The following is a 115343-nucleotide window of genomic DNA, read 5'->3' on the forward strand; positions in this document are numbered from 1 at the left end:
GCCGGTGGCCGGACGTTGCTGCCACCAGAGCTGCACGACCACGGTGGCGGCGGCGAACAGGACCGCGTAGCAACCGGCCAGGTAGTAGGAGCGCCCGCTGCTCATCGCGAACAGCGCGGTGAGCGCCACGACGGTGACCCCGATGAACCGGTAGGGACTCAGCTGCCGCCGGAACAGCAGTCCGCACAGCCCCACGACCGTCAGTGTCCCCCCGATCGGACCGACCTGGGTGAACAGCACGCGCAGGAACGAAGTGACACCTCCGGTCTCGGAGTCGACCACCTCGGCCATCTCCAGCTGGGGCCAACCGTTGTCGACCTGCCACAGCAGACCGGGCAGGGCGGCCAGCACCGACAGGCCCCCGGCCACCCACAGACCGGGACGCAGCGGCAGCCGACGTGGTCCGAACAGCACGGCAGCGAGAACCAGCACCAGCCACAGCGCCGGAATGAGCAGTTTGAACTGCAGCGCCACGGCCGTGACCAGCCCGGCGCCGATCAGCAGCGGATCACCGGACTCGCCCTGCTGGTACTTGCGTGTCCACCGGACCACCAACCACAGGACCCAGGCCCACAGCGCCTGGTCGAACGAGTAGGTGACCAGCAGGTGCGCCGACCCCACGAAGTGGGGCGCCAGCATGCAGGCACCGGCGGCGCAGGTCTGCGCGAGGCGTTTTCCGCCGAGTTCGCGGGTGGTCAGCGCCGCGAAGACGATGTAGCCGATGGTGGCCAGCAGCGACGGGAGACGCAGCGCGACCAGCGAGTCGGGAAACAGCGTCTGCATGGCGCGCGCGACCAGCGGCACTCCCGGGGGCTGGTCCACGTACCCCGGTGCGGGATGGTCGCCCGCCGCGAGGAAGTACAGCTCGTCGCCGAAATAACCGTACCGGGAGGCGACCAGCATCCCGACGGCGAAGAAGCCGAGAGCGAGCGCGGTGATCGGCACCCAGGCGAACCGGGGGAGTGAGGTGGGGGCGCGTTGGTCCGCTTCCCGCGGAGTGGTGCCGACGGGTGCCGGCGGTGCTGTGGACATCACGCTCCGAGTGCCAATTGGTGGACAGCGTCCGATGCGCGGTCCGATACGCGCTGTGCCCCGGGTAGGTCGCGAGGCGGAAAATCCCCCGGTGTCAGCGTTTCTTCGGTGCGGGATCCTTGCGCAGCAGATCGGGCCCGAGGATGCGTCGAACGACGCGGCGAGCCAGGCTGCGCCGTTTCGGGCGTTCCGCGGTGGGTTCGGCCGCCGTCTCCGGAGTGCGCGCGGATTTTTCCGTGGCAGGCGAGGAGGGCGCCGCTGCCCGGTGCTCGGTGGGGGTGGCCACGCTCGTTGCCCCGTCCACGGAGCTGTCCTCGGCGGTGGGTGCCGAGGTGGCCGGTTCCGGGTTCAGCTTTTTGGCGAACTCCGGGGGCTGCTCGCGGATGGCGGGGATGAACGGCTGGGTGACTTCGAGCCGTTCCGCCCACGGTGCCGGGGTCAGCGGTTGGTCCGGAGGGATGAGTTCACCCTCGATGCGGGTGGTCAACGGTCCGGCATCGGTCGAGAAGTCATTGTGCGGTTGTCCGGTTGGCGCCAGTGGCTGGAACCAGGGTCGAGCACGGTCGTCTTGAAGTGTCATCCGTATCGACTCGTGATAGGAGCAAACGGCCAGTCCCACCGGAGGGTGAAACCCTTCCGGCGAGACAGAGCCTACCGGTAACGCTCCGATTAAGCACCACCCGCCACGCCTCCGCGGCGAAACCGTGGAGCACACGGCCGTTCTCCGAATTCGTCACACCTCGGGTGAGCTGCTGCCGACCCCGGCGAACGGAGACGTGGCACGCGTCTTCCCGAATCCCGCACGGCGCACCGTTATTGTCCTATGTAGTCGGAAAAGCACGTATCGTGATTATCGTGCGCCGTCGCGGGGTGGTCCCGGGGAGAGGTCACGCCGGGGTGGCTATGGCGTCGACTTCGACCAGCTGGTCGTCGTAGCCGAGCAGGCTCACGCCGAGCAGTGTGGCGGGAGGGGCGTGGGTTCCGAATTCGTCACGTACCGCGTTCCACGTGGTGCGTAGCCGTCCGCGGTCCCGGGTCGCCACGTAGACGGTGCAACGCACCACGTGGTCGAGGTCGGTTTCGGCCTCGCGCAGGGTCGCCGCCAGATTGCGCACGCACTGCCGGGCCTGTCCCGCGGGATCGTCGACGCACACGGTCGCGCCGTGCTCGTCCAGCGGGCAGGCCCCGGCCGTGATCACGAGCGGGCCGTTCGTGCGGGCGGCACAGGCGTAGTCCACCGAGCGGCACCCGTGTCGTTCGCTCCGGGGGAATACCGCGGAGGGGAACGGGGCTCTCCGCGGCATCCGGGCAGGGAGAGCCGCAGCGAGCGCGAGGCACCCCCAGAAGCCTCACGATCGCCGCGACCGACTCTATACTTAATATATTAAGCAATCAACATCGTGTAGTCGCCGGGGCGTCCTCCGGGGGACGTTCGGATCGCGGCGTTCCGCGCGCTTTTGTGACCTGGAGCATGGTCGCACCGTGTTATTCTCGCAGGACCAGGCGATGTCGGCTCGCACAAGCTCTGTTCGAAAGGACATTCGGAAAGTGCGCGCGCGCTATGAGAACGCGACGAACGAGTCCAGCACACTGGCCAAGCGGCTGCGCGCACTCTTCGACACCGTGCGTTACCGTGACAGACGCGGAAAATGGAAACCCTACAGCACGAAATTCGCGGCTGAGTCGATCAGCGCCGATCCCGAGCACGCGACCACGCTCGGGGCCAACTACCTCGACGGATTGCGCAACGGCAGGCACACCAATCCGTCCGCGGACGTGCTGCGAGCCATCGCGAAGTTCTTCAACGACCGTCGCCACTCCGAAACCGCGCCGGTGACGGTGGACTACCTGCTCGGCTCGGAAAGCGATGCCGACCGTGTCCTGCGGGCGAAACTGCAGGAGCACCGGGTGCGCGCCATAGCCATGCGTGCGGGTGAGCTCGACGCGGGACTGCAGGAGCAGGTGCTGGACATGCTGGAACTGCTCGACGAACACCCGGAGCAACAACGGGATCAGCGCTCGGACTGACCGATGCTTCCCCGCCGCGCTGACGGCGGGCGTGACGATTCGGCGCGGCGGCGCCGAAAAGGGCCCCGAGCAGCTAGCGCTGCCGCGGGAGGTTCCGCTCGACAACCACCTACGCCAGGGGAGAGCGGAAAGCCCCGCCGAGTTCCGGCGGGCGACGAGCGCCGGAACTCGGGGAACGGCGCCGGCGAACTGGCCGAGACCTCCGGCCGGGGACCGGAGGGTCGTCCTTTCGGGATCGCCGGAACCCGGCCGCGCAGCGTCGGAGGGCCGGGCGATCCCTCCTCCGCTCAGTGGTCGCGCCGGGTGGCCAGCCGCGCCAGCTCGGTCAGTTCGGACACGGCGGCCCCTTCGAGGCCTCCGTCGAGCTCGTTCAGGGCCACGCCCAGCAGCCGGTCGGCCTCATCGAGGCTGAACCGTCTGCCACCGGCACGTTCGACCAGGTTCGCCGCGTGTTGCACCTCCTGTTCGGACAGTGCTCGATCGTTCCGGTAGAGCTCGTTCAACTCCTCGGCCGCGGGAGTGTCCGAATGCAACGCGGCCAGTATCGGGAGTGTCTTCTTGCGGGACCGCAGATCCGAGTGAATCGGCTTGCCCGTCACCGATGGATCTCCCCAGATCCCCAGGAGATCGTCGACGTGTTGGAAGGCCAGCCCGATACACCGGCCGAACCGGCCGAGCCTGCTCACCTGCTGCTCGGTTCCTCCGCCGAAAGAAGCTCCCAACGCACAGGCACAACCGAGCAGAGCACCGGTTTTGGCCTCGGCCATGTCCACGCACTCGTCCACGGCGACGTACCGACGCTGCTCGAACTCCATGTCCGTGCTCTGACCGTGGATGAGCGTGTGCACGGTCCTGCTGAGGTCACGGGCCGCTTCCACGGCCACCGGGCTCTCGCTGGTCACCAGCACTTCTGTCGCGGCCGTGAGCATCGCGTCACCGGCGAGGATCGCCGCACCCGTCCCGAAAACCGCCCAGGCGCTGGGCCGGTGCCTCCGCGTCTCGTCCCCGTCGATGACATCGTCGTGCAGCAGCGAGAAGTTGTGCACGAGCTCCACGGCGACCGCGGCGGGCACGGCCGCCTCGGCCGAACCTCCCACGGACTGCGCCGCGGACAGCACCAAGGCAGGGCGCAGCGCTTTTCCGCCCCGGACCTCGTGCGGAGCGCCCTGCTCGTCGCACCAGCCGAGGTGGTAGGCGGCAACGGCGCGTGCCTCGTCGGGAAGCCGTTCCACCGAGGCCCGCAGGGCGGGGTGCGTCAGAGCACGGCTGTGCTCCAGCGTGTCGCGGGAGGGCCCCGCGTTGTCCCTTGAGTCGACGAGAGTCACTGACAACAGTCCTTTCCCCGCTTCAGCGGGACACTTCCACGTGCTCGAGCACTCCGAGCGCGTCGGGGACCAGCACGGCGGCGGAGTAGTAGGCGCTGACGAGGTAGGAGATGATCGCCTTCTCGTCGATGCCCATGAAACGGACATTGAGACCCGGAGCGTACTCGTCGGGGATGCCCGTTTGGTGCAGCCCGACCACCCCTTCGTTTTCCTCCCCTGTGCGCAGCACCAGAACGGAACTGGTGCCCGTCTCGCTGATGGGGATCTTGTCGCAGGGCAGCAGTGGAACGTCGCGCCAGGAAATCACGGGCGCACCCTGGTGCCGGATCGTTCTGGGGCGAATACCGCGACGGTTGCACTCCCGCCCGAAGGCGGCGATCACCCTCGGGTGGGCCAGGAAGAACTCGGACCTTCTGCGGCGAGCGAGGAGTTCGTCGAGGTCGTCGGGGGTGGGCGGGCCGCTTCGGGTGTGGAGGCGCTGGGTGAGGTCGGCGTTGTGCAGCAGCCCGAACTCGCGGTTGTTGACCAGCTCCTCCTCCTGGCGCTCGCGCAGCGCCTCGACGGTGAGGGCGAGTTGTCGTTCGGTCTGGTTCATCGGCTGGTTGTACAGATCGGCCACCCGGCTGTGCACCCGCAACACCGTCTGGGCCACGCTGAGCTCGTACTCCCGGGGAGCCGGCTCGTAATCCACGTACGTCCCCGCCAACGGCGGCTCACCGGTGTGCCCCGATTCGATGTGGATATCGGCTTCACCGCGCCTGTTGTGCGGCGGTACCGACTGGGAAACGACCTGCCGAAGATGAGTGTTCAGCCCCGTGAACCGTCGCTCCATTTCGCGGGCTTCCCGCAGGGGGAGGGTCAGCACGGTGCAGGCGGTGATGGCCTTGAGGGTGTGTTGCCAGGTGCCGGTGTCCTCGACCAGTACCCGCTGCCCGATGTGGTCCCCGTCGGCGAGAACGTCGAGCACGGTGTCCTCGCCGTACTCGCCGGGGCCGATCCGGTTGGCCTTGCCGTGTGCCATCAGCACCACCCGGTCGGCCGGACCGCCCCGTTCGACGATGGGATCTCCGGCAGCGTAGTGCTGCTGGGTGAACCGGTCGGCCAGCGCGGCCAGCGCCGACTCGTCGTCGAACCCGCGCAGCAGCGGAAGTTCCCGCAGCTCCTGCGGGATCACCCGCATCTCGGCACCGGTGCTGACGAAGGTCAACCGACCGTCACCGAGCAAATAGGTCAGTCGTCGATTGACGCGATAGGTACCCGCCTGGACCTGCACCCAGGGCAGCATCCGCAGCAACCATCGCGAGGAGATCCCCTGCATCTGCGGCGCCGACTTGGTCGTCGTCGCCAAATTACGGGCGGCCCCCGTGGTCAGGCTCGAGGTGTTGGTGGAAGCCGCGGTCTCGTCCGGTTCGGTGGTTGTCACAGCGCCGGTCACCAATCCTGTCGAAGAGCGGTGCGTCACACGTTTCCGTCGACCGTGTGAGGAGGTCTCGGCAACGTTGTCGGAACGAAGAAATGGGCGGTCGGGTCAGTGCGGTGCTTCGTCGCGAGTTCGGGGGAGGCGCGGGACGCCGGTGGACGCGAGACTCGCGTCCGGCCCGTGCAGCGTCCGTCGGGACGCCAACGAGGTGGTCCTGCCCGTGGTGCTGCCGCGCCCTGTGGTCAGCAACCAGCTCAGCTCTCCGGCGAGCCAGGTTTCGAGTCGTTCGAGAAGACCGTCGAGTCGTTCGTCCTCCCGCGGGGACGGTTCGTGCTCGACACGCAACGCGGGAATCTCCTCCGTGAGAAGGTGGTGGAAGCGCTGTTGGCGGGCTTCGATCAGATCGGCCAGGACAGCGCCGGCTCGTGAAGCGTCACAGCCGAGGAAGCGTTGTACGGTCAGTACCGCGTTCCCGCTTTCCGCGCCGTGCTCTTGCTTCCGGCAGAAGAGGTCGTTGCGCAGCGTGCCGATCTCGGCGAACGTCCGGGTCAGCTCCCGCAGCTGTCTGCTGCGGTGCAGTGTGTCGTCGAGCGGGGCGTCCATGGTGAGTCGGATCAGTGCCAGCGAGAGCCCACCTGTCCCGGTCCGTCCGCGTTTCCCGATGAGCTCGACGGGGTCGGCGATTCCGCTCCGGGTGAGGTCGACCGGTTCGCGCAGCCGGTTTCCGAGGAAGTCCCGCAGGTCTTCGGTGAATCGTCTTCGGGGGTGGGTGGGCATGCTCGTTCTCGTGCGGGCCAGCAGTTCGGCCAGTGCGTGTTCGGCCGGTCCGCTGGGATGTGGAGCCGTTTCGGGAGGCCGCTCCAGGACGGTGAGGAGTCTGTCGACGAAGATCCGGGCGCCGGCCGTGTCACGGGGTCGTTCGAATTCCGCGACGAACAGCTCGTCCAGGTAGTCCGCCCAGATGTGCCAGTCGGCGACCAGGGTAAGTTCCGCTTCGCCCGCGTCCGGGCGTGTGAGTGCGGCGTACAGGGCGTGGTCGGTCGCCGCGAAGGTGTCCTCGTTCCAGACGGTGGTTTCGAGCAGACCGTGCCGTTCGACCCAGGACCTGGTGTGTTCGCGCAGTTGGTTCAGCAGCGGATTCGGCGCGACCTCGTGGGGCGGGCGGGAATCGGTTGGTTCGAACGGCCGGTTCCGCTCTCGACCAGTGGGCCGATCACGCGTGGTGTCCGTGATCGCGCCAGGCGGGCATTGCTCTGGTGGGAGAGCCGACATTCCGGTTCTGCTGGGCAGGCCGAGCAGCCGGCTGATTTCCGGTGGTCCGCTCGGCTCGGAGCTCATGTACCGGCTCGAGAGCGAGTGCCACTCGTGTCCACCGGCCTGCCAGTCCCGCAGCCCTTGGACGTAGCCGAGAACGTCGGCACGTCCGGCCGGTTCGAGGGCGTGTTCGACGAACAGCGGCGGCAGTGCCGCGGCCGCGGTCTCGTCGAACCGGTGCAGTCGTGAGGTCAGCAGGTCGTTGGTGATGTCGGCGGCCCGCTGTGGTGAGCACTCGAAGAAGTGCTCGATCACCAGCACACCGTTGTTGACTTCTCCTTCCTCCTGCGTTTCTCGCTGATAGGAGAACAGGTCGTTGCGCAGGTGTACCCCGTCGGAGAACGCGTCGGCGAGCACGCGGAGCGGGTGGGTGTGGGCCATGGAAGGGGGAAGTTCGGCCTCCCTCGCGTACTCGACCAGGTGCGCCGCCCACTGCGCCCCGCCGAACTCGCGGTGTGTCTCGATGTGGTCGATCGGGTTCGGGACACGGTCGCTGGCGATGTTGACCAGTTCCCGCACGAGGCCCTCGAACAGGTTCCGGGTGCTTTCTGCGAAGCGCAGCGACCATCCGGGCGACATCTGCCCGGCCGTGCGAGCCCACAGGTCGGACAACCCGCGTTCGACGGGATCACCGGGCCGCTGGGGAGACTTCGTGGGACGGGTCGGCATGAACCGTTCCAGGCCACGCAGGTACTCCCCGGCCAGGTCAGGCCGGTCGGTTCGTTTGTGACGGTCCAGGAAGTAGTCGTCGAGGAAGAACGCCCACACGTACCAGTCGGTGACCAGTTTCAGTCTGGGCGCCGTCGCGTCGGGGTGCGTGTAGCCGCACAGCAGGGCGTAGTCGTGCTCGTCGAAGTCGGCTTCGGACCAGACGGCTGTTTCCCCCGGCGCCTCGTCGTCGGTGAGCATTCCCATGTCCAGGGCCCACTGTTTGCTGTGGACCCGTGCCGCTGTCACGTGCGGGTTCAAACGGGCCGAGTAGGGCATGTAGAAACCGGGGAGTTCGAAGGGCCGTGGCAAAGCGCTCAGTCCTGTCGCCCGATCTCGACGTGTTCGAGCACTCCGAGTGCGTCGGGGACCAGCACGGCGGCGGAGTAGTAGGCGCTGACGAGGTAGGAGAGGATCGCCTTCTCGTCGATGCCCATGAACCGCACCGACAGACCCGGCTGGTACTCGTCGGGGATGCCCGTCTGATGCAGGCCGATCACCCCCTGGTTGTGCTCGCCCGTTCGCATCAGCAGTACCGAACTGGTTCGTGTGTCGCTGACGTGCAGTTTGTTGCAGGGAAGCAGGGGGATTCCGCGCCAGGAGGGGACCTGGTGGCCGTTGATGTCGGTACTCTCCGGATAGATGCCGCGGCGGTTGCACTCCCGTCCGAAGGCGGATATCACCTTCGGGTGGGCCAGGAAGAATCCCGCGTCCTTCCACACGAGCGCGAGGAGTTCGTCGAGGTCGTCGGGGGTGGGCGGGCCGCTTCGGGTGTGGAGGCGCTGGGTGAGGTCGGCGTTGTGCAGCAGCCCGAACTCGCGGTTGTTGACCAGCTCCTCCTCCTGGCGCTCGCGCAGCGCCTCGATGGTCAGCCGCAACTGCTGCTCGGTCTGGTTCATCGGCTGGTTGTACAGATCGGCCACCCGGCTGTGCACCCGCAACACCGTCTGGGCCACGCTGAGCTCGTACTCCCGGGGAGCCGGCTCGTAATCCACGTACGTCCCCGCCAACGGCGGCTCACCAACGTGGCCGGAGGCGATGTCGATGGCGGCTTCACCGTAGGAGTTGTGCGGGGGGTTCGGGCTTTGTTGCGTTTCCTGTATGTGTGAGCGCAGCTCCTGAGCACCGGGGATTTCCTCGAGCGTTCGACGCGAGAGGGTCAGCACGGTGCAGGCGGTGATGGCCTTGACGGTGTAGCCCCAGGAGCCGGTGTCGTCGGCCAGTGTGTGCGCTCCCACGTATTCGCCGTCGGCGAGAACGTCGAGCACGGTGTCCTCGCCGTACTCGCCGGGGCCGATCCGGTTGGCCTTGCCGTGTGCCATCAGCACCACCCGGTCGGCCGGACCGCCCCGTTCGACGATCACGTCTCCCGGGACGTGCTCCTCCTGGACGAACCGGTCGGCCAGCGCGGCCAGCGCCGACTCGTCGTCGAACCCGCGCAGCAGCGGAAGTTCCCGCAGCTCCTGCGGGATCACCCGTACCTCGGCACCGGTGTTGACGAAGGTCAACCGACCGTCACCGAGCAAATAGGTCAGTCGGCGATTGACGCGGTACACACCGCCGTTGGATTGCACCCAGGGCAGCATCCGCAGCAACCACCGCGAGGAGATCCCCTGCATCTGCGGCGCCGACTTGGTCGTCGTCGCCAAATTGCGGGCGGCGTCGGTTCCCAGACTCGACTGTGCGTACGTGCGGTCTCCGGAGGTCTCCGGTGTGGTCATCTTCGGCGAACCAATCTCGTCGTACCGATGGACGGGTGCGCAGCGATCGGAAAATGCACATCCGTCAATTTCGAATGTCTCCCCGGAATCGAAAAATTTTCCCGAAGTCGACGGGGAAGACATTATCAGCGGAAAAAACGGCCGCAAAGTCACTCGAAAGTGGAACTTTTGTCGCCGGTCATCGGGTTGCGCACGCGCGGAAATCACCGTTTTGGCCGCTTGTTTCGAACGCAATGTGATCGACAAGCCGCCTTTCGGGTCTCGTTGGCGAACAAATGCGTGATGCGCGGCACGGGCGATTGGTTTTCCCGGGAAGCACGGGAGCGGTGCTCCATCGGTGGCAACTGGCACGATCGGGTATTTCCCGCGGAGGAGTTGTCAAAAAAAGAATTGCCGGATATTAGTGTCAGGGGGGCTTTCGATCAGTGGGAGCCGGTGCAATGTCGGAAAATCCGAACATGTGTCGACAGAGGCGACGACGGTGAGGTGTCGACGCCGGAGAGGACGAAGCGGTGAAGTGGAATCTGCGGCTCGTGGCGGCGCACCGCGGTATCTGGAAAGCCGGTGAACTGCAAAACCGATTGGCCGAACACGGGTTGCACGTCTCCGCGGGAAAGCTGTCGGGCCTGTGGTCCGGCACTCCGATCAGCCTGAAATTGTCCGATTTGGATGTCATCTGCAGCGCATTGGACTGCGAGGTCGGAGAGTTGCTGACCCCGGAAACCGGCGGATCCGCCGTGGGAGGAACCACGCGCAGTACCAGTACCGCCCCGGACCCTGCCCACCTGAACCGGGGGGAGAGGAGTGAATGAACCTTTACGTCAGTGGCTCGCTGTGGGTGTGTGCCGCCGCCGTGACGGCCGGGCTGGTCGGTTACCTGGTGCGCAAGTTCGGGCTGGACGAGGGCCGCCCGGGCAACAACGACGCTGCCGGGCAAGTGTTCGTGATCGTCAGCGGTATGCACGCGGTCGTGCTCGGTTTCGTCATGGTGACACTGTTCGACTCCGTGGGGACCGCTCGCGAGGGCGCCTACCAGGAAGCCCGAAATCTCGTTGCCGTCTCCTGGGCGGCTGACGCGCTACCGGAACCGACGGGGCAGCGGGTCCACGAGCTCACCGCCTCCTACGCCCGCACGGTCATCGAACGCGAATGGCCCAATATGCGCGCGGATACCACCGTCTCCGATGACGGTTGGCGCGAACTCGGCCGCATCAAGCAGGTCGTACTCGACGCGCAGGCCTCCGGAGACTGGGAGGAAGGCCGCAAAGCCGAAGCGATGGACCGGCTGCAGGACGTCTATCGCCAACGGCAGGACAGGCTGACCACCGCGTTCCACCGCGACGTGACCACCGTGGTCTGGTTCGTGCTCGTGCTGGGCAGCGTTCTTGTCGTGCTGCTGCCGAACCTGTTCGGCGGAACCAGACTGATCCCCCACGTGGTAATCGTGGCCACCCTGGCGGCGACCCTCGCGTTGCTGGTGTTCGCCATCTACCACCTGCAGAACCCGTTCGCCGGAGAGTCGAGGATCGAACCGACCGCGTTCCGGTGGGCCCTCGACAGACTCGTGGACAAGTGATGCCTCGACCGCGTTTCCCGCTGCGTGCAGCCGCGGCACCGTTGTCCGTCCTGTTCCTCGTGTCGGTGCTGGTTCCCGCCCCGGTCACGGCGACACCTCCGGGGGACGACTGTCCGATCCTGCGCGTACGGACGGAGCAGCACGGGAGAGGTTCGACGCTCGAGCGCGTCGTACTGCCCGAGGGCAGAGTCACCGCGCTGCGGGAGTTCGACCGGCGGGTCGACGCGCTCGGACACTCCGCGGACGAAGGGCTGACCTACGGCCTGGTGACCACATCACTCGGCCTCGCGCGGGTGATCACCTTCGACCAGCACGGGCGGAAACGGATCCCCACGCCCGGCGAGGGATCCCCTGACCCGAACGGCGTTCCGCTGGTGGGAGTGCCCGCGGGCGGGACGCTCTCCGACGGAAAGTGGTACGTGACAAGCCACCATCACCTGCACGTCATCGACGTCGACCCCACCAGCCCGGATTACCTCACGGTGGTGCGCTCCACACGACTGGGAGCACTGGTTCCCCCCATGCGGATCGAGGACTTCGACGTCACCGGGAACGCAGTGCTGCGAACTGTGCTCACGAACCACGCGGGAACGACAGTGCTGATCACAGTCGACACCGAGACGGGACACCTGCTTTCCAGCGAACCGGTGCCGCTGCCGGCAGCGCGGTACGGATCCGTGGTCGGCGGCCCGCACGGGGAGCTGTACGTCACGGCCGACAACACCGCCGGAGGCGCCAAGTCGTACCGAATCGACGAGCAGGCGAACACGACCGAGCTCGTGAGTGAGCCAGCCCGGGGCTACAGCGACGGGGCCGGGTGTCTGCATCTCAACCCCCGCCCACCGGAGCCCACGGTTCCACCGCCGGAGCCGCCCCCGGAACCGCCACCTCCCGAACCACCGACCACCCGAACACCGGACCCCACCAACACATCACCACGGCCGAGCAGTACGCCCACCACCCGCACACCGCAGGAGCCCACCTCCCCCTCCACACCTTCCGGCGCCGCGGAGTCACCACCGCCACCTTCCACATCCGGGGAACCCCCTCCGATACGCCCTTCGGACAGCAGGGGGCCCGCTCCGGAAGTCGACACGAGCACGAAACGGCAGTGGGTGCTGACCATGCTGTTGCTCGTGATCGGAGCGAGCACGGTGGTGCGGCGACTGCGCTGACTGGTGTTTTCCGTGCTCCCTGTCGCGGGGGTTGCTCGCGGGGCCTTCGATGCCGGCGGCACCGAGGAAAAACCTCGCCCCACCGACAACCCGACCGGGAAACCTCGGTGAAGCCGGTTCCGGGGCGGACGGCGTACCGAGGTGCTCGCCGTGAAGTCCCGCCGACGTTCCGTCATCCCCCGGTAGCGTGAAAATACGGCCGCACGATTCCGTGCGGTGCGACACTGCCCGTCGGCGGTGCTGCTCAGCGAAGCTCCCCGTATCCACCTACCTTGCGGACACGACGACGCCGGCGAGGAGAGAACCATGGCAGAACCGGGGCTTCCCCACAGGCTCGTTCCGACCTCCACCTCGTGGACCAACGCCCACTGTGGCTGGGTCCTCGGGTTCTCCCGGGATGACACCGCCACTCGAGCGGCTCTGCTGTACACCGACAACGGGGGGCTGAGCTGGCGACAACGAGCGGCTCCCGAGGTGACGGTGACTCCGTTCTCCGGGCACGTCAGAGTGCACGCGGCCAACGAGAAGGACGTGCTGGTCACCAACGGCGAAACCGTTTTCGCCACACACGACGCCGCGTCGAGCTGGCACCAGGTGGATCTTCCCGACACGCGTTCGCAGACCCTCGTCGGGGCCGTGGACTCCGGCCCGAGCGCCGCGTACGCCGTGATCACTTCGGGGCCCGACGAGGACAGGCGGACCCGACTGTTCAGCTCCCCGGTGTCCGAGACGCGCTGGGAACCGGTTCCGGAGCTCGAACTCGCCGGACCGAGTAGCGGCGCGGTGGTCGCTTCCGACGACGCGGTTTTCGTGACCCTCGGCGGTGGCGAGGCGGAAGGTCGGTACTGGACCACCGAGGACGGTCGACACTGGCGGGAGAAGGCACCACCGTGTCCCGAGGTGTACATGGCACCCTGGCTCGCGCTGCCCGCCGGGGACTCCGCCACGGTTTTCGCGTTGTGCGGCTATCAGGCGGACCAGCCTCCCGGACACACCTACAAGGACCTGAAGTGCTCGGTGAACGGTGCGCCGTTCGAGACGCTCGGAAGAGCCCCCGCCCCCGGAATAACTCGCGGTCTCGCCGTTCCCACACCGCTTTCGGCGTTGGTGAGTTCGGTGGGAGGCGGATTCGGGTTCCTGTTCCGCTCCACGGACGCCGGGGACAGCTGGGAAACGGCGCTGCGTCGGGAGCCGCCCTCGTTGCTCGACCTGGACTTCCAGGACCCCGTCCACGGAGTGGCTGTTCACGGCTCCGGAACGGGGGAGCACGGGGTGGTACTGCGTACCGTCGACGGTGGAGCGAGCTGGCAGGAACTGCCGTTGGAGTAGTTGTACGGACCGCCATGAGGCGAGGGCGGTGCCTCACTCCTCGGCACGCCCGGCGCTGCCCGGTTTGTGCGCCGAGTGCGAGTCCAGCTCTGCGGTCAGCCGCTCCAGCGCGGGAACGGCCCTGACCAGGGCGTCGCGGTCCTCGGCGGAGAGACCGGCCATCGCCTGTTCCAACGTGGTCCTGCTGGCTGTGTCGTAACGGTCCAACAGCTGCTGTGCGGTGGTGGTCACCGACAGGTTCACGGTGCGCAGGTCACTCCGCGAGGTCTGTCTGTCTATCAGTCCGGCGGAGCTCATCGTCCGTACGAGATTGCTGACCGTGGCGGGAGAGGTGCGCAGCCGTTCCGCTGTCGCCTTGGTGCCCATGGGGCCTTCGGCGGACAGTGCGCGCAGCAGTTCGATCTGGGCTTCGGGCAGGTCGGGGAGCTCCCCGGCGGCTCGGGTCGAACGCAGCACGGCTCTGCGCAGGGGGCCGAGTAGACGACTGAGCGAGGTGGCGATGTCCATCGGTTCATCGTGCCACATTTAGATTTGCTGCAAAATTACTCTGTTGTGGACTCATGTGGTGGGTGCGATGGTGCCGCCAGGGGCGCCGGATGCCCTCCGGGCGCGGGGCCGTCGAGCGATGCCGTGATGTGACGAGCCCGCCGGGTGGGGCTGGCCGCACATCCGCCGTTTCCTCGTCCCGCGTTCTTGTTCGCTCCGGACGTCACCGTGACGCAATGCCAACTTGGGAGACAGTAGGCGCACCCCGCGGAGGGTGTCGGTGATCGCAAGGCCGTGACCGCCGCCTCGAAGGGCGTGACGATCGCGATCTTGGCGCGGATCAGCGGTGGCGTGTTCCACCTCGATCGGTCGGGTGGGGCGACATCGCCCATGGTTCGTCGTCCAGCGGCTCGCTGTGGCACATCTTAACTTTTCTACAAAACTAGTTTGTAGCAAAATGAAGTTGTCAGTACAACGAAGCGACAGGAGATGCACGATGACAGCCGTGTCCTCGGCGGCCCCTCCCCAGGACCTGACCGGCATACTCGGAAAACACTTCATCTACACCTATGACAACGGCTGGCGGTACGAGATGTACGTGAAGAACTCCACGACGATCGACTACCGCATCCACAGCGGGATGGTCGGTGGCCGCTGGGTCAAGGACCAGCCCGTCGACCTCGTCCGGCTCGGGGAGAACAGCTACAAGGTGTCCTGGAACGAACCCACGGGAACCTCGGTCAGCGTCAACGTGCTGCTCGCCGAACGGCGACTGCACGGTGTGATCTTCTTCCCGCGGTGGGTGCACCAGCATCCGGAACGCACCGTGTGCTTCCAGAACGACCACCTGGACGAGATGACGCACTACCGCGACCAGGGGCCCACCTATCCGATCTACACCGTCCCCGAATTCGCGGCGATCACCTTCCTGGAGGACCGCGGCGAGAACGACGAGCACGTCGTCGCGAAGTCTCCCGAGGAACTTCCCGAGGGCTACGCCGCGCGCGTCAACTGAGAACGCTACCGCTCCGGAGGTGGTTCTTCGAACTCGGCCAGACGCGCCCGCGTCTCCTGAAGGTCGCGTTCGAGTTCGGCTATGCGGGACGCCGCGCTCAGGAGCGTGTGCTTCTGGTCGAGCAGCTCGCGCACTCGAGCGGCCAGCCGCAGCTGTTTGCGACTGTAACGGCGGTGGCCACCCCCGGAGCGTGTCGGCATCAGCAGCTCTGTGCTGTTGTCCAGACTGCGCAGGAAGTCGGGGGTGACCCCGAGGATCTCGGAGGCGCGACCCATGGTGTAGGCCGGATAGTCGGCGTCGTCGAACGCGTCGGCAGCGCGGTCGGTGGGACCTGGGCCGTCGGGCACGGTGCCTCCTGATCCTCGGAGTCGGTGTTCACGCCCGTTGCGGGACGAGATCCGTCGGGGGGTCAGCTGTTTCCGCTCTCGATGACCCGACGACCACCCCCGTGCTCGACCTTGACCTGCCGAGGTTTCGCCTGATCGGCGACCGGCAGCGTCACGGTCAGCACCCCGTCCGTGTAATCGGCGCTGATGTTGTCCACGTCCAACCCGTCACCGAGCGAGAGCTGCCGGGAGAAAGTGCCCCGCGGACGTTCCGCGGCCACATAGCTGACCTCGGAATCCGACCGGTTGCTCCGGCGGGTTCCACGTTCGGCGCGCACGGTCAGCGTACGGTTCTCGGCACTGACCTCCAGTGTGCTCGGGTCGACACCGGGGAGATCGAACTCGACCACGTAGTCGTCTCCGACGCGGTGGACGTCCATGGCCATCGACTGGGGAGCGCGATCACTGCCGAAAACCTCGGTGGCCAGCCTGTTCAGGTCACGAAACAGCGGGTCGAATGTCGTGGTCATCTCGGTGGACTCCTTTCCCACTCACAACCAAAGCAGTGTTCGATCAGCAACTTGCAGGAAGTGCGGGCGGCCGACGCGGGGCGGAGGGGCTCCGTCGCCGTCGAGCGGCCCGAGAAGGAAAGCGAGAGCGAAGAGGAAAGCTCGTGGTCACCTCCCGGTCCGTCTTCTCTCCCCTAGGGCTTACACCAAAAATTCTGGACCCATGACGCAAGTTTTTCAACCCTGGTACGCATGTTTTTGATGCTGATCACATCAGGAAACCCGGTAGGGCCGTATGAGAGCCGAGCCGGCGAAGCGCTGCGCACGACCGAGCAGCTCTCCACGACTCGCTTCCACTCCGTGCCGGGCACGTCCGCACGCTCCCGTCGACTCGGACGGCTCATGAGCGAGAGCGGAATGCTATACGGTTTTGGTGGCTCACCGTCGCGCCCGGGGTAACGGCTCGCCAGGTGGACCGGGACTTCGACGCATCCGAACCGGAGATCACGGATATTCATGACCGACACCACGGACGGCACCACCTCGCCTCCGGAGAAACTCGTAGCCGCCCTCACGCTCGAGGAGAAGGCCGCGCTCACCAGTGGGAAAGGGTTCTGGCACACCACCCCCGTCGTACGGTTGAGCCTTCCTTCGATCGTGCTCACGGACGGTCCGCACGGGGTTCGCAAACAGTCCGGCAACGGTGATCACCTCGGACTCGGGGACAGCGTCCCGGCCACGTGCTTTCCCCCGGCCGTGGCCATGGGGTCCGCCTTCGACCCGGAACTGCTGGAACGCGTCGGCCGGGCCCTCGGCGCGGAGGCACGCGCCGCGGGGGTTCACGTGTTGCTCGGCCCCGGACTCAACATCAAACGTTCCCCGTTGTGCGGGCGCAACTTCGAGTACTTCTCCGAGGACCCGATCGTGAGCGGTGTGCTGGCGAGCGCGCTCGTGCGCGGCCTGCAGAGCCGGGGTGTCGGTGCCTCGCCGAAGCACTTCGCCGCCAACAACCAGGAACACGACCGGATGCGGGTCAGTGCCGACATCGACGAGCGTCCGCTGCGGGAGATCTACCTGCGCGGTTTCGAACGTGTCGTGACCGAGGAACAGCCCTGGACCGTCATGTGCTCGTACAACCGCGTCAACGGCGTCTACGCCGCCGAGAACTCGTGGCTGCTCGACACGGTGCTGCGCGAGGAGTGGGGATTCGACGGACTCGTCGTGTCCGACTGGGGCGCGGTGAACGAACGCGCTGCTGCCGTCGGAGCGGGACTCGACCTGGAGATGCCCGCCGGCGGCAGCGAGGCCGACGAGCGACTCGCCGCGGCCGTGCGTTCGGGAGAGCTCGACGAGAACACACTGGACACGGCGGCTTCCCGGCTGGTGCGACTGGTCGGACGCGCCACGGGCTCGGAATCCCACGAGGCTCAGGAACCCGACCTCCGCACGCACCACGAACTCGCCCGCGAGGTGGCCGGACGCAGTGTCGTGCTGCTGAAGAACGCGGACGGGGTGCTGCCGTTGGCCGCGGACACCTCCGTCGCCGCCATCGGCGAGTTCGCCCGCACTCCGCGCTATCAGGGCGCGGGCAGCTCGTTGATCAACCCGACCGCCCTGGACAGTGCGCTCGAAGCGCTCCGCACCCGCGCCGGGAGTGAACACGTCACCTTCGCCGCCGGTTTCACCTTCGACGGGGCCGAAACCGACCAGGACCCGCTGCGCCGGGAAGCCGTCGAAGCCGCTGCCGACTCCGAGGTCGCCCTCGTGTTCCTCGGGCTGCCCGACTCCGCGGAGTCCGAAGGGTACGACCGGGAGGACCTGCGGCTGCCCACCCCGCAGCTGGAACTTCTCGACGCCGTGCTCGAAGCCAACCCGCGCACCGTCGTCGTGCTGTCCAACGGCAGTGTCGTGGATCCGGCACCGTTCGTCGACCGGGTTCCCGCGCTGGTCGAGGGGTGGTTGCTCGGACAGGCCGGCGGCGGGGCGCTGGCCGATGTGCTCTACGGCGACGTCAATCCCTCCGGGCGGCTCACCGAGACCGTCCCGATGCGTTTGGCCGACACCCCGGCTTTCCTCGACTTCCCCGGAGAGCACGGCCACGTGCGCTACGGAGAGGGACTGTTCGTCGGGTACCGGTGGTACGACGCCAGGGACTTCTCCGTGCGATTCCCGTTCGGCCACGGACTGTCCTACACGTCCTTTACCTACTCGGACCTCTCGCTGCGGGCCGACGAGGCGGGAATAACGGTGCGTGCGACGGTCACCAACACCGGACGACGCGCGGGACGCGAAGTCGTGCAGGTCTACACGGGAGTGCCCGGCTCCACGGTGACCCGCCCGCCGCGGGAGCTCAAGGGCTTCGCGAGCGTCGAGCTGGAAGCCGGACAGCAGCGCGAGGTGACGGTCGAACTGCGCAGGAAAGACCTGGCCCACTGGGACACCCGGTTCGGAAGCTGGGTGGTGGAGGGAGGCGAGTACACCGTCGCGGTGGGAGCTTCCAGCCGTGACATCAGGCTGGACGGAACGGTCGAAGTCACCGGCGACGAGACGCGCACACCGCTGACCCTGGAATCCTCCCTCGGGGAGTTGCTGCGTGACCCACAGGCCCGGCAGGTGCTGCAGCGGATGCTCGAACAGGCCCCCGGGGCGGACACCCTCTCCGCCGCACTGAGCGATCCGGGGCTGGTGAGCATGATGGAGTCGTTCCCGCTGGACCGGCTGCCCACCTTCCTGGGGCAGGAGTTCAGCCGTGAACGCATCGCCTCGCTGCTCGAGATCGTCAACGCGCAGCGCTCCTGACCAAGTTGTCGGCCGCCTCGGGGGCGCTTCTCGTCACGAGTCCGAACGGCCGGACGTCGAGTTCGGCACCGTTCAGCTCCCCCGCGGCGAGGTAAGGACCTCCGCGGGCCGACACAGCCGCGGTGGTCCGGTCGGACAACCGTTCCGAGGCGAGCTGCTACATGGTCAGGACGACGCGGAACCGGGCCTGGTTGCTCATCATCCGCTCGTAGGCCTGGGCGGCCTTGGCCAGTGGCATGGTGTCGATCATCGGCCGGACACCGGTCAGCCTGCTGAACCGCAACGTGTCCTCGGAGTCCTTCGAGGTCCCGGAGGGATGCCCCACGATCGAGGCAGCCGGCGTTATCAGGGAAGGTGGTGCCACCTCGAGCGGATCGCTCGCAGCGCCGAGGACGAGCAGCTGCCCTCGAGGGGCGAGTCCGGGCAGCACGCGAGCGGCAGCGGCCCCACTGGCCGCCGTGGCCAGCACCACTGTCGCGCCGCCCGTCGCGGCCAGCGCTTGTCCCGGATCCGTGGCTTCGCTGTCGATGTGCTCGTGCGCGCCGAGCTCACGAGCGAGTTCCGCTTTCTCCGAGCCCCGGGAGATCGCGACGACCTCCATGCCCATTCTGGCTGCGATCTGAATGCCGAGATGCCCCAGGCCGCCCACACCGAGTACGGCGACGCGGTCTCCCGGGCGAGCCACGCTCTCCCGCAACGCGTGATAAGTGGTGACCCCGGCACACAGCAGGGGAGCCGCCTCGATGGCGGAGAGCTGCTCGGGCATCCGCGCCAAGGCGTCGGCGGGCACCACCACCGCCTCGGCATAACCCCCGTCGAAAGTAATACCGGGCACCCTGCCGTTGGCGCAGGTGATGAAGTCCCCACGGCGGCACGATTCGCAGTGGTAACAGGCACCACCGAACCAGCCCACGCCCACCCGTTGCCCGCGTTGCCACGAACCCCGCACACCGGTTCCGACCTCGTCGATCACCCCCACGATCTCGTGACCGGGAACGATCGGGTAGGGCGTGCTCGGCAGCACGCCCTCCTTGGCCCACATGTCGCTGTGACAGATTCCGCAGGCCTCGACCCGGACCCGCACCTCACCCGCGGAGACCTCTGGTACTTCCCGGTCGACCAGCTCCAGTGGGCCACCGGGCTCGGCGACCTGAACAGCGCGCATCGAAGACATCCCGAACTCCTCGCCCCGTGCCGGATTCCGCTTCGTTCGTACCCGGGCTTCCGCGGACTCACACCCACCGAGGACTCCCGCGTGGCGGTGTTGCCGTGGGACCGCGGACAGCGCCGGTCCGCATCGTGGAGTTCCCGCGGGGACAGGCCGGTCTTCGGACCGGGAAGCACACCGACCGAGCCGACCGGTGTGGCGCGGGAACTCCACCCGCGCCACGGTGACGGTCGTTCAGCCGTTCCGCAGGGCGGCGACCAGCCATTCCGCGGCAGGTGCCACCTCTTCGGGGACGGGCCGGCCGTTGATCACGGCCAGCAGCCGCCAGTACCGCTCGTAGCGTCGATCGCCGGAGGACTCCAGCAGCTCCAGCAACCAGGGCCGAAAGGCCGGCCCGTCCGACTGCCCGGTGTGGCGGGCGTAGGCCGCGACGAGCTCGTCGACCACCGGTCGCGCCGCGGGCGAGCGCGGTTCGGTTCCCGCTTCGGTGGCGGCATCGACCCGCTGCCGCAGCAGCGTGGCCAGGGACTGGTTCGAATCGGTGCTGGGGCGGCCCACCTCCGCGGCGGCTCGGGCCTGCGCGGTGGCCGCCCGGCGCAGGCCGTCCCGGAATTCGGGGTCCTGGACGAGTTCGGCCAGCTCCACCCAGGCCTCGGTCTGCTGCTGCGTCGGTTCCTCGGGCAGCTCGGGCACGGCCCCGCGCATCATGGGCAGAAAGTCCGGCCCGAGATCGAGGTCGCCGAAGGTGTCGTCGATGAAGTCGTTGATCAGAGCACGTCGTTCGTCCGCGGACAGTTGCGCCAGTTTGTGCACGAGTCGGATCTCCTCGGGAGCGGTGCTTCCGCGACCGGCGACCTTCCGCAACACGGCACGATGCAGCCGCAAGGTACGGATCCGCAGCTCCAGAGCCGCCGCGTGCGCCTCGGCCACTTCGGGAATCGTGACCTCGCTGTCCAGCACCTCCTTGATCGTCGCGAGGTCCGCCCCCCAGTTCGCGCAGCGTGCGGACCAGGCCGAGACGCAGCTGCGTCGGGGTCGTAGAGCCGATAGCCGGCGCGGGTCCGGTCGGCCGGTGGAACCAGTCCCGCGTCGGACCAGAATCGGATGGTCTTGACGGTCAGCCCCGTCGTTCGGGCCAATTCGCCGATCGTGAGAAGCGTTTCACCAGCCACGTTGGCCACTCTGAAGTCTCCTGTCGCTGGAGAGTCAAATCCGCGCGAACCGCGCGGCGACGCTCGGGGGAGCAGGGTCGCTCATCAAGTGCCCGCCGCTCGTCCCGGACGAAAGAGCGGGGCCGAACCGCCCGTTGACCGGCCGGATCGGCCCCGCCTCGGAGTGCGGACCGCCTCTTTTGCTCCGGGCGGGCGGAGTGATCAGGAGCGCCGCGCCGCTCCGGGGAGAACGGTCCCGTCGGGAAAATCCCTCGAGCCCTCGTCCACCCGGGGCGAGGCCGGGGCGATTCCGGTCGGGTCCCCGACGGTGCCGTGCCGCTGTGGGCCGCTCCGGGGCCAGCGGAGCAACAGCAACGCGACCACGGCCACGGCCGCGGAAGCCGGTCCGAGCGCGTCCCAGCCCCACCGGGAGACGACGGCACCACCGGTGACGCCGCCGAGCCCCATGCCGAGATACATCGCCGAGGAATTGAAGGCGATCACCACGCTGGCCATGGCCGGTTTCAGCGCGATCAGCCGGTGCTGCACCGCGGGCATGATCCCCCAGCCCCCGAAGCCCCACAGGGCCAGCAGTGCGGCGCTGACCGGAAGTGCTGTCCCGGCCAGTGGCAGCAGAGCGAGACCGGCGGTGAGCACCAGCAGCGATCCGACGATCCCGACGCCCGAGCCGAACCTGTCGGTGACGCGCCCCACCACCACGTTGCCGGTCGCGCCGGCGGCTCCGTAGACGAACAGCAGCACACCGAGCGCGCCCGCGCTTGCTCCGGTCAACGATTCGAGCATCGGTGCCGCGTACGTGTAACCGGCGAAATCGGCCAGGGAGGCCAGCGCGGACACTGTCAGCACCAGCGCGACCGCCCGGTTGCGGAGAACACCGACACGTTCGCCGAGCCGGACCGGTGGTGGTGCGGGAACCGCCGGAAGCGCTCGCAGCGCGAGGGCGGCCACCACACCGAGCACCGCGACCAGCCAGAACAGCCCCTGGTAGCCGAGCACGCCGTTCAGCAGCACTCCCGTAGGCACGCCGATCACCGTGGCCAGCGTCAGCCCGGACAGCACCACGGAGACCGCCCGTCCACGCCGGTCCAGCGGGACCAGATCGCTCGCGATGACGACCGCCGTGGGAGTGAACAGACTCGCGCCGATCGCGCCGAGCACACGGGCGGCGGTGAGGGTGGCGAAGTCCGGGGCCAGCGCCGTGGCCACGTTGCTGGTGGCGAACAGTCCCAGCGAAAACCACAACAGCCGCCTCCGCTCCCATCTGGACACCATTGTGGACAGCACGGGTGCGCTGACCGCGTACGTCAGCGCGTGCACGGTGACCAGCTGTCCCGCGACCGTCACCGACACGCCGATGTGGCCGGCGATCGCGGGGAGCACTCCGGCTACGAGATACGAGCCGGTGTTGACGACGAAGGTGCCGACAGCGAGCACCAACAGCCGGAAAGACATGGGCATCCTTCGGGCACGTCCGAAACGAACAGGGCAAAACGGGGTCACGAGGCCACCGAAACGGATGGCCACGCGTGGTGGGAGAGATGTGCCCACCGGTGTGGGCACGGGATCCGCAACCGGGGCCCGGTCGGAGAGTGCGGTGGACGAGCACCGGCTGCGGCGGAGAATTGTTCGTTCGACCGAGGACCCTGCAACCGCGGCCGACCGTTCCGGCCGGACCCGTTCTCGGTGTCGACTCGCGAACACGGCCACCTCGAGGCCGCATCCGGATTTTCGCTCGGGCCGGCGGCGGTGTTACGCCACGTGTCTCGCTTCACAGCGAACGGCGAGGGTCGCTGTCGGTGGAACGGGAACGTCGTGGAGCGGCGGACCAGGATCTGACACCGCGCCCTGTGTTGCTCCTGCCCACCACAGTGGCCCGTGCCCCAGCGGAGCAGGGGCGGTGGTTGATCGAGACCTGTGCACGTCGTGCCCGGGATCCGGGGTGGTGAACCCCTTCCGCTCAGAGCGTTCGCGTGCTGGTGACCGCTACCGCCGGGGTGACCAGGACTCGGTCCTCGGGCGGTGCGAAACCGGGAACCTTCCGCAGGTCGTGACCGCGGTCGGCGATGCGAACGGGCAGGGTGGCGCGGTGCTGCTCGAGAACCAGCCGCACCTCGACACCCGAACCGGGTGTGCCGTCGAAGAGGATGCCGAAGCCCGCCTCCGGTTCGTCGATCGACAGCTGCCTGCCCGCGACCGTGGCGGCGCGCACCGTGGCCTGTTCGCCGGATATCCACAAACCGACTCCGGAGACACCACGTGCGGAGGACAACCGCAGGGTGAGCGCCCTGCTTCCGTCGGCGCGAGCGCGGTCGGTGAGCACCTCCAGCCGCGGCGCGGGCAGCTGCGCGGCCGGTGCCGGGCCGTGCGCGAGCCGTTGGTCGTCCTTCCAGGGGAAAGCGTCGTCGAGAACGGCCGGGCCTCGTGTCAGCAGTGACCGGCTCCAGGAGGTGTCCGGAGTGTCCGGTGCTGCCCAGCGGGCCTTTCCGGTGTCGGCGTCCACGGAGTACAGAATCCGCTCCTGCCGGGGCGGGGTCACTCCGGCACGGTTGACGACCAGCCCGCTCGCGGTGAGCGCCGTGACGAGTACGACCCCCAGCGCCGGAACCACTACGCGGCGCCGATTGGTGCCGGTGCGCGGGCGGCCGGGATCCGTCCAGAGGTTCTCGATCAGCGGCAGAGCCAACCACACGAACATCGCGAGGAACAACGTGCCCAGCGTTCCGCCCATCCCCAGGCCGACTTCGAAAGCACCGAGCACGTTCGGCCCGAGCAGCACAGCGGCGGGAACCAGCGCGAGCAGGAGCACGGCAGCGCGTCCGGTTCTCCAACGGGCTGGCATCAGCACGGTGACCAGGGCACCGAGCACCACGGGCAGCACCGGGGGCACCAACAGCGAGGACGCACCGGGCATCGCCGAGGTCGCCGACACCGCCAACAGCGCGAAAGCGAGCAACCCGCCCGGGGCGAGGGCGTTCGCCCCGATCCTGCGGCGCAGCAACGCGTAGCTGCCGAGCACCACCCCGGCTCCCGCCAGCAGCATCGCGATCCGGTACGGCTCGGGCCGGTACGGGACACCGACTGCCACCGAGAGCTGCCCCGGATCGACGGCCGCCGCCACCTTCCACACCGCGAACGCCGCGGCTCCGGCAGCGGCCGGCGTCCCCAGCGCGGCCACGGCACCCGCCCCGGCGTGGGGCAGGGTGAGAGCACGGCGACGTCGGGACAGTGCCACCACGCCCACCGCCAGCGCGAGCATCGCCCAGGCCAGCGGCGCCTCCACGGCCCGGGGATATCGAACCGGCCCCCAGGGCAGCGTGATCACGAGTTCGTGACCGCTTTCCCGGACCGCAGCCAGATCGGTGGCGGCGAGCTCGCGCGTCATCACCAGACTCGCCCGGCCCATCTGCTGCAAGGAGGGCCGGCTCAGACGTTCCGGGGTGTCCAGCGGGGTGTGGTAGTAGGCGCCCCCTCCGGTGACGGCCGTGTCATAGGAGTTCAGGTCCCCCTCGGTGAAGCGGGTGACATCGGTGTCGTTGGGCAGCGCTTCGAAGGCGGCCTCGAAAGCGGAATTGGCCACGGCCCCCGGCGCGTGGGACAGCACTTCCAGCAGTGTCCCGTTGGGGGAGGTGGTGCGGAAGGTCGTGGGCACTCCCGAGTTTCCGCGCGCCTCGTGGTTGAGCAGTACGGTGTGTTCGAACTCGTCGGCGTGGTCCCGCACGAACGCCTCGGCCCCGAGCAGCCCGAGCTCCTCGGCATCGGTGATCAGCAGTGTGACGTTGTTGCGGGGTTCGGCGTCGTCTGAGCTCAGCGCCCGGGCCGTTTCCAGCAACGCGCCCACGCCGATACCGTCGTCGGCGGCTCCGGGGGAGCCGGGTACCGAGTCGTAGTGCGCCGCGAGCAGCACCGTTCCGCTCGGGGCGGTTCCGGGCATCGTGGCGACGACGTTGGTTACCGCGGCGAGCTGTCGTGTGCTGTCGCCGGTGTCGTGGGTGGCTCCGACGCTCCTTTGGACCTCGGTGTTCCACCCCCACGAGTCGAGGCGGTCCAGCAGGTAGTCACGTGTTTCGGCGTGCTGCGTCGAGCCGAGCGTCCGCGGGGCCCCGGAGATCCTGTCGATGTGGTCCATCGCGCGGGCGGCGCTGAACTCCGAGACCGGTGCGCTCGGCGGCCGGGGGGCCGGTGGGCGACGGTCGAGAGCGGACAGTGCCCCGAGAAGCAGCAGGGCGATCAACCCCGTGATCGACAGCCATCGGGACTTCCTGGAGCGGTCCGGTGCTGCCACATCCGTCGAGGCGCTCATGGGCCGAACCTAGCCGTGCTCGCGGAGCGCGTACACAACTTGATCGAAAATGGTTCACTTTTTGGCGGCCCGCAGCACCGCCCTTCCCGGATTGCCTCGGAACTCGGCACTGCTCAGTCGTCGCGTGCGGCGAAGGGGCCACCGGTGCCGAAGATCCGTTCGGCGAAGCGTTCACCGATACGGCGGTGCGTGGCCGCGTCCGGGTGAAGCCGATCGGGCAGCGGAAGTTCGGCGGTGTCCGCTTCGCCGTAGAGCTCCCGGCCGTCGAGGTGGTGCAGGTTCGGGTCCTCGGCAGCCCGCTGCTTCACGATGCGGGAGAGCTCCTCGCGGATGACGTTGAGCGTCAGCTTGCCCGCGGCACGTTCCGCAGGGTCGCCACCGGCCCGGAAAGTCAGCTTGCCCGCCTCGAAGTCCCCGAAGTCCGGGACGCTGGGGCCGGGAGTGTCCTCGTGGATGGGGCAGTGGATGGGGGAGACGACCAGCAGCGGGGTACTGGGATGGCCCTCTCGGACGGTGTCGAGGAAACCGTGCACGGCAGGTGTGAAGGCGCGCAGCCGCATCAGATCGGCGTTGACCAGGTTGATGCCGAGCTTGACGCTGATCAGCTCCGCCGGGGTGTCGCGCAGGGCACGGGCGGTGAACGGGTCGAGCAGCGCGCTGCCGCCCAGCCCCAGGTTGATCAGCTCCACACCGCCGCGGAAAGCCGCCAGCGCAGGCCAGGTCGTGGTGGGGCTCGCCGCGTCGGAGCCGTGGCTGATCGAGCTGCCGTGGTGCAGCCACACTTGCCGGCCCCGGTCCGGCACGGCTTCGACGGGGGCGTCGGCGCGCAGTTCGACCAGCTGGGTGATCTCGTTGTGCGGCAGCCAGATCTCGAGCTCCTTCGGCTCGGCGGATAGCCCGGAGAACCGGGCCGTACCGACCGGGCCGGTCCGGGTCTCGACGGAGCCGGTGGTCATGTCCACGGTCCTGAGGTTGCCACCGGTCACGCTGGTCCGTGCGACCAGGTGACCGTCGACGAGCAGGTCGTACACCCCGTCGGGCCCGGGCGGGGCTCCCCGATAAGCCACCTTGGTGGGCAGCGTGTCCAGCTCGACGGCGGTGGCTCGGGTACGCAGGACCAGGCGCACGCCGGAAGGCTGAGCCTCCGCCATGGCCAGCTGCCCGTCGGAGCACTGGGCGCGGGCTCGGGCGGGCAGCCGGTGCGGCAGCGCTCCGTGCTCGGTGTGTTCCAGGTCGAGCGCACCACGCAGCAGGTCCGTGGTGACGGGTGTGCTGATCCACCCTCCGGTCTCGCCCCGCTCCTGGCGCGCCGAGACGTCACTGCTTCGGGAATCCATGGTCACCAGTTTCGCAATCACGGGCTCGAACCGCACACGGATTTGCCGTGTGCCCCCGCTCAGGGCAAAAAGGGTTGCTTCTCCCGCTAGTCTTTCGGAAGTGCCTGGAGACCTGGGAGGAACCGTGGATGTAGCCGCGCACTATCGCGGCCTGCTGGCTTCGCACTACAGCTGGATGCTGGGCGGTGACATCGAACGGGTCGCGGCTCAGGACCGCCAACTGTTCGAGAAGCTGGAACTCGGCGCTACTTCCGTCTCCGGGACGGCGGTGGATCTGGGCTGTGGGCCCGGCCCGCAGACCCTGGCGCTGGCCGACATGGGCTTCGGCACCGTCGTCGGTGTCGACACCAGCCGGGAACTGCTCGACGAACTCGCCGACCTCGCTCACGCGCGTCCCGCGGTGCGGACGCATCACGGCGACCTCCTCGACGCGCTGCCCGAGATGACCACGCCCGGTTCGGTCGACGTCGTGGTGTGCATGCGCGACACGCTCCTGCACCTGCCCGAACCGGACGCCGTGGACCTGTTGCTGACCCGCGTGGCTTCGGCCCTGGTCGCAGGCGGGACGCTCGTGCTGACCTATCGGGACCTGACCCAGCAGCTCGCCGGTACCGACCGATTCCTTCCGGTACGCAGCGACGACGAACGGATAATGCTGTGTGCTCTCGACTACGACAGTCCGGAGACGGTGACCGTCAACGATCTCGTCCACGTCCGCACCGGCGAAGGCTGGCAGCTGCACAAGAGCAGCTACCCGAAGCTGCGCCTCGCGCCCGAGAAGCTGGCCCAACGCATCGAGACCGCCGGACTCACGGTCACCCACCACGCCCCGGAATCCAACGGCATGTGGACGACCGTCGCGTCTTCCCGCCAGTGACTCGGAACAGCACCAGAACAGACACGGCCGCGCACGACTTCGTTCCGGGACGCGCCGGGGAAACGCTGAAGTGGGGCAGGACCTCGGCGCGACTTCCGTTCTCCAGGAGTGATCACGGATGAGCGATTCCGAGCACTGCGACCGGATCGATGCCCTGGAGGAGGTATGGGAACGCTGGGCCGAGATCGGCACAGCGTTGTCCGAGCAGCAGTGGTCGAGCGCGACTCGCTGCGCCGGCTGGGACGTGGCCGCGCTCTACGCGCACGTCGGCATGTTTCCACCCGCGGTGGCCGATCCGCCCGCCACCGCGGAGGAGATCACCGCGAATCCGGTCACCGCGGTGGACATCCTGCGTGGCTTCAACGTCCCGGGAGGGGCGGCTCACGAGATGGCCGACCAGGTCGCCCGAGCTGCCGCGTCCACGGCAGCAGAGCTGGATCGGGCCGGGCTGATCGCCCGCTACACCGACGGGCCGCGCGCGGTCGCCGCGTTGCGGGATCGCGCGGCGACGTCCCTCGTTCCCCGGCCGGGAACCAGCGCGGTGACGACCTGGAGCGAGGCCGTCCGCATCGTGCTGATGGAGTCGGTGATCCATCTGCTCGACGTGCTCGACGGGTTGAACCTGCAACCTGAGGTTCCCGCGGCGGCACTGCGCGAAACGGTCCACCTGCTCGCGGAGATCGCCGACCCCGTCTCGTTCCTCGAGGCGGCCACCGGGCGATCCGGACACTCACCGCTTCCCGTCCTCCGCTGAATCCGTGCACGAGGTGTATCGGTGATTGCGCTGCTCGCCGTCCCCGAAGGGCGACGGAGAACTCCTGGGTTGGTACGTCGGTCGAACAGGACTGTCGCGTTTCGGAACACTGTTGAGTGATCGTTAACATCGATGAAATCAAGATCCAAAAATGCGAACTTCGCATTATTGACCTATCGGTGCGAAGATCGTATGTTAACGCTCACTTGAATGGTGCCGACCACTCGCCGCCCCGAGCGGGAGAGGAAGGCACGTACGACGCCCGGTCGCCCCGCCCCCGGCGCGTGCCACGCGGTCGCGCGCACGACGAGAGAGTACGACACCGATGGCGAAGAACCCGTTGACCAGCAGATACCGACACGTGCTTTCGCACGTCGCGCTGACCTCGCTGCTGGCGCTGAGCAGCACACTGGTCACCCCGGCCGCCGTGTCCGCGGAGATCGGCGAAGGCTCGCCCGCACACCAGAGGAGATCGTCCGGTGGAACCGTGGTGAACGGACCCCCGGGGCACAACGGAAACTCCGGACCGCGGGCGGAGAAAGTCACCGAAGCGGCCGAAGCGCTCGTGGTGCCCCACGCCGACGACGTGCGGGGAAACATCACGTTGCCGACGAGCGGTTCGCACGGCACAGAGGTGTCCTGGAAGTCGAACAAGGCCAGGGTGATCACGCCGACCGGCGAGGTGAACCGTCCCGAGCACGGTGCCGAGCCGGCGTCGGTGAAACTCACGGCGACCGTGCGACTGGGCGGAACGAGAACCAAGCGCAGGTTCGATCTGACGGTGCGGCCGCTCCCGGAGCGGAAGCCGAAGGAGGGGTACCTGTTCTCCTACTTCACCGGAGAGGGGTATCCGAACGGCGAACAGGTGTATTTCGCGGCCAGCCGGGGAAACGACGCGCTGCGGTGGGACGGGCTCAACGGCGGTGAACCGGTGCTGGCCTCCACCAAGGGCGATCAGGGAGTGCGGGACCCGTTCATCATCCGTTCTCCACAGGGGGACAAGTTCTACCTCATCGCCACCGACCTGAAAATCCACGGTGACGGAAACTGGGACGAGGTCCAACGGCACGGCAGCAAGCACATCGAGGTGTGGGAGTCCACCGACCTGGTGCACTGGTCCGAACAGCGTCACGTCCGGGTGGCGCCGGACAACGCGGGCAACGTGTGGGCCCCGGAGGCCTACTACGACGAGTCCATCGGAGCCTACGTCGTCTTCTGGGCGTCCAAACTGTACTCCGAGGACGATCCGGAGCACGAGGCCGACACCCACAACCGGATGATGTATGCCACCACCCGGGACTTCCACACCTTCAGCGAACCCGGGGTCTGGAAGGACCCCGGACACTCGGTGATCGACTCCACGGTCGTGGAGGAGGACGGCACCTACTACCGGTTCACCAAGGACGAGCGGAGCAACTCGCCCGAGGCGCCGTGCGGCAAGTACATCACCGAGGAGAGGTCCGAGCAGCTGCGCAGCAGGGACTACGAACTCGTCGCGGAGTGCATCGGCGAGGGCGACGGCTCGGACTCGGGAATCAGCCGCGGTGAGGGACCGACGGTGTTCGCGTCGAACACCGAGGACAAGTGGTACATGTTCATCGACGAGTTCGGCGGTCGTGGCTACGTTCCCTTCGAGACCACCGATCTGGACTCGGGGGAGTGGAGCATGTCCGAGAACTACGACCTGCCGGACAGGCCACGGCACGGCACGGTTCTGCCGGTCACGGAGGAGGAGTTGAAGCGGCTGCGTGCGAGCATGTAGCCGCCCGCGCTCTCGACGGGAGCACGCGCACCGCGGCTGTCGGGCACGACTTCGAGCACCGGCGTCCGGCAGCCGCGGTGGCCGAGCCCGCGCGCCGCGCGTACGGGACTACGTCGCCACGCCGGAGCCCTCCCGCAACCGGCCGACGGTGCTTTGCCGGGCGACCAGCTCGGGAACGATGACGGCGCTGGTCTCGGCTTCGTCGGAACCGTCGATCCGCTGGAGCAGCAGTTCCATGCTGCCTCGCCCGACCGCGTCGAAGTCCTGCGCCACGGTGGTCAGGGGTGGGGTGAAGTAGGCGGACTCCGGTGCGTCGTCGAATCCCGCGACGAGCACGTCCGCCGGAACCCGGACCCCTCGCTCGTGGAAGGCGCGAAGAGCGCCCAGCGCCATCTGGTCGTTGGCGACGAACACGGCACGTACATCGGAGCGTTCGGCCAGCAGCTGGCCGCTCGTGTAGCCGGAAGCCGGACTCCAATCACCGCGCAACGGCTCGGGCGGTTCCACACCCGCCTGCTTCAGCTCGGCCTTCCAGCCGGCGAGTCGCCCCTGGGCCTCCAACCAGTCCGACGGGCCCGCGATGTGCCAGACCGAGTCCGCCCCCTGGTCGAGCAGATGCCGTGTGACCAGCCGCGCTCCTTCGGCCTGGTCCACGCACACCACGGGACGGCCGCCTCCGTCGCCGCCCTCGACGACCACCAGCGGCAGTTCCGAGGGCACGTCCCGCAGTGCTTCGACGGCGGCTCGTCGCGGGGCGATGGCCACGATCCCCTCGACGAATTGGTTGTTGAGACGCTCCACCGCTCGTTGCACGGCGGCACCGTCGACGTCTTTCACGCTCGCCACGCTGACGAAGTAGCCCGCCCGGCGCGCCGCTTGCTCGATGCCGTAGAGCGTGCTGGCCGGACCGTAGAGCGTGCTGGCCGGGCTGATGACGCCGATGACCCTCGTGCGCCGGGTGACCAGGGCCCGAGCCGCCGAGTTCGGCCGGTAGTCGAGTTGTTCGATCGCCGCGATGACCCGGCTGCGCGTTCCGGGGGAGACCGATGGGTGCTCGTTGAGGACTCGGGACACCGTTTGGTGGGAGACTCCGGCCAAGCTGGCGACATCGGCCATCACAGCACGGCGCTGCGGCGAGGTCGTGTTCCGGGGCATTCACACCTCCGCTGTCCGGGCCTTGGCACGACCGTACCGTTGCCGCCGCGAGCGCTTGTCGAGTGTGCGGGTCCGGACGCGGCGCCGGGGCCACCGCACAGAAGTCGCGGGGCGCTACCGAACGGCAGCGCCCCCGCGCACGTGCTGTTTCGAGGTTCAGCCGTCGTAGGCAGCCCTTTCCACGGCGGAGAGGATCCGCTCCCGTTCGGTAGCGGTGAAGGTGCCCTCCCGGCGCCGGTGTTGCGAGATCCGGGCCACCCGGCTCGTGAGCTCGCCCTTGTTGTCGAACGGCGCTTTCGCCCAGACCTCGTCCAGGAAGGTGGTGCCGTCCGCGGTCCGGCGGTTCGGAACGCCCGAGTCGACCGAGTCGAACACGATTCGGGGCTCTTGCCTGCGGAAGTAGGCGTGGTAGGCGTCGGTGGTGCCTTCGAGGAACGGGACGAGCTCCACGTCACCGATCCGGAAGTGCAGCGGCTCGCCCGGTACGGGCTCCAGCGCCCTGGACAGGTCTCCGGACAGACGCGCCGTGCCGTGGACGGCGAGGGGGATGAAATCGGTGCGCTCGTCCCGGGCGACCAGGTTGACCGGGCCGTACATCAGGTTCTGCACCGTCGGGTCGTCCGGAGTGCGTTCGGCACGCAGCTGGAACGGCAGGTCGACGTCGACGGTGTCACCGGTGCTCCAGTTGCGTGAGAGGGTGACGTACTCGCCCGGCCGTGCGGAAACCCGCTGCCGGGTGCCGTTGACCCGCACCGAGAACCCGTTTCCGGCCCAGCGCGGCACGCGCAGCCGCAGTTCGAAGCTCGCCGACCCGTTCACCCGCAGTCTGCTGTGCTCCTCGTACGGGAAAGCCGTCTCCTGTTCGAGGGTCACTCCTCTCGCCCGCCAGCGCAGTGTGGAGGGAAGGTAGAGGTTGACGTGGAGCGCGCTCTGGTCCTCGCTGACGAAATAGGCCGCGTCCTGGTACTTCGTCGCGTTCTCCAGTCCTGTCCCCTCGCAGCAGGTGGTTCCCTCCTTCGGGGTGAAGTCGCGGACCGCGCCGGGCTGCAGACCGATGAAGTAGGTGGTCAGTGGCTTGTCTTCATCGCTTTTGTCCTGTTTGGATCCCAGTATCTGGTTGAGCAGGGTACGTTCGTAGTACTCGGCGTAGTCGGGGTCGCCCTCCCGCAGGAACAGCGAACGAGTCAGCTTGAGCATGTTGTGGGCGCAGCACGTCTCGGCGGTTTCCGGCCCCAGCAGCTCGGCGACGGCCCCGGAACCGTGGAAGAACTCGCCCTCGCCGGTTCCCCCGATGCCGAACATCCTGGGCGGCACGACCATGCGCCAGAAGTTGTGCGCTGCCTGCCGGTACCGTTGTTCGCCCGTTCGCTCGTACAGCATCGACAGACCGGTGAAGATCGGAATGTGCTGATTGGCGTGCTTGCCGTCGAGAACGTCCCGGTCCTGCGCGCAGGCGTCGATCAGCGAATCCAGATCGAAGTACCCGGCCAACCGCAAGTGCTCCGGTTCGCGGGTGTGCTCGTGCGTGCGCAGTACCGCCTCGACCACGCCGCCGTACTCGCCGCTGGAGAAAATGCTCCACATCCGCTGGAGGTCGGTGTCGCTCAGCTTGCTCAACCGGGAGTGCATCCAGTCGCACATGCCGGAAGCCAGCTCGAGGGCCCGCTGGTCGTTCGTGGTCTCGTAGGCGTCCAGCACCCCCTGCAGGATCTTGTGCGCGGTGTAGTAAGGCGCCCACACCCGGTGGTAGTCGCTGGTGGTCATCGACTCCAGGAGGATGAACTGGGTTTCCGGGTAAGCGGCGAGGAAGCCCGGATGGCTCGGTTCGCCCCAGCTCCGCGCGTACCTCGCGTGCCGTCCGCCCCCCGAGCCGTCGTGCAGGACGGTGCCGTCCTGTTCGGCGCAGGCGTAGGAGAACCGGTCACCCGCCCCGACGGCGGTGTCGGCGGCTCTGGCGTGTTGCAGACGTTCGATCTGCTCACTCGTGAGAGCGGTCGACCACAGGTTGACGTCGTCGTATCCGCCGGCGTACACGGGGTCGTCGTAGTGCGACCGGCCGAGCCAGCAGTGGGCGAGCGTTCCGAGCTCGGCCGGAGTCAGCGACATCAGCGCGTTCCGGCCGACCCGTCGGCCGTTGACGTACAACGCTCCGGAGTTCTCCGCCAGGGTGACCGCGACGTGGCTCCACTCGTCGACCGGCAGTGGTTCCGAACCGACGATCCGCTCCTCGGACTCGCCTCCCGTGCGGGTGATCGCGAACCGTGGAAGCCCGTCCCCGCCGTAGGGGGTCAGGAACATGTTCGTCTCGGTGTCGTTGCCGAAGTCGAAGATCCTGGTCCACGGTTCGGCGACGGCAGGTCTGATCCAGGCCGCGAACGTCGTGCTCGACAGACCGTTGACCGCCTCCGCCGGTGCGTCGAAGTAGAGACAGGAACCGCGTCGCACGGCGACGGCGGTGTCGAAACGGCCCGTTGTGCCACGTATGGCCGGCTTCCGGTTCAGTGCCTCGCGGCACTCGTGCAGCGCGGCGATCATCGTGCGGAGTTTGCGGTCGAACACCTCCTCACCGGTGCTCGCGTGGGCCTGGGACAGCATCGTCATGAAGTGGCCGGTGAAGTGCCCCCGGAGATTGCCGTTGGCCTCACCGTCCAGGTTTTCCCAGCCGTCGGGGGCTTCCACCCCGTGGGTGGGCAGGTCCGCGTTCGCGCGGAAGACCTGCAGCAGCCGGTTCTCGTCGTAGCCGCGGGCGAAGCTCAGCATCCGAGCTCGTTTGTCGGCCAGGACGCCCCGGCCGAGCGTCACGTCGGACAGGGGGAAGCCCCGTAATCGCGTGGTGCCCGCGAGCTCGCCGGTCGTGGCGGGGGAGCCGGGTGCGGCCGCGGTGGTCGGTGAAGTCAGGAGCGGAAGGGAAGCGGTCGCCGCCCCGAGCCTGAGTGCGGTCCGGCGGTTGAAGTGATGTGCCATGGAGTTTCCTGCCCTCGCGGTAGGACTGATCGCGCACCGAGTCGCTGTGTTTGTGAGCGCTCACACAAGACGGGGAAGGATGTTAGCAGTGGGCGGAGTCACTTTCCACGGTTCAGGCAGGTTTCCGCCGTCTTCCATCCTGGCTCGCTCGGAGTGCCTCCTGTAGGGGCGGCCTGTTAACGCCCACATGATCGCTGTCGCAGGCGGTGGGCCGAGGAAACACGGCGGAAGGGGCGCTCCCTGCCGGGAAGGTGCCGATGGAAGCCTGCCGCCTGGCGCCGTGCGTGTGCTCAGAGCGCGTGGCCGCCGGCGACCTGTGGAGTACCTGCCCGGTGATCCAGCGCGCCTGGTGGGAGGCCAGGCAGACCACGGCGTCGGCGATGTCGTCCGGATCACCGACCCTGCCCATCGGCACGATCTCGGTCGCTTGAGCGATGCGGCCTTGGAGGTACCGTAACCGGTTTGACCGGGAAAAGCCCGGGCCGCGTCGGTCGTGATATTGACGACGGACAACGGGTCGTTCCCGCGGCGGAGACGGGCCGCCTCGGCGGTCAGGACCGCAGGAGCGATGGTGTTCACCCGGTAGTTCCGTTCCAACGAATCTGGGGTCAACGACTCGACGCCGTCCGGGTGCTCGCGGTGAGCAGCGTTGTTGACCAACACGTTGATCGAACCGGCCCGTTCGGCAACCGCTCGCACGAGCTGATACGTCTCGCCGGAGTCGGCCAGGTCGGCGTTGATGGTAAAGGACCCGTCGCCGAGCTCATCGGCGAGCTCGGCGGCGGCTGCGCTGGTATCGGGGGTGATGTGGGCCCAATCGACGTGGTCGGGTGCCGACGGATCCCGCACGAGGTGATGAACCGCCACGCACGCGCCCTGTGCTGCGAAAGCACGGCTGATCGCCGCCCCTATACTCCCGGCCCCTCCGGTGACCCAGGACAGTTTGGTCGGCAAGGCCGGGGTCGATCATCCTGTCGTCCTTTCCCGTCGGGGACGGTGCCAGTGGATCACGCCGCCGATGCAGTGCGGCACGGGGCAGACACACGCGAGCGTGTCTTGACAGGATGGATACTGATCACCTTTCAGATCTATAGGAAGGCGTACTCGTGGGCCAGTGGTTCGACAGCACCGTCGGTAGCGTGGATGAGACGACCCCGAACATCGCGCGCATGTACGACTACTTCCTCGGCGGGTCGGCGAACTTCGCCGTCGACCGCACGGCCGCCGAGGAGTTCCTGCGGGTGTATCCGGGAAACACGGCGTGGGCACAGATCAACCGAGCGCTGTTGGGACGTGCCGTGCGCCATCTGTGTGCCCGGGGGATCGACCAGTTCCTCGACCTGGGGTCGGGAGTTCCCACGGTGGGCAACGTGCACGAGATCGCTCAGCGGGAGAACCCCGAAGCACGGGTGGCCTACGTCGACATCGAGCCCGTCGCGGTGCACCACGCCCGGCACATACTGCAGGGAAACACGCAGGCGGCGGTCGTCCAGGCCGACATCCGTGAACCGGACGAGGTGTTGAACGCGCCGGAGGTGACCGAGCTGCTGGACTTCTCCAGGCCGGTGGGGGTCCTGGCCGTGGCGATCCTGGACATCCTCCACGTCGAGGACCCGCCGGGACTGGTGTCCGCGTATCGCGATGCGTGCGTTCCCGGAAGCGCCCTGGTGATCACCAACGGGGCGGAGCTGAGCATGACCCCCGAGGAACGAGAGGGGATCGACCAGGTCATGGGGCAGACCACCACTCCGCACGTCACGTTCCGCAGCCCGGAAGAGGTGGCCGCGCTGTTCCCCGGCTACACCCTGCTGGAGCCCGGGGTGGTGCCCAGCGCGCAGTGGCGTCCCGACGAGCCGATCAGCGAGGAACAGGCCCTGCGTTCCAACGGTTACGCCGCTGTCGGCGTTCTGTAGGGGCCGGGAAGAGGTCCGGACACAGTGGACCCGATTTCCGGTCAGGTGTCGGCATCCGGACAGTGCCCCTTCACACTCGGTTCGTGCGTACGTACGTTGCCGGTTCTGTCCGCGCACTACGCTCGCCGATCACCAGCTACCTCACCGAGGTGAAGGGATTCGCATGTACGGAACCGCAGCGCGAGGAACGACCGGGACCGACACCGCGTCGGAAACAACACGGGGGCGGCACTCGGCGTCCCCGGTTGTGAGACTTGGTGCGGGGCGACGACTCCCCAGAGTCCTGCTGGCCCTGAAGGCAGTGTTTCTGCTGTTGATCGCCTTTCCGGGGGCGGCCGTGGCCGAGACGGTCCCCCCGAAGATTCCGGCCGGCTCCGCACCGGAGGACGCGAAGTGGTTGCCCGCGTTCGACTACGACGGGGACGGTTGCTACCCCAGTGTGGCCATCGGCCGGAACGGAACGCTGAACCCGGGGTTGAACAACTCCGGGGCGCTCGACGGGCAGTGCCACGACCCGTCCGATCTCGACAACTCCAACGTCTACGCCCGCGCCAAGCGCAACAACGGTTGGCAGGCTTATCTCTACGACATGTACTTCCAGAAGGACCAGGCAGTGCCGGGCCTGGACGCCTTCGGGCACCGACACGACATCGAGCACGTCGTGGTGTGGGTCCACGACGGAAGCGCCAGGTACGTCTCCACCTCCGCCCACGGTGAGTACAACACCCACTCCACCTCCGAGGTCGGTTGGCACGAGGGCACCCACGCGAAAGTCGTCTACCACAAGGACGGAGTCGGTACCCACGCCTTCCGGCTCGCGGGCAAGGACGAGCAGCCGGAGAACGACTGGGGAACCTGGCACTATCCCACGCTGGTGAGCTGGAACAACTTCCCCGGTGACACGAGGGCGAAGTTGACCGGAGCCGACTTCGGAAGCGCCAGCCTGGCCATCAAGAACGGCGCCTTCCAGGACAACCTCGACAAGGCGAAACCGGACGGGATCCCGTTCGACCCCTACGCGTGATCCGAACACCGCCACGACGGAGCCGTTTCTCCGGGGAGGTTCCGGGAAGACGGCTCCGTCGTGCGGCGCCCCGGAAAACGGTGACGGTGCTGACGCCTCGAGCTCAGCCACGCTGGTCGTTCTCGAGAGCTTTCCGGATGTCGTTGAGCCAGCCGGTGAACTCGAGGGCGTTCAACCCGGCCGCCTGGCAGACCCGATCGGTGGCCTGCTCGAAGGTGTAGCCCACGGTCTCGAGGTGGTTTCGGTCGCGCAGCACCAGGGCGACCGCCAGCTGCTCGTCGATGGACCACTCGCCGGACGGGTGCTCCTGATTGTGGTCCCGTGCCCATCGGCACCGTTCGGTGATCTCGTCGATGTGCATGCCGTTGTTCTCCGTTCCCACGCCGTTTCGTTCCTCGCGGACATGCTAGTGACGGTCACCGGCTGGTGGAGGAGCCGGGCGCACGAGACGCGAGTGAGCGATTCGAGGAATGAGGAGTTGATTCAGCACGTCCTGCCGACGTACGACGCGAAACGAATGCCGTCGGTGCTGCCCAGCTAGGTGACACCGGGACCGACGCACTTCGTGCAGTCGGACGCCCAGATGGTGTCCACGTTGCTAACCACCGACGTTTTGTCGGAACAGTGGTTGTAGTAAGCGTCCTTTCTTTCCCGAAAGAATCACACATCCCCGTGCTCACGTGGGGTTGCAGCTCGGATGTGGACTATACGACCTTCGGTGCGTCCGTTGCTGCGGAAGCTGTGCGAGGTCGTGGCCTTCGACGCCTCGCCGGAGGCCAGCGGGTGTTGGCCGCGCTGCGAGACCTGCCCCGACTGTGGGGCGGGGGCGCAACAAGGTTGAGCGCAGCGAGATCGACGAAGGACTGCTGGTCGGCTCGTGGAAGCGCCTCGTGCTGGACGCCCCGCGGGACTCGCTGCATGTGCTCGACGTCTTGTATGACCGCGACGGCGGCAGGCCGCCGGAGATGCTGGTCACCGACACCGCCTCGTATTCCGACATTGTCTTCGGTTTGTTGAGCTTGGCCGACTGGACCGAGCCGGGACACCGTGCGCTGACATCGCACTGACACGTGATCAATTCCCGATAGTAACGCTTCGTGGTGGCGAGAGGTGGTGAGAGTCGGGCGACACACCGAGCGTGCTGTTCCGTTCGGTCTGCGAGTGCTCGTGCCAGCACCCGGTTCATCCGGCCTGGTGCGGTGCCGCAGGCGCGGGCGGTTCGAAGCTCCTGCCGGATCCTCCAGCGGGAGTCAGTGAGGTGTAAGTGGCCTGTCAGCGGATCCCGATACGAAGTGAGGTCGAGTAGTCGTCACTCCGATGCGCCGCGCGCTCTGCGCCTCGGGACGGGAGGAATGCGCACATGGCTGACTGGAGCTGGAACCTCGACGCGGCCTCGTCCGAGCCTCTGCGGAGTTACGAGGACGTCCTGGTCAAACGAATATTCCATCCGTGGGCGTGTCATCTGCTGGGGGTGCTGCGCCCGGAACCGGGGTCTCGCGCGATTGACGTGGCGACCGGCCCCGGAACGGTCGCGCGAATGCTGGCGGCGTCCGTTGGTCCCCGCGGATCAGTGCTGGGAACCGACATCAGTCCGGGGATGCTCGATCTGGCCAGGGCGAAGCCCCCCGTGGACGGCGCCGCGATCGAATACGCCGAATGCGGAGCGGACTCCCTGCGAGCTCCGGACGCCGCGTACGACGTCGTCGTGTGCCAACACGGACTGCAGTTCTTCCCCGATCGCCGAGCTGCGCTGAGCGAACTGCACCGCGTCGCCGCCGACGGGGCGCGTCTCGCGATCTCTCTGTGGGCAGGCCTGGAATCCAACCCGATGTTTCGAGCGCTGCACGATGCCGTTTCCGCGGAGCTCGGAGAACAGCAGGCGCAGGACTTCCGACAACCGTGGAGCCTGCCCGCGGACGAGGTCGTGCAGCTTCTCCACGAAGTCGGATTCGTGGACGTGCGGCGCACCCCCGCAGCGCTACCAGTCCACGTTCCCGAAGGGGCCGAGGGGTTGAGCTGCGTCTACCGCCTGTCGGCGATCGCCGAGGAACTTGAACAGCTTCATCCGACCGCGCACGAGGCGCTCATGCAGAACTTGCGAACCCGCCTCGCTCCCCTGCTCCACGACGGAACGATCCACGCCGTGACCAGCGCGGAAGTGGTGACAGCGACCGCCACGTCGACACGGCCTGCCTAGCTCCCGAGGAGGTCCCGAGCGGCCTCCCGGTCGGGACCCGCGCCGTTGTCGTCGCCGAGCAGCAGAACCGGAGCATGACACATGGACGACACGAAGAGCAGGATGGACGCCATCCGGGCCTCGGAGTTCCCGTATCTCGACGAGTCCGGGCAGGCCTACCTCGATTACACGGGTGCGGCGCTTCCTCCCCTGTCGCTGACGCGTGCTCACTGCGACAGGCTCTCCCACCGGGTTTGGGGGAATCCGCACTCCCGGAGCCCTGCTTCGCAAGCCTCCACCGAGCGGATCGAACAGGCGCGCACGGAGGTGCTGCAATTCTGCGGGGCGGACCCGGCGACCTACGAAGTGATCTTCACACCGAACACTACCGGGGCGATCCGCTTGGTGGCCGAGGCGTACCCGTTCGGGGCGGACACCCCGCTGGCGATGCTGGCCGACAACCACAACTCCGTGCTCGGCCTGCGCCACTACGCAACGCGGGCGGGATCGATCACCAGGATGGTGCCGCTCGGCGCAGATCTACGGGCTGACGAGCCACGTCTCGAGCAGGAACTCGAGACGTTGTCCGAGCAGGGAAGGCCGGGGCTGCTCGCGTATCCGGCCGAATCCAACGCCACGGGCGTGCAGCATCCGCTGTCCTGGGTCTCCACCGCGCACAGTCACGGCTGGCGCGTGCTCCTCGACGCCGCCGCCTTCGCGCCGACCAGCGGTCTCGATCTGCAAGCCGTTCCCGCTGACTTCGTGACCCTGTCCTGGTACAAGATCACGGGCTTCCCCGCGGGAGCGGGCTGTCTGATCGCGCGCCGTGACGCGCTCGAGGCGCTCCAGCGACCCTGGTTCACGGGCGGGACGGTCTACGCCTCGTCGGCCCAGGTGGATTGGCACCTCCCGCTGCCCGCACCGGACAGCTTCGAGGACGGCACACTACCGTTCCTGATCCTTCCGGACATCACCGAGGCCGTCCGGTGGCACACCGCGATCGGCTATCCGGCGATCCAGCAGCACACCGGGAGGCTCACCCGCCGACTGCTCACCGGCCTCCGCGAACTCGCGCACCCGGGCGGTCGGCCGGCTGCCCAGATCGTCGGCCCCGCTGACGACGAGCAGCGCGGACCGACGGTTGCCTTCAACCTCATCGACGAGGACGGTGCGCTGATCGACGAGCGAGCGTGCGAGGAGGCCGCCGCAGCCGCCGGGATCAACCTCCGGACCGGATGCTTCTGCAACCCCGGAGTGTTCGAACACCGCCACCAGCTGACGCAGGAGCGCCTCAGAAGCTCCCTCGCGCGAGGCAACCCCTGTGACATGGGCACCTACCAGCGGCTGCTCCCGGTTCGGACGCAGGGTGTGGTCCGAGTGTCCGTAGGGGTGGCCAACAACGATGCGGACATCGACCGAGTGCTTGAGGTGTGTGCCGACGTGGCCCGAAATCCCACCGACATCCGGGAGCCCCGGATCGTGTGCTGAGCTCGGGCTTGAGGGACATCGGAACGGAAACTGGCGCTAAGCCCCGGTTCTCCGGATTTGCTTGTTGACCGGCTTGCTCGGGTTGCTGAAGTCTGCGCGCTGCGGTTCCGCCGCAGTGGGCGGATGCAGACCTGAAAGGGCCGGTGAATGCCAGTTGAGTTCCTGTCCGATGAACAGCCGCGGCCTATTGCCGTCGGCCACATACACTTCGCGACGCCGCAGCGCATCCCGCAGCGACACCAATACGCACAGCTCGTACGGGATGCGCTCGATGCGGTCCCGCTCGTCGATGACGGCGTCCCGCCATGCCGTGGGCACCACCCCGTCGACGGGCACACTGTCCACCTCGACGTAGAAGCGGGTCCTGTCCCTTGATCGAGCGTGAGCGCCAGGAGCAGTGCCGAACTCCTCGACAGGCACTCCGACCTGCTCAGCCACGTAGTCAACCGCCTGTGGCGGGATCTCCTCGGCCTAGCAGCGGGAACCGCGCCCCGATCTCGAAGAACTTCAGCAGCAGTGCGAAACCCAGCCGAGTAGCCCCGGACTTGTTACCCATCAACTGCCAGTCCGCGCCGACCAGCGTCCACGACCCCACCAGCTCATCAGGCCGCCACTCGCGCTGCATTCAGGAACGCTACCGCCCCATGATCCGCGTGACCTCTGGCCCTACTTTGCCCCGCGGGCCAGCTTCGGGCGCCCAGGGCCTAGTGGAAACGGAACCCGGATCGCCGGGGCGATCCGGGTTCCGCCCACCGGACCCGACGCAACCGGAACCAACCGAAGGGTCTCGGACGTCGTCGTGTGCCCCAGCGGTTCCGAGGAGGGGAGGGGACGCGACTCAGTCGCCACGCAACAACTCGCGGATGCGCTCGGACAGGGAGGCTTCGGAGGGGGAACTTTCCTCCTCGGTGTCCTGTTCGTCCAGCGCCCGCTCCAAAGCGGACCGCCAGTTGGCGAGCTCGGTCGCTCCGTCCTGGCGGGCTTGTTCGGTGGTGGCCAGTTGGTGGCGCAAACCGCCGATGGTCTCGTGCAGTTCGGCGAGCTGCGTCGCGTGCTGCTGCTGCAGTTCGTCGCGAACTCGCTGTTCGGCCTCGGCGTGTTGTGTGCGGGTCGATTCGAGTTCGCGGTGTTGTTCCTGCTCGAGTTCACGAATCCGCTCGGAGTGTTCACCGCGCAGCCGGTCGAGTTCGGCGGCGTGCTCGCGCCGGAGTTGGTCCAGGGTCTCGGTGTGCTCGCCGACGAGCTGGTGATTGCGGTTGGTGGCCTCCTCGAGCTGCTGGCGAACCTCGGTCAGAGTGTGCTGCGTGCTGTGCAGTTGTGCCCGAACCTCGGCCAGTGTCTGTTCCGCCTCGTCGCGGCGTTGGGTGACCGCGGCCAGTCGTTGTTCGAGCTCGTTGAGCTGCGCGGCGTAGCGGTCGCGCTGGCCTTCGGCGTGGGACTGGGCGTGCTCCGCGGTGTGCCGAGCTTGCTCGGCCTGCTGCTGGGCCTGCTCTGCGACCTGCCGGGCGCGGTCGGCCTGATCGCGTTCGGCTTCCGCGGACTGACGGACGTGTTCGGCCGCTTCGGCCTGTCCGCGTGCCTCGGCGGCATCGGTTTCGGCCTCGGCCTGGGCCGCGCGCGCGGCGGCGACGTCCTCGTCGAGTCGCCCGTTCACGGTTTCCAGGGAATCCACCAGCTGGGTCAGCCACGGCTGCACACCGGTCAGCCCGTTCAAGGCCGTGGTGATCTGCTCTCCGAGCACCGCGGTGTCCACCGTGGCCGCGGGGGAGTTCTGTTCCCCGTGCGCCGAGCTCAGCAGCCGTTCGGCCCGCCCCAGCTCGGCGCAGGTCACCGCTCGTCCGTCCACTGCCCAGGTGCGATCCCGTTCGTGGCAGAACTCCCGTTTGCGTCCGGTGCGTGCCTCCGGCAGTACCGCGCGGCAACGACTGTAGCCGCAGCGCCGCGGTTCCGTCGTTGACCTGGACAAAGATTCGTCATGGGTTCCGTCATGTCCGTTTTTGCTCCCGGGGGATTCCTCCAGCGAAGTCGGGGAGCCATGGGGGGTGATCTCGTGCTGCGCGGCGCTCGCCGGTGCCTCCGGCACGGTTTCTTCCTCGTAGCCCTGCATGTCTGCACGATATCAGTTTTGTTTTGTTAAGTTAAATTGGTTAGTTTTATAAAGAGAACTATTTAATAGATGTCCTATTTAGTAGTTGATAATGCCGCTTATCTACTACTAAGGGGGTGATGGGGCGAGGCCGGAGGTTCGCCTCGCTCGGCCCGCATCAGGGCGAACGAACCAGAGACGTGGCAGACGCAGGCGGGCGCCGGGGAGCAGTCGTTCTCGAGCTCCTACGCCGAGCCGCGAAGTAGTGCCTCTCGTGGAGATCACCGACTGGTTATGGTGAGGTGTCCGTAGTCGGTGGTGCGGGGCACACCGCAGATCCCGCGATCTGCTGGACGGTCTTCTCGCGGGTGTTGTGGAACTGTGGGACGAGCTCCGCGCTACGCGGACCTCTCGGCATTGCCGCCGACCACGGGCTCGAAGGCGCGATCCTCAAACGCACGACCGGTCGCGGGCGGCCGCGAGATCACGTGTCAGGGGAGAGCTGCGTGCCCCTCACGTCGCGGGGTGTGCGCATGGACCGCGACCCGGCCGTAATCACCGTCCCGTTCCCGCGCCCTTGAGCACGTTGGACGGTCCACCGGCCCGGCGTCGATCGGGCCTGGACCGGCAGGACGGCAACGGCGAGCAGGACCTCGCGCACACCCGGAGACTTCGCCGTGATCCGCCACCACGGCAGCTTCGAGAGAACTGGACCACCCCCTGGTCGCGTCCGATCACCGATGCTCCGTCACTCCGGTCGGCCGGGGTTATGCGGTGTCGCGAGAACGCCCGGTTCAGGGGCCTTCACACCACCCGTTGCAGGTGTAGACCCATCCGGTTCCGCATCCGCCCACCCTGCGGCAGCTATCGCTGGGGACGCATCCCATCCAGCAGTAATCGCTGCTGGTGCTGCACTGACAGTCCGCCTTGGCGGGCGCGAGGTCCGGTGGACCGAGGGTCGCGATGAGGGACTGGGTTTCCCCGCCGAAGGAGGCGTTCACCTCGTCCCGGAGTTCCTGCAGCACCCGGTCCCGCTCGGACGGAGACGGCTGCGCGTACAGCGATTCGTCCCCGAGGACGTCCATGGCGCGCCGAAGCGCTCGTTCCTGGTCTTCCGACAGATCGGGATGCGTCGCACCGTACTGTCGGAGGTGCTCGCCCCACAGGCGACTCTTGGTCGCCGCGGACGAGGCGTTGAAGATCGCCTGGCGGTAGGCCATCGAATACTCGACGACCTCGCCGTACGACTGCGGGAGCCGTTCCCCGTTGGCCTCCACCCAGGCACGCGGATCGTCGCCGTTCCTGCCACCGCTGTACGGGTCGAGCTTGGTCAGGCTGGCCGCGACCGCAAGACCGGCGATCAGCGGCAGGGTGCCGAGACGCTTCCGATGCGCGGTTTGGCGTATCCGGCCCAGCGCGCCGAGCACGGCCAGTGTGGAGCGAGGGCCCAGGTGCCGGACCAGGGTGAATCCCAACGGGATGCCGACCCAGGCGCGGACCCGGTTGGATCGGACGCGGATCAGTGTGGGTGCCCACTCCGGGCTCGCACCGAGCGCCTGTTCGCGCCACTCCCGCACGTCCGGGTGCGTCAGCGGGAGCACTTCGAGCTTGTCACCGCAGGCGTCGGCAACAGCGCGGGACATGTTCCGGCAGACTCGGCACGAACCGTCGAAGGCCAGCACCCAACGGTCAAACGTATTCGTCATTGACGTTCCTTCATGGTCGGAATGAGGGTACGTGAGGTAGTCTTCCAAGGCCTCATGCCAGGTGTGACGCTTTCGCGAGGATTTCCCACACTCGGACCAGCGGAACGTCCGAACCGGTCCTGCCGCAAACGCATCCGGATTCCCGACTACGTAGGCGTCCCCGCCGGAGCACCGCCGCTCGGATTCCGTCCGGGGAACACCGACTGCTCGATCAACGGTCCCTGCCGGTCTCAGCCCCTGCTCGCCGCGCCCCGCGGTCTCCACCACCTACCTCGAAGCCGCCACCGATTCGTAGTCCGGCTGATGTGCCGGTGACGCGTCGGCCGCTGGTGCTGCGTCTGCGGGCTCTGATCAGGGGAGTGGCTTTTCAGGGGGTCGGATGGGATCGAACTCGCGGATCACCACGCTGGAGAAGACCGCCGCACCGCCCACCGTGAACAGCGTGACGCCGGTGTCGGTGGGGTCGGGAAAAACCAGGTGCGAGTGGACGTACCGGCCGTCGTCGAGGAACAACTCGATCGTCGTGCGGTCGACGAGCGCTCGTAGGTCCACCCGCTTGGCCGCCGGGTCGAACGGCGTGTGGCTCTCCAACCATTGCCCCGACTGGTCGGGGTGACCGGTCGCCGCGCGGTTGAGGTAGGCGTAGTCGCCGAACACCCCGAGATCGATGTGGCGACTGCCGTCACTCGACTTCCGCAGCTGCATTCCCACGTTCTCCAGCATGCCCCAGGTCACCTCCGCGCGAATCTCGTAGGCAACTCCCTGGAACGGCAGGGGGTGTTCCCCGTCGACGGTGATGGTGCCCAGGTCGATCGTGCGCGCGACGCGATCGTAGAGCGCGTCGACCGGGCGGGAGACCAGGCTGAGCTGCCCGGAGCTCTGCTCCCGCAGGGTGATCTCCCGCACGATCGAGTCCACGCCGTTGTACCCGTCCGCTTCGGTGGTGGGCGTGTTGTGGGCGTAGTCCCAGTTGTTCATCCAGGCCATTGCGTATCGCGTGGTGGGATCGACGCCGTCGCCCGCGGGTTTTTCCCAGGTGACCGCCGCGTACCAGTCGAATCCGTGGTCGAGCCACTGCGGGGCCGACGCGTCCGGGTGGAAGGTGGTGCCGTCGAAGTGCCCCGTCCAGTACGCGAAGGTCTTCGGCAGTCCCGCGTCGCCGCCGTCGGCGCTGACCCCGAGCACCCAGGTCGCGGATCCGTCGGAGGAGGTGAGGTGGAACAGGTCGGGGCACTCCAGCGGGCCGAGCCCGTTCTTGATGAACCCGCTGACGTAGTTCCAGTTTTTCAGGTCCTGCGAGACGTAGAAGCCGACCTTGTTCCCCTCGGCGAGCAGGGTCACCCATCGCCCGCGATCGGAATCACGGATGATCTTGGGGTCGCGGAAGTTCGACACGCCCGGATTGGGCATCACCGGGTCCTTCCCGTGGTTGGTGAAGGTGAACCCGCCATCGGTGGAGTACCAGAGGAACTGGGCCTGCGCACCGCCGTTCTGGCCGTCGGGCTGGGTGGCGAGCACGATGACGCTGCCCTCGCCGAACCCGGCCGTGTTGTCGGTGTCCACCACCACCGAACCGGACCACACGTCCCCGTTGGGGGTGGTGAACTTCGGGATGGAGATGCCCTCGTCGCGAAACACGACGTTGTCGGTCGTGGTGGCCAGCCGCCACGCGGTTCCCCCTCCGTCGCTGAGGTAGTCGGCGTTGTAGAGGTAGTAGTAGTGGAGCTGACCGTTGATGCGGATCGGCCGCTGCGGGTCGTTCTTCCACTGCTCGGGGACCGTGAAGTGGTATTGGCACCGGTAGGTCTGCTCGGTGGCGGCCCGCGTGGTGGCCGGCCGTGCAGTGGTGACGGGAACGGCGACGGTGGTGACACCGGCCGCACTGAGCTGAAGCAGTGTTCTTCGCGATAAACCGGACACGTTGGCCCCTCTGCGTCGTTGCGTACGAGTTCTCCCCGTGCCGTTTCCGGGCACGGCGGCGCCGGTGGGCACGACCGGTGCCGTCTGCGATTTCAGCGTGCCCCGGACGTGGTTGCGCTCAGCGAGCTGGACATGTCCCGGACCGCGGTTCCGCCGTCGGCGAGAGGGTGCCGTCCGGCGTCTCAGGGGCGACCGTGCCGAAGGCCGACGCTTTACCGTGGACCGCCGTCAGACGACGACCACGGCGGGACCGGCGGCCTCGATCTCATTCACGAGGCTGCTGTCCACCCCGTTGTCGGTGACGAAGGTGTCGACCTCCTTCAGTCCCTCTACGCGGGCGAAATGATCGTTGCCGACCTTGGTGTGATCGGCGAGCAGGACGGTTCGCCGTGCGCTCCGGATCGCGGCCCGCTTGGTCATCGCCTCGGACTGGTCCGGAGTCGTCATTCCGCGCTCGACCGACACCCCGTTGGTGCCGACGAACGCCACCTCGACGAAGGTGTCCTGCAACGCCTGCAACGCCCAGGATTCGACGGTGGCCAGGGTGCGCCCCCGCAGTCGGCCACCGACCACCATCAACTGCACGTTCGGACGTGCGCTGAGGGTGAAGGCAATGGTCAGCGAGTTGGTTACCACGGTCAGCTCGCGATCGGCGGGCAGTTGTTCGGCCAGCCTCCCGGTCGTGCTCCCGGCGTCGAGGAGGATCGCTCCGTCCGCGGGAACCTCGGCCAGCGCCGCCTTCGCGATGCGTTCCTTCTCCTCGGTCATGGTGGAGTCGCGCGTCCCGAACGAGGGCTCGAAACCGAGCCGCTCGATGGGGATGGCACCACCGTGCACCCGCCGCAGCACGCCGTGGCGTTCGAGTGCTGTGAGATCACGACGCACGGTCTCGTAGGTGAGGTGGAATTCGCCGGCCAGGTCTGCGACATCGACCCGACCAGCGGCCCGCGCCCGCTCGAGGATCATCCGCTGACGCTCCTCCGCGTACATGTAGTACCCCCGCGCTTCCACGTTCTTCAGAGTGATGCTAACCACAGTTCGTGTGGCCTTACAAGTTTTCACGTGTGGTTTCAGTTGCGTTTGGTTGTTTTTGCTTGACCAAGGGCGAAGTGCTGGGGCAGCGCCGGAGCACTGCCGAAGAGGCGCGGGGGCTCCGACTCCGCACGAGCGGACCTCGCTGATCACCACGCTCGAGCGAGCCGTGGTCGAACCCTTGACAACATCGCGACAGCAGGCATAATCGGTCAACATCAAAAACGAAGCCACACAAAAACAGTCAGAATCGGGCGTTGGTGTGGGGTGCAGAGGCAGCGACGTCAGTCGAGCGGGCAGCCGATGAGCAGGTGAACGGACCGTTCGCCCGCACTCATCCGGCTACGTCGAGTCCGCGCCTCTGCCTGCGCCCAGTGATCCAGTGCGCCGCCGTGAGACGAGATGACCCCGGCACCAACTTGTCCGTATCGAGAAGGGCTCCTGCTCATGTCCACGTCGGCCGTCTTGCGCGCTGATCACTCGAAACAGGACGTACAGCAGCTCGTCGTCGCACCACCGTCGCTCGGAGCGACCGCCGGTTTGCTCGGCGGTGCGAGTCCGGGGCGGCACGATGAAGCGCCGGGGGTGGGACTTCACCGTCGTGATCTCGGCACTGGGTCTGATCAACGCCATCACCGTGACCAGCCTGTTTCGGGTGCACGCCGGCCTTCGGCGTGCTCGGCCCGGTGTTGCTGTACCGAAAGCTGCCCGAACCCGAGGGGGACAGCTCACGAGGACAACGCTTATCTCCCACGCGGTTCACGAAGTTCGGGCGAGCGTCTTGCGTCGACGTAATGCGCTCGCGGCCAGGCCAACCACCGCTGGCTGTTGCCAGCGGGACAGGGACGAGGAGGTCGGCATGCACCACCCTGACGATTCGATCGAACCCCACCGGCAGGCACGCCTCGGCAGGCGCGGCTTCCTGCTCGGCACTGGCGCGCTCGTGGCTACCGGGGTCCTCGCGCCGCAGCCAAGGACCGCATTCGCGGGCGACAGCTCGGCTGGCACCCCGTACTGGCGGCCCACGGTGCACTTCACACCGGAACGCAACTGGATGAACGACCCGAACGGCATGGTCCACTTCCAGGGCGAGTACCATCTGTTCTTCCAGCACAATCCCCACGGCGATCAGTGGGGGAACATGTCGTGGGGACACGCGGTCAGCCACGACCTCGTGCACTGGACGGAACTGCCGGTCGCGCTCAGCCCCGACGAACTGGGCGCGATCTTCTCCGGCAGCGCCGTCGTCGATCACGACAACACGAGCGGTCTCTTCGACGCCGAGCCGGGAATAGTGGCGATCTACACCAACGCTGGGCAAACCCAGCAGCAGAGCATCGCCTACAGCACGGACCGCGGGCGCACCTGGACGAAATACGCCGGAAACCCGGTGATCGAGAACCCGGGTGTGGCCGACTTCCGCGACCCGAAGGTCTTTTGGCACGACGAAACCGAGCGGTGGATCATGTCGTTGGCCGAGGGAGACCGGATCAGCTTCTACGCCTCGCCGGATCTCCTGAACTGGGAGCGGCTGAGCGAGTTCGGCTCCGACCAAGGCGCGCACGGAGGCGTGTGGGAATGCCCCGACCTATTCCGACTCCCGGTCGAGGGGCAGCCGGGCCGTAGCAAGTGGGTCCTCATCGTCAGCATCAACCCGGGCGGCCCGGCCGGCGGTTCGGGAATGCAGTACTTCGTGGGCGAGTTCGACGGGACCCGGTTCCGCAACGACGGATCCCCCGGCGAGGTTCGGTGGGTTGATCAGGGCGCGGACTTCTACGCGGCCGTGACCTGGGCTGGCATTCCCGAATCAGACGGGCGCCGTCTGTGGCTGGGTTGGATGAGCAACTGGACGTACGCCAGCGAGATCCCCACCTCACCGTGGCGGGGCAGCATGTCCGTGCCGCGCGAGCTGTCCCTGATCGAGACCGGTGCCGGGCTCCGGGTGGCCCAGCGGCCCGTTGCCGAACTGGAACGGGTGCGCAGGAGACCGCGACGCTGGTCCGGTGCCGTCTCCGACGGGGGAGCGGCGCCGGAGTTCCGCGGGTCCGAGCTGGACATGACCACAGAGTTCCGGCTCACCGGGGCCTCGGCCACGTCGTTCGGCCTGGAGGTGTTCACCGATGGAGAGCAGGTCACTCGCATCGGCTACGACGTCACCGCCCGGCAGGTGTTCGTCGAACGTACCGAGTCGGGCGACACCACCGTCAGTGACGCGTTCCCGGCGCGCCACGCAGCCGAGCACGTTCCGGACGACGGTGTTGTGCGGCTGCGGATCCTGATGGATCGCTGCTGCGTGGAGGTGTTCGGCGACCGCGGCCAGGTCGTGCTCACCGACCTCGTGTTCCCCGCCCCGAAGGGCAACCGCGTGCGCCCGTTCGCCGACGGCGGGCGGGTCCACCTGGATTCGTGGGAGATCTACGAACTCAACGCCCACTGACCTCGGTGTTGCCCCGAAAACAGGGGCAGCGCACGGAGGGAACGGCGTCCCCCGGTGCGCCGCGAAAGGCGCGCGCCGCTCGGACGGCGGGAGAGTTGAGGCGGGTGTGGCGCTGCGGGACGGTCTGCCCCCGTCCCGCCGCCTGCGGCTCTGCCCCCGCGCCGGGGCTGACCCGATCAGGGGCTCCTGATCGGGTCATACCTCACGGCCGTGAAAACCCCGATGCGGCCTCACCGACGTCACCGTCGCAACGTCGAGCACCTTCGTCAGCAACTCGACCAGCTCGTCCGACGTCCGACCCTGACGCATGAGCGGACGCTAACGCCCCACCAACACCATGACCGAGTGAACACCACCTTGCTCCTCAGGACACCGGGAGCACGGGGCCGACTGCCACGACGGTCGACGAGCTGACCGACAGCCGGGGACGCGGTTTCGGCATGGAAACCCTTCACCCGCGGCACCGACGGCATGCCTACCCGGTTCGAAGGGCGACAACCACCCAGCAGTCCGCCGGACGACAACACCGGCCTAGGAGGTTGTGGCTGTCACTGCCGAAACGAACAGTCTCCATCAACGTCACACAGGCACACCGACAGCCGGTGTCACCGGCCCCCGACCGGCTATGTCGGTGTCGGCCGACGGCGCTTGTCGGCGCCCCAGGAAAGCGGTAGGACCTTCGCAGGCGTCGAAGTATCGATGAGTTTTGGCAGCGCTCGATGGCGGGGAAGGCCGCTCGGGCAAGCCGCTCGTCCGGCGGGAAGCCGTCGGCGAACTCATCCGGCAGTGACCTCACACCGATAGGGCGGGTTCGCGCCGGGGCGCGAGACTGTCACGGCGGCGGCGCGACCGGCGTAGGTCAGCACCTCGCGCCATGCGTCGGATGCGAGCGCATCCAACCGGGTGCGTGCGTCGGGCCCTGCCACATCCTTTGCCCAGAGCGCGTCGAGCAGGGCGGCGCCGATGGTGTCACCGGCACCGATGGTGTCGGCGACGACGATTCCCTCCGGAGTGGGAGTCTGTACCGCGCCGCTGCGTGTCAGCACGAACGCGCCCTCGTCGCTTTTTGTGACGACCACGGCGCGGGGACCTTGTGCCAGGAGGTCACGGGCGGCGCTGAGGTGGTCGAGGCCCGGGTAGAGCACGTCCAGGTCCTCCTCGGAGGCTTTGACCACGTCGCTGATCGCGACCAAGCGCTGCACGCGGGCGTGCACCTCGGGGCCGGTTCCGGTCACCGCGGGTCGAGCGTTGAGGTCGTAGCTGACCAGGGCACTGGCGCGGAGGTGGTCGACCAGCTCGTAGACCTGCTCACAGCCCGGAGTGAGCACTGCTCCGAGGGAGCAGGCGTGGAGTGCGACCGGCTGCACGTTGTCGGGCAGCGCGAGCGGGTTCAGCCGCCAATCGATGTCGAACCGGTACTCCGCGGCGCCGTCCGCGGCGATGGTGGCCACCGCCGCCGAGGTGTGGTCGATGGCGGCGACGTCGGTGGCCAGACGTACCTGGTCCCGCTCGAGGTGGTCGGCGATGAGCCGACCGTGCTCGTCGTCGGTGTAGCTGGTCGCGAACCAGGTCGGCCGGCCGAGACGGGCGAGGGCGACCGCGACGTTGGCGGCGCTGCCGCCGGGATAGCCGATCACCGATCCGTCTCGCTCGTGCACGATGTCGACCAGGGACTCACCCACGACGAGGGCTCCTTGCTGCATGGCGTCACCTTTCGTGGCCGGGACGCAGGCCCCGGCGCGGGGCTGTGCTGTCGCGTGGGTGTGCCCCGGGGGCCGTTCTCGGCCAACCCGGGGCACCCACGTCCGGTGTCTGCTCAGTCAGGGGTCAAGGAGTCGGAGCTGCCCCGGGACCGACCGGCGTCCGGGTGGCTGTCCGGGCTGTGCCGCAGCCCGAGGACGCCCTTCATCTCCTCCAGCGGCACCCCCTTGGTCTCGGGCATCAGCAACAGCACCCAGACGAGCTGGCCGACCATGCACACGAAGAAGAAGGTGAAGGCCGTCCCGCCACCGATCGCCTCTGCCAGCAACGGGAAGATCCAGGAGATGGCGGCCGCGAATCCCCAGTGGGTCAGTGAGCCGAACGCCTGCCCTCGTGCGCGGATCGAGGTCGGGAAGATCTCGGAGATGAAGACCCAGATGACGGCGCCCTGGCCGAAAGCGTGCGCGGCGACGAACAGCATCACCATGACCACCACGAGCAGGCTTGCCGCGCCGGAGAACGCCTCGCCCTGGCTGAGGAAGGTCACCGCGAGAACGCCCAGGGTGAGCAGGTAACCGAACGATCCGACGAGCATCAGCTTGCGTCGTCCGAGCCGGTCGATCACGACGAGAGCGAGCATCGTCGAGATCAGGTTGATCAGCCCCACACCGGCGCTGCTGAGGAACGAGGCGCTTTCGTCCATTCCGGCCGACTCGAAGATCGAGGGGGCGTAGTAGAGCACCGCGTTGATTCCGGAGAGCTGGTTGAAAGCCGCGATCGCGAACGCCAGCAGGATAATCTTGCGGTGCGGACGGGCGAAGAACGTGGTGCGTTGCTCGGTGTGGTCGGCCTCGTTTGCCTCGATGATCTCCTCGCGAGCCAGCCGCGCCTGGTCCGCGTCCGAGGCGAGGACCGTGATCAAGCGGTCGGCCTCCTCCACGCGTCCCACCTTCATCAGCCAGCGCGGGCTCTCCGGCACCAGCGCCAGCAACAGCACGAACGCGAGCGCGGGAAGCGCCTCGACCCCGAACATCCACCGCCAGGCCGTCGCGTCGGGCGCCACCTGGAGCACGACGTAGTTCGACAGATAGGCCAGCAGAATGCCGAGCACGATGTTGAACTGGAACAGCCCCACCATGCGGCCGCGGAGTTTCGGCGGCGCCACTTCGGCGTTGTAGATCGGTGCGACCGCGGCGGCCGCGCCGACCCCGATGCCGCCGACGAAGCGCATCACCATGAACGACACCCACCCGGGTGCCAAAGCGCTGCCAAGGGCGGACACCATGTAGAGGATCCCGATCGCGTACAGGACTTTCTTGCGCCCGATCCGGTCGGCCGGTTTCCCGAGCCCGGTGGCGGCGGCACCAACGATGGTGCCGATCAGGGCCGTCGCGACGGTGAAGCCGAGGCCTGCCCCACCCAGGGAGAAAACCCGTTTCAGCGCCTCGGTGGTGCCGGAGACCACGGCGGTGTCGAAGCCGAACAGCAGACCGCCGAGCGCGGCGATGACGGCGCTTCGGAGGACGAGCTTCTTACCGGCGAGGTTGCCTGCAGGGGTTGGTGCGGTGCGATCCTTCATGCCGGGAACCCCTTCTCGGTCCGGTACTGGGTGCCAGGGGCTGCGGTCGTGGTCTGAGCCGGTCGACTGCCGCCGGCCAGCGCCGCGGCGAACGAGGGCACGATCGGGAGCTCGGGCAGAAGAGCCGCCTGATAGGCGTGGTAGACATCGGGCTTGCCGGTCCACACCTCGGCGCTGGGGAGGTTGTCGGGACCGAGCTCGTGTCGCCAGGAGCCGTGCTCGCGATCGACGAGGTAGCGGTCGACGTAGGTCCACCAGCGATCGGCGTGATCGGCGTACGTGCTGTCGCCGGTGACTCGGCGCAGTGTCTCGGCGGTGTTGACCGCCTCGGCGAGTACCCAGTGCATACGTGTCCGCACGACCGGGCGGCCCTGCCAGTCGGTGGTGTACACGAACCCGTCGACTCCGTCGGCCGCCCAGCCGTCGGCGACGGCCCGGTCGGTGAGCGCGACCGCGGCCTCGAGCAGACCGTCCGGGGCTGCCTGACCGAGACTGGCGTCGACCGCCACGAGCAGCCTGGCCCACTCCAGACCGTGTCCGACTGTGGCGCCGAAGGGACGGAAGGGATCCGCCGGCTGGTCGCGGTTGTGCTCGAGCATCGGTGTCCAGGTGGAGTCGAAGTGCTCGGGAATGCGCCAGTCGTTGGCCCGGGCCCAGCCGACGACGGCGGCGGCGATCCGACCGGCGCGGTGGTGCCACACCGCGTCTCCGAGGACGTCACCGACGGCGAGGTAGGCCTCGACGGTGTGCATGTTGGCGTTGATGCCGCGGTAGTCGCCGAGCACCGTCCAGGCACGGTCCCACTCCTCGACCGCCAGGCCCACCTCGTCGTCCCAGAAGTGGCGCTCGTGCACGTCGACGGCCTCGCGGAGCAGGGCCTCGGCACCGGAGATCCCCGCCGCTGCCGCGGAACTCGCGGCCAGGCACACGAACGCGTGGGCATAGGCCTGCTTGGCCTCCTCGACCGGACCGTGTGGCCCCACGGCGGCGAACCAGCCTCCGTGCTCCTCGTCGGCAAAGGCGGTCGTGAGCGCCCGTACGCCGTGGGCCGCGAGATCCGTGAGGGCGGCTTGATCGGGGCCGCCGGGAGCCGGGGGTTCGTCGGCGAGCACCCCGAGGCTCATGACGTGGGTCATCCGGCAGGTGATCCACAGTTCGACGGGTCGCTCCGTGACGAGCTGACCGGCCTCGTCGAGCCAGCCGAAGCCGAGCTCGTGACGGGCGCCCTGGGCGAACCGGAGTAGGTCGGCGCGTTGCGCGGCGCGATAGGCGCGGTCGCCGGGACTGGGCATCTGTTCACTCCTTCGTGATGACCGGCTGTGGCCTGATTTGCTGTGCCCGAAACCACAGTTGGCGAGTCAACTTAGCAGGAATGTCATCGATGTCAAAGAGAGAATATAGAGCGCTTGCGGCACTAGTGGCAGCCAAATCACCGGTATTGAAGGTAGATAAGTGACATGATCGGGGAGAAACCGGATGCATCGAGCGACACGTATGTCATCGATAGACATGAGACGGGTGGTCCGGAACGACGCCGTCGTTGACGGTTAGGCTCAAGGTCGAGGAAGGGGGCGGACGTGACAGCTGAGATCCCTCCGCGGCAGGGGCACACCACGCTGCAGGATGTCGCCCGGCTGGCCGGGGTGAGTGCCAAGACGGCCGCGCGTGCGATCAACGGCGAGAGCAACGTCCGTGCCGAGACTCGGGAGCGCGTTTTCACGGCGGCCGCGGCGTTGAGGTTCCGGCCGAACCGCCTTGCCCGCGAGCTGCGTCAGGGCGCGCGCACCGGGGCTGTGGGCCTGGTCATCGGTAATCTCGACAACCCGTTCTACTCCCAGCTCGCCGCAGGCGTCGATCACGCCCTTCGTGAGCACGACCTCGAACTCATCATCGCCTCGACCGACGACGAACCGGAGCGGGAGAGGGTCGTTGTGCAGGCGATGCTCGAGCGCCGGGTCACCGCCCTGATGCTGGTTCCCTCCGCGACCGACCACAGCTATCTCGAAGGGGAGCGACAGCTGGGGCTTCCGATCATCTTCCTGGACCGGCCGCCGGTCACGGTGGTCGCCGACAGTGTGCTCTGGGACAACCACTCCGGTGTCCGGGAGGCGATCCACGAACTGACCACGCGTGGCCACCGACGTATCGCTGCCCTGGCCGACAGCCCCGAGCTCTTCACCGCCACGGAGCGGCTCACCGCGTTCCGCGAGGCGCTGACCGAAGCCGGTGCAGAGCCGGATGAAGCACTCATCGTGGCCAGAGTTCACGACGTGCCGTCCGCTGCCTCCGCGACTGCCGACCTACTCGCTCGCGACGACCCGCCGACCGCCATCATCGCCCTCAACAACCGGATCAGCGTCGGGGCTGTCAGCACGCTGCTGCGAGACGACCCAGCGTGCGCTTTCGTCGGCTTCGACGACTTCGACCTCGGCGAGACCCTGGGCATCAGCGTGATCGCCAACGATCCCCGAGAGATGGGCAATCACGCCGGTCAGATCGCGCTGCGGCGACTCAAGGACGGCACCGGTGCGCCCGAACGGATCTCCTTGCCGACCCGCTTGGTCCAGCGGGGCTCAGGGGAACGGCCGGTATCTTGACTGGCCCGTGGCGCCGGCTGAGCAGACCCGGAGCCGGGTTCCAGGTGGTTTGAGGATACCGGCGTGTTCGCCGGACGCTGGGGACCACGGAGCGGGTGTGCGCAAGGGGTTCCACTTGCGGACGCGTCCAGCCGAGCTCGACCAGTGACGCTCCACGGCGATCGTGTTCTCTCGTGGAGCGCGGATGCAGGCGACGACTTCGGTGGAGGAGCGGTTCGGGTCCGAGCGGTGCGCCACCCCTCGGATCCGAACCGGTTGCTCTTGCTGACCTTTCAGCATGGTTTTTCCTGGCTGGAGTGCTCGCCCTGAGCACGACGAGTTGCTCCGGCGCGTGAGGTGGACGCGTCCCGAGGTGGGAGGGCACGTGGCGCAGGCCGCTGCTCGAGGTGCCCTCCGACGCCGGCGAGGCGCCGACTCGCGTGCCGGAAGCCGACCGCCCGGGCGGTATTCCGCAAGGACTCCCTACTGCTCACTGTGCAGGCTGGTCGTGTAGTAGGTGGTGGTTGTGGGGCTGGTCAGGACCGCGTCGAATGCCTGCGGTACGGGGATAGGCAAGCTGGAGCCCTGGGCCCGGATGCGGTCCAGTCCTTCAGAGGGGGCGTTGCGGAGGTTGGTGAGGCTGATGTCGGTGCCGTATCCGGCGTCGATGACGGCGGCCTCGACACTTCCGGGCTCGGGGGTACCGAGGCGTTCCTCGGTGACGGTAAAGCCGGCTTCGGCCTCCTCGGTCGGATGCATTTCGACGACGTGCTCGGCGGTGTGGGTCTGAGCCAGCGCCCGGTAGCTGTCGCCGAGCGTGCGGTGGAGGTAGTAGCCCATGGGCAGGACGGCGAGTTCGTCGTCGAAGTACACCGGGGTTTTCTGGATGTGGTTGTTGTGGGCGGCCAGCGCGATGCGAGTGCCGGGTTCGGCGCGGTCGAGGTGCCAGTGCAGCGATTCGGCCATGTAGTGGTCCCGGACCGCGGCATCCCCGTCCAGTCCCCGGCCGGCGAAGAGGTCGCGCATGGCGGTGAACATGTAGTCGGCGTGCAGGGCCGCCTCGAGGTGACGCAACGCGAGGTCGTAGCCGGCCTGGTCGCTGCGTGAAACGTACAGCGGTTCCAGCGAACGAAACCGCAGCAGCAGCCGCGTCAACGAGGCGGTCAGCGCGTCCTGGTCGGCACCATCCAGCTGTGCCCATTTCGGGGCGGCCACAGCCACCGAGGTTCCGGTGAATCGGTCGGCGATGGCCAGCGCCCGCTCGACGAGGCCAACGAGGTCGGGATCCACCTCGCGTAGGTAGTCGGCCAGCGGTTCCAACGCCGGGCGCAGCTGGCCTCCGGCCGTGGGGGTGTCCACGCCGACGAAGCGCAACGGGTGTGCGCTGGTGCTGTTGTGTCGGCGCAGCCAGTGCACCAGCTGCGGATTCACCCCGGCGTTCGTGGTCCCACCCACCGTGGCCAGGTCGGCATCGTCACCGTGGCCCTGCAGCCAGTGGTCCAGGGCTGCGGCTTCGCTGAATCCGAACTCGAAGGCCACGACAGTGAATCCACAGCGTTCGGCCAGGAAGCGCAGCATCCGCTGCCGAGCATGGGTGAACTCGCCGACGAAGTGGGCACCCTCGCCCAGGGCCACCACCTGTGCGTCGCCGACGATGTCGCGCAACGGTTCGAGATCGTCCAGCGGCGCGTCCACATCGAAACCACGCAGGGTGCTGGTGTGCTCGCCGAACCAGTCAGACAGTGGGGTAGCGGAACGAGACATACGGTCAGTCATCAGTAGCTCAACTCTCGGTGTAGAAGCGAAACACAATCACCGAACGGGGAGGCGGACCCAAGCCGACTGGCCGTACAAAACGAGTGGCGGGGCAACGGCCCGACGCCACCGAACCGGAGGAGACATCACTCCGACCGTCCGCGCTCCCGCGAGGAGCGCGTCAGAGGAAAAGACTTCCCGTAGGCATGGCATGCACCCTAGCAGCCCGCTGATCATCTCGCACTGCTCACCACCAGTACGTCCTCCACTCGTGATCGGTTACCTCGCCAGAGCACACGTGCTGAAACCGTCAGTTTCGGGCAGAGTCCCCAGTGGGCTCGTGATCACGAACATGCCAGGCCTCTCACGTGGCATGGGGTCAAACGGACACATGACCACCAATGCCGGATATGACGAGATCGCCATCCGAGTGGCCGATCTGGACCGCCAACAACTGCCCGGGCAGACCGCTGTGCCGGTGCCCGGATACGGCACCGACCAGAACGCGCCGGGCGTCGAACCTCACGCCGAGACGGCGATCGCAAGCACAGACCATTCGGCAGAGCAACAGCCTGCTCGCCCCTCACGACACCGCACCAAGTCCCGCCGGAAACGCCGCTACACCGACATCGACAGCTACCAGCTCGAGGGGCTGCGCAGCACGACCGGAGATCTGCTCGGCTGCACCGTGGTCATCGCGGAGGACGCACTCGCATCACCCGCAGCAACCACCCCCGCAGGCGGCGGGCCTTCCCAGGCAGCTCAACCACCCCGGTCGAGCACATCGGAACAGGCCGGGCCGCACCAATCCGCGAAAAAGCCGTCATCGACCTACTAGCCCACCTCGGCATCCTGGGCAGCTAATCCGGTGCACGTGCGACGAGAGCGCGGGACCTCTTCGGCATGCCGCGGGAACCGCGCCCCGGTCTCGAAGAGCTTCAACAGCAGCGCGAATCCCAGCCGCGCAGCCCCGGACTTGTTGCCCACCAAGCGCCAGTCATGACCAACCAGCGTCCACGAGACCCCCACCAGCTCATCCGGCCTGCCCTCCCGCTGCACACGCGCACGCTATCGAGCCTCCAGGCCAGCACCCACCGGGATCGCTCCACTCCGCCCCTCGCAACAGCTTCGGGAGCACAAGGTCTGCTCGGGAGTGAGCGCCCACGACGGGGCACGGAGTTCGCGTGCGCCCGTATCGGCCGATCGGCAGCTTCCTCGGCGAGGTTCCTTCCCGGCTGGAAGGATCACCCACCGGCTGCTCGGGCTATGCGCTCGGCCAGCTTCCGCGAGCAGGTGATCAGTTCCGGGGGAGACTCGATGCTGTAGGGCACGCCGACCGTGGCGAGGGCGGCGGACAGCCACTCCCAGGAGTCGGTGCTGGTGGTGTAGCGGCAGCTGGTGTCGTCGATGGCTTCGAGGGAGCCGGATCGGGCGATCAGCCGCTCGGAGACCACCGAGACCGGGGCCGCGAAACGCACCACGCCGCGCCGCCCGGTTCGGGGGAACCGGGCGCTGTCCTGGACGAAGCTCACCGGATCCTCGGAGGGCAGCTCGCGGGGCGCGAAAGTGGTGCCCGGAACGGTGAGAGCACCGATTCGGTCGATGCGGTAGGTGCGCCAGTCGGCACGGTCGCGATCCCACCCCAGCAGGTACCAACGGTGCCCCATCAGTACCTGCCGGTAGGGCTCGACGCGGCGTTCGGTGCGTTCTCCGCCGCGGCTGGTGTAGTCGAAGCGCACGTCCTGATACGTGTGCGCTGCGGTGGCCAGCAGCTGCACAGTGCGCAGATCCAGCGTTCGGGAGGCGCGGGAGTTGACCTCGGTGGCGGCGGTCAGCGCCTGGATGCGGGCCCGCAGCCGCTGGGGAACAACTCGTTCGAGTTTGCCCAGAGCACCTTCGGCGGCCGCGCCGGCACCGCCCGTCTCGGTGAGGGCTGCGATACGCAGGCCGACGACGGTGGCGACCGCCTCCTCGTCGGTGAACAGCAGCGGAGGCATGGCGCGTCCGGCGACGAGCTGGTAGCTGCCCCCCGGTCCGCGCGTCGAGGAGACAGGGTAGCCGAGCTCACGCAGGCGATCGAGGTCCCGCCGCAGGGTGCGCGGTGACGCGCCCAGCCTCGCGGCCAGCTCGGTCGCCGGCCAACTGCGTCCGCTCTGCAGCAGCGACAGCAGCTCCAGCATCCGGGTGCTCGGATCGGTCATCACGCTCAATGTAATCGAGAGTTGTGGCCAGTATCCGACCACAACCAGCCGTAGCGTTGCGGGTATGACACCAGGACACACGCGCAGGAAGATCGTCGTCACCACCCCCACCGGACACGTGGGCTCGCGGGTCGTGCGACTGCTTCTGCAAGCGGGCACACGTCCGACGCTGCTGTTGCGCGACCCCACCAAGCTCGATGCCGCGATACGGGCGCGGGCCGAGGTCGTTCAAGTCGACCAGGGCGACGCCGAGGCGGTGGTCCGCGCGACGCGCGGCGCGGACTGTCTGTTCTGGGTCGATCCGCCGCACACGGTGGACGGCGACCCGGTGGCCGGATACGCCCGCATGGGCGCCAACGCGGCACGCGCGGTCGAGGAGAACGGCATCGCACGCACCGTGTTCCTCAGCAGCGTGGGAGCGGAGAAGCGCCACGGGGCCGGCGAGATCGATGGACTCGCCCGAACGGAGGAAGCGCTGGATGCCACCGGAGCCGGGGTGCTGCACCTGCGCTGCGGCTATTTCTTCACCAACCTGCTCATGGACCTCACCGCGCTGCGCGAGGGGGTGCTGCCCACACCGTGGCCACTCGACCATCCGATGGCCTGGGTCGACCCGCGCGACATCGGCGAGATCGTGGCCGCGCGACTGCTGTCGGACTGGTCGGACAGCCACGTGCAGGCCGTGCACGGCCCCGAGGACCTGACCTTCTCGCAGGTGGCCGACATCCTGGGCCGAGCAGTGGGACGCGAAGTGCGCGCCGAGCGGATCTCCGAGGACGATTTCCGCACCGCGCTGCGCTCCGCCGGTTTGAGCGGCGGACAGATCGAAGGCATCGTCGGCATGTCCACCGGGTTGAGCGGGAACTTCGTCGCCGAGGACGAACGCGGCATCCTCACGACAACACCGACCACGCTAGATGCCTGGGCACACACCCATCTTCGCCCCGCGCTCCGCGACACCCCACCGGGTGAGCTCTGAGGCCGCGCGGCGCCCCGGTAGCAGAAGCCGAAAAACAACGGTCAGCTCGACCGTGCTCGACACATCTCCCTCGCTCCGCCCGAGGGGGAGTCCGGGATGTCTCAGTGGGGTTCCCGAGTGGACATGCCACCCCTTCGGGCGGGTTGTGACTGTTCGTGAGGAGAGGTGGATGGTGCGGCCCATTCCGGGTGGGGGCCGTGGTGGAGGGCGGCGTAGATGCGGTCGCGGAGGATGTTGGCTTGGTGGTCGGTCAGAGTGCTGTCGAGGGGGCGCAGGACTGCTCGGACGAGAAGGTTGGCCTGTCCGGAGCGGGTGCCGAGGCGTTGTTGGGCCGCGACGGGCAGCTGCTCGTGGTCGGTGACTGCGCGGATCGTGAGGCTTTCCAGCATGTCGGCCTCGGAACCGAGAGCGCTGCGGGCGCGGTCTCCGAGCAGTTCGGCGTCGGTGGTGGCATCGGCCACGATCGATAGGTCGCGACGCACGGGCGGCATCATCGAGATCGGCCGCCACGGGGCGAGGTCGAGCATCTGCTCGGCGATGCGCGGCTCGCTGGCGCGCAGGAGGCGAATGTCGGGGATCCGTTTGCGCAGCATCAGCGCCCGGTCCAGCCCCATGCCCAGAGCGAGGCCACTCCAGCGTCCCGGGTCAAGTCCGGCCCCGGCCAGGACGTGCGACGCGGCTAGGCCGCACTCGGCGAGCTCGACCCACTCGCCATCGGCCTCGACGTCAACTTGGAGGCCGGAGGCGGTGTAGGGATGGACAGCGGGCTGGGTGCGCCAGTGCGCTGCGGGCAGGGCTGCTGCGACGACCGTGGCGATCATGTCGTCGAGGTCGGCCGGAGTCGGGGGCTGGTCCCGGGTGAGGCGCCACAGGTCGACTTGATGCGGGGTGCCGATGTGCAGCCGGTCGATGACATCCCGGCGGTAGCTCACCCCCGGCAGCACCAGCAGCAGGTCGGTCGGCGGGTGCTGTTCGGTCGCCAACGCGCGTAGCGCAGGCGGGATGCCGGCCGACGTGTGGCTGCGCAGCATCGTGGTGTCACTCGTGTAGCGGGTGTAGCGACGGTCTCGAGTGACCGCCTCGGGATCGTAACCGAGGCGGTCGTAGTTGTCTTCGATGCTGACCAGAGGCCGGGGCCGCACCGTGCGAGCTCGGCTGTCCCACCGGGTGGTGAGTTGCTCGACGATGGTGGCCAACAGGGTCTGCATGGCATGATCGCCGCAGGCCGGGTCGGTCAGATCACGAACCTGCAGGCACGCGGCGATCTCGCTGGGATCAAGCTGGGGAGTGGTCATCACACGGTTCCTCGTCGGTGGCAGCAACAGCAACGGAGGAAAGCCCCCGGCCACCGGCCGCGTGTGGACCTCTAGACGAGCACGATCACGCCCACGCGGCCGCTACACGGCCGGGGGCTGGGAAATCGCAGCTCGGAAATCATCACGAACCGAGGTTAACGCACGGCGTGAGCTCCGGCCAAGCCACGATGCTCATGCGAAAGTTCCCGGTGATCACGCGACGGCGATCGCCGCGCCTGAGCTCGGTGCGGTGATCGCGACCTTCGTCGGAACTCGGTGGCCCCCGTCCGTTCCCTCCGGCCGCGGACACGGACGGGGGCCACCACGGCCTGGGGCGCGGGCACGGTCAGCATCAGCGCGCTCGTCGCACCGACAGCGTGAGCGAGGGGACGGAACCCGCCAAGTGCGTGTGAAGGACGGGCACGGCCGGAGAACATGCGGAAACTCCTCGTCACGTACGACTGGGGAAGCACTTCGCCCGCGAGCTGTCGACGTGGCCGTACACGAGGGCCCGATGCTCCGTGACGGGGCGCTTTCGAACACGAGGACCGTTCCCGGGTGGTTACGAACACCGAACCACCCGGGAACAGCTCGACGAAGGACAGGAACCGTCAGGGAAGAACGGCGGAGTCACCACGGCACGCGCTGACCGTCTCGCGGTGCTGGCGCATCGTCTCCTCACCGTCCTCGCCCGGCTGCCGACCGAACCCGCAGTACATCGAGAGCCCGAACTCGTCGAGGTACTTCGACGCGGTCCTCATGCGACGTTGCAGCCCCGGAACACCGTCGATGGGCAACACCAGCCCCAGGAAGACCCGCGTGTCGCCGACATCGAGGTCGGACAGCGGACGGAAGAAACGCTCGTCCTCACTGCGCAGCGAGCGCGGCCCCGCCAAGTGCAGCCAGTCGACCCGCCGTCCGGACTCGGCGACGGCGTAGTTGGCCATGCGCACCACCGTGCTCATGTCCTGCGGCTCGTACATGGGCCACTCCGGGAACGTGCCGTAGCACAGGTGGTACCCGACGAGCACGTCCTCCGGGATGAGCCGCGTCAGCCGGGAAACAGGGCCCGCGAATCGTTCCCACGCGTCACCGGAAGTCCAGGACAGCACCCCCTCGACGTCCTTCGTCTCGTAGGCGCTGTCCCACTGGATGGCCAGATCGGCCGGCGGTATGGCCTCGGTCAACCGTTCGAGCTCACGGGCGACGAGGTCCTCGAACCCGCGTGCCGCCCTGGGATAGTCCCGCCCGAAGTCCGCCTTGAACGCGTTCATGGCGCTCGACGGAAACGGCAGCCCGACCTGGAACCGCAGATGGGCCGGGATCGTGCCCTGCTCGCGCAACTCGCGAAACACCTCGTAGGAGGCGATCGCGTCGTCGATGCGCGGCCAGGTGCCCCAGTGCAACCGTTCGACACCTTCCCGCACGGAGAACACGGGCGTGTCGTGCACATGACGCGGAACCCCGGTCGGAGAGGCCGTTTCCTCCACGACGACCACGTCGGGATTGGGGCGTACCAACCGCTCCCGCTCGTAACCCACCCAAGGGGCACGTGGCCCGGTCTCCCCGTCCGGCAGTGCGGCAACCAGGTCACCGAACCAGTGCGCGCCCGACCGGAACGCTTGTTCGGTCGAACCGGTCGGCAGGCTCCCGACCAACAGCAGATCACTCGCCACTCGTGGGCTCATCGCCGCATCCTCTTTCCTCGGCTCGTCGCGGTGACGGGGCTGCCGGTGGAGGGCCGACGGACGCGATCCCGCCCTCGTCGCCCGGCCACAGCCGCCCGATACGGGCACCGAGCGTGCGGGCGTTGTAGTCCACAGCACTACAGCGTTCTCATTCAGCGAGAGAAAAATCGGGTTCCGGATCGTAGGAGACGGAAGCGACGGGGTGATGAACCGTCGTGGTGCGAACGAGCACGGGCAGATATCCGTGCAGGCACCAGGCGGGTGCGCCAGTGGCTGTCGTGTCGTCGGTCATGAGACAGTCCGTTCCCGAACGTCCCCACTCCGGTCCGGCCGGGCCCGGAGAGCGAACCGTTCGCGGATGCGCCACTGCCCCTCGAAGACCACCAGCCACACTTCGGACAGCTCCGCCGTGACCGGAAGCAGTTCCGTCACCGTCCGCTGGATCGCGACCGCCGTTTCCCTGGAAGTGCCCGTGGCCACCGTCAGGTGCGGTTCCACCACCTCGTGACGCCCTTCATAGGGAACCACGTCCGGCCACCGGCGCTGAACCGCGTCCATCAACCGCTGAACGGGACCGGGCGGATCGGGGCGTAGGTACACGAACCCACCGTGCCGCGCACACTCCCTCCAGGACACTCGCAGCGGCGGCTGCTCGTCGAACAACTCGCGCAACTCACCGAACACCCGCTCACCGAGCTCGTCGGCGGCCAGGAAAGGGAACAGCACCGACACGTGCGCGGGCACTTCCCGCCGCACCGCCTCCGGATACCGTTCGCACACCGGCCCCAGCACGGTGTCGGCCTCCGGAACCGGGATCACCAGCCCGGTTCGACCGTCTCGTGGCACCCTCCCGTTGTACCCGAGACCGTCCGCCCGGGGCCGCACATCGGCTCTGCCGGACATCGCCCACCTCGCGCGGTCTGCCACCGGGGAGCGGTCACGATGACAGCAGGATGGTGCGCGGTTGGAGGAAGGGTCCGGGGGGCGAGGCATCGGCGACGGCATCTGCCGTCCCCGCTCTGGGCGGCTGGGTGACGTTACACCGGCGCTGCGGGAAAAACGAGTTGCCGGCGCACGGCGGCCCGCCCCTATGATCACGGCATGAACCACGGGGGCAGCGACACCGAGCTGGTCGAGGACAACCGGCGACACTGGGACGAGCGGGTCCCGCTCCACACCGCGAGCTCGTTCTACGATCTCGACGGGTTCCGCGCCGGGGACGAGGCCCTCGACCGGTTCCAACTCGACGAGCTCGGCGATGTCACCGATCTCGACCTGGCACACCTGCAGTGCCACATCGGTCTGGACACGCTGGGCTGGGCCCGCCACGGAGCCCGCGTCGCGGGGCTGGACTTCTCCGCACCGGCCATCCGCACGGCAACCGACCTCGCCGTCGACACCGGCCTCGACCAGCGGTCCCGCTTCGTCGCGGCCGACGTCTACGACGCGGTCGAGGAGCTCGGGGCCGGCGCGTTCGACGTGGTCTACACCGGAAGCGGCGCACTGATGTGGTTGCCCGACATCGACCGCTGGGCGCGCACCGTGGCGGGACTGCTGCGCCCGGGCGGGCGGCTCTACCTGGCCGAGTTCCACCCGCTGACCGACGTCCTCGACGACGAGCACGGGGCCACCGTCGCCCGCGACTACTTCACCCGCGACGCGCGCACCTACGACGCCCCGGGCTCGTACGCCGACTGGGAGGCCGCGACCACGTACAACACCGCCACCGAGTGGCACCACACCCTCGGCGACGTCATCAGCGCCATAGCCGCGGTCGGGCTGCGGATCGAGTTCGTCCGCGAACACGACACCATCCCGTTCCAGCGCTACGCCGCGCTGACCGTCGACGATGCCCACTTCCGCTATCCCGACCGGGCGGCCCGCCTGCCGCTGATGTACTCGCTGGCCGCCTCGGCCCCCGCACGGTAGAACGCCGAACGAGCAGGCCCAACCGCGGCTTCCGTGGTCCTTCCGGATAACGGTTCTGTCAGTGCGGAGCGGCCTCGCGGAGCAGGGCGTGCCGTTGGTCGGGAGAACGGCCGGGGCAGGACGAGCACTTGTCCTCGCCCGGGGCCCGGTAGAGCAGGCAGCACGAGGTTCGCCTGGTGAACAGCCGTGAGGTGCCCGCCTGCGAAGCGATCTCGGTGTAGCGCGGTGATGGCATCGGAGCGTCGATGGCTGTGACCAGCGGTGCGGCCAGGGCGGTGGCTCGGGCCGGCGTGCCCTGTGCGCGGCCTGCCCAGAGAAGGCACCCGGCGATGGCGTCGGTCGCGATCGCCCAGAGCGGGCGCTGCCGCATCCGGGCCGCGGCGGAGACCGAGGCGATGCTCCGTTCGAGGGTCTGCCGCAGTGCCTCGGCCAGTGATTCCAGCGGGGTGCTGCCGGTGAGCACGCTCACCGAGGTGACTCCGGTCAGCCTGCTGTCCGGGTGCCAGTGCAGTCGCAGGTCGGCCAGCCGGGGTGACAGCACCTCGCCGGTGACGACGAACGAGGCGACCGATGGTGTGATCAGCCTGGTCGAAGCCGAGAACCACCACAATGTGGCGAGCACACGCGCTTCCTCGGTGTTCCAGATGCGGCTGCGCAGCCGCATCTGCTCGGCCATCCAGCCGGGATCGTCGACCAGGGATCCGGGCACCTGTTGGCAGCCCTCATCCGGGAGCAGCCGACCGTGCTCGGTGGGACGTATCCCGTCGAGGGTGCGGGCGAGTAGTTGGTCCGCGTGCGTGGTCATGCCTCTCCTGGGGACGGCGGTGAGTCGCGGTCTGCGCGGCGACGGACGGTCAGTTTCCGAAGAAGACGGTCGGAATGCCCGTACGGGGATGGGCGCCGACCTCGGCGTGCACGCCGTACACCTCGGACAGCAACGACTCGGTGAGAACCTCGGCGGGAGTTCCGATCGCCGCCACCCCACCCGCAACCAGCACGCACATCCGGTCGCAGAACCGGGCGGCCAGATTCAGGTCGTGCAGAGCGGCGAGGGTCGTCACTCCCAATCGGCGCACGAGTGCCAACACGTCGAACTGGTGACGCATGTCCAGGTGATTGGTGGGTTCGTCGAGTATCAGCACCCCCGGTTCCTGCGCCAGTGCCCGGGCGATGAGCACCCGCTGCTTCTCCCCACCGGAGAGCTGGCCGAACGGACGACGGGCCAACTCGGCCATCTCGACCATTTCCAGCGACACTGTCACGATCCGCTCGTCGCCGAGCCGGTCCCCGCCGAGCCCCCTCCGGTGCGGTGCGCGTCCCATCTCGACCACGTCGTAGGCGGTCAGCTCGAACTCGGCGGGGAGTTCCTGGGGCAGCGCCGCGAGCCGCCGTGCCAGCACCCGACGCGGCATCCGGAACACGTCCGTCCCGTCGACCAGCACCTGCCCACTGGCGGGCCGCAGGTATCGGTAGGCCGTACGCAGCAGCGTCGACTTTCCGGCCCCGTTGGGACCGACCACACCGACGACCTCACCCGGCGCCGCCGTCAGCGACACGCCCGAGAGGACCTCGCGCCCTCCCGCGGTGCGGGAGACGTCCCTGAGCTCCAGCTCGGCCGGTCGCACCTCGTGATGGCTCATCGGTCACCCCTTTCCCGGTGCGCCTGACGGCGCAGCAACCACACGAAGAAAGGCCCACCGCACAGCGCTGTGAGCACCCCGATCTGGACCTCCTGCGGCGCGGCCACGGTGCGGGCGGCGAGGTCGGCGAGGACCAAGAACGTCGCTCCCAGCAACGCAGCGGCAGGCAGTACGCGTCGGTGATCGGCTCCGACCAGCATGCGCACCGCGTGCGGCACCATCAGGCCGACGAACCCGATGGAGCCGCTGACCGCCACCATCACACCGGTCATCAGCGACACCAGCACGAACATCCCGGTGCGGAAGCGGGACACGTCCAGGCCCAGGGTCCCGGCCGCCTCCTCGCCCGCGAACAGCAGATTCAGCGATCGGGCCTGCCACAGCAGACCGGCCAGACCGGCCAGCACCACGGTCACCGGCACAGGCAGGGTCTCCCACTCGGCACCGGCTACGCTGCCCAGTGTCCAGAACCGGATCGAGGACAACAGGTGCGGATCGGCGGCGGTGCTCAGCAACAGGTCGGCCAACGCGGACAGCACGTAGGACACCGCCACACCGGCGAGCACGAGGCGGGTGGTGGTTATTCGACCCCCCGAGCCGGCGAGCGCGTGGACGGCGATCAGGGTGGCCACCGAGCCGGCGAACGCGCCCACCATCGGTGTGGCGAACGCTCCGAACAGCGTGGCCCCGGACACCAGTACCGCCACAGCGCCCAGGGACGCTCCCGAGGAGATCCCGAGCAGGTAGGGGTCGGCGAGAGGGTTGCGGACCAGGGCCTGTAGCGCGGTCCCGACGGCCGAGAGCCCGGCACCGACCACTCCGGCGAGCAGCACCCGGGGCAGCCGCACGTCCAGCACGATCGTCTCGTAGGCGGTCGGCCAACCGGGATCGATCCATCCCGGAAACACTCGGCTCACGAGGACGGCGGCCACGTCGGAGGGGAGCAGCGAGACAGAGCCGACCGCGAGACCGATGACGACGGCCGCTGCCAGCGCGGCGCCGAGCAGGGCCAGCACCAGCGGGTAGGGAACCCGACGCTCGCGCGGCGAAACGCGTTCCGGGGCGGGGTGACGATCCGGTTGCGGTGACGAGGTCGTTTCCGCCGGTGCGGCGTTGTCCGCGCTCCTCATGTTGCCGCCGCTCACCGGGACCGACCCGGGTGCAGCTGTTCGCTCAGGTCGGCCACCGCGCGGGGAACACGCACCCCGGCCACCACGGAGGAGAGCGGCAGCACCGCGAACCGTCGGTGCTTGATGGCCGGGACGTCCGCCAGCGCGGGCTTGTTCAGCAGCATGCGCTTCTTCTGCTCGACCGTGGTCGATCCGTAGTCCAGGATCACGATCCACTCGGGACGCCGCTGGACCACCTGCTCCCAGGAAGCATCGACGAATCCCTCGCGCTGGTCGGCGAAGACGTTGTGACCGCCGGACATGCGGACGATCGCGTCGACGACACCGTCACCGCCCGCGGTGTAGGCCGTCTTCGCGCCGCTGTCGTAGACGAACGCGCTCACCGGCTGCGCGTCACCTTGCTCGCGCCGGGCCTTCGACAGCGTCGCGTTCATACGGTCGATGAGGCCCTGCGCCCGGTCCGGAACATCGAAGATCTCGCCGATCGTCCGGATCTCGTCGTGGACCTCGGACGCGCCCACCGACCCGTCGGTGCAGCTGGCGATGTTCAGGTGAGTCCTGATCCCGGCTTTGCGCAGCCGTTGGCGTGAGCGTCCGTCCTGCTGGTCGAACGCGCTGGAGTAACCGCCGTAGACGAAGTCGGGCGCTGTCTTCAGCAGCACTTCGTAGGAGGGGTACCGCTCGGCCAGCACCGGGATCCGCCGGTACTCGTCGCGATACTCCGGCAGGACGCTGTCGTCCAGGTAGGCGGTACCCACCATGCGGCCCGCCAGCCCGAGCGCGAGCATGATCTCCGTGGTGTGCTGGTTCATCGTCACCACACGCTGCGGAGGCCGCTGGTAGGTGGTGGCCATGCCGCAGTTGGTGACCGTGACGGGGAATCCGGGCGACGGCGCCCCCTGCTCGCGGGGTCCCGTGCGCGCGCCTGTGGTGCCGCATCCGGCGATCAGCGCGATCAGTGTCAGCGCGGCGAACGCCGTGGCAACGCGTCGTGACCGGTCGCGTCCGGCGCGAGGCCGGGCGACGATACATGTCGCCGGGTGGCGCATCTGTCCTCAATCCATCGTCGAGCGGATGCCTGCGCCGCAGCCGGTCTCCTGGCTTCCGGATCGTCACGTCCGCGCTGCCTTCCCGGCGCTTCGGCCGGTGGCGTCGTCGGTGCGGGACGCTCCCCGGTCACAGTGGCGAGGACCACGCCGGACTCACACCGGCTTCCCGAGCACTGCGGCGAGCACTGAAGCTACATCGTCGAAGCGCGGTGTTGGTCCCTCGCATGACATAAGCCACTCACCTGCTGCCGCACGGACTCGTCGTTGCCCGCGCCGATGACAACGGCCGACAACAGTTGACAGCCCCAACACCCCGACGGCATCGCCGCGCTGACCTGGGATCGGACTCCGCGCCGTTTTCCCGTGCTACCCCCGCCGTGCGAGCCCGCCGAGGTGCCGCCCGGACTCGTGGTGCTGGAGCTGGCCACCCCGGACGGTGTTCCGTGCTCGGTGGCCGACTGGCTGCACCGCCCACTGCGTACCCGAATGATCGGGCCCGACTACGAGGCGGCACGCGACAGGGGCCTCCGCGTGGGGACCGGCCCCTGCACGAGTGCGTCGAACTCCTGATCCACGCATCGCGGATCAACGCTCCGCACCCCCTGACACCCGCATAGCCGGTCCGGTGCTGCGGCACCCGACGATCAATCCCGCCTTCTTCTAATAGTTCGACTGGTCGGTTTAAGATTTGATCGTGGCCCGTACCGTCAATCAGCAGCAGCACCGGCAACGCCGCGAAGCCGTCACCACGGCGGCCGCGACCCTGTTCGCCCGGCACGGTTTCGCGAAGACCACCACGGCCGAAATCGCCAGGGAAGCCGGCATCAGCACGGGAAGCCTGTTCTACTACTTCCCGGACAAGCCCGCGATCTTCCGTGCGATCTTCGAACAGGACATCGCCGCGTCCCGGGCACTGCTCGACGAACACGCCGGAACCGAGGATCCGGTCGCGTCGATCCTCGCCGTCGTGAGCGCTCTCGCTGCCCCCGCCCGTGACGAGCGGGCTCCCGGACTGCTGGTCGAGCTGCTGCGCCAGGTCGGCAACGATCCCCAGCTCGGGGAAGTCGTCGCGATCAACGACACGATCGTGCGGGACGGACTGGCGGCGCTGCTGCGGCAGGCGGCCGCCGAGGAACGCGCCGACCCCGACCTCGACGCGGAACGGGCCGCGGCCTGGATCCAGGCGATCATCGACGCGACCTACCTCCACAGCGGGGACAACTCCGCCACAGATCCGCTGCCGATGCTGCGTCTGATCGTCACCCGGTTCCTGGGGATCGACGACGCCCCGGCAACAGCAACCGAGCACGACCCGAACGCGGAGGAGACCCGATGAGCGGACACCACGACCACGTGCGCATGCCCCGTGGCTACCTGTGGCTGTTCCGGCTCGGTTGCCCCCTCCTCGGCTTCGGGCTGGCGCTCGTCGTCAAACCACTGACACGGTGGCTGATCGAGACACTGGACTCCGCCCCCGGTCCGTTGCGGATCGCCGCCGAGATCCCCACCTCTTGGGCGATCCCGATCCTGATCGTGGTCGGCATCGGAGCGGGCTACTGGCTGTCGCGTGAGGCCGAGCGGGACAGCCTCGCGGTGACCGTACAACCCGACGGCGTCATCGCAGCGCACCGCGACACCGAGCGCTACATCCAGCGTTCGAGGGTCGGGGCCGTGTTCACCGACCCCCAGGAACTCGTCGTGCTCACCCCCGCCGGACGCGAGGTCTTCCGCGGTTCCGCGACCGACCTGTCGAAATCACACCTCACGGAGGCGTTCCAACGCCACGGCTACCCGTGGCGGGGAACCCGCGACCCCAACGAGGAGCAGTACCGGAACTGGATGGACGGGGACCCCGACCTCGACGAGGGGACGCACACCCTCCTGCGGGCACGGCAGGAGGCCTTACGGTCCGGAAACCGCGGGGAGACCGAGCGGATCCACGCCCAGCTCCAGGAGGAGGGGATCGCCGTCCGCGACCGGGACAAGAAGCAACAGTACCGCCGAATCACCGGGGGTGGTGTCACCACGCCCTGAACCGTCCTCACCGCGCGAGGCGGAAACCGCCGACGAGGCGCCGATTGTTCCGCGGGGCTCCACGGCAGGGAGCGGGGCGTGCCGGTTCGTCCGGTTGCTTCCGGTTACGGGTGCGGACGTTCGATCGGGCAGCCGGCCAGCACGGTCGAGATCCGGCAGCCCGCGGTGACCCAGTCGACGAGGTCGTCGTCGATGTAGCCCAGCAGGGTCACCACATCGTGGTGGCGGGCTTTGAGCGGCTGGTTCCAGACCCTCTCGTGGTGGGCCAGCCTGTTCCTGAACTCGTGCAGGCGCGTGACGGGGTGTTCGACGGTGGTGCGGGCCCGGTCGGGAGCGGCGGGGAAACCGCCGGCGATATCGGGCCACAGGGTCGTGGCGTAACGCTTGGCCAGCAGGAACCGCCAGAAACCGAATCCCAGCTCGGTCAGCGTCTGCCCCTCGTCGGCGACCTTGCCCTTGGCCCGCACCCGCTGACGGGCCGTGGCGATGTCCCGGCGGGCGCGGCCGTCGAGCTCGCGGGCGGTGTCGTCCAGCCAGGAGCCCGCCCGGCCGGCCGCGGCATGGCGTGCGGCGAGCCGACCTGCCAACACGTTGCGCAGCACGACCTCCAGATGCCCCAGGGTCTCCCAGAACGCGCCGCTGATCCGCGCGTTCCACCGGTACAGGTCGAGCGCGGCGACCGGATCACCACCGCAGGCGTCCAGGTAGCCCTGCATCCGGGGTGCTCCGAACAGCGACAGCAGGGCGCTGTCCGGCGGTTCGGTGGTATGCGGGTTGTGGGCGGGGCTCACGAGCGGGTACTGTAGTAGACGAAGATCCCAGGTCGGTCCCTGGTAGTCACTTTCGGTGACAGGTCATACCGCTGGGGTTACGAGCCGAAGAGGCGCCGCCCGCCCCGGGCGGCGCCTCTTTCGTTCCCGCAGCCGCCGAATCCGCACGCTCGGCCGTCGGCGGACGTCCGTCGGTGAGCGCTGAAACCCACACGCGAACCGTGCCGTGACGTGGAGACGCGCGATCCGGGGGACTTGCCGGAACCAGTCCGGCGAGCAGAACACGGCGGATCGCTCACCTCAGCACGCCGACCGCGCCGTAACCGTTGCTGCGGACGGCGTACTCCTCGGAGACGGGCTCGACGGGTCGCCATCGTGCGCTGGGAACCAGCCCCGGCTCCAACAACTCGTAGCCGTCGAACATCGCCAGGACCTCCGATCGCTCCCGGGTGCGCAGGGTCGGGGTGGTGGTGCTTTCGAAGACCCGTTGTGCTCCCTCGACCTCGCCGGTGGAGGCGTCCAGCGCGGCGGAGTGGGACAGCACGAGTGCGCTGCCGCCGGGGCAGGCGTCGCGGTAAGCGGTGACCAACGTGGCCGGGTCCGGCGTGTCGATGATGTCCAGAACCGCCGCGGCCAGCACGGCCACCGGGCGGGTGAAATCCAACAGCCCGGACACACCGGGTGCCGCCAGCACGGTCTCCGGTTCGCGGACGTCGGCCTGTGTCATGGTGACGTGCCGGTTCCCGGCCAGCAGATGTCGAGCGTGGCTGACCGCGATGGGCTCGATGTCCACATAAGCCACCCGGGCGGCCGGGTTCACCTGCTGGGCGATCTCGTGCACGTTGCCCCTGGTGGGAATGCCGGACCCCAGATCGAGGAACTGCTCGATACCCGCTTCGGCGCAGGCCCGCACGGCACGTCCCAGGAACGCGCGATTGATGTGGGCCCATTCGGTGTTGCCGGGAAAGGCCCGCAACAACTGCTCGGCCGCCGCGCGGTCGGCGGCGAAGTTCGTCGAACCCCCCAGGAAGTAGTCGTACATGCGGGCGATGTTCGGGGTGTGCTCGTCGAGCTCACTGGACCGGGGAGCCAACCTCGCGACGTTCTCCTCGTGATCGCGCATCGAGAACAGGCTGCCACGGAACGGTTCCGTCGACCATCGTTTCGGCCACCACGACACGGGTGACTCGTCGGTGGGGAGCTGTTTCGCCTCCTCGTCAACGCGGGCCGCAGGACCCCGCGCAACAGCAGGGGCCCACTGGCACTGAGCACCGAGGCGAACTCGGCGATCAGGGTTTCCCGGAAGAACTCGAGACAACAGACGAAGACCTCGGAGCGCGAACCCAGCGGATCGGTCGGTTCCGCGAAAGCAACCACCTGCGGGAACCCACGCACGATGCCGGTGGATGTCAGGGCCCTCTGGCTTCACCTCAAAGGGGGAGTGGTCGCCCGACGGCCCCGTAGAAGGAGCAGGACGCGGCGTCCTCGGCATCCTCGGGCAGGTCGGGATGCCATTCGGGCACGAACACCAGCCCGGGATCGACCAGCTCGAAACCGGACAGCATACCGGCGATCTCGTCACGGCTGCGCAGATAGGCCGGGTTCTGACTGTTGCGGTAGAGCTCGGCGGCCCGCGCGACGTCGGGCAGGGTGTCTCCGGACACGTGGGAGAACACCAGATACCCACCGCTGGGCATGCGACGTCGGTAGGCCTGCAGAATTCCGGCCGGATCGTCCCGGTCACCGACGAAGTGCAGCACCGCGACCATGAGCACCGCCACCGGCTGATCCAGATCGAGCAGCTCGCGCGTGACCGGCGAGTCCAGCACCGCCGCGGGATCGGTGAGATCGGCCTGCAGCACGGCGGTGTGCTCGGTGTCCCGCAGCAGCAGCTGGCTGTGCGCGACCGCGACGGGCTCGTTGTCGACGTAGACCACCCGGCTGTCCGGCTCGATGTCCCGGACCACCTCGTGCACCGGCCCCGCCGTGGGCAGCCCGCAGCCGAGATCGACGAACTGGCGTATCCCGTGCGTGGCCAGATAGCGCACACTGCGGCGCAGGAACGCGCGGTTGACCCGCGCCAGATGCGGCATCTGCGGGAACACCTCGTAGATGCGCCGGGCCAGCTGCCGGTCCGCGGCGAAGTTGTAGTTCCCACCGAGGTAGTAGTCGTACAACCGTGCCGCCGAGGGCACGTCCACATCGACTCCGGGAGGAACCCAGGAAGGCCGCGACACCACACGCTCCCAACAACGCCGTACGTTCACCACCCACCGTAGCGATCACCACAACCCGTCCGAGCGAGACGCGGATGTTTACGCCGCGAGAACCGGCGCCGCCCGGCCCCGGGACCGAACCGAGCACCGCGTCACGGCTCCCCACACCCCCGAAAGGAGCGACGATACCGTTTCACCGATGACGCTCACGCCGCCCGAGTTCCCCGACCTGCCGGTCCGTCCCGTTCTCGGCGAGATCGGTGACAAGCTGGACAGCGACGGCACCGCCGTGCTCGTGGCCCCGCCAGGCACCGGGAAGACGACCCTGGTTCCCCTGGCACTGGCCGAACGAGGACTGCGGGTGGTGGTGGCCGAACCACGCAGGCTCGCGACCAGAGCCGCGGCCACACGCATGGCCGAACTGCTCGGCGAGAAGGTCGGCGACCGCGTCGGCTACGCCGTGCGCGGCGAACGACGCTCCGCACCGAGCACGCGGGTCGAAGTCGTCACCTCCGGGCTGCTGGTGCGGCGCCTGCAGTCCGACCCCGAACTGGCCGGGGTGGACGCCGTCATCCTCGACGAGTGCCACGAACGCCACCTGGACGCGGACCTGCTGCTGGCCCTGCTGCTGGACGCGCGCGACGGGCTTCGTCCCGACCTGCGAGTACTGGCCGCCTCGGCCACGGTCGCCAGCGACCAGCTGGCCGAACTGCTCGGCGAACAACAACCGGCCCCGGTCGTCCACGCGCACGGACGTTCCCACCCCGTCGAGACACACCACGTCGCCCCCCTGCGCAAGGAACCGGTCGAGGCCACCGTGGCCCGCGCCGTGCGCACCGCGCTGGACGAACAGCACGGCGACGTGCTCGCCTTCCTGCCCGGTGCCGGCGAGATCGCACGCACCCGCGAGCGGCTCGCCGACGAAACCGACGTGGACGTGCTGCCGCTGCACGGGCGACTGCCCACCCGCGAGCAGGACGCCGCGCTGCGACCGCGCACGCGACGAAGAGTCGTACTGGCCACCGCGGTCGCCGAATCCAGCCTCACCGTTCCCGGAGTGCGCGCGGTGGTGGACTCCGGCCTGTCCCGCGTGTCCCGGGTGGACCACCGGAGAGGCCTGTCCGGACTGGTCACCATACGAACATCGCTGGCCGTGGCCGAACAGCGCGCCGGACGTGCCGGACGCGAAGGCCCCGGCCACGCCTACCGCTGCTGGCCCGCCCACGAGCACAGCACACTCGTGCGCTACCCGGAACCGGAGATCCGCACCGCCGACCTCACCCGGCTCGCCCTGGAACTGGCCTGCTGGGGAACCCCGGACGGCAGCGCGCTGCGCTGGTGGGACGCCCCACCGGAAGGCCCCCTGGTCGCGGGCCACGAGGTGCTGACCGCGCTGGGCGCCCTGGACGGCAACGGCGAGATCACCGAACGCGGCCGCCGAATGTCCGGACTCGGACTGCACCCGCGGCTGTCCCGTGCACTGCTGGACGGCAGCGCCTGGACCGGGCGCCGCACCGCCGCCGAGGTCGTCGCGCTGCTGGACGACGACACCCTCGCCCAGGACACCGAACTGGCCACGGCGCTGCGCAAGCTCCGGGACGGGGGCAACGGCTCCCAGCGCTGGCGGCGGGAGGTACGGCGCATGGAAGCGATGGTTCCCACCACGAGCAGTCCTCCCGACCCCGGCGACGATGCCCTGGTGGTGGCGCTGGCGCACCCCGAACGGCTGGCCCGTCGTCGTGCCCCGCGATCACGGGTGTACCTGATGTCCGGGGGGACCGCCGTGGAACTGCCCCGCTCCGAAGTGCGCGAGGACCCCTCGGGGATGCCCACGTCCGAGGGACTGGCCGGATCGGAGTGGCTGGCGCTCGCTGTCGCCGAACGCGACCCCAGCCGCGTGCACGGATTCGTCCGGCTGGCCGCACGCGCCGACCAGCGGCTCGCCGAACAAGCCGCCCCCGGGATGCTGGCGGTCAACGAGGACATCGCATGGCACGAAGGGGACGTCCGCGCACGCACCGTCCGTCGCCTGGGTGCGATCACCCTGTCCGAGAAAAAGCTGGAGAACCCCCCGGCCGGGGCAGTGCGGGACGCGCTGCTCGAAGGGCTGCGCAGCGAGGGACTGGAGCTGCTGCACTGGGACACCGAGGCTCGCCAGCTGAGGCAACGCCTCGCGTTCCTGCGCGGCGTGTTCGGCGAACCGTGGCCGAGCACCGCCGAGGACGACCTGCTGGCCGCGGCGGAGACGTGGTTGGAACCCGAACTGTCGAACGCGCGGACTCGCGCCGATCTGGAACGCATCGACGCCGGGCAGGCGCTGCGCCGCCTGCTGCCGTGGCCCGAAGCCGGACGGCTGGACGAACTCGCCCCGGAACGCATCGAGGTGCCCTCCGGTTCCCGGGTGCGCGTCGACTACGACACCGAACAACCGGCCCTGCCGGTGCGGTTGCAGGAAGTTTTCGGCTGGACCAGCGTGCCCACCGTCGCCGACGGGCGGGTGTCCGTGCTGATGCGCCTGCTCGACCCGGCAGGACGTCCCGCAGCGGTCACCGGTGACCTGACCTCCTTCTGGAACAACGGCTACCACCAGGTCCGGGCCGAACTCCGCGGGCAGTACCTGAAGCACCCTTGGCCGGACGACCCCTGGGCTGCCTCCCCGAGCAGACCGGGCCGGGGGCGGTGATCGAAAGCGGAACCGAAGCGGCGGTGCGGGCCACGTGGGGCGCGGCCCGCACCGAGTCGACCCCGACGGTGCCGGTGTGGTCGGCTCACCGCTGATGGTCCGACGAGGGGAGAGGTGCGGCCGTGCCGCGGCTGCTCTCCGGCGGCGTTCGGAATGGCGTGACGTGCGGGCCGACCCGCACGACAGCGGTCGACCCGCCATGCTGATTCCACCGGTGGCGTAATCGATTCCCGGCGCGCGGCCGCGGACCTACCGTGGCCGCATGCACTCACCGATCACGGGCACGGCTGCCGGTGTGCCGTTCACCGCGCTGCCGCCGAACGATGACGGCCCCGCGCCGCTGATCGTCACCTGGCACATGCTGGACGCGCCGAGGTCGGACGCCGCGTTCGCCGCCGCGCTGCCGATGAACGGTCTGCCCGCGTGGCGGGTGCACCTCGGCATGCCGATGCGCGGGGAGCGGATGGCCGACGGCAGCACGGCCGCCATCTCGGAACTGATCCGCGAGGACGCCCTGATGTCCTTTCTGCACCCGTTCGTCCGACAGGCGGCCGAGGAGTTCACGGCCGCGCTGGCGTCGATTCGTGCGCAGCTGTCGGTCGACGACGGGCCGATCGGCGTGCTCGGCGGCTCGCTGGGCGGGGCCGTCGCGCTGCGGGTCCTCGCCGAGACCGAGATACCGGTCTTCGCCGGAGCCGTGGTGAACGCCGCCATCCGGATGCGCTCCGTCGTCGACCTGCTGTCGGACGACTACCCCTATGACACCGAGTCCGCGAAGGCCGTCGACAGTCTGGACTTCGTCGCCGAGGCTGGCACCATCGCTGGTCGCTCGCCGTTGCTGGTCGTCAGTGGCGAGCTGGATCACCCGGCGCTGCGCACCGACGCGTTGCATCTCGTCGACGCCCTGGGGGAACGGGCCGAACTGCTGTCGATCACCGAGCTGGCCCATCCGCTCGCCGACGAACCCGGCATCGAGCCCGCGCCACAGCTGCCACCGGCCCGCGAGGTCGACGCAGGCCTGACCACCTGGCTCCGACGACACCTCACGGAGACAGGCCGGCTGTAGTCGCCAGGCCGGGGAACACCGCGGACAGTCCCCGGAGGTTCCTCACACCCCCGAGTCGCAGCACCGCAGCGAACACCGCCCGCCACACACACCGAGATCGTGCTAGGTTGCCGCGGGCAGCGTTCGGCGAACTCGCGGGAGACCTTCGATGGAGGCGGCACCACCCGAAAAACACACCACCCCCGCCCACTCGCGCGAAGCGGCCACGTCCACCGACGTGTCCGCCGAACTTCCCTCCGCCGCGCGTGAAACCCTTCCGGCCCCGGAGCCGGGACAGCGCTACCACCTGCGCGGGCTGACCGAACTGTGGGCCCGCGAACTCGTCGAACAGGCCGAGCGCGACGGACGCGACCCGCACACCGCCCGCTCCTACACCCACGCGGTGGCCCGCTGGCTGCGCTTCTGCCAACTGGAGAACATCGACCCGCTGGCGGCACGCCGCGCCGATGTGGACCACTGGGTCTCCGGACTCGACGTCGGACCGGCCACCGTCCGAACCCGCCTGGCCGGGGTGAGCAGCTGGTACGGCTACCTCATCGACAACGACGCGGCCACCAACGACCCCGCCTCCCGCGTCAAACGCCCCAAGCACAACCGCCGCTCCAACGGTTCGGACACGGCCTGGCTCTCCGACGAGGAGCTCAACGCGCTACTGGCCGAAGCCACCCGCCGGGCCGAGAACGCCACCCCCGAAACCCTGGAAACCGCCGTCCGCGACGCCGCGGTGCTGCGGGTGCTGATCACCACGGGCGTGCGCTCCGGTGCCGTGCGCAACGCACGACTGCCCGACGACCTGGGAACCCGAGGCGGGCACCGGCTGCTGTACTACAGCACCAAAGGCGGCGGGCAGTCCGCGAAACCCCTCGTGCCCTACGCCGCGGCCATGGTGGACAACTACCTGCGGCTACGAGCCGCCCGCCAGGAACTCGACACCGCACAACTGACCGGACCGCTGTTCGCCGGAACCCCCTACCGCGGAAAACCGGGAGGCAGGCCACTGTCGAACAGCTACCTGGCGAACATGCTCCGACGCACGGCCACAGCAGCGGGCATCAACGACCCCGAACGCCTCGTGCCGCACTCCACCCGCCACAGCGTGGCCACCTCACTCGGCAAACGCCGCTCACTGGCCGAGGTGCAAACCTACCTCGACCACGCAGACCCCCGCACCACACGCCTCTACCTCCGCGTGGACGAGAACCTCAACAACAGTCCCGCCTACACCATGGCAGGCGTCATCGACGACCCCCACGAATGACCCGCACACCGACGACGCGGGGAAACAGCGCCCGGCAGGGGAGAGGTCACCGGAACTCCACGGGCACGCCCGCCCCTCCCCGGGGGCGAGCCACTTACAGCAGGGTCAACTGCCGCTGCTCCCTGCGCTTGTTCGCGCCCTCCTCACTACGCACCGCCGAGGAACCCAGCTCGGACAGGAACGGCGACGGGGAACGCTGCCGCCCCTCGTCCGAGCCCCCACGCCGCGCGGCACGGGTCACGTACAACCTCCGCTGCGCCCGGGTCATTCCCACGAAGAACAACCTCCGCTCCTCGGCGTGCTCCTCCCGCTGGTCATCCGGCCAACGCAACGGCAACAACCCGTCCTCGCAGCCCACGAGAAACACCACCGGGTACTCCAACCCCTTGGCCGCGTGCAGCGTCAACAACGACACCGCATCGGCCCGCGGATCCAGGGTGTCGACCTCGGCACCGAGCAGCACCTCCCGGCGAAACCCCTCCACGTCCGCACCGAAACGCGAAGCCAACGGCCTCAACAGCTCGACAGCGGCGTGAACGGTGTCGTGCTCACCGGGCACGGTCGCCGCCACCCGCTCGGCGGCCGACCGCAGCCGCTCGGTCACCTCCCCGCCGTCTTCCGAGACGTACCCCAGCTCGTTCAACAACGGCTCCACCCCGGCACGCGCCGACAACGGGTCGTGACTGCGCTTCTGCACGGGGAAACCCTGCCGGACCAACTCCTCCCGCAGCACACGCGACTGCGCGTCCGTGCGGTAGACGACCGCGATGTCACCGAACCCGACCGACCCCTCCTCGTAGCCATCAGTGCGGCCACTGTCCAGGGAGTGAAAGGACGAACCCCCGAGAAGCTCGTCCACGGTGCGGGCCACGAACCTGGCCTCGGCGCTCTCGTCGGAAGCACGGTGCACCACGATCGGATGCTCGGCGACATCACCCACCGGATGCAACTTCCGGTCCGGGACCAGACTGCCCGGCTCGATGGCCCGAACAGCGCCCTCCACGATGTGGCGCCCGCTGCGGTAGTTCCGCGTCAGCTCCAACACGGGCGCCTCCGGGTAGTCCTGCTCGAAACGCAGGAAAAACCCGACATCGGCCCCGCGGAAACCGTAGATCGCCTGGTCCGGGTCACCGATCACGGTCACGTTGGCCGTGGCAGGCGCCAACAACCGGAGCAGCCGGTACTGCACCTCGTCGACGTCCTGGTACTCGTCCACGGTGATCCACGGGTAACGCCGCCGGTACCGCTCGACCAGCCCGGCGTCCTCCTCCAACAGCCGAACCGGCAGCACGAGCAGATCGTCGAAATCGACGAGCCCCTCCGCCCGCAACGCCTCCAGGTAGCGGGGCAGCAGCTGCCCGACCTCCTCCCGGACCTCACCGCCACGGCGTGCCCGGGAAATCTCCGAACCGAGCCGCCGCGCGCCACGCTCGTCACCGGTCAACCCGGCCAGGATCTCGTGCCTACGCCGACCGTCGGCCACACCGAACTCCTCGGGCAGCCCCAAAGCCGCGTGGTTGTCCCGCACGAGGTCCATGCCCAGCGAATGGAACGTGGCCACGGTGACCTCGGAGCCCTCCGAACCGACCAGCTCGCCGAGCCGGTCGGCCAGCTCGACAGCGGCCCGCCGGGTGAAAGTGATCGCCAGACACTCCCGCGCCGCGACACCGCGCTCCCGGATCAGATGGGCGAGCCGGTGCGTGACCGTGCGCGTCTTGCCGGTTCCCGGGCCGGCGACGATCATCAACGGCCCCGACCGAACCCCGGCGGCCGCCCGCTGATCGGGATCGAGACCGGCGAGCACCCCCGCACCGGCATCCGCACCCACGGCGGGAACCGGCCGTGCTGAGCCCTCTTCCCCACCGACGGAGGGTGGGGAAGTGGTCGGCTCGCCTTCCGGCGGTGCCGCCGACCGTGGTGCGGAATCCGACTCCGGGGAACGCGCCGCGGCCCGCAGCATCGAATCGTCGAATAACGAGACGGACCCCCTCGAGCGCAGCCGGGACAGCTCGTCGGGGTCGAAAACCCGGATCCTGCCGTACTCGCCGTCGAACCCGGCCTCCCGGTGCACCGAACCACTGCGCAACCGCTCGATCGCCTCGGCGACCAGCGGGTCGTCACCACGCAACCGCTCGACGGGAACATCCTCCAGGATGGCCAGCTCCGAACCGTGCCTGGCGGTCAGAGTGCTGATCTCGCCGAACACCTTCTTGCTCTTCGGCCCCACGCCACGAAGCTCACCGATGATCTCCGGAAGCGGAATCAGGTTCCGATAACCGGCCGCTTCGCTCGGCCGCACCCCGAAATCCCGGTCGGCCAGAACGTCGACCCTGTTGAGCACCCCCACCGTCAACGGCTTGCCGCACTCGGGGCACAACCGCCCGTGACTCCGCGTGTCCGCGGGATCGAACCGGATGCCGCACTTGCGGTGCCCGTCGAGGTGGTACTTGCCCTCCTCGGGGAAGAACTCCACCGTCCCCTCAACACCGCGGCCCGTTTCCAGCGCACGACGCATCGCGAAGTAATCCAGCTCGGTGTCGAAAACGGTGGCCTCCCGCGCGAGCATCGGCGGGGAGTGGGCGTCGGAATGACTGACCAGGGTGTAGCCGTCCAACCCGGAAAGACGCCAGTTCATCTCCGGATCGCTGGAAAGCCCCGTCTCCAGCGCGAAGATGTTCCCGGCGAGGTCCCGGTAGCACTCCTGAATGGAGTTGAACCCGGCCTTGGAGCCCAACACCGCGAACCACGGTGTCCAGATGTGCGCCGGAACGAGATAGGAGCCCTGGCCGGACTCCAGGGTGATCTCCAACAGGTCCCGCGAGTCCAGCCCCAGGATCGGACGACCGTCGGAACCGAGGTTGCCGATGTTGCCCAACCTGCGACTGAACTCCTCGGCCGCCTCGAAATCGGGCACATAGCACAGATGATGCACCTTGCGGGTGTAATCACCCTGCTTGTATATCGTGGCGATCTCCACCGACAGCATGAACCGCACCGGCGTGTGGCAACTCGCGGGCAACGTCCGCGACAGCTCACGCTCGTACTCCGGCCGCAACCGCAGCAACCCCGGCTCGGCCGGTTCGAGCACCTCACGCAGGTGCGCCCGCCAGGCCGGATGCGTGAAATCCCCCGTCCCGACGACGGTGACCCCCTTGCGTCGAGCCCACCAGGCCAGGTGCTCGATGTCGCAGTCCTTGCTGCACGCGCGGGAGTACTTGGAATGAATATGCAAGTCAGCGTAGAAGCGCACCCGTCGATCTTGCCAAACGAACCGACCGCCGCACCGACCCGCCAGCCCGAAACCGGCCCCCGCGCCGACCAGACCCCGGACCCCATACGTGGTACCCCAAATGTTCCAAATATCCGCTTGGGGAAGCTTTCAGTGTTCATTCGTCGTGTCACGACCACCGCTCGACGCACCCCACTAGGCGATCCGGGGGTGTGTGATTTAACTTGCCGTAGCTTGTGTCACACAGGCCAACGACAACCGACAACCGAACAGCAAGTCCGAAAATGCCCGACGTGTCCGAAAATTCGGTTCCAACGCGAAATTTCCGGGCCGGACACACTGAGAGGAACGAGGGTATTGGCTGCCGAAAACAGCAATGACACGAACACCGAGAAGAACCACACGGCACCGCCGCCGGACCCCACGGCCAGCATCGCCGATCCGGCCCCGCTCGGACTGGCCGCCTTCGCACTGACAACCTTCGTGCTCAGCATCTTCAACGCCGGCCTGCTCAGCTCCGACCTGGAACCGGTCGTGCTGCCGCTGGCCCTGTTCTACGGTGGTCTCGCCCAGTTCGCGGCCGGCATGTGGGAGTTCCGAAAGGCCAACACCTTCGGTGCCCTGGCATTCACCTCGTACGGATCGTTCTGGTTGTCCTTCGCGGCGTACGTGCAGTTCGTCGTCGGCGACCTGGGATCCGAAGCAGCCACCGCGACCGGGATCTACCTCCTCGCTTGGGGCATCTTCACCGCCTACATGACCGTGGCCGCCACCAGGGTCAACGTCTCCGTGCTGGCGGTGTTCGTCGCCCTGACCCTGACCTTCTTCCTGCTGGCCATCGGTGACCTCGCCGGCTCCGACGCAATCGCCCGAACCGGCGGCTGGGTCGGGATCGTGACCGCGATACTGGCCTGGTACGGATCGTTCGCCGGGGTCACCAACTTCACCTACAAGCGCACCGTACTGCCGGTGGGACCGCTGACCCCCTCCAGCTGACCCCCACTACACGGGCAGCCCGGAATTCGGGGCCGGCAGGAACGAAGTTCCTGCCGGCCCCGAATCGCAACGAACCGCCTCGCTCAGGCCAGTCCGAGCCCGCGCACGGTGTCACGCTCCTCGACCAGCTCCTGCACCGAAGCGTCGATGCGCTCCCGCGAGAACTCGTCGATGTCGAGCCCGCGCACGATCTCGTACCGCCCGTTCCGGGCCGTGACCGGGAACGAGGAGATCAACCCCTCCGGGACACCGTACGAACCGTCCGAAACGACACCGGCCGAAGTCCAGTCCCCCTCCGCCGTGCCGTTGACCCAGGTGTAAACGTGATCAATGGCGGCGTTGGCCGCGGAAGCCGCCGACGAAGCCCCACGGGCATCGATGATGGCCGCGCCACGCTTGGCCACCGTGGGGATGAACTCGTCCCGCATCCAGTCCCGCTCGACCAGATCGGCCGCGATCTTGCCACCGACCTCGGTGTGGAACAGGTCGGGATACTGCGTGGCGGAGTGGTTGCCCCAGATCGCCAATCTGCGGATCTCGTCGACCCCCACACCCAGCTTGGCAGCGAGCTGCGCCAGGGCACGGTTGTGATCCAACCTCGTCATGGCGGTGAAACGTTCCGCAGGAACGTCGGGAGCATGCGACTGGGCGATCAACGCGTTCGTGTTCGCCGGATTGCCCACGACCAGCACCCGCACGTCCTCGGCGGCATTGGCGTTGATCGCCTCACCCTGGGGCTTGAAAATGCCACCGTTGGCCTCGAGCAGGTCACCCCGCTCCATCCCCTTGGCACGAGGCCGCGCGCCGACGAGCAGACCGATGTTGGTGCCGTCGAAAGCCTCCCGGGTGTCATCGGTGACATCGATGCTGTGCAGCAGGGGGAACGCACAGTCGGTCAGCTCCATGGCCGTACCCTCGGCGGCCTTGACCGCCTGGGGAATCTCCAACAGCTTCAGCTTGATCGGAGTGTCCGGGCCGACGAGCTGCCCGGAGGCCAACCGGAACAGCAACGCATAACCGATCTGACCGGCAGCACCGGTAACAGTCACGGTAACGGGGGAACGAGTCATCGAGTTCTCTCCTGGTCGCCGGGTATTACAACGGTGATGCTATCCACTGAACAGCCGACGACCAGCGCCCCCGGCAACGGATCACACCCACCACACACGACCGACCCCACGAAACCGATTCAGCCGCGGAAGCCAGACACCCCCACCCGAACGCCCGACCTCCGGAAATCCGTGTTTCGCCCCGCACGGCGATCACGCAAAATGAACACATGCTGCAGGTCTGCCTCAACGGCGCCCGAGGTCCCCGGGAACACCACCATCTGCCCGTGCAACCCCCCGACCTCGCCAAGGCCGCGGCAGACAGCGTCGCGGCAGGCGCCGAGGACATCCATCTGCACCCCAAAACCCCCGACGGCACGGACAGCCTGGACCCGGCGACGGTGGCCGCCGCCGTGAACGCCGTTCGAGCCGCCGCCCCCGGAACACCCGTGGGAATCACCACGGGCACCTGGACCGCCCCGGACACCGAAGCCAGACTCACCGCCATCGGGAGCTGGACGGTTCTGCCCGACCACGCATCGGTGAACTGGCACGAGCAGGGCGCGGCGGAAATCGCTCTCGCCCTGATGGAACGCGGCATCGGGGTGGAAACCGGCATCCACTCGGGAACCAACGCGGAAGACGACTTCGCACAGTGGCCACAGCGTGGACGGGTGCTGCGCGTACTCGCCGGAGTCACCGATCCCACCCCGAACGGAGCCGCGAACACAGCCACGACGCTGCTCGAACGAATCGGCCCCGGAAATCTCCCGATCCTGCTGCACGGCAGGGGAGCAGGGGCGTGGTCCGTCCTCGCGCTGGCCAAACGACGGGGACTGCACACCCGCATCGGATTCGAGGACACGTTCACGCTTCCCGACGGGGACATCGCGAGCGACAACGCCGCTCTGGTCACCGAAGCGGTGCGAGCACCACCGAACACCTGACTCCCGCCAGCGGGCAGGCCGGGCGGCGCACGGTGTCGTACGAAGCGGCAGGTGGCCGGAGCGTTTCGACGATCTCGTGAGGCGTGCGTCGAAGCCGAGCGGCCGCACCGCGGACGGGACCGCGAGTGCACGCGCGTGCCGCGACAACGGTCTGCCTCGCAGGAGGTATCGACGCTCGACGCGGCAGACGCGACTCCGATGGGTTGGTTCCGGTGGGCATCTCGATCACGTCGTGGCGGTGGAGGGGCTCGACAAGCTTTACTTAACATAATGTGTATTATCGGATAATTGCTTCGAGTGGAGTGCGGTGCGAGAACGCCCCGAAAGCTCCTGCGTGGTCCGCTGTGTACGGGTGCGGGCTCGGGCCTGCGGCTGATCGTACGAGGCGCTCCGAGTGGATCCGGGAACTCGCGGCTTCGGTCCACGGAGCGGGCGTATCAGTTCAGTCGGCCGACTCGGTCTGTTGCTCGGCACGTCGGCACAGAGGAGTTGATCAATTGGCCCCGTGCGGAGCGTCTCCGGGCTCCGGGTGTGTGCAACCAGTGATTCGTCACGGTGATTCTTGTGGTGGCCACCAGTCCTTGATCACCGACGTCCTCCGCAGGAATCCGGGATGTTCGGGACTCCGCGGCGTGCGGCTCCTGCCGCGTCCCTTCCTCCGATCTGTCGGCTGTCGGGTGCTGTGACGCCTCGTGCGCTCGCTCTCGTGGTGCCACAACTCCCCGCCCCGCGCCACTGGCCCCTCTCGACATCTCCGGACGAACGCAGAACATGGATAATGAATATTATCCACGAAAATGGAGCTGTTCTCGTGGGCGAGTTCACCAGGCCGGCAAACCGACAAGCGGTGCGCATCTCGCTCGGCGGCTCCCCGGGGCCCAGTGGCCGGGATCCTCTCCCGAGACGTACGGTCCCGCCGTGATCGACACGACGGCCGCGCCGTGCCGTCCCCTGCCCCGGAGGTCCGCCGGTGCCCGTTCCCGACAGGTCGGCCGGTGACGCCGGAAACCTCTCCCCTGGGCGCTCCGGTTTTCCGAGGTCGATGGCACCACAGTGGGAAGGACTGCCCCCGCGCGGCGTTCCCCGGGCGTGTGCGGTTGCCGCTTTCGCCCGGGGAACGCATGCTGTGTGTTCGCGACCGCGTTCGGTGAGGAGGACTGTGATGGCGAGCTGCGAGGTCTGCGGCAACGACTACTGGATGACGTTCGAGGTGCACACGGCCGGTAGTCAGGTGCACGTGTTCGACTCGTTCGAATGTGCCGCTCACCGGCTGGCCCCGCACTGCGAGAACTGCGGTTGTCGCGTTCTGGGGCACGGTGTCGAGGACAGTGGGCAGTTCTTCTGCTGCGCACACTGTGCGCGCACCGCCGGAGCGGCGATGGCCGGTGAGTTGCGGGATGCGGTCGGCGCGCACCCGAGCTGAGCGGTGATTTCGACCTCGGTGGTCGGCCTTTCGGGCAGGTGGGGAGGATGCGGTCTCGTCGTGTTCTCCCCACCCGGGCGTATCGGCCTGGGTGAGTGCTGCGCGGGTCAGGGCATTCGGTGCTGCGCCAGCGCGGTGTCGACGCTGTCGTGGCAGTTCAGCCCCACGTCGATTCCGGTGAGTTTCAGGATCCGTTTCGCGCAGCCGGTTCCGGGGACCACGTGCAGATCGATCCCGCGTTGTTCGGCTCGTCGTTGTGCGCGTACCAGAAGTTCGGCGCCCGCCGTGTCGATGAACGACACCTTGTGCAGGTCGATGATCAGCGCGTGCAGCACGGCGGCGGTGAGTCGTTGCCGGATGAGTTCTGCGATGCGCGGCGCCGTGGAGAGGTCGATTTCGCCGTCCATGCCGATCACGGCGATGCCGGGGGCCGGGCGTTGTATGGACATGCGCAGCGCGGGATCGAGGCGGTGCGCCCCCTGGGAGAGTTCGCCTTCCCAGCTGTGCCGTGTGGGGGTTGGCGGTTGTGGTGGGGCGGCTTCGGTGTCGTTGTCCACCACAGCTTTCGAGCCGGTTCGAGAAATGATCACGTTTCCTCCCTTTCGGAGGCCGCCGGTCGGCGAGACCGGGGATGGCGACAGCCGCACGCATCCCCCGCCGTTCGGCGACCGGGATCGGTTCGTGCCTGTCTGCTCCAACCGTGTTTCCCACAGTAGTGCCCCTGCCCGAAAAACAACAACCGATGGTGTTTTCGGGCAGGGGCGGTTCAGCTGCTGCCGGTGGTGTTCTCGGCCAGCATGGGGATGAGTCCTCCGGCGAGGACGGCGCGGACCTGGCGGGGTGAGAGCCGGTGACGCACTCGGTAGTCGCGTCCGCGTGTGGTGTTGTGCAGGGTCAGTTCCGTCTGCTGGTGCAGGTTCTCGTGCAGGCGGTCCAGCCGCAGCGCCTCGCCCTGGGCGATGTCGTCGTAGTCCGCGGGGTCGATGAACTCCAGCGGCAGGATGCCGAAGTTGACCAGGTTCTGCCAGTGTATGCGGGCGTAGGACTTGGCCACGACCAGCTGCAGCCCCAGGTGGCGCGGTGTGATGGCGGCGTGTTCGCGGGAGGATCCCTGGCCGTAGTTGTCGCCGCCGATCACGGCGTGCCCGCTGCCGTGCTGCTGGGCGCGTCGTGGGTACTCGGGGTCGATGCGGGTGAAGGTGAACTCGGCCAGCGCGGGGATGTTGGAGCGCAGCGGCAGTGCTTGTGCTCCGGCCGGGGATATCTCGTCGGTCGAGACGTTGTCGCCGGTTTTGAGCAGCACGGTCAGCTCGAGTTGGCGTGGCGGCGGGGTGAACTCGGGCAGGGCCGAGATGTTGGGGCCTTTGACCGGTTCGATGTTCAGCGCCTCGTCCTCGTCGGGTGGGGCGAGCAGCATGCTGGTGTTGATCGAGGCCCGTTCGGGCAGGTGGGGTTTCGGGTCCGGCAGCTCGAGTTTCTCGGCCAGTTCGCGCGGGTCGGTGATGGTTCCGGTCAGGGCCGAGGCCGCGGCCGTTTCGGGTGAGCACAGCCACACGGAGTCTTCCGGTGTGCCGGAGCGTCCGGGGAAGTTCCGCGGGAAGGTGCGCAGGGAGTTCTGCCCGACCGCCGGGGCTTGCCCCATGCCGATGCAGCCCATGCAGCCGGATTGGTGGATGCGTGCTCCGGAGCCGATGAGGTCGGCGATGGCTCCGGTGCGGGCGAGGTCCTGCAGGATTTCGCGGGACGTGGGGTTGATGTCCACGCTGACCGCGTCGTTGGTCGAGCGTCCGCGCAGCATGTTCGCGACGACGGCGAAGTCGCGCAGTCCCGGGTTGGCCGAGGATCCGATGACGGTCTGGCTGACTTCCCGTCCGCTGACCTCGCTGACGGGGACCACGTTGTCCGGCGAGGAGGGGCGGGCTATCAGGGGCTGCAGGTTCGACAGGTCGATCTCGTCGGTGCTGTCGTAGTGGGCGTCGGGGTCGGCGGCCAGTTCGGTGAAGTCGTGTTCGCGTCCTTCAGCGCGCAGGAATTCGCGGACGGCGTCGTCGGAGGGGAACACGGTGGTCGTCGCGCCCAGTTCGGCGCCCATGTTGGCGATGACGTGGCGGTCCATGGCCGTGAGGTCGGCCAGTCCGGGGCCGTGGTATTCGATGATGCGGTCGACGCCGCCCTTGACGCTGTGGCGGCGCAGCATTTCCAGGATCACGTCCTTGGCCGACACCCACGGCGGGAGCTGGCCGGTCAGGCGGATCCCCCAGATTTCGGGCATGCGGATGCGCAGGGGTTCTCCGGTGATGGCCATGGCGACTTCGAGTCCGCCGACGCCGATGGCCAGCATGCCCAGTGATCCGGCCGCGCAGGTGTGCGAGTCGGAGCCGACCATGGATTTTCCGGGGATTCCGAAGCGCTGCATGTGGGTTGGGTGGGATACTCCGTTGCCGGGTTTGGAGTACCACACGCCGTAGCGTTGTGCCGCTGTGCGCAGGAACTCGTGGTCTTCGGCGTTTTTCCCGTCGGCTTGCAGGAGGTTGTGGTCGACGTACTGCACGCTGACTTCGGTGTGCGCCCGGCGCAGGCCCAGTGATTCCAGTTCCTGCATCACCAGGGTTCCGGTCGCGTCCTGGGTGAGTGTCTGGTCGATGGACAGCGCCACTTCGCGGCCGGGGGTCATCTCCCCGTCCACCAGGTGATCGGCGATGAGTTTGTGGGCCATGGTTCGTGCCGTCACGACGGTTCCCTTCTTCGGCCGATTTCTCGCGAACCGCTCGCCCGCCCCGTTCGGGGCGGTCTCGTGCGTCGTTCGCGGGTGTTTCGCTGTCGAGTTCGGGGTACCCGGGGTCGTGTCGGTTGAAACGATCAGCCGAGGTGATGTTCGGCACCGCGGGCGCGGCGGACGCGCGGTGCCGTGAGTGCCGGGGCGGTGTTCGCAGAGTTGTGGGGCGGAAGCGGGTCGAGAGCCATCCACCCGCGATCGTCCCGGGTTTCTCCTGCCAGCGTGGCCCCGGCCATCAGCACCCGGCCCGGCAGGACCTCGCGGTAGTCGGTGGCCTCCGCCCGGGCTCACCGTTTCGTGGTGGCGCTGTTCGTCCGGGTGGCGTGGCGCCCGCTGGGGGGATCGTCGATCAGCCGCACGGTCAGGGCGTCCTGTTCGGTGTCCACGAGCAGCCCGGTGCCTTCGGGGTGGTCGTCGTCCATGAGCAGGGTCGCGATGCGGTTGTGCAGTTCCCGCTCGATCACTCTCCTCAGGTGCCGGGCCCCGAATTCGCGGTGGTTGCCCCGGTGGACGAGCCAGTTCACGGCCGAGTCGGTGATTTCCAGATGGGTGTTGGTGTCGTGCAGGCGTTTCCTGGTGTCGTCGAGCAGCAGCAGGGCGATCTCGGTGAGTGCTTCGGTGTCGAGTGGTTCGAAGGTGACGATCTCGTCGATGCGGTTGATGAATTCGGGCCTGAAGTACGGGGCCAGCTCCTCGGTCGGGTCGGGCCGGTTCTCCGGGGGCAGCTCGAGGGCCCGTTGGGCGCCGATGTTGGAGGTCATGATCACCACGGTGTTGCTGAAGTCGACCGTTCTCCCGGTCGAGTCGGTCAGGCGTCCGGCGTCGAGCACCTGCAGCAGGGTGTTGAGTATGTCGGGGTGGGCCTTTTCGATCTCGTCGAGCAGCAGCACCGAGTAGGGGCGTTTGCGGACGCTGTCGGTGAGTTGGCCCGCTTCGTCGTGCCCCAGGTACCCGGGTGGGGCGCCGACGAGGCGGGACACGCTGTGCTTTTCCTGGAACTCGCCCATGTCGAAGCGGATGGCGCGTTCGTTCTCCCCGAACAGCGTGGCCGCCAGCGCGCGGGCCAGTTCCGTTTTGCCCACCCCGGTGGGCCCGGTGAACAGGAAGCTGCACAGCGGACGTTGCGGGTCGGCCAGTCCCGCCCTGGCGCGGCGGAGCGTTTCGGCGACGGTGCGGGTGGCTCGTTGCTGCCCCACGACGCGCTGCGCGAGGTGCGTTTCCAGTTCACGGAGCTTGGCTCGTTCGCCGGTGGCCAGTTCGGTGGTCGGTATTCCCGTTCGCGCGGCGACGATTTCGGCGATCGTCTCGGGGTCCAGCAGCGGTTGTCGCCGCGCTGTGGTGGTTCGTTCGTGGCGCAGCCGCAGCCGCGCGCAGGCGTGGTCGAGCACGTCGACCGCTTTGTCCGGTAGGGAGCGGTCGGGGATGTGACGGCTGGTCAGTTCCGCGGCCCGGTGCAGCGCCTGGTCGTCGATCCGGACGTTGTGGTGCTGTTGGAAGCGTTTCCGCAGTCCCCGCAGGATGTCCACCGTTTCGGGCACCGTCGGTTCGGGGACGGTGATCGGGTGCAGCCTGCGTTCCAGGGCGGGGTCCTTTTCGACGTGTCTGCGGTACTCCTCGGTGGTGGTGGCTCCGATCAGTGGGAGTTCGCCGCGGGCCAGCGCCGGTTTGACGATGGTGGCCGCGTCCAACGTGCCCTCCCCGGCTCCGGCGCCGACGAGCGCGTGGATCTCGTCGACGAAGATCACCAGCCCGGATCGTTGCTCGGCGATCTCGCGGAGCAGTTCGCGCAGGCGTCGTTCGAGGTCGCCCCGGTGTTGTGTGCCTGCGACCACGGCGGTCACGTCCAGTGAGATCAGTCGTTTGCCCGCCAGTGGTGTCGGTGCCGTCCTGTTGGTGATGCGGCGGGCCAGTTCCTCCACGATGGCCGTTTTGCCGACACCCGGTTCGCCGAGCAGCACCGGGGCGTTCTTGTCGTGCCGGGCGAGTACTTCCGCGATCTGTTCGAGTTGCTGTTCACGTCCGGTCACCGTGGCCGTGTCGTCGGCGGCGTGGGCCGTCATGTCGTTGCCGAACTCGTCCAGCCACGGTGTCGGGCTCGTCTGCTCGTCCGAGTGCGCGCGGGCTCGGTTGCGTTCGCCCTGCTCGATGGCGCGTGCCAGCGCGCGTCCAGCGGCGGAGTCGGCGTCGGTGGCCACGCCGAGCAGCAGGTGTCTGGTGCCCAGTCGGGCCGCGCCCTCGTGGCGTGCCTGCCGGTGGGAGCCGAGCAGTGCGTGCCGCGCGGCCGCGGTCATCCACGGGTTCGGTTCGGTGGTTCCGCCGGTGGCGTCGCGGGCCCCGGCCAGGGTGCGCAGGCTGCGGGCCAGCCGGTCGACGGCCACCCCGGTTTCGCGCAGCATCCGCGCGGTGGGCCCGGTCTGGGTCAGCGCCCACAGCAGGTGTGTGTCGTCGAGGGCGCTGCTCCCCCAGTCGCGGGCGGCGTGCACGGCGGTGGACAGCACTGTGCGGGCCTGGTCGTCCAGCAGGCCCGCACGTCGGTTGCCGGTCTCGTCCGGGGCGGGTTCGGTGCGGGGTTCCTCGGTGGGGGCGCTCAGTAGCTCGTCGAGCAGCGACTCGACTCCCGGGGACGGTTCGGGGGTGCTGCCGCCACTCACGGGACACTCTCCATCTCGGCACGGGGTTGCGCGTGGCGCGGGAGCCACGCGGTTCGGCGTCCATCATGGACAATGCCGGTCCGGATGTGTGGGGGTGGTCGCCCGTCACGCCGCGGACTCGGCGAGCAGTGTGCGCAGTTCGTCGTCGGCCACGGGACGGAAGTCGCGGTACCACTGGCCGACGGCGGAGAACGCGGCCGGACGTCGCGGGCACACCACCAGGTCGGCTTCCTCGCCCAACGCGGTGACGGCCTCGGGCGCCCCGACCGGCACGGCCAACACGATACGTTGCGGCTCGGACTGCCGAACCCGGCGGATCGCGGCTCGGGCGGTCGCCCCGGTGGCCAGGCCGTCGTCGACGACGATCACGTCCCGCCCGCCCAGCTCCACGGGGGGCAGTTGTTGGTAGTCCCGTTCCTGTTGCCGGGCGTGGGAACGTTCCTGTTCGCACTGCTGGTGCAGCTGTTGCTCGTCGAGACCGAAGGCGTGCAGCAGCCGTTGGTCGTAGGTGGCCGGGCCTTCGGCGGCCACCGCGCCCAGGGCCAGTTCCGGCTGGCCGGGGGCCCCGATCTTGCGGGCCACGCTGGTCCGCACCGGGGCCCGCAGCGCGGCGGCCACCTGCACGGCCACCGGGACACCGCCCCGCGCCAGCCCGAGCACCACCGGGTTGTCCAGCCGGTGCCCGGACAGCTCCTCGCCCAGTACACGTCCGGCGTGAGCGCGGTCGGTGAACACGCTGTCCTCGGGAGCGGGGGTGTCACGTTCTGGCATGGTCGTCTCCTCGAGCCGCTCGGCCGACCGGCGGCTGAGCCCCGTGCCTACCCGGTTCGTCGGCGCGGGGCGGGGTTCGTTCGTCCGGAAGCGGGACGATTTCGCTCCCCCGAGTGAATACCCGACCCGGTCCCGTCCCGAAACGACGTGGGCGGCTCGAAAGGACCTCCGGTGCCCGTGCGGGTGGACCCGTCAGTCCCTGAAGGCCCCGATCCGCAGGGTGCGCAGCCGGTTGAGGGCGGCGGCGAGTTCGAAACGGCGGGGGACGGCGAAGTCGCCGACGTAGCGGTCGTCGACCGCGTGGATCCCCCGCTTGGCCACCTCCGCGTCGAAGGCGTCCAGCACCTCGCGCACGGTGCGGTTCCCGTCGAGCAGTCCCGAGCGGGCGCAGTTGACCAGCGCCAGTCCGATACCGGTCACCTGGCTGGGGTCGACGAGTTGTTCGACGGCGCGCAGTTCCACGGTGGTCTGGCCGAGCGTGAGGGCGTCGGTGCCGCGGGAGCGCACTTTGGGGCGGTCGGTGTCGATCGAACGGGGGTCGGGCATGCGCGAGCGCACCGCGGGGAAGGTTTCGGCTTCGCGGTGCCGACCGGTGGGGGTGCTGGCCAGGCCGCGGGCGCGTTCGGTGACCTCGTGGCACCGGTAGGAGTCCAGCATCAGCACCCGGTCGGCCACGTCCATGTAGTCGCCGGAGCCGCCCATGACCATCACCGTGGACACTCCGTGCCTGTCGTGCAGCGGGCGGATCAGGTCCAGGAAGGGGGTCAGCGGTTCGGAGTCCTTGGCGACCAGTTCCTGCATCCGCGCGTCACGGATCATCAGGTTGGTGGCGGCGGTGTCCTCGTCCAGCAGCAACGCCCGGGAACCGGCTTCGACCGCTTCGACGATCGAGGCGGCCTGCGAGGTCGACCCCGAGGCGTTGTCGGTGGAGAAGTCGCTGGTGTCGGTGCCGGTGGGCAGGTGGCTGACGAACGGGCTGACATCGACCCGGTTGACTCGCCTGCCGTCCTCGGCGCGCACTTTGACCGTGTCCTCGCGGCAGACCACCAGTTCCCTGCCGTCGCCGGGCACGTGGTCGTAGATGCCGTGTTCCAGTGCGCGCAGCAGCGTGGACTTGCCGTGGAAACCACCGCCGACGATGAGGCTGATCCCCTCGGCGATGCCCATCCCGGCCACGCGTCCCCGGTTGGGGAGGTCGAACTCGACGCGCAGCGAGTCGGGTGAGGAGAACGGCACGGCCTGTTGCAGGGGGCGGTCGTCGATGCCGCTGCGTCGGGGCAGCACCGCCCCGTCGGCCACGAACGCCACCAGGTTCCGCTGGGGCAGTTGCCTGCGCAGCGCGTCGGTGTCCTCGATGGAGTCGACGAACTCCCGCACACGTTGCTGGTCGGCCGTTTTCCAGCGCAGCCCGTTCTCGACGGCGGAGGGCAGGTCGCGGCACAGCGCCTGCTCGGCCTGCTTGCCGTCGATGCTGCGGCCCTTGCCCGGCATGTCGATGCCCAGGCGCAGCACCACGGCTCCGTCGACGATCTGGCACGAGCTCCGGTCCAGCACCTGCTGGTTGCCCGCGTCCACGCCCAGCCTGCTGTCCCGCAGCCCGCGGTGCACCGCGCGCACCAGCACCCCGGCCAGGCCGCGCGCCCGCACCGGGTTCGACCACAGGTCCGCGGGAAAGCCCGCGTGTTCGGGGTCGACACGTACTTCGCACCGGCTGGCGGGCGCGTAGGGGTCCGGCTGGACTTTTTGGACGTCCAGGGTGAAGCCGTCGAACGACCAGTTCCCGCTCAGGGATTTGTAGCGCCCGTAGCTGGCGCCGTGCATCGACCGTAGTTGTTCGCGTAGCCCTTCGGCGGTCCGTTTGGCGGGAGGGGCGCCTTGCGCGCGCCCGCCGCCGGGGCCTCGATTGTTGTTCGCTCGTTGTGCCATCCCCCGATGGGTACCCGAGGCGACTGTGAATATCCAATCGTGGTCCGCCCGGCGCGTGCTGCACGTGACACAGCACAAATCCGGTAGTGTCCACCGCGGATCCGGTCAACACGCTGTGTGACCGTTCTTGCACAGTCAGGGTCCCCGATTGCGAGGAGGCTCAGCACCGTGATCGACCTCAGCTCCCCTCGCTCCCCCCGCCGGGAGAAGCACCGAGGCCGTGTGACCGGTGCCGCGCGTCTGGCGGGCGCGTTCGCGCTGGCCGTGGCCGGGCTGGGTAGCACTGCCGCCGCCGTGCCACACCCCGACGGTGTCGCCCCCGCTCCCCGAGATCCCGGGCCGTCCGTGCACGGCATGGACGTCAGCGGCCACCAGGGAGAGGTGGACTGGCGCGGCGCGTGGAGCTCCGGAGCCCGGTTCGCCTATGTCAAAGCCACCGAGGGGACCGGGTTCCGCAGCTCCACCTACCGGGCACAGTCCTCCGGGGCACGCGCGGTGGGGATGCTGCGGGGGGCCTACCACTTCGGACGTCCCGATGTGTCCGGAGCCGCCGAGCAAGCCCGTTTCTTCGTGAACCACGGGGGCGGCTGGGTGCCCGACGGGCGCACCCTGCCGGGGGTGCTCGACATCGAGTACAACCCCTACGGCCCCGACGACTGCTACGGGCTGGGGCCGGCGAGGATGAGCCAGTGGATCGCCGAGTTCAGCGACACCTACCGGGGGTTGACCGGCCGCTTCCCCGCCATCTACACCACCAGGAACTGGTGGAACACCTGCACCGGGGGGAACACCGGTTTCGCGGAGAACAACCCGCTGTGGGTGGCCCGCTACGGTCCCGAGGTGGGGCAACTACCCGCCGGGTGGGCCCAGCACACGATGTGGCAGCACGACAACGGGGGCACCTTCCCCGGTGACCAGAACCTGTTCAACGGCAAGATGGCCGCGTTGAAACGGTTCGCCGCTGGGACTCCGCGGCAGCGGGCGGCCGCGGAACGGTCGTGATCGCCGCGGCCGCCGTCGGGACGTTTTCCCTAGCCGCCGAGGGTTCCCTCGGGGACCGGCCGGTCGTTGGCGATCGCCTCGAACAGGCGGGAAGCCCGTGCAGAGTCCCACTTGACCACGGACTGGCCGTTGAGCGTGCCGAAACCGGAGATGGGCACGGTGCCGGTGATCCCGTTGCCCGACGAGATGTCACCCATCGACCAGGCCAGCCCCGTCAGGTGCCACACGTGGTCGCCGTTGTCCAGCAGGAAGGTGTCACCTGCCGCCGAGATCAACGGGAAGGTCCGTAGCGGGTTCAACAGCGTCGTCGGGCTGGTGGCCTTGTCGATCAGGGCACCGAGGAGTTTGCGCTGGTTCTCGACCCGCTGCAGATCCCCCTCCGGGTAGGCGCGGCTGCGCACGAAACCGAGAGCCTGCCGCCCGTCGAGCTGTTGGCACCCCTGCTTCAGGTCGATCCCCGCCTTGGGGTCGTTCAACGGCTGGTCCAGGCACATCTCGACCCCGCCGACCGCTTCGACCAGGCTGGCGAACCCGCCCAGGCCGATCTCGGCGTAGTGGTCCATGTGCACCCCGGTGGCGTTTTCCACCGTGCGCACCAGCAGCTGCGGCCCCCCGATCGCGAAGGCCGCGTTGAGCTTGTTCCGCCCGTTTCCCGGGATCGGCACCGAGGAGTCCCGGGGCAAGCTGATCAGCGACGGATCACCACCGCCGGCGGGCACGTGCAGCAGCATCATGGTGTCCGTGCGCCTGCCCCCGGCGTCTCCGGCGGACAGTTCCTCCCGGCGGGACTCGTCCAGCCCCTGTCTGCTGTCGGAGCCCACCAGCAGCCAGTTGGTCCCGGGAGTGTCGCCGACCCGACCCTGGTAGTCGTCCAAAGCGCCGGTGCGCTGCAGGGAACTGTCCACGTAGACCACGAGGCCCACCAGCAACAGCAGTATCACCAGCAGCGTGATCCCGATACGACGGCCCCAGCGTTTCTTCTTCTTCCGCGGAGTGCCCGGGCCCGCCGCGCCGGGCCCGGTGCCGGGCTGCTCCCGCTGGGAGGGGGCCCGGTCGGACGACCGCGGGTCGCGGTGATAGTAGTCGTAACCGTTTCCCCGCCGGCCACGGCCCGTGGCGCCACGCCGGTTCGGCTGATTCGCCGACCAATCGCTCATGGCCGGTAATCTATCCGCCCCCTGATCCCCCTTCGACCCCGGTCACCCGACCGGTGGGTGGCTACCCTGTGCCCACCGGGTCCGCCCGTGCGCGCGAGTCGGACACCGACAACGACCGACAACACGCGAAGCCCGCGCTGCCCCGCGAGCGCCGCCGCGGATGGAATCATCGTCGACGGGTCCTGTTCGCCGCCGACATCGAAGGGCATCCTGCAACCATGAGCGTCAACGACCAGCCGAGCGATCCGCGGGAAAGCACCGTCGTGGACGACGTTGCCAAGCAGCTCCTCGTCGACGGCAAATGGCGCCCCGCCACCGGCGGCGGCACGTTTCCGGTCGAGGACCCGTCGACCACGACGACCCTGTGCTCGGTGGCCGACGCCACCTCCGACGACGCGCTGGAGGCGCTGGCCGCCGCAGACAGGGCCCAGAGCTCCTGGGCCGCACATCCCCCGCGGGAACGCGGCGAGATCCTGCGGCGGGCCTTCGAAACGATCACCTCCAGGCACGAGGACCTGGCGCTGTTGATGACCCTCGAAATGGGCAAACCGCTGGCCGAGTCCCGCGCCGAGATCACCTACGCGGCCGAGTTCTTCCGCTGGTTCGCCGAGGAGGCCGTCCGCATCGACGGTGACTACACGGTCTCACCGAACGGCAGGGGGCGGGTGCTGGTGCTGCGCCAGCCGGTCGGTCCCGCGCTGATGGTCACCCCGTGGAACTTCCCGATGGCCATGGGAACCCGCAAGATAGGTCCCGCCGTGGCCGCGGGCTGCACCATGGTGATGAAACCGGCCCACCAGACACCGCTGACGATGCTGGCCCTCGGCGACATCCTCACCGAGGCCGGCCTGCCCGACGGGGTGCTCAACATCGTCACCGCCCACGGCGCCGGCTCGGTGATGCGCCCGATGATCGAGGACGGTCGGGCCCGCAAACTGACCTTCACCGGATCGACGCCCGTGGGACGCAAGCTGATCGAGCAGTCGGCCGGGCAGGTGCTGAACGTGTCCATGGAGCTCGGCGGCAACGCGCCCTTCCTCGTGTTCGACGACGCCGATGTGGACGCCGCCGTCGACGGGGCCATGCTGGCCAAGATGCGCAACGTCGGCGAAGCCTGCACCGCGGCCAACCGGTTCTACGTGCACGACAGCGTCGCCGAGGAGTTCACCCGCAAGCTCACCGAGCGCATGGAGGCGCTGCACGTGGGCCGCGGAGTCGACGACGGGATCGAGGTGGGGCCGCTGATCGACGCGGGCCAGCTCGACAAGGTCGTCGAACTCGTCGACGACGCGGTCGCCAAGGGTGCGCGGGTGGAAACCGGAGGGAGCCGGGGCGACGGGCAGGGCCACTACTACCTGCCGACGGTGCTGACCGGGGTGCCCTCCTCAGCCCGGATGACCCGGGAGGAGATTTTCGGGCCCGTGGCACCGATCACCACCTTCACCGAGGAGCACGAGGCCACAGCCGCGGCCAACGACACCGAGTTCGGCCTGGTCAGCTACGTCTACACCCGGGATGTGCAGCGCGCGCTGCGGATCAGCGAAACCCTGCAGGCGGGGATGGTGGGGCTCAACCAGGGGGTGGTGTCCAACGCGGCCGCCCCCTTCGGAGGGGTCAAGCACTCCGGAATCGGACGGGAAGGCGGCAAGGTCGGCATCGACGAGTACCTGGAGACCAAGTACGTGGCCGTCGGCGGTCTGTGACCGCCCGGGGACGTGCCACCGCACCCGGGCCGGTTCGAGCCCGTCCCGGGTGCGCGGTGGTCTACTCCTCCAGCGAGGACGTCAGCCGTTCCAAGGCGTCGTTCATGTGCGCTTCCAAGCGGCTCAGCACAAGCTGCTCGTCTCCCGCCTCGATCGCGTCCACCAACCCCTTGTGCTCGTCCACCAGTGCCTGCGTGTCAGCCGGGTAGGTGTCGACGAGGGCTCCCAGACACATGCGTTTCTCCACCAGCAGCGTCTGGGCCATCCGCTGCAGTCGAGGACTGCGGGAAGCCGCCACCAAGGTCTCGTGGAACTCCTGGTCGGCCTCGGTGAGCCCCGCACTGTCGTCCTTGGCCACGGCAGCGACCATCTTGGCGTGCGCGGCGGTCAGTTCGGCCACCGCGTCCACCCGGTGATGTCGCACTATCTGCTCGCAAGCGGTGCGTTCCACCGCCAGCCGCGCCACGTAGACGTCGTGAACGTCCTCGGGTTCCATCGTGGTCACGAACAGACCCCGGTGGGGTTCGCTCTGCAGCAAACCCTCCTGCACGAGCCGTTGCATCGCTTCCCGCAGAGGCCCACGGCTGACACCGAGTTGGGCAGCGAGATCGGCCTCCCCGAGTTGGCTGCCCGGTGCCAGCGATCCGTACATGATCGCCGAACGCAGTTGGTCGGCCACGATCGCCGCCGTGGATTTCCGCTGGACCGGCTCCAACTCCCCGGCCTGGTTCTGTTCGTCGACTCCCAACATCTCGCACCCTCTCGTCAATTCGAGGTCCCCACCCCGGGCCGCGGGGCGGGGCGGCTGCGGCGCGACGGCTGTGCGTGCACTCGTATCGCCCGGCCGAGCGAGGTGTCTCGTGCACCGATGCCCGAGCCGAGGACGTGTTCCCCACGTCTTCGCGCCGCATCCGACGCCGCGGCGGCCACGAGCACGGCACCCGGGCATGACGTCCTGCCCGGACAACCGCACGGATCCACGTACCCGAGGTCCCCACGACGGAAAACCACGTCTCGTGGGCCGACGACCGCTGCGCGCCACGAAGAGCGAGGCCACGCGTGCCGGAGCAACGACATTCGCACTCACGGTACGCGCCACCGACAACCCCTTTCGTGCATGTCGGCCCGAACGGGCGTGCGCAACGGCCTTTCGATCATCGCCACCGAGACGCCGATTGTTGACAATGCTACCCCTTTCGGGGCCCGCGTTTAACAATGAAGGAAATTCGTCTCATCGGAGCACGGTGGCACGCGGCCGCAACCGACGGGCCGCGCAACAGCACATCCGGTGCGCACAGCCGCCGCGCAGCCCAGGCATCCGGCCGTGGTGCGTCCCGTCACAGGCAAGGCGGACGTGCCGGAAACGACCGCTCCAACCGCGACGACCACCCCGCGAACCAACGCCCCCCTCCCCGACTGCCCACCGGCAGCACACGCCGAAGAAGCAGCGGCCAGCTCTTCGCTGGTGACAAGTGCCGTGATCACCTGGAACACCGCCCACCTCGAGCTCGTGCTCGAGCGGCTGGCCGAGCGACGCGGGCGCGTGGCCCCGGATCCACCGGCCCGCATCTCCCCGTGAGGCACCTGCGAATTCCCCGTCGGGGCCGAGCACGCGCGCACCGGCTGCCGAGCGTTGCGCGACCTCGCGAAGTGGGGCTAACGCGGCACGGTCTGGGTGATGCGCCACAGCCGCCGCGGTAGCTCGCCCTCGGTGAAGGGCTGCACCTCGTGCAGGTGCCAGCCGTCGGCGAGGTCGTCGACCAGGGCGCGGGAGAAGAAGTGCACGGCGAAGCCGCCGTGTTCGTAGATGTCGTCGCCGTGGGCGGTGCCGGTGCCGTAGTGGGCATCGCCGGTGTGGCGCACGGTGTAGACGAGGGCGCCGCCCGGCCGTAGCACGCGAGCGATCTCGGTCGTCAGGGCGTGGATCTCGTCAGTGGACAGCGCCATGCACAGCAACATGTGCGCGAACACCCCGTCCAGACAGGCCTCGGGGAAGGGAAGTGGCTCGCGGGCGTCGTGCGCGGTGGTGTGCACCTGCTCGGCACGTCCCTCGCAGGTGGCCTGGGTGCGGAGCTGGTCCAGCCCGGTGGTGCTGAAGTCCGCGGCGTGCACGACGAAGCCCTCACGGGCGAAGTGCATCGCATCGCGGCCGTGGCCGGCCCCGAGTTCCAGGACCGAGCCCGCACCTGCGGCGCGGAAGACCGCGGCGGCGTGCTGGGCGGGAGCGGAGGGCTGCCAACCGTACATCTCCGGGTTCGCGGTGTGGACCGACTGCCAGTGGTGCTGCTGGTCACGGTTCAGGCTGGCGGACATGTCTCCATTGTTCCACGGAAATATGGAACAATGGCCTCGTGGCCGTGGACAAGACTGATCTGTACGACGCCGTCGCCGGCACTGGTAAGGCCTTGGCGCACGGCAAGCGCCTGGAACTGCTGGAACTGCTGGCCCAGGGCGAACGCCCCGTCCGAGAGCTGGCCCGGACGGTGGAGCTGAAGCTGAGCACCGCCTCGGCCCACCTGCAGGTGCTGCACGAAGCCGGACTCGTGACCACGCGCAGACGGGGAACGAGCGTGCTGTACCAGCTGGCCGGCGCCGACGTGGCCGGGCTGCTGTCGGTGCTGTGCCGGGTCGCCGACGCCCACCGCGCCGAAGTGGAAACCGTTCGCCGTGCCCACCTCGACGCCGAGGACATCCGGCTGGTCGGCCGCGAGGAACTCCTGAACGCCGCCGGTGAGGGCCGGGCGCTGGTGCTGGACGTGCGTCCCGCCGAGGAGTACGCGGCCGGGCACGTACCCGGCGCGGTCTCCATCCCCCTGGACCAGCTGGCCGACCGGTTGGCCGAGATCCCGCCCGAGACCGACGTCGTCGCCTACTGCCGTGGGCGCTACTGCGTGCTCTCCTACGACGCGGTGCGGCTGCTGCGGGCCGGCGGACGCGACGCCGCGCTGCTGGAGGACGGCATCCTCGAATGGCGCCGCGACGGCCTGCCCATCACCACTGCTTGACCCACCACTTCCCCCGAAGGAACCGTGATGACCACCGCGCCCGCGCCCGCGCTGCACCCTGCCCAACGACGCATCCTGACCGTCCTCGTCGCCGCACAGATCCTCAGTGGCGCCGGGCTGGCCGCAGGCATCACCGTCGGCGCCCTGCTGGCCGAGGACATGCTCGACACCACGGGCCTGTCCGGCCTGCCCAGCGCCCTGTTCACCGCCGGATCGGCCGCAGCGGCCGCCCTGATCGGACGCACCTCCCAACGCCGGGGACGCCGCACGGGCCTCGCGGCCGGCTATGCCGCCGGGGCGCTGGGGGCTCTCGGTGTCGTGATCGCCGCCACCATCGACAACGTCGCGCTGCTGTTCATCGCCCTGATCATCTACGGCTCCGGCACCGCCACCAACCTGCAAGCCCGCTACTCCGGCGCCGACCTGGCCACACCCGCGCACCGCGCTCGCGCTCTGAGCACCGTGCTGGTGGCCACCACCCTCGGCGCCGTCCTCGGCCCCAACCTGGTCACCCCGCTGGGCACGCTGGCCCGGGCCTGGAACATCCCGCCGCTGGCCGGACCCTTCCTGCTGGCCGCCGTCGCCTACGGCGCCGCCGGAATCGTGCTGTGGTCGTTGCTGCGCCCCGACCCCCTGCTCACGGCGCGCACCCTGGACGACCCGGACACACCCCGACCGGGGAGCAGCACCGCGGCCCCGAACTCCTCGGCCGACAACAGGCGCCTTGTGCTGCTCGGGGCCGCGGTCATGGTCCTGGCCCAACTCGTCATGGTCGCGATCATGACGATGACCCCGATCCACATGCAGCACCACGGACACTCCGTCGGCGCGGCCGGAGCCGTCATCGCCGTGCACATCGCCTCGATGTACCTGCCGTCCCCGCTGAGCGGTCTCCTCGTCGACCGCTACGGCCGGACGCCCATCGCGGCTGCCTCCGGCCTCACCCTGCTGGCGGCGGGACTGGTGGCCGCCTTCGCCCCAGCACAGTCGGTCGCGCTGCTGGCGATAGCGCTCGGACTGCTGGGGCTGGGATGGAGTCTCGGACTGGTCAGCGGCACCGCGATCATCACCGACAACACCTCGCCGGCCACCCGCGCCAAAACCCAAGGCCTGGTCGACGTCACCATCGCCGTTGCCGGAGCCGGCGGCGGGCTGGCCTCCGGCGTGATCGTGGCCGCCGGAAGCTACACCCTGCTGTCCCTGGTCGGAGGCGTTCTCGCCGTGGCCCTGCTGCCCCTCATCAAGCTGACCACACGCACCCGTAGCACCCCGCACCCAGACGACCGGCGCGCACCCACACCAGTCGGCCACTGACGACCGACAGCACCCCTCGTTGCCAGACTCCGGGCGAAGGTCTCGCCACACCCCGCGCAAACGGTGTCCGACTCGGCCGGCCACCGGCCATGACACCCGAACAGGTCCGCCACGCCCGCGCCCGCTCACGTGATACGGCTCCGGTCGAACCGGCACACGGCGACTGTCAGGGTGTCCATCCGGCCGTCCACGACTTCATGCTGCTGGAGCCGCCCCGGGCGAGGTGTGTTTCGCGCGGGCACTCGAGGGCACGCGCGCCGCGGCTACCTTCCCGCTACTTCCCGGCCAGCACAGTGAAGGTGAACCCGGTACTCGTCGGACGGCGCAGCGGAATGTCGCACTTGATCCGGCGCAGCACCTCGTTCCTGCTGAGGCCGAGCCCGTGGGCGATGAGCCGTTCCGGGCGCACCGGCACCGGATCGTCGAAGACGACCTCCACCTGGACCGGCCACGTCTCGTCGAGCCAGGCCGACGGGGTGTCCAGCCGCCAGCTCCCCTCCCAGTCCAGGGCGACGCGGTTGCGCCGGGCGAGCAGCGGATCCAACAGCTCGGACGCCACCAGTTCCGGATCGTTGACGCGGTAGCCGTTCGTTGACGCGGTAGCCGTCGAGCTCGGCCCGACCGAAGGACCTGACCGACGCTCGCTCGTGCACGGTGAGCTTGCTCGTCCGGCCGCAGGACACGCAGCGGACCAGCAGCCACACGTCCAGCAGCTTGCCGTTGGCGTTGACGCGGAACCTGCCCTCGCCGGTGGTGGCCGACTTCGACCGGCAGTCCACGCACCGCAACGACAGCAGAGGCAGCCTGGTCCGACGAACGACCCAGGACAGCACGGTATGAGGTTGTGAAGGCATGAGCTCTCCAGAGACCTGACACGAGGCCGATCGCACGCGGCCTCGAACGCTGTATGACCGGGCGCGCATGGACAGCCCGGCAGAAGCCGACAGGAGGGTCGGCTTGAAGGTGAGCGGAAGAAGGTGTCAGCTCTGGAGATCAGGCGGGGTCACGCGGTTTTGTCCTCTGTCCTCACTGAGATGGGCCGCAGGCAACCTACGGGAGCGCCGAAGGGAACCTCAAACGGTTTTCCGAGGCGGAGAGCGTCCAGGGCACCTCGCCCCAGCCGCTGCACACCAAGCCCACCGGGCTGCTCAACTCGGGCGGGTTCTACGACTCCCTGCTTGCGTTCCTCGACCACGCCGTCGACGAACAGTTCCTGCGCCAGCCCCACCGTGATCTCGTGCTGGCCGAGGCCGATCCCGAACGGCTGCTGGGGAAGATGCGCGCCTGGACCGCACAACCGGTCCCGAAGTGGTTCGATCCCCCGCACTCGTCCGACACCGAGGCCACCGCCCCCGGTTGACCTCAACCGGGCGGGCGCGCTGCCGCTGCCTCGAGCGCGTCGACCAGCCGCCGCACGGTGTCGTCCCCGGCGCCGTGCGCATCGGCCTCGACGATGTGCAGCGCGGCACGCGGGAGATTGTCCGCGACGTCGACGACCGCGCTCAACGGCGAGGCGACGTCGAGCCGACCACGAAGCAGCGTCGCCGGGATGTCGGCGATGCGCTCGAGCCGCCCGACGATCCCGTGGTCGGGCAGGAAACCGTGGTTGGCGAAGTAGTGGGTCACCAGCCGGGTGAACCCGAGCCGGAACCGTGGATCGGCGAAGCGGGCAGCGCGCTCGACCGGGCCGCTGAGCGTCGCCAGCCGATCCTCCCAGGCGCACCACGCCTCGGCGGCTGGCCCGTGCACATCCGGGTCGGGCGAACGCACGAGCGCGTTGAACGCGGCGGGAATGCTGCCCTCGCGCCACTGCTCGGGCAGAGCGGCGAGCAGTTCCGCGTGTTCGTGGGGGTGGACGTGACCCATCGTGCGCGTCAGCCACTCGATCTCGTAGGCGCGCGTGGTCACCACCGCCCACAGCACGAGCTCACTGACCCGCTCCGGGTGCTGCACGGCGTACGCCAACCCCAGAGTGCTGCCCCAGGAGGCACCGAAAAGCAGCCAGCGCTCGATGCCGAGATGCTGCCGCAGCAGCTCCATGTCCGCGAGCAGGTGTTGTGTGGTGTTGTGGTCCAACGCGGCGACGTCGTCGCCGGCGTGGGGGTGCTGCGCCCGCACCCGCGCTGGTCGAACAGCACCACGCGGTACAGCTCGGGGTCGAAGAACCGGCGCCAGGAGGCCGGGGCTCCCGAACCGGGGCCGCCGTGCAGCACGACCGCGGGTTTGCCGTTCGGGTTGCCGCACGTCTCCCAGTAGAGGCGATGGCCCTGTCCCACATCGAGCACACCGGTTTCGTGGTGCTGTGTCACCGGATGGGTCATCGGCCCAACCTACGGTGGTCCGCCGTGCCACGTCACGTGGCTGCCGTCGCCCCGGCGGTCCGTTCGGGCACCGCACCGGGGTGCCGCCGAACGCGCCCCGGCGGCGATGTGCCCACCACCGGGGCGCGTGGCCAGCGGTTCGGTGTCATTCGAAGGTGATGTCCGAGCTGTCGTAGCGGCAGTTGTCACTGGGGCCGCTGCCGACCTTCTCGGGTTCCCCGCTGTCCTCGTTGCCCTCGTACCAGCCGCAGATCTCCATCTCGGAGTCGCCGACGACCGTGACGTCGGAGAACTCGGCGGTGTCTCCGTAGTTGGTGTTGATCCCGGCCAGGGTGAGCCCGGGGGCGGTGGCGGTGACGTTCTCGATGACCACGTGACGGTCGGTCTGGTCACTGCAGTTTCCGCAGGACCGGTACAGCTTGCCGAAGTCCTCGACCTGGAAACCGCTGATCGTCATGGTCCCGGCCCCGTTGGCCTGGAACACCTTGTCCTCGGCGAGCTGCGCGCCGCCTCCTTCCACGGTCATCGTCGCCGAGGCGCTGTCGGCGTCGAACGTCGCGGCGTCCTCGCCGACGTCCTCCCACCACACGTTGCGCAGTGTGCACGACCCTTCGCAGTGGATGCCGTCGGCGGCCGGCGCGCCGATGATCACGTTCTCCAACGTGGCACCGTCGGCGAGTTCGAAGATCGGTGGCTGGCCCTCGTCCTGGCCCCCGCCGCCGAGATCGCCCTCCCCGTAGTACCGGGTGAGTTCACCGTCCATCGTGCCTTCGACGGTGATGGTGGACCCGACCGCCTGCTCGCCCTGCGCTCCGGGGATGGGCACCTCGGCGTGGGAGGCGGGGGCGATCAGCGCCGTGCCGAGCACGGTCAGCGCGCACACCCCCGCCGCGTACAGATGTTTCCGGATGTGTAACGAAACGCGAGATATCAACGTCGGCTCTTTCCTCAGCGAGACAGAAAACGCTTTCCGGCTGAGGTTAGAGCGCCGCACGCGTGTCCCCCAGTGCCCGTTCTTCCCCTTCGGCTGGGGCGAACGGGCCCGTTCCGCCGCCTCCGCACGGGGCACTCGTGGCCGCTGCGGCGGGAAAACGCCGCGTCCGGTGTTGTCGTTGACTCGCCAGGGTGCTCGAAGGTCCCAGGAGTCTCCAGCAGCGTGGCTCAGCGTGTCGGGCAGCCGCGGAGGAAGTGTCGAACTCGCCCGTCACGGTCAGGTCAGCGCGGCCATGGCAGCCACGGTGGTGATCGTGACCAGCGCTGTCGACCCCAGTCCCAGCAGCAGGGCACGCGGCCCGGTGCGGATCAGCTCGCTCAGCCGTACCGATGTGCCGAGCGCGAACAGGGCTCCCGTCAGCAACACGGTGGTCAACTGCCGTGCCCCGTCCAGCACCGGTTCGGGAAGCACCCCACAGCTGCGGACCAGCACCGCGAACAGAAACCCGAGCACGAACAGCGGAATCAACGGCGGTTTGGTCGCGCCCTGCGCGCCGGACCGGCTGCGCCGGACCAAGCCCACCGCTGTCACCAGGGGCGCGAGCAGCACCACGCGAGCGAGTTTGACCGTCACCGCTACCGCCACGGCCGCGGATCCCGCCGGGGAAGCCGCGGCGACCACTTGGCCCACCTCGTGCACACTGCCACCGGCGATGCGTCCCAGTGCCGGGGCCGACAGCCCCAACGCATCGCCCACCAGCGGGAGCGCGACCATGGCGGCCGTTCCGTAGAGCGTCACCATCGCCACAGCGGTGGCCACGTCCTCGTCCTCGCGGTCGACGACGCTTTCCATCGCAGCGATCGCCGAGGCCCCGCAGACCGCGAAACCGGTGGCCACCAGCATCCCCAACCCGCCGGACGTTCCGAGCGCTCCGGCCAGGAGCACCGTCCCGAAGAACGTCACCAGCACCACCAGCAGCACCGCCACCAAGGTGCCCGCCCCGAGGGACAGCAGCTCCCCGGCAGCCAACCGCAGCCCGAGCAGCACCACCCCCAGCCGCAGCGCCACACGCAGCACCCGCGCCAGGCCGAGGCGGAGGCCTGCGGACAACCGGAAGACGTTGCCGACCACGAGCCCGCACAACACCGCCACGGTCAACGCCCCCAGACCCGGAAGAAGGGCCGACACCGCCAGGGCGACCGCGGTAGCCGCCCCGGCCAACACCGTCCCGGGAAACGCTCGAGCGGCCGCGTTCCGGAAACCCACCGACATCGTTCGCACAACCGGCAGCGTGGCCGCCACCGCACACCGCGCCTAGTCCCGATCCGAGCAGGTCGTCATAGCCGAACGGAATGTCCCCGGGGCAGGCGCCCCCTCCCGCGGAGGGCGGGCGGGGTCTGCGGCATAAACTCGCCGCATGTCCTCCCCGGATCCCGAGTCGCTGCGCGTGCTGGTGCTGGTGGGCAGGCTCGGCAGCATCGGCGCGGCGGCCGTCGAACTCGGGATCAGCCAGCCCTCGGCGAGCAAGAGACTGACCGGCCTGGAACGGCAGCTGGGCCTGACCCTGGTGGCCCGCTCCCGGCAGGGGTGTCACCTCACCCCTGCCGGGGAGCTCATCGACGAGTGGGCCCAGCAACTCCTGGCCCGGCTCGACGGGCTGCTCGACGGGGCGCGCGCACTGCGCGCCCAGCACGACTCGCGGTTGAGAGTGGCAGCCAGCATGACCGTCGCCGAGTACCTCGCGCCGAGCTGGATCGGTGCCCTGCGCGAAACCACCGACATCCGCGTGGAGCTGGAGGTGACCAATTCACTGACGGTGGCCGAGCACGTGCGGCACGGCCACACCGACCTCGGCTTCGTCGAAACCCCCACTCCTCCGGAGGGCGTGGCCAGCCGTCAGGTCACCACCGACACCGTGCTCGTCATCGCACCTGTCGACCACCCGTGGGCGCACCGGCGCTTTCCGCTGCGCGGCGAGGAACTGGCAGCCACCCCGTTGATCCTGCGCGAACGCGGATCCGGAACCCGGGAGACCCTCTACCGCGCGCTCGGATCGGTCGGGGTCGAACCGGTGGCCCCGCTGCTGGAGCTGCACTCGACCACGGCGGTGCGCAACGCCGTGGTCGCCGGGGCGGGACCGGCGGTGTTGAGCCGACTGGCCGTGGACACCGATCTGGTGCGGAAACGCCTCGTTCCCGTCGCCGTCGAGGGGCTGGACCTGAGCCGGCCGCTGCGTGCCGTGTGGCGGGCGGGTCACCAGCTGACCGGAACAGCGGCGACGTTGCTGGCGCTGGCGGTGCGCTCCTCCTGACCGCGGGCGGGGGCGCCGGCCCGCCACAGCACGGGCCCGTGCCTCCGGCGCCGGGCGGATCCGCGAGATCACTACTGTTCAGCGACACAACCGGTACGTAGGGTGTCCACCGTCAAGATCGCACGCATCACGTGACACGGGGAGACCATGGACAACAGCGCTCGCGAGCTGAACGTGGACCGTCCGAACTCGGCACGGCTGTACGACGTGTTCCTCGGGGGCAGTCACAACACGGCCACGGACAGGGAACTGGCCGAACGGATCCGTTCCAGCGCGCCACGGTGGTCGCTGGGGGCGCAGCTGAACCGCTCGTTCCTGCGGTGCGCCGTGCAGTACATGGCCTCGGCGGGTATCGACCAGTTCCTGGACCTGGGGTCGGGGATCCCCACGGTCGGCAACGTCCACGAGATCGCGGAACAGCACAACCCCGGGGCGCGGGTGGTCTATGTGGACTACGAAACGATCGCCTACAACACCTCGCGCGCCGAGTTGGCCGACAATCCGAACGTCACGATCATCAAAGCGGATCTGCGGGACCCGGACTCGGTGCTGAACCATCCCGAAACCGTCGAACTGCTGGACTTCTCCCGGCCGGTGGGGCTGCTGATCGTCGGGGTGCTGCTGTTCATAGGCCCCCGCGACAAACCGGGTGAGCTCGTGGCCACCTACCGCTCCCAGCTGACCTCCGGCAGCTACCTGGCGTTGTCCCAGGCCAGCGACGACGGCCTTCCCCCCGACCTGCAGACCGAGATCGACCAGGTCGTGGCCTCCTACGAGCACGCCGATGAGCAGCTCGTACTGCGCAGCTACGACGAAGTGGCGGGGTGGTTCTCCGGCACCGAGCTCGTGGAACCGGGCATCGTGCACTACCCGGACTGGAGTCCCGGACAGCAGGCCCTGGACGAATACCAGCGCAGCTGCCGGTACGGCTACGTGGGGGTGGGACGGGTCCCGTGACCGGAACACCGCCCCATCACGGTGGCGGGCTCACCTCGCCGTGGCTCGGGCGGCGGGGTGCTCCCGCCGCATCAGCCGCCGCTGCCGCAACTGAGCCAGTGTGCCGATCACCACCAGAACCAGCACCGGTAGATACGCCAACCTGTAGGACGGGCCGGCGGGCATCTCGGCGGCGAGCCGCAGGATCCCGCCCACCGCGAGCTGGATCAGCACAGCGGCCGTGAAACCGCCCATGTTCGCCGTCCCCACGGCCAGTCCGGACCGGTGGGTGGCGTTGGCGGCACGGACACCGTCGAAGGCCAGCATCGCCGAACCCCCCGCCACGCCGATGATCAACAGCAGCACCGTCAACAGCGCGGGGGGAAGCGCACCGGGCCAGCCGATCATCACCACCCACGCCAGGGCCACCGCCGTCGACAGCCCGAGCGCGAAACGCTGCCTGCGGTGCGGGCGTCCGGCCACGTACTGCCCGCACAGCCACGACCCGGCGAGGAAACCTCCCACGCACAGCAGCACCCAGCTGCTCGCGGCGGCGGAGTCGTAGCCCTGAGCCTCGATCAACCACGGCGGCCCCCACAGCACGGTCACCGCCACGAACTGGCCCATCATCACGAAGTGGACCCAGAAGGAGTGCCAGGTTCCACCGCGGGCCACCACCGCCTTCAGTGACTCGGACACGCCCTCGCGGGGAGCGGCCCCCGTCGTTTCCGCTGCCTCGTGCTCGGCGGGACCCTCGGGCCGGTCACGCAGCATCGTCCAGGCCGACAACGCCAGTACCGCGGTCAACGCCGCCGCCCCCGAGAACGTCCCCACCCAGCCGAACAGTCGCAGCGATGTGCCCAGCGGAGCCGTGGCGGCCAACTGCCCGATCCCGCCGACGAGGCCGGTCACAGCGGCCACTCTGCCGAAGCGGTCGGCGGAAAACCAGTGGGCCGCCAGCCGCAGCACGTTCGTGAACAGGAACGCGTCCCCGAAACCGATCAGCGCCCGCCCGGCGAGGCCGCCCAGCAGTGAGGCGCTGACCGCGAAGACCGCCGACCCCACCGCCAGCGCCAGCGTCGCCGCGGTGATCATGCGGCGTGGCCCGATCCGGTCGGCCAGCACCCCGGCCGGGATCTGCAACGCCAGGTAGACGGCCAGCTGCAGCGCCGACAGCACGGACAGCGTGGCCGGGCTCGTGGAGAACCTCTCGGTGGCGGCGTCGGCGGCCACGGCCAGACTGGAGCGGTGGAACAGCGCCACGAAATAGCAGGCGGCTGCCACCGACCACACGAACCACGCGCGCCGCAGTGGTGCGGGAAACTCCGCGCGGGGGGTTGTCTCGGACGGATTCGACTGATCGATCGTGGCGCGCACACCCACCTCCAAACTTGTATACATCTTAAATACAAGTTGGGCGGAAGTAGGATGACACCGTGTCGAACACAACACCCTCGGATTCGGTATCAACGGCCCTGACCAGCTCAGCTCCACCGGCGGCGAGCCAACCCGCCGCCGACCGCGCGTACCGACACGTCAAAGCCGGTCTGCTGGACGGTAGCTATCCGGACGGGCACCTGCTGTCCGAAGGTGAGATCGCCCAAGCCCTGGAAATGTCGCGCACCCCCGTGCGGGAGGCCTTCCTGCACCTGCAGGCCGAAGGATTCCTGCGGCTCTACCCCAAACGCGGCGCGCTCGTCGTCCCGATCACCCCTGCCGAGGCGCGCTCCCTGCTGGAGGCCCGGCTGGCACTGGAAAGCTTCGCGATCGACAAACTCGCCTCCGCACCGGCCGAGCAGCTCACCAGCATCGGAACCGAACTGCTCGAACACCCCGCCTGCGACCCGGCCGGGCTCTCCGACGCGGAGATGCACGAAGCCGACCGCGCCTTCCACGCCCGCATCGTCTCCGCGGCCGACAGCCCGGTGGTGACCGATCTATACAGCGCGCTCCGCGAACGACAGCTGCGCATCACCGCCACCGCCCGCACCCACGAGTCACCACGGCGCACCGTGGTCACCGAACAGCACACCCGCCTGGCCACGGCCCTCCGCGACGGCGACACGGCCGACGCCAAGCGCTGCCTGCACGAACACCTCGCGCACACGATGCGGGCCATCGGCGTGAGCGGCGACTTCCCCGCTCCCGGACAGTGAGCCGAGCGTGCCGGGCGACTGTGGCGAGTCCGGCGAAACGACCCGGGGCACCGGCGATGCCGATCAGGGCGGGATCGTGCAGAACCGAGGGCTTTCCCGGATGTGGACGGTACTGGCGGGTGTGACCCTTAGAGCAGTGCGTGTCCGTGCACGGGGGTTTCGGAGAGGTGGTCGAGAGGATGTCGGAACGGGTGACGCTGGATGCCAGGGCACATCGATTCCAGACGAGGTCGGCTGGAATCCTCGCACTGCTCGGCACCGTCCTGACGATCATCGGCCAGCTTCTTCAGCAGCGGGCGGACATTCCCCGGGGCGACCCGCTGGGGGTTTTCGGTTACATCGACGGGAAGCCGTGGTTCGTCGCAGCGCTCCTCGGGGTCTTCGGGATGCTCTGCTGGGCCGCGGCCTTCGTGGCGGCCGGGCACGCACTGCGGGATCCGATCAGCAGGTCGATTGCGCGGATGGCCGAGCCCCTGCTGGTGGTCGCGACCGTCCTGTTCGCGGTCAACTACGCGCACGACGGTTTCAGCAGCGGAATGCTCGCGCAGCAGTGGACCTCCGGTGAACTCGACCCGGACGCGGCGACAGCCGCCTACCGCGTCGTGGAAATTCTCGTCGGGGGCGTCTCCACCCTGTCCCAAGCCCTCGTGGGCCTGGCGCTGGCGGTGTACGCCCTGGCGATGCTGCGGAGCAGGCAGTACCCGCGCGTGTTGTCCTGGTTGGGCATCGTCGGCACCGTCGGATGGTTCCTCGCCGGTTCGGCGCTGTTCCTGCGACTCCCCGGGAGTTCCTTCGAACTGCTCCTGCCGTTCTCGGGCCTGGCCACGGTGTGGGTACTGGGCGTCGGAATCACCCTGTTGCGCCGCAACTTCTCGGACGTGCGGCTCGATCCCAGCTAGGCACGGGGAACCCGGCCAGCGGTTCGGGCCCGAGAAGCGCCGTATCACGACCGGTTCCCTCGCCGGTTCTGCAGCCACAACGCGGCACCGCCCAACGACAGCAGCCCGGCGGTCAAGGAATCCGGCCGGGAACGGGCTGAACGGTCCTGACCGATGTTGACACCGAAATCCCGGTTGGACAGATCCCGGGCCAGGGTGCGCGCTTGCTCGGGGGCGGCTCCGACCCCGAGCATCAACTCCGTCACCGTCCGAGCGGCCTGCGTCAGCGAGAAGTGCTCGCCCACCAGGTCGAGCATGATGCGCTGCATCTGATCCTGAAACACACCGGTCAACGACAGCTCGGGAGCCAAGCACCGCACCGACCCCTCGATGTTTCCGAAAGCCTTACCGAGCACGGAAATGACGGGATTGGTCTTGATGCCGCGCTTGGTGGACCGCTCGAGCACCGCCGTCAACGTCACACCGAAATTCAGCTCCTCCAGCGAGGCAGAAGCGATCTTCGGGGTGAGCGCCGACATGTCCGACATGAACGCCGTGACGTCGGCCCACGGAGTCGCGTACCCGAGATCGATCCACGCCTTGGCCGTGCCGTACCCGTCGTTCTGCGCGATGTTCAACAGCACGAGCATGATCATCATACTGGTGCGGCGATCGACCCGACCGACCATGCCCCAGTCGATCAGGCTCGCTTGACCGCCCGGTTGGACGAAGATGTTTCCCGGATGCGGGTCGGCGTGAAACATGCGGTCGACGAAGAAGCCCCGATAGGTGAACGACAGCAACTCCTCCCCGATCGCCAGACGCTCCCGTTCCGGCAGCTCCGCCCGATCGATCCCGCCAATGGACTTGCCCGGGGCCAGGGACTGCACCAGAACACGCGGAGTGCAGAACTCCACCTCCGGCACCGACAGAGTGCGAAACCCTTTCACCGCCTCTCTGGCCTGATCCATGTGCGAAGCCTCGACGGTGAAGTCGAGCTCCGGACGCATGGCGTCGAACAGCACGCCCAGCATCGCCTCGATGTCCACCACGGCATTGAACCGAGGAGCGCAGCGCCCGAACATCCGGGCCGCCCGCCGCATCATCCGCATGTCCTCGGTAACGGTGTCGCGGATACCCGGACGCTGAATCTTGATCACGCCGGGACGGCCGTCCCGCAGAGTGACCGCATACACCTGTGCCAGCGAAGCGACACCCAACGGATCCAGCATCTCGACGTGCAGGAACCGCTCCTTCCAGTCCGGCCCCAACTCCTCCTCGAGCACGGGTTCGAAATGGCTGAACGGAAGGGACGACACCCGGTCGTGAAGTTTCTCCAGTTCACTGATCACAGCGGGCGGCACGATGTCCGGACGTGTCGAAAGGATCTGGCCCACCTTGATGTAGAACGGACCCAGTCTTTCCAGCCCCCGACGCACCTCCCGCGCCCGCTGCTGCTCACGCCCGACCGAGTCGGCACCACTGTCGACCCCACGAGACCCACCGAACGCCCGACTCACCTCGTTCGCGAAAAGCCCGCCCAGAACTTCGGAGACAAGCCGAAGACGGTGAATACTCAAATCCGGTGTTCCTCACCAGTTCCCTGGGACAACGCCCCGGCATCGGCCGGAACGCATCGCATCGTCCCGGCCGGTCCGCGCGACTCACGCCGACTTCCCAGTCGGAGCACCGCCTCAATGCCCGCCGGCTACTTTCCCCGCCGATTCGGCCAGACCGCTCGCCGCACCCGTCGCGCTGCCTGCCTGTCCGGCAGCGCCCGCAGCGGCACCGAGACCGGGGACCTTTTCCATGGCCTTGACCAACGAGCTGACCGACTCGGTCAGCTCCGCGACCTGGCCGGGCAGCTTGGTCAAATCCCCCGCCGCGCTCGCGGCGTTCCCCGCGGCCCCGGCCGCGCTGCCCGCCGCGCTCGCGGCGCCGGACGCACCCTGCTGCACCGAACCGAAACAGTCCGTGTCGTCCCGATCGAGCAGTTCGTCGAAGGCCGTCTTGGCATCGTCGGCCACGTTGCCGATGAAATCCTTGATGGTGTCCAGCGTGTCGTTGTCACAGTTCCTCTTGGACACGGTATTCTCCTTTCCAGTGGATATCGGTTCACTGCGGATTCGGGCGACCCGTCTTCAGCGCTGGCGGCGGGTCGCCGTCTCAGCCAACTCGGCCAGACTGCGCCGAGCCGGCTCCGTCACGGGGGCTCTTTCCAGAGCGCCAAGGGCACGGTCACGTCGAACACGGATCATGTTCTCGACCACGTCCT

Annotated in this window: 94 protein-coding genes, 6 pseudogenes and 1 riboswitch (2 of these 101 running past the window's edge); of the genes and pseudogenes, 39 read left to right on the forward strand and 61 right to left on the reverse strand. The window is 68.5% G+C overall.

What is annotated here, in order from left to right; translation table 11 throughout:
- From FHR84_RS19265 to FHR84_RS19275, 3 genes are all read right to left on the reverse strand, one after another.
- Window positions 1-1032, reverse strand: partial view of a glycosyltransferase family 39 protein gene (locus tag FHR84_RS19265; RefSeq protein WP_179536949.1) — the 5' portion only. The gene continues 528 nt to the left of window position 1, outside the view; the window shows 1032 of its 1560 coding nt (coding positions 1-1032); it begins with the start codon at window positions 1030-1032; its stop codon lies off the left edge, out of view.
- Between the two features lie 94 nt (window positions 1033-1126).
- Entirely contained in the window at window positions 1127-1612 is a 486-nt protein-coding gene (locus tag FHR84_RS19270; protein ID WP_218863408.1) for a hypothetical protein, read from the reverse strand.
- A 307-nt stretch (window positions 1613-1919) separates the two neighbouring features.
- Window positions 1920-2270: a RidA family protein gene (locus FHR84_RS19275; protein WP_343075337.1), complete on the reverse strand. Its 351-nt coding sequence runs from the start codon at window positions 2268-2270 to the stop codon at window positions 1920-1922.
- 310 nt (window positions 2271-2580) lie between these two features.
- Here FHR84_RS19275 and FHR84_RS19280 point away from each other — a divergent pair, with 310 nt between their 5' ends.
- The gene (locus tag FHR84_RS19280) at window positions 2581-3060 is read left to right on the forward strand and encodes a hypothetical protein (RefSeq protein WP_179536952.1); all 480 of its coding nucleotides are present in this window, start codon (window positions 2581-2583) and stop codon (window positions 3058-3060) included.
- 287 nt (window positions 3061-3347) lie between these two features.
- Here the strand turns inward: FHR84_RS19280 and FHR84_RS19285 are convergent, their stop codons facing one another.
- The 4 genes from FHR84_RS19285 to FHR84_RS19300 form a co-directional block, all read right to left on the reverse strand.
- The gene (locus FHR84_RS19285; RefSeq protein WP_179536953.1) at window positions 3348-4385 is read right to left on the reverse strand and encodes a family 2 encapsulin nanocompartment cargo protein polyprenyl transferase; all 1038 of its coding nucleotides are present in this window, start codon (window positions 4383-4385) and stop codon (window positions 3348-3350) included.
- A gap of 22 nt (window positions 4386-4407) precedes the next feature.
- Complete coding sequence (locus FHR84_RS19290) at window positions 4408-5823, reverse strand: family 2B encapsulin nanocompartment shell protein (RefSeq protein WP_425489966.1); 1416 nt, start codon at window positions 5821-5823, stop codon at window positions 4408-4410.
- Window positions 5824-5913: 90 nt separating this feature from the next.
- Entirely contained in the window at window positions 5914-8139 is a 2226-nt protein-coding gene (locus tag FHR84_RS19295; RefSeq protein ID WP_179536954.1) for a terpene synthase family protein, read from the reverse strand.
- 5 nt (window positions 8140-8144) lie between these two features.
- Complete coding sequence (locus tag FHR84_RS19300) at window positions 8145-9548, reverse strand: family 2B encapsulin nanocompartment shell protein (protein ID WP_179536955.1); 1404 nt, start codon at window positions 9546-9548, stop codon at window positions 8145-8147.
- A gap of 512 nt (window positions 9549-10060) precedes the next feature.
- Between FHR84_RS19300 and FHR84_RS19305 the strand changes: the two genes are divergently transcribed.
- From FHR84_RS19305 to FHR84_RS19320, 4 genes are all read left to right on the forward strand, one after another.
- Window positions 10061-10360 (forward strand): helix-turn-helix domain-containing protein, encoded by a 300-nt coding sequence (locus FHR84_RS19305; protein WP_179536956.1) that lies wholly within the window; start codon window positions 10061-10063, stop codon window positions 10358-10360.
- Window positions 10357-11124, forward strand: coding sequence for a bestrophin-like domain (locus FHR84_RS19310; RefSeq protein ID WP_179536957.1), 768 nt, complete (start codon window positions 10357-10359; stop codon window positions 11122-11124). The genes FHR84_RS19305 and FHR84_RS19310 overlap by 4 nt, the downstream gene beginning before the upstream one ends.
- Window positions 11124-12299, forward strand: a complete 1176-nt coding sequence (locus tag FHR84_RS19315) for a hypothetical protein (RefSeq protein ID WP_179536958.1) — start codon at window positions 11124-11126, stop codon at window positions 12297-12299. The genes FHR84_RS19310 and FHR84_RS19315 overlap by 1 nt, the downstream gene beginning before the upstream one ends.
- A 306-nt stretch (window positions 12300-12605) precedes the next feature.
- Entirely contained in the window at window positions 12606-13628 is a 1023-nt protein-coding gene (locus FHR84_RS19320) for a WD40/YVTN/BNR-like repeat-containing protein (protein ID WP_179536959.1), read from the forward strand.
- Between the two features lie 33 nt (window positions 13629-13661).
- On the opposite strand, the gene FHR84_RS19325 is transcribed toward FHR84_RS19320, so the two are convergent.
- Window positions 13662-14135: a MarR family winged helix-turn-helix transcriptional regulator gene (locus FHR84_RS19325; protein WP_179536960.1), complete on the reverse strand. Its 474-nt coding sequence runs from the start codon at window positions 14133-14135 to the stop codon at window positions 13662-13664.
- A gap of 475 nt (window positions 14136-14610) precedes the next feature.
- On the opposite strand from FHR84_RS19325, the gene FHR84_RS19330 reads away from it, so the two are divergent.
- Window positions 14611-15129, forward strand: a complete 519-nt coding sequence (locus FHR84_RS19330) for a phenolic acid decarboxylase (RefSeq protein ID WP_281361418.1) — start codon at window positions 14611-14613, stop codon at window positions 15127-15129.
- Between the two features lie 5 nt (window positions 15130-15134).
- On the opposite strand, the gene FHR84_RS19335 is transcribed toward FHR84_RS19330, so the two are convergent.
- Complete coding sequence (locus tag FHR84_RS19335; protein ID WP_179537042.1) at window positions 15135-15404, reverse strand: MerR family transcriptional regulator; 270 nt, start codon at window positions 15402-15404, stop codon at window positions 15135-15137.
- 134 nt (window positions 15405-15538) lie between these two features.
- A complete protein-coding gene (locus FHR84_RS19340; RefSeq protein WP_179536961.1) occupies window positions 15539-15985 on the reverse strand; it encodes an Hsp20/alpha crystallin family protein in 447 nt (148 codons plus the stop codon).
- 495 nt (window positions 15986-16480) lie between these two features.
- Between FHR84_RS19340 and FHR84_RS19345 the strand changes: the two genes are divergently transcribed.
- Window positions 16481-18763, forward strand: coding sequence for a glycoside hydrolase family 3 C-terminal domain-containing protein (locus tag FHR84_RS19345; RefSeq protein ID WP_179536962.1), 2283 nt, complete (start codon window positions 16481-16483; stop codon window positions 18761-18763).
- 157 nt (window positions 18764-18920) lie between these two features.
- Here FHR84_RS19345 and FHR84_RS19350 read toward each other — a convergent pair whose 3' ends face one another.
- The 6 genes and pseudogenes from FHR84_RS19350 to FHR84_RS19370 form a co-directional block, all read right to left on the reverse strand.
- Complete coding sequence (locus FHR84_RS19350) at window positions 18921-19937, reverse strand: alcohol dehydrogenase catalytic domain-containing protein (RefSeq protein ID WP_179536963.1); 1017 nt, start codon at window positions 19935-19937, stop codon at window positions 18921-18923.
- Window positions 19938-20165: 228 nt separating this feature from the next.
- On the reverse strand, window positions 20166-20891 hold the full coding sequence (locus FHR84_RS19355) for a hypothetical protein (protein WP_425489965.1): 726 nt from the start codon (window positions 20889-20891) through the stop codon (window positions 20166-20168).
- Between the two features lie 125 nt (window positions 20892-21016).
- Window positions 21017-21112, reverse strand: a pseudogene (locus tag FHR84_RS23550) (MerR family DNA-binding transcriptional regulator); the annotation flags it as partial.
- Window positions 21113-21304: 192 nt separating this feature from the next.
- Window positions 21305-22555, reverse strand: coding sequence for an MFS transporter (locus FHR84_RS19360; protein WP_179536964.1), 1251 nt, complete (start codon window positions 22553-22555; stop codon window positions 21305-21307).
- Between the two features lie 505 nt (window positions 22556-23060).
- Window positions 23061-25403 carry a M20/M25/M40 family metallo-hydrolase gene (locus FHR84_RS19365; protein WP_179536965.1) on the reverse strand — a complete coding sequence of 781 codons (2343 nt, stop codon included), beginning with the start codon at window positions 25401-25403 and terminating at the stop codon, window positions 23061-23063.
- 113 nt (window positions 25404-25516) lie between these two features.
- Window positions 25517-26740 (reverse strand): GDSL-type esterase/lipase family protein, encoded by a 1224-nt coding sequence (locus tag FHR84_RS19370; RefSeq protein WP_179536966.1) that lies wholly within the window; start codon window positions 26738-26740, stop codon window positions 25517-25519.
- Window positions 26741-26840: 100 nt separating this feature from the next.
- On the opposite strand from FHR84_RS19370, the gene FHR84_RS19375 reads away from it, so the two are divergent.
- From FHR84_RS19375 to FHR84_RS19385, 3 genes are all read left to right on the forward strand, one after another.
- The gene (locus FHR84_RS19375) at window positions 26841-27617 is read left to right on the forward strand and encodes a methyltransferase domain-containing protein (RefSeq protein ID WP_218863413.1); all 777 of its coding nucleotides are present in this window, start codon (window positions 26841-26843) and stop codon (window positions 27615-27617) included.
- Between the two features lie 118 nt (window positions 27618-27735).
- Window positions 27736-28371, forward strand: coding sequence for a maleylpyruvate isomerase N-terminal domain-containing protein (locus FHR84_RS19380; RefSeq protein WP_179536968.1), 636 nt, complete (start codon window positions 27736-27738; stop codon window positions 28369-28371).
- A gap of 325 nt (window positions 28372-28696) precedes the next feature.
- The gene (locus FHR84_RS19385; RefSeq protein ID WP_179536969.1) at window positions 28697-30133 is read left to right on the forward strand and encodes a glycoside hydrolase family 43 protein; all 1437 of its coding nucleotides are present in this window, start codon (window positions 28697-28699) and stop codon (window positions 30131-30133) included.
- A 108-nt stretch (window positions 30134-30241) separates the two neighbouring features.
- Here FHR84_RS19385 and FHR84_RS19390 read toward each other — a convergent pair whose 3' ends face one another.
- From FHR84_RS19390 to FHR84_RS23380, 3 genes and pseudogenes are all read right to left on the reverse strand, one after another.
- Complete coding sequence (locus tag FHR84_RS19390) at window positions 30242-31288, reverse strand: LacI family DNA-binding transcriptional regulator (RefSeq protein WP_179536970.1); 1047 nt, start codon at window positions 31286-31288, stop codon at window positions 30242-30244.
- A 156-nt stretch (window positions 31289-31444) separates the two neighbouring features.
- On the reverse strand, window positions 31445-34252 hold the full coding sequence (locus FHR84_RS19395) for a beta-L-arabinofuranosidase domain-containing protein (protein ID WP_179536971.1): 2808 nt from the start codon (window positions 34250-34252) through the stop codon (window positions 31445-31447).
- Window positions 34253-34542: 290 nt separating this feature from the next.
- Window positions 34543-35222 (reverse strand): annotated as a pseudogene (locus FHR84_RS23380) (SDR family NAD(P)-dependent oxidoreductase).
- A 169-nt stretch (window positions 35223-35391) separates the two neighbouring features.
- Between FHR84_RS23380 and FHR84_RS19405 the strand changes: the two are divergent.
- Both FHR84_RS19405 and FHR84_RS19410 read left to right on the forward strand, forming a co-directional pair.
- The gene (locus tag FHR84_RS19405) at window positions 35392-36165 is read left to right on the forward strand and encodes an SAM-dependent methyltransferase (RefSeq protein ID WP_343075339.1); all 774 of its coding nucleotides are present in this window, start codon (window positions 35392-35394) and stop codon (window positions 36163-36165) included.
- A gap of 301 nt (window positions 36166-36466) precedes the next feature.
- Complete coding sequence (locus FHR84_RS19410) at window positions 36467-37189, forward strand: NPP1 family protein (protein WP_343075340.1); 723 nt, start codon at window positions 36467-36469, stop codon at window positions 37187-37189.
- A 103-nt stretch (window positions 37190-37292) separates the two neighbouring features.
- Here FHR84_RS19410 and FHR84_RS19415 read toward each other — a convergent pair whose 3' ends face one another.
- Window positions 37293-37571, reverse strand: a complete 279-nt coding sequence (locus FHR84_RS19415) for a hypothetical protein (RefSeq protein WP_179536973.1) — start codon at window positions 37569-37571, stop codon at window positions 37293-37295.
- A 155-nt stretch (window positions 37572-37726) separates the two neighbouring features.
- Window positions 37727-37837, reverse strand: a pseudogene (locus tag FHR84_RS23385) (DUF6355 family natural product biosynthesis protein); the annotation flags it as partial.
- 248 nt (window positions 37838-38085) lie between these two features.
- Here FHR84_RS23385 and FHR84_RS22595 point away from each other — a divergent pair.
- The 3 genes and pseudogenes from FHR84_RS22595 to FHR84_RS19430 form a co-directional block, all read left to right on the forward strand.
- A pseudogene (locus FHR84_RS22595) lies at window positions 38086-38211 on the forward strand (Tn3 family transposase); the annotation flags it as partial.
- 338 nt (window positions 38212-38549) lie between these two features.
- Complete coding sequence (locus FHR84_RS19425) at window positions 38550-39386, forward strand: class I SAM-dependent methyltransferase (RefSeq protein WP_179536974.1); 837 nt, start codon at window positions 38550-38552, stop codon at window positions 39384-39386.
- A gap of 81 nt (window positions 39387-39467) precedes the next feature.
- On the forward strand, window positions 39468-40853 hold the full coding sequence (locus FHR84_RS19430) for an aminotransferase class V-fold PLP-dependent enzyme (RefSeq protein ID WP_179536975.1): 1386 nt from the start codon (window positions 39468-39470) through the stop codon (window positions 40851-40853).
- 36 nt (window positions 40854-40889) lie between these two features.
- Here the strand turns inward: FHR84_RS19430 and FHR84_RS19435 are convergent, their stop codons facing one another.
- From FHR84_RS19435 to FHR84_RS19460, 6 genes are all read right to left on the reverse strand, one after another.
- On the reverse strand, window positions 40890-41189 hold the full coding sequence (locus tag FHR84_RS19435; RefSeq protein WP_179536976.1) for a hypothetical protein: 300 nt from the start codon (window positions 41187-41189) through the stop codon (window positions 40890-40892).
- 106 nt (window positions 41190-41295) lie between these two features.
- Entirely contained in the window at window positions 41296-41478 is a 183-nt protein-coding gene (locus tag FHR84_RS19440; RefSeq protein WP_179536977.1) for a hypothetical protein, read from the reverse strand.
- A 213-nt stretch (window positions 41479-41691) separates the two neighbouring features.
- A complete protein-coding gene (locus FHR84_RS19445) occupies window positions 41692-42960 on the reverse strand; it encodes a coiled-coil domain-containing protein (protein ID WP_179536978.1) in 1269 nt (422 codons plus the stop codon).
- Window positions 42961-43733: 773 nt separating this feature from the next.
- Window positions 43734-44645 carry a bacteriocin fulvocin C-related protein gene (locus tag FHR84_RS19450; protein ID WP_179536979.1) on the reverse strand — a complete coding sequence of 304 codons (912 nt, stop codon included), beginning with the start codon at window positions 44643-44645 and terminating at the stop codon, window positions 43734-43736.
- A gap of 351 nt (window positions 44646-44996) precedes the next feature.
- The gene (locus tag FHR84_RS19455) at window positions 44997-46565 is read right to left on the reverse strand and encodes a GH32 C-terminal domain-containing protein (RefSeq protein ID WP_179536980.1); all 1569 of its coding nucleotides are present in this window, start codon (window positions 46563-46565) and stop codon (window positions 44997-44999) included.
- Window positions 46566-46793: 228 nt separating this feature from the next.
- Complete coding sequence (locus FHR84_RS19460; RefSeq protein WP_179537044.1) at window positions 46794-47555, reverse strand: DeoR/GlpR family DNA-binding transcription regulator; 762 nt, start codon at window positions 47553-47555, stop codon at window positions 46794-46796.
- 901 nt (window positions 47556-48456) lie between these two features.
- Here FHR84_RS19460 and FHR84_RS19465 point away from each other — a divergent pair.
- Window positions 48457-50034, forward strand: a complete 1578-nt coding sequence (locus FHR84_RS19465) for a glycoside hydrolase family 32 protein (RefSeq protein WP_179536981.1) — start codon at window positions 48457-48459, stop codon at window positions 50032-50034.
- 776 nt (window positions 50035-50810) lie between these two features.
- On the opposite strand, the gene FHR84_RS19470 is transcribed toward FHR84_RS19465, so the two are convergent.
- The 3 genes from FHR84_RS19470 to FHR84_RS19480 form a co-directional block, all read right to left on the reverse strand.
- Window positions 50811-51737 carry a PfkB family carbohydrate kinase gene (locus FHR84_RS19470; protein WP_179536982.1) on the reverse strand — a complete coding sequence of 309 codons (927 nt, stop codon included), beginning with the start codon at window positions 51735-51737 and terminating at the stop codon, window positions 50811-50813.
- Window positions 51738-51850: 113 nt separating this feature from the next.
- The gene (locus tag FHR84_RS19475) at window positions 51851-53314 is read right to left on the reverse strand and encodes a sugar porter family MFS transporter (RefSeq protein ID WP_179536983.1); all 1464 of its coding nucleotides are present in this window, start codon (window positions 53312-53314) and stop codon (window positions 51851-51853) included.
- Window positions 53311-54606, reverse strand: a complete 1296-nt coding sequence (locus FHR84_RS19480; RefSeq protein WP_179536984.1) for an AGE family epimerase/isomerase — start codon at window positions 54604-54606, stop codon at window positions 53311-53313. Before FHR84_RS19480 ends, FHR84_RS19475 begins: the two co-directional genes overlap by 4 nt.
- A 285-nt stretch (window positions 54607-54891) precedes the next feature.
- Here FHR84_RS19480 and FHR84_RS19485 point away from each other — a divergent pair, with 285 nt between their 5' ends.
- Window positions 54892-55911, forward strand: a complete 1020-nt coding sequence (locus tag FHR84_RS19485) for a substrate-binding domain-containing protein (RefSeq protein ID WP_179536985.1) — start codon at window positions 54892-54894, stop codon at window positions 55909-55911.
- A gap of 462 nt (window positions 55912-56373) precedes the next feature.
- On the opposite strand, the gene FHR84_RS19490 is transcribed toward FHR84_RS19485, so the two are convergent.
- The gene (locus FHR84_RS19490) at window positions 56374-57666 is read right to left on the reverse strand and encodes an erythromycin esterase family protein (protein ID WP_246300803.1); all 1293 of its coding nucleotides are present in this window, start codon (window positions 57664-57666) and stop codon (window positions 56374-56376) included.
- Window positions 57667-58036: 370 nt separating this feature from the next.
- Between FHR84_RS19490 and FHR84_RS19495 the strand changes: the two genes are divergently transcribed.
- The gene (locus FHR84_RS19495) at window positions 58037-58483 is read left to right on the forward strand and encodes a hypothetical protein (protein WP_179536986.1); all 447 of its coding nucleotides are present in this window, start codon (window positions 58037-58039) and stop codon (window positions 58481-58483) included.
- 406 nt (window positions 58484-58889) lie between these two features.
- Here the strand turns inward: FHR84_RS19495 and FHR84_RS19500 are convergent, their stop codons facing one another.
- On the reverse strand, window positions 58890-59846 hold the full coding sequence (locus tag FHR84_RS19500) for a helix-turn-helix transcriptional regulator (RefSeq protein WP_179536987.1): 957 nt from the start codon (window positions 59844-59846) through the stop codon (window positions 58890-58892).
- A 64-nt stretch (window positions 59847-59910) separates the two neighbouring features.
- On the opposite strand from FHR84_RS19500, the gene FHR84_RS19505 reads away from it, so the two are divergent.
- On the forward strand, window positions 59911-60825 hold the full coding sequence (locus FHR84_RS19505; RefSeq protein ID WP_179536988.1) for an NmrA family NAD(P)-binding protein: 915 nt from the start codon (window positions 59911-59913) through the stop codon (window positions 60823-60825).
- Between the two features lie 101 nt (window positions 60826-60926).
- On the opposite strand, the gene srmL is transcribed toward FHR84_RS19505, so the two are convergent.
- From srmL to FHR84_RS19525, 4 genes are all read right to left on the reverse strand, one after another.
- On the reverse strand, window positions 60927-62120 hold the full coding sequence (gene srmL, locus FHR84_RS19510) for a PheS-related mystery ligase SrmL (RefSeq protein ID WP_179536989.1): 1194 nt from the start codon (window positions 62118-62120) through the stop codon (window positions 60927-60929).
- 611 nt (window positions 62121-62731) lie between these two features.
- On the reverse strand, window positions 62732-63808 hold the full coding sequence (locus FHR84_RS19515) for a uroporphyrinogen decarboxylase/cobalamine-independent methonine synthase family protein (RefSeq protein WP_218863419.1): 1077 nt from the start codon (window positions 63806-63808) through the stop codon (window positions 62732-62734).
- A gap of 148 nt (window positions 63809-63956) precedes the next feature.
- Window positions 63957-64100 carry a hypothetical protein gene (locus FHR84_RS19520; protein ID WP_179536990.1) on the reverse strand — a complete coding sequence of 48 codons (144 nt, stop codon included), beginning with the start codon at window positions 64098-64100 and terminating at the stop codon, window positions 63957-63959.
- On the reverse strand, window positions 64097-64654 hold the full coding sequence (locus tag FHR84_RS19525; protein ID WP_179536991.1) for a 2'-5' RNA ligase family protein: 558 nt from the start codon (window positions 64652-64654) through the stop codon (window positions 64097-64099). Before FHR84_RS19525 ends, FHR84_RS19520 begins: the two co-directional genes overlap by 4 nt.
- Before the next feature lie 255 nt (window positions 64655-64909).
- On the opposite strand from FHR84_RS19525, the gene FHR84_RS19530 reads away from it, so the two are divergent.
- On the forward strand, window positions 64910-65737 hold the full coding sequence (locus FHR84_RS19530) for a class I SAM-dependent methyltransferase (RefSeq protein WP_179536992.1): 828 nt from the start codon (window positions 64910-64912) through the stop codon (window positions 65735-65737).
- A gap of 58 nt (window positions 65738-65795) precedes the next feature.
- Here FHR84_RS19530 and FHR84_RS19535 read toward each other — a convergent pair whose 3' ends face one another.
- The 4 genes from FHR84_RS19535 to FHR84_RS19550 are packed head-to-tail and all read right to left on the reverse strand — an operon-like array spanning window position 65796 to window position 69556.
- The gene (locus tag FHR84_RS19535; RefSeq protein WP_179536993.1) at window positions 65796-66542 is read right to left on the reverse strand and encodes a (2Fe-2S)-binding protein; all 747 of its coding nucleotides are present in this window, start codon (window positions 66540-66542) and stop codon (window positions 65796-65798) included.
- 49 nt (window positions 66543-66591) lie between these two features.
- Entirely contained in the window at window positions 66592-67377 is a 786-nt protein-coding gene (locus FHR84_RS19540) for an ABC transporter ATP-binding protein (protein WP_179536994.1), read from the reverse strand.
- Complete coding sequence (locus FHR84_RS19545; protein ID WP_179536995.1) at window positions 67374-68507, reverse strand: FecCD family ABC transporter permease; 1134 nt, start codon at window positions 68505-68507, stop codon at window positions 67374-67376. Before FHR84_RS19545 ends, FHR84_RS19540 begins: the two co-directional genes overlap by 4 nt.
- 11 nt (window positions 68508-68518) lie before the next feature.
- Entirely contained in the window at window positions 68519-69556 is a 1038-nt protein-coding gene (locus tag FHR84_RS19550) for an ABC transporter substrate-binding protein (RefSeq protein ID WP_179536996.1), read from the reverse strand.
- Window positions 69557-69577: 21 nt separating this feature from the next.
- Window positions 69578-69749: riboswitch (cobalamin riboswitch) on the reverse strand.
- A 170-nt stretch (window positions 69750-69919) separates the two neighbouring features.
- On the opposite strand from FHR84_RS19550, the gene FHR84_RS19555 reads away from it, so the two are divergent.
- From FHR84_RS19555 to FHR84_RS19565, 3 genes are all read left to right on the forward strand, one after another.
- Window positions 69920-70126, forward strand: coding sequence for a hypothetical protein (locus FHR84_RS19555; RefSeq protein ID WP_179536997.1), 207 nt, complete (start codon window positions 69920-69922; stop codon window positions 70124-70126).
- 124 nt (window positions 70127-70250) lie between these two features.
- Entirely contained in the window at window positions 70251-70892 is a 642-nt protein-coding gene (locus tag FHR84_RS19560; RefSeq protein WP_343075341.1) for a TetR/AcrR family transcriptional regulator, read from the forward strand.
- Window positions 70889-71590, forward strand: coding sequence for a YqeB family protein (locus FHR84_RS19565; protein ID WP_179536999.1), 702 nt, complete (start codon window positions 70889-70891; stop codon window positions 71588-71590). The genes FHR84_RS19560 and FHR84_RS19565 overlap by 4 nt, the downstream gene beginning before the upstream one ends.
- Before the next feature lie 104 nt (window positions 71591-71694).
- On the opposite strand, the gene FHR84_RS19570 is transcribed toward FHR84_RS19565, so the two are convergent.
- The 3 genes from FHR84_RS19570 to FHR84_RS19580 all read right to left on the reverse strand — a co-directional run bounded on the left by FHR84_RS19570 (window position 71695) and on the right by FHR84_RS19580 (window position 74597).
- On the reverse strand, window positions 71695-72381 hold the full coding sequence (locus tag FHR84_RS19570; protein WP_179537000.1) for a hypothetical protein: 687 nt from the start codon (window positions 72379-72381) through the stop codon (window positions 71695-71697).
- Window positions 72382-72655: 274 nt separating this feature from the next.
- Window positions 72656-73483 (reverse strand): SAM-dependent methyltransferase, encoded by an 828-nt coding sequence (locus FHR84_RS19575; protein WP_179537001.1) that lies wholly within the window; start codon window positions 73481-73483, stop codon window positions 72656-72658.
- A gap of 307 nt (window positions 73484-73790) precedes the next feature.
- On the reverse strand, window positions 73791-74597 hold the full coding sequence (locus FHR84_RS19580) for an SAM-dependent methyltransferase (protein ID WP_179537002.1): 807 nt from the start codon (window positions 74595-74597) through the stop codon (window positions 73791-73793).
- A gap of 178 nt (window positions 74598-74775) precedes the next feature.
- Between FHR84_RS19580 and hrpB the strand changes: the two genes are divergently transcribed.
- The 3 genes from hrpB (at window position 74776) to FHR84_RS19595 (ending at window position 79583) form a co-directional block, all read left to right on the forward strand.
- Window positions 74776-77259, forward strand: coding sequence for an ATP-dependent helicase HrpB (gene hrpB, locus FHR84_RS19585; RefSeq protein ID WP_179537003.1), 2484 nt, complete (start codon window positions 74776-74778; stop codon window positions 77257-77259).
- Window positions 77260-77521: 262 nt separating this feature from the next.
- Window positions 77522-78325, forward strand: coding sequence for an alpha/beta hydrolase family protein (locus tag FHR84_RS19590; RefSeq protein WP_179537004.1), 804 nt, complete (start codon window positions 77522-77524; stop codon window positions 78323-78325).
- 148 nt (window positions 78326-78473) lie between these two features.
- The gene (locus FHR84_RS19595; RefSeq protein WP_179537005.1) at window positions 78474-79583 is read left to right on the forward strand and encodes a tyrosine-type recombinase/integrase; all 1110 of its coding nucleotides are present in this window, start codon (window positions 78474-78476) and stop codon (window positions 79581-79583) included.
- A 94-nt stretch (window positions 79584-79677) separates the two neighbouring features.
- On the opposite strand, the gene FHR84_RS19600 is transcribed toward FHR84_RS19595, so the two are convergent.
- Window positions 79678-82833, reverse strand: coding sequence for a UvrD-helicase domain-containing protein (locus FHR84_RS19600; RefSeq protein ID WP_179537006.1), 3156 nt, complete (start codon window positions 82831-82833; stop codon window positions 79678-79680).
- 336 nt (window positions 82834-83169) lie between these two features.
- Here FHR84_RS19600 and FHR84_RS19605 point away from each other — a divergent pair, with 336 nt between their 5' ends.
- Window positions 83170-83808, forward strand: coding sequence for an acetate uptake transporter (locus FHR84_RS19605; RefSeq protein ID WP_179537007.1), 639 nt, complete (start codon window positions 83170-83172; stop codon window positions 83806-83808).
- Between the two features lie 83 nt (window positions 83809-83891).
- On the opposite strand, the gene FHR84_RS19610 is transcribed toward FHR84_RS19605, so the two are convergent.
- On the reverse strand, window positions 83892-84878 hold the full coding sequence (locus FHR84_RS19610) for a malate dehydrogenase (protein WP_179537008.1): 987 nt from the start codon (window positions 84876-84878) through the stop codon (window positions 83892-83894).
- A gap of 209 nt (window positions 84879-85087) precedes the next feature.
- On the opposite strand from FHR84_RS19610, the gene FHR84_RS19615 reads away from it, so the two are divergent.
- Together FHR84_RS19615 and FHR84_RS19620 are read left to right on the forward strand one after the other, a co-directional pair.
- Window positions 85088-85804: a 3-keto-5-aminohexanoate cleavage protein gene (locus FHR84_RS19615; RefSeq protein WP_179537009.1), complete on the forward strand. Its 717-nt coding sequence runs from the start codon at window positions 85088-85090 to the stop codon at window positions 85802-85804.
- Between the two features lie 1162 nt (window positions 85805-86966).
- On the forward strand, window positions 86967-87227 hold the full coding sequence (locus FHR84_RS19620) for a hypothetical protein (RefSeq protein WP_017974860.1): 261 nt from the start codon (window positions 86967-86969) through the stop codon (window positions 87225-87227).
- 107 nt (window positions 87228-87334) lie between these two features.
- On the opposite strand, the gene FHR84_RS22600 is transcribed toward FHR84_RS19620, so the two are convergent.
- The 5 genes from FHR84_RS22600 to FHR84_RS19645 all read right to left on the reverse strand — a co-directional run bounded on the left by FHR84_RS22600 (window position 87335) and on the right by FHR84_RS19645 (window position 95351).
- Window positions 87335-87817, reverse strand: coding sequence for an STAS domain-containing protein (locus tag FHR84_RS22600; protein ID WP_343075342.1), 483 nt, complete (start codon window positions 87815-87817; stop codon window positions 87335-87337).
- Between the two features lie 176 nt (window positions 87818-87993).
- On the reverse strand, window positions 87994-89943 hold the full coding sequence (locus FHR84_RS19630; protein ID WP_179537048.1) for an aconitate hydratase: 1950 nt from the start codon (window positions 89941-89943) through the stop codon (window positions 87994-87996).
- 347 nt (window positions 89944-90290) lie between these two features.
- A complete protein-coding gene (locus FHR84_RS19635; RefSeq protein ID WP_179537010.1) occupies window positions 90291-92654 on the reverse strand; it encodes an AAA family ATPase in 2364 nt (787 codons plus the stop codon).
- Between the two features lie 105 nt (window positions 92655-92759).
- On the reverse strand, window positions 92760-93425 hold the full coding sequence (locus FHR84_RS19640; protein ID WP_179537011.1) for a phosphoribosyltransferase: 666 nt from the start codon (window positions 93423-93425) through the stop codon (window positions 92760-92762).
- A 192-nt stretch (window positions 93426-93617) separates the two neighbouring features.
- Complete coding sequence (locus FHR84_RS19645) at window positions 93618-95351, reverse strand: ABC-ATPase domain-containing protein (protein ID WP_179537012.1); 1734 nt, start codon at window positions 95349-95351, stop codon at window positions 93618-93620.
- Window positions 95352-95573: 222 nt separating this feature from the next.
- Here FHR84_RS19645 and FHR84_RS19650 point away from each other — a divergent pair, with 222 nt between their 5' ends.
- Complete coding sequence (locus FHR84_RS19650) at window positions 95574-96353, forward strand: GH25 family lysozyme (protein ID WP_179537013.1); 780 nt, start codon at window positions 95574-95576, stop codon at window positions 96351-96353.
- Window positions 96354-96382: 29 nt separating this feature from the next.
- On the opposite strand, the gene FHR84_RS19655 is transcribed toward FHR84_RS19650, so the two are convergent.
- Window positions 96383-97510 (reverse strand): LCP family protein, encoded by a 1128-nt coding sequence (locus FHR84_RS19655; protein WP_179537014.1) that lies wholly within the window; start codon window positions 97508-97510, stop codon window positions 96383-96385.
- Between the two features lie 218 nt (window positions 97511-97728).
- Between FHR84_RS19655 and FHR84_RS19660 the strand changes: the two genes are divergently transcribed.
- Window positions 97729-99213 carry an NAD-dependent succinate-semialdehyde dehydrogenase gene (locus FHR84_RS19660; RefSeq protein WP_179537015.1) on the forward strand — a complete coding sequence of 495 codons (1485 nt, stop codon included), beginning with the start codon at window positions 97729-97731 and terminating at the stop codon, window positions 99211-99213.
- A gap of 61 nt (window positions 99214-99274) precedes the next feature.
- Here FHR84_RS19660 and FHR84_RS19665 read toward each other — a convergent pair whose 3' ends face one another.
- Window positions 99275-99964: a GntR family transcriptional regulator gene (locus tag FHR84_RS19665; protein ID WP_179537016.1), complete on the reverse strand. Its 690-nt coding sequence runs from the start codon at window positions 99962-99964 to the stop codon at window positions 99275-99277.
- Between the two features lie 537 nt (window positions 99965-100501).
- Between FHR84_RS19665 and FHR84_RS23390 the strand changes: the two genes are divergently transcribed.
- Entirely contained in the window at window positions 100502-100792 is a 291-nt protein-coding gene (locus FHR84_RS23390) for a Tn3 family transposase (protein WP_179537017.1), read from the forward strand.
- A 77-nt stretch (window positions 100793-100869) separates the two neighbouring features.
- Here FHR84_RS23390 and FHR84_RS19675 read toward each other — a convergent pair whose 3' ends face one another.
- The gene (locus FHR84_RS19675; RefSeq protein WP_179537018.1) at window positions 100870-101526 is read right to left on the reverse strand and encodes a class I SAM-dependent methyltransferase; all 657 of its coding nucleotides are present in this window, start codon (window positions 101524-101526) and stop codon (window positions 100870-100872) included.
- 38 nt (window positions 101527-101564) lie between these two features.
- Here FHR84_RS19675 and FHR84_RS19680 point away from each other — a divergent pair, with 38 nt between their 5' ends.
- Window positions 101565-102218, forward strand: a complete 654-nt coding sequence (locus FHR84_RS19680; protein ID WP_179537019.1) for a metalloregulator ArsR/SmtB family transcription factor — start codon at window positions 101565-101567, stop codon at window positions 102216-102218.
- 27 nt (window positions 102219-102245) lie between these two features.
- Entirely contained in the window at window positions 102246-103532 is a 1287-nt protein-coding gene (locus FHR84_RS19685; RefSeq protein WP_179537020.1) for an MFS transporter, read from the forward strand.
- A 274-nt stretch (window positions 103533-103806) separates the two neighbouring features.
- On the opposite strand, the pseudogene FHR84_RS23395 reads toward FHR84_RS19685, so the two are convergent.
- A pseudogene (locus FHR84_RS23395) lies at window positions 103807-104386 on the reverse strand (DUF1062 domain-containing protein).
- A 269-nt stretch (window positions 104387-104655) separates the two neighbouring features.
- On the opposite strand from FHR84_RS23395, the gene FHR84_RS23010 reads away from it, so the two are divergent.
- On the forward strand, window positions 104656-104892 hold the full coding sequence (locus FHR84_RS23010) for an LOG family protein (protein ID WP_281361429.1): 237 nt from the start codon (window positions 104656-104658) through the stop codon (window positions 104890-104892).
- Between the two features lie 2 nt (window positions 104893-104894).
- Here the strand turns inward: FHR84_RS23010 and pip are convergent.
- The 3 genes and pseudogenes from pip to FHR84_RS19710 form a co-directional block, all read right to left on the reverse strand.
- A pseudogene (gene pip, locus FHR84_RS19700) lies at window positions 104895-105853 on the reverse strand (prolyl aminopeptidase).
- 145 nt (window positions 105854-105998) lie between these two features.
- Entirely contained in the window at window positions 105999-106787 is a 789-nt protein-coding gene (locus FHR84_RS19705) for a pectate lyase (protein WP_246300810.1), read from the reverse strand.
- Window positions 106788-107063: 276 nt separating this feature from the next.
- Window positions 107064-108059, reverse strand: a complete 996-nt coding sequence (locus FHR84_RS19710) for a YeiH family protein (RefSeq protein WP_179537050.1) — start codon at window positions 108057-108059, stop codon at window positions 107064-107066.
- A 145-nt stretch (window positions 108060-108204) separates the two neighbouring features.
- Here FHR84_RS19710 and FHR84_RS19715 point away from each other — a divergent pair, with 145 nt between their 5' ends.
- Together FHR84_RS19715 and FHR84_RS19720 are read left to right on the forward strand one after the other, a co-directional pair.
- Window positions 108205-109098: a LysR family transcriptional regulator gene (locus FHR84_RS19715; protein WP_179537021.1), complete on the forward strand. Its 894-nt coding sequence runs from the start codon at window positions 108205-108207 to the stop codon at window positions 109096-109098.
- 147 nt (window positions 109099-109245) lie between these two features.
- Window positions 109246-110055: an SAM-dependent methyltransferase gene (locus FHR84_RS19720; RefSeq protein ID WP_179537022.1), complete on the forward strand. Its 810-nt coding sequence runs from the start codon at window positions 109246-109248 to the stop codon at window positions 110053-110055.
- Between the two features lie 30 nt (window positions 110056-110085).
- Here the strand turns inward: FHR84_RS19720 and FHR84_RS19725 are convergent, their stop codons facing one another.
- Window positions 110086-111411, reverse strand: a complete 1326-nt coding sequence (locus FHR84_RS19725) for an MFS transporter (protein ID WP_343075344.1) — start codon at window positions 111409-111411, stop codon at window positions 110086-110088.
- 59 nt (window positions 111412-111470) lie between these two features.
- On the opposite strand from FHR84_RS19725, the gene FHR84_RS19730 reads away from it, so the two are divergent.
- Both FHR84_RS19730 and FHR84_RS19735 read left to right on the forward strand, forming a co-directional pair.
- The gene (locus tag FHR84_RS19730; protein ID WP_179537023.1) at window positions 111471-112190 is read left to right on the forward strand and encodes an FCD domain-containing protein; all 720 of its coding nucleotides are present in this window, start codon (window positions 111471-111473) and stop codon (window positions 112188-112190) included.
- A 179-nt stretch (window positions 112191-112369) separates the two neighbouring features.
- The gene (locus FHR84_RS19735) at window positions 112370-113089 is read left to right on the forward strand and encodes a DUF4386 family protein (protein WP_179537024.1); all 720 of its coding nucleotides are present in this window, start codon (window positions 112370-112372) and stop codon (window positions 113087-113089) included.
- A gap of 44 nt (window positions 113090-113133) precedes the next feature.
- On the opposite strand, the gene FHR84_RS19740 is transcribed toward FHR84_RS19735, so the two are convergent.
- The 3 genes from FHR84_RS19740 to FHR84_RS19750 form a co-directional block, all read right to left on the reverse strand.
- Window positions 113134-114648, reverse strand: a complete 1515-nt coding sequence (locus FHR84_RS19740) for an ABC1 kinase family protein (RefSeq protein WP_179537025.1) — start codon at window positions 114646-114648, stop codon at window positions 113134-113136.
- A gap of 114 nt (window positions 114649-114762) precedes the next feature.
- Window positions 114763-115155, reverse strand: coding sequence for a hypothetical protein (locus FHR84_RS19745; protein WP_179537026.1), 393 nt, complete (start codon window positions 115153-115155; stop codon window positions 114763-114765).
- Window positions 115156-115209: 54 nt separating this feature from the next.
- Window positions 115210-115343: the 3' end of a polyprenyl synthetase family protein gene (locus FHR84_RS19750; RefSeq protein ID WP_179537027.1), read on the reverse strand. It continues 994 nt past the right edge of the window; the window shows 134 of its 1128 coding nt (coding positions 995-1128); its start codon lies beyond the right edge, outside the window — the gene reads right to left on this strand; it ends in the stop codon at window positions 115210-115212.

It is taken from the genome of Actinopolyspora biskrensis (genome assembly GCF_013408175.1).
In the GTDB taxonomy this organism is placed as follows: domain Bacteria; phylum Actinomycetota; class Actinomycetes; order Mycobacteriales; family Pseudonocardiaceae; genus Actinopolyspora; species Actinopolyspora biskrensis.

Coding starts and splice junctions, on each gene's coding strand:
- FHR84_RS19270 (WP_218863408.1), bottom strand. CDS start 1,612: ATGACACTTCAAGACGACCGTGCTCGACCCTGGTTCCAGCCACTGGCG.
- FHR84_RS19300 (WP_179536955.1), bottom strand. CDS start 9,548: ATGACCACACCGGAGACCTCCGGAGACCGCACGTACGCACAGTCGAGT.
- FHR84_RS19310 (WP_179536957.1), top strand. CDS start 10,357: ATGAACCTTTACGTCAGTGGCTCGCTGTGGGTGTGTGCCGCCGCCGTG.
- FHR84_RS19315 (WP_179536958.1), top strand. CDS start 11,124: ATGCCTCGACCGCGTTTCCCGCTGCGTGCAGCCGCGGCACCGTTGTCC.
- FHR84_RS19320 (WP_179536959.1), top strand. CDS start 12,606: ATGGCAGAACCGGGGCTTCCCCACAGGCTCGTTCCGACCTCCACCTCG.
- FHR84_RS19325 (WP_179536960.1), bottom strand. CDS start 14,135: ATGGACATCGCCACCTCGCTCAGTCGTCTACTCGGCCCCCTGCGCAGA.
- FHR84_RS19330 (WP_281361418.1), top strand. CDS start 14,611: ATGACAGCCGTGTCCTCGGCGGCCCCTCCCCAGGACCTGACCGGCATA.
- FHR84_RS19335 (WP_179537042.1), bottom strand. CDS start 15,404: ATGGGTCGCGCCTCCGAGATCCTCGGGGTCACCCCCGACTTCCTGCGC.
- FHR84_RS19340 (WP_179536961.1), bottom strand. CDS start 15,985: ATGACCACGACATTCGACCCGCTGTTTCGTGACCTGAACAGGCTGGCC.
- FHR84_RS19345 (WP_179536962.1), top strand. CDS start 16,481: ATGACCGACACCACGGACGGCACCACCTCGCCTCCGGAGAAACTCGTA.
- FHR84_RS19350 (WP_179536963.1), bottom strand. CDS start 19,937: ATGTCTTCGATGCGCGCTGTTCAGGTCGCCGAGCCCGGTGGCCCACTG.
- FHR84_RS19360 (WP_179536964.1), bottom strand. CDS start 22,555: ATGTCTTTCCGGCTGTTGGTGCTCGCTGTCGGCACCTTCGTCGTCAAC.
- FHR84_RS19365 (WP_179536965.1), bottom strand. CDS start 25,403: ATGAGCGCCTCGACGGATGTGGCAGCACCGGACCGCTCCAGGAAGTCC.
- FHR84_RS19370 (WP_179536966.1), bottom strand. CDS start 26,740: ATGGATTCCCGAAGCAGTGACGTCTCGGCGCGCCAGGAGCGGGGCGAG.
- FHR84_RS19380 (WP_179536968.1), top strand. CDS start 27,736: ATGAGCGATTCCGAGCACTGCGACCGGATCGATGCCCTGGAGGAGGTA.
- FHR84_RS19385 (WP_179536969.1), top strand. CDS start 28,697: ATGGCGAAGAACCCGTTGACCAGCAGATACCGACACGTGCTTTCGCAC.
- FHR84_RS19390 (WP_179536970.1), bottom strand. CDS start 31,288: ATGCCCCGGAACACGACCTCGCCGCAGCGCCGTGCTGTGATGGCCGAT.
- FHR84_RS19395 (WP_179536971.1), bottom strand. CDS start 34,252: ATGGCACATCACTTCAACCGCCGGACCGCACTCAGGCTCGGGGCGGCG.
- FHR84_RS19425 (WP_179536974.1), top strand. CDS start 38,550: ATGGCTGACTGGAGCTGGAACCTCGACGCGGCCTCGTCCGAGCCTCTG.
- FHR84_RS19430 (WP_179536975.1), top strand. CDS start 39,468: ATGGACGACACGAAGAGCAGGATGGACGCCATCCGGGCCTCGGAGTTC.
- FHR84_RS19440 (WP_179536977.1), bottom strand. CDS start 41,478: ATGCAGCGCGAGTGGCGGCCTGATGAGCTGGTGGGGTCGTGGACGCTG.
- FHR84_RS19445 (WP_179536978.1), bottom strand. CDS start 42,960: ATGCAGGGCTACGAGGAAGAAACCGTGCCGGAGGCACCGGCGAGCGCC.
- FHR84_RS19450 (WP_179536979.1), bottom strand. CDS start 44,645: ATGACGAATACGTTTGACCGTTGGGTGCTGGCCTTCGACGGTTCGTGC.
- FHR84_RS19460 (WP_179537044.1), bottom strand. CDS start 47,555: ATGTACGCGGAGGAGCGTCAGCGGATGATCCTCGAGCGGGCGCGGGCC.
- FHR84_RS19465 (WP_179536981.1), top strand. CDS start 48,457: ATGCACCACCCTGACGATTCGATCGAACCCCACCGGCAGGCACGCCTC.
- FHR84_RS19470 (WP_179536982.1), bottom strand. CDS start 51,737: ATGCAGCAAGGAGCCCTCGTCGTGGGTGAGTCCCTGGTCGACATCGTG.
- FHR84_RS19475 (WP_179536983.1), bottom strand. CDS start 53,314: ATGAAGGATCGCACCGCACCAACCCCTGCAGGCAACCTCGCCGGTAAG.
- FHR84_RS19480 (WP_179536984.1), bottom strand. CDS start 54,606: ATGCCCAGTCCCGGCGACCGCGCCTATCGCGCCGCGCAACGCGCCGAC.
- FHR84_RS19490 (WP_246300803.1), bottom strand. CDS start 57,666: ATGACTGACCGTATGTCTCGTTCCGCTACCCCACTGTCTGACTGGTTC.
- FHR84_RS19495 (WP_179536986.1), top strand. CDS start 58,037: ATGACCACCAATGCCGGATATGACGAGATCGCCATCCGAGTGGCCGAT.
- FHR84_RS19500 (WP_179536987.1), bottom strand. CDS start 59,846: ATGACCGATCCGAGCACCCGGATGCTGGAGCTGCTGTCGCTGCTGCAG.
- FHR84_RS19505 (WP_179536988.1), top strand. CDS start 59,911: ATGACACCAGGACACACGCGCAGGAAGATCGTCGTCACCACCCCCACC.
- srmL (WP_179536989.1), bottom strand. CDS start 62,120: ATGACCACTCCCCAGCTTGATCCCAGCGAGATCGCCGCGTGCCTGCAG.
- FHR84_RS19515 (WP_218863419.1), bottom strand. CDS start 63,808: ATGAGCCCACGAGTGGCGAGTGATCTGCTGTTGGTCGGGAGCCTGCCG.
- FHR84_RS19520 (WP_179536990.1), bottom strand. CDS start 64,100: ATGACCGACGACACGACAGCCACTGGCGCACCCGCCTGGTGCCTGCAC.
- FHR84_RS19530 (WP_179536992.1), top strand. CDS start 64,910: ATGAACCACGGGGGCAGCGACACCGAGCTGGTCGAGGACAACCGGCGA.
- FHR84_RS19535 (WP_179536993.1), bottom strand. CDS start 66,542: ATGACCACGCACGCGGACCAACTACTCGCCCGCACCCTCGACGGGATA.
- FHR84_RS19540 (WP_179536994.1), bottom strand. CDS start 67,377: ATGAGCCATCACGAGGTGCGACCGGCCGAGCTGGAGCTCAGGGACGTC.
- FHR84_RS19545 (WP_179536995.1), bottom strand. CDS start 68,507: ATGAGGAGCGCGGACAACGCCGCACCGGCGGAAACGACCTCGTCACCG.
- FHR84_RS19550 (WP_179536996.1), bottom strand. CDS start 69,556: ATGCGCCACCCGGCGACATGTATCGTCGCCCGGCCTCGCGCCGGACGC.
- FHR84_RS19565 (WP_179536999.1), top strand. CDS start 70,889: ATGAGCGGACACCACGACCACGTGCGCATGCCCCGTGGCTACCTGTGG.
- FHR84_RS19575 (WP_179537001.1), bottom strand. CDS start 73,483: ATGCGCGATCACGAGGAGAACGTCGCGAGGTTGGCTCCCCGGTCCAGT.
- hrpB (WP_179537003.1), top strand. CDS start 74,776: ATGACGCTCACGCCGCCCGAGTTCCCCGACCTGCCGGTCCGTCCCGTT.
- FHR84_RS19590 (WP_179537004.1), top strand. CDS start 77,522: ATGCACTCACCGATCACGGGCACGGCTGCCGGTGTGCCGTTCACCGCG.
- FHR84_RS19595 (WP_179537005.1), top strand. CDS start 78,474: ATGGAGGCGGCACCACCCGAAAAACACACCACCCCCGCCCACTCGCGC.
- FHR84_RS19610 (WP_179537008.1), bottom strand. CDS start 84,878: ATGACTCGTTCCCCCGTTACCGTGACTGTTACCGGTGCTGCCGGTCAG.
- FHR84_RS19615 (WP_179537009.1), top strand. CDS start 85,088: ATGCTGCAGGTCTGCCTCAACGGCGCCCGAGGTCCCCGGGAACACCAC.
- FHR84_RS19620 (WP_017974860.1), top strand. CDS start 86,967: ATGGCGAGCTGCGAGGTCTGCGGCAACGACTACTGGATGACGTTCGAG.
- FHR84_RS19630 (WP_179537048.1), bottom strand. CDS start 89,943: ATGGCCCACAAACTCATCGCCGATCACCTGGTGGACGGGGAGATGACC.
- FHR84_RS19640 (WP_179537011.1), bottom strand. CDS start 93,425: ATGCCAGAACGTGACACCCCCGCTCCCGAGGACAGCGTGTTCACCGAC.
- FHR84_RS19645 (WP_179537012.1), bottom strand. CDS start 95,351: ATGGCACAACGAGCGAACAACAATCGAGGCCCCGGCGGCGGGCGCGCG.
- FHR84_RS19655 (WP_179537014.1), bottom strand. CDS start 97,510: ATGAGCGATTGGTCGGCGAATCAGCCGAACCGGCGTGGCGCCACGGGC.
- FHR84_RS19660 (WP_179537015.1), top strand. CDS start 97,729: ATGAGCGTCAACGACCAGCCGAGCGATCCGCGGGAAAGCACCGTCGTG.
- FHR84_RS19665 (WP_179537016.1), bottom strand. CDS start 99,964: ATGTTGGGAGTCGACGAACAGAACCAGGCCGGGGAGTTGGAGCCGGTC.
- FHR84_RS19675 (WP_179537018.1), bottom strand. CDS start 101,526: ATGTCCGCCAGCCTGAACCGTGACCAGCAGCACCACTGGCAGTCGGTC.
- FHR84_RS19685 (WP_179537020.1), top strand. CDS start 102,246: ATGACCACCGCGCCCGCGCCCGCGCTGCACCCTGCCCAACGACGCATC.
- FHR84_RS19710 (WP_179537050.1), bottom strand. CDS start 108,059: ATGTCGGTGGGTTTCCGGAACGCGGCCGCTCGAGCGTTTCCCGGGACG.
- FHR84_RS19715 (WP_179537021.1), top strand. CDS start 108,205: ATGTCCTCCCCGGATCCCGAGTCGCTGCGCGTGCTGGTGCTGGTGGGC.
- FHR84_RS19720 (WP_179537022.1), top strand. CDS start 109,246: ATGGACAACAGCGCTCGCGAGCTGAACGTGGACCGTCCGAACTCGGCA.
- FHR84_RS19735 (WP_179537024.1), top strand. CDS start 112,370: ATGTCGGAACGGGTGACGCTGGATGCCAGGGCACATCGATTCCAGACG.